Annotated in this window: 97 protein-coding genes, 1 tRNA gene and 2 pseudogenes; 60 read left to right on the forward strand and 40 right to left on the reverse strand. The window is 69.1% G+C overall.

Annotated features, from left to right (window positions below; genetic code table 11):
* The 3 genes and pseudogenes from ATM97_RS15310 to ATM97_RS15320 form a co-directional block, all read left to right on the forward strand.
* Window positions 1-244 (forward strand): annotated as a pseudogene (locus ATM97_RS15310) (cell surface protein); the annotation flags it as partial.
* A gap of 11 nt (window positions 245-255) precedes the next feature.
* A complete protein-coding gene (locus tag ATM97_RS15315; RefSeq protein WP_019044757.1) occupies window positions 256-771 on the forward strand; it encodes an ImmA/IrrE family metallo-endopeptidase in 516 nt (171 codons plus the stop codon).
* Entirely contained in the window at window positions 768-1,802 is a 1,035-nt protein-coding gene (locus ATM97_RS15320; protein WP_218718693.1) for a hypothetical protein, read from the forward strand. The genes ATM97_RS15315 and ATM97_RS15320 overlap by 4 nt, the downstream gene beginning before the upstream one ends.
* 130 nt (window positions 1,803-1,932) lie before the next feature.
* Here the strand turns inward: ATM97_RS15320 and ATM97_RS15325 are convergent, their stop codons facing one another.
* Together ATM97_RS15325 and ATM97_RS15330 are read right to left on the reverse strand one after the other, a co-directional pair.
* On the reverse strand, window positions 1,933-2,349 hold the full coding sequence (locus ATM97_RS15325) for a helix-turn-helix domain-containing protein (protein ID WP_019044759.1): 417 nt from the start codon (window positions 2,347-2,349) through the stop codon (window positions 1,933-1,935).
* Between the two features lie 365 nt (window positions 2,350-2,714).
* Window positions 2,715-3,878 carry a steroid 3-ketoacyl-CoA thiolase gene (locus ATM97_RS15330; RefSeq protein ID WP_218718694.1) on the reverse strand — a complete coding sequence of 388 codons (1,164 nt, stop codon included), beginning with the start codon at window positions 3,876-3,878 and terminating at the stop codon, window positions 2,715-2,717.
* Between the two features lie 132 nt (window positions 3,879-4,010).
* Here ATM97_RS15330 and ATM97_RS15335 point away from each other — a divergent pair, with 132 nt between their 5' ends.
* A complete protein-coding gene (locus ATM97_RS15335) occupies window positions 4,011-5,309 on the forward strand; it encodes a cytochrome P450 (RefSeq protein ID WP_218718695.1) in 1,299 nt (432 codons plus the stop codon).
* Window positions 5,310-5,537: 228 nt separating this feature from the next.
* Here ATM97_RS15335 and ATM97_RS15340 read toward each other — a convergent pair whose 3' ends face one another.
* Genes ATM97_RS15340 through ATM97_RS15360 form a run of 5 tightly spaced genes read right to left on the reverse strand, consistent with a single transcriptional unit; the run spans window position 5,538 to window position 10,013 of the window.
* Entirely contained in the window at window positions 5,538-5,960 is a 423-nt protein-coding gene (locus ATM97_RS15340; RefSeq protein WP_218718696.1) for a nuclear transport factor 2 family protein, read from the reverse strand.
* Window positions 5,957-6,847, reverse strand: a complete 891-nt coding sequence (locus tag ATM97_RS15345; RefSeq protein ID WP_218718697.1) for a TIGR03619 family F420-dependent LLM class oxidoreductase — start codon at window positions 6,845-6,847, stop codon at window positions 5,957-5,959. Before ATM97_RS15345 ends, ATM97_RS15340 begins: the two co-directional genes overlap by 4 nt.
* Window positions 6,844-8,013, reverse strand: a complete 1,170-nt coding sequence (locus ATM97_RS15350; protein WP_218718698.1) for a thiolase domain-containing protein — start codon at window positions 8,011-8,013, stop codon at window positions 6,844-6,846. Before ATM97_RS15350 ends, ATM97_RS15345 begins: the two co-directional genes overlap by 4 nt.
* Window positions 8,010-9,029: a thiolase domain-containing protein gene (locus ATM97_RS15355; protein WP_218718699.1), complete on the reverse strand. Its 1,020-nt coding sequence runs from the start codon at window positions 9,027-9,029 to the stop codon at window positions 8,010-8,012. Before ATM97_RS15355 ends, ATM97_RS15350 begins: the two co-directional genes overlap by 4 nt.
* Window positions 9,030-9,038: 9 nt before the next feature.
* The gene (locus ATM97_RS15360; RefSeq protein WP_218718700.1) at window positions 9,039-10,013 is read right to left on the reverse strand and encodes a Zn-ribbon domain-containing OB-fold protein; all 975 of its coding nucleotides are present in this window, start codon (window positions 10,011-10,013) and stop codon (window positions 9,039-9,041) included.
* Window positions 10,014-10,074: 61 nt separating this feature from the next.
* Between ATM97_RS15360 and ATM97_RS15365 the strand changes: the two genes are divergently transcribed.
* Both ATM97_RS15365 and ATM97_RS15370 read left to right on the forward strand, forming a co-directional pair.
* On the forward strand, window positions 10,075-11,112 hold the full coding sequence (locus ATM97_RS15365) for an LLM class F420-dependent oxidoreductase (RefSeq protein ID WP_218718701.1): 1,038 nt from the start codon (window positions 10,075-10,077) through the stop codon (window positions 11,110-11,112).
* A 22-nt stretch (window positions 11,113-11,134) separates the two neighbouring features.
* Entirely contained in the window at window positions 11,135-12,670 is a 1,536-nt protein-coding gene (locus ATM97_RS15370; RefSeq protein WP_218718702.1) for an acyl-CoA synthetase, read from the forward strand.
* 13 nt (window positions 12,671-12,683) lie between these two features.
* On the opposite strand, the gene ATM97_RS15375 is transcribed toward ATM97_RS15370, so the two are convergent.
* Window positions 12,684-13,682 carry a sigma-70 family RNA polymerase sigma factor gene (locus ATM97_RS15375; protein WP_218718703.1) on the reverse strand — a complete coding sequence of 333 codons (999 nt, stop codon included), beginning with the start codon at window positions 13,680-13,682 and terminating at the stop codon, window positions 12,684-12,686.
* A gap of 153 nt (window positions 13,683-13,835) precedes the next feature.
* On the opposite strand from ATM97_RS15375, the gene ATM97_RS15380 reads away from it, so the two are divergent.
* Complete coding sequence (locus ATM97_RS15380; RefSeq protein ID WP_218718704.1) at window positions 13,836-14,249, forward strand: VOC family protein; 414 nt, start codon at window positions 13,836-13,838, stop codon at window positions 14,247-14,249.
* A gap of 177 nt (window positions 14,250-14,426) precedes the next feature.
* Here the strand turns inward: ATM97_RS15380 and ATM97_RS15385 are convergent, their stop codons facing one another.
* Entirely contained in the window at window positions 14,427-15,209 is a 783-nt protein-coding gene (locus ATM97_RS15385; protein WP_218718705.1) for a crotonase/enoyl-CoA hydratase family protein, read from the reverse strand.
* Window positions 15,210-15,298: 89 nt separating this feature from the next.
* On the opposite strand from ATM97_RS15385, the gene ATM97_RS15390 reads away from it, so the two are divergent.
* Window positions 15,299-16,942 carry an acyl-CoA synthetase gene (locus ATM97_RS15390; RefSeq protein WP_218718706.1) on the forward strand — a complete coding sequence of 548 codons (1,644 nt, stop codon included), beginning with the start codon at window positions 15,299-15,301 and terminating at the stop codon, window positions 16,940-16,942.
* Between the two features lie 58 nt (window positions 16,943-17,000).
* Here ATM97_RS15390 and ATM97_RS15395 read toward each other — a convergent pair whose 3' ends face one another.
* Window positions 17,001-18,179: an FAD-dependent monooxygenase gene (locus tag ATM97_RS15395; protein WP_218718707.1), complete on the reverse strand. Its 1,179-nt coding sequence runs from the start codon at window positions 18,177-18,179 to the stop codon at window positions 17,001-17,003.
* Between the two features lie 98 nt (window positions 18,180-18,277).
* On the opposite strand from ATM97_RS15395, the gene ATM97_RS15400 reads away from it, so the two are divergent.
* Window positions 18,278-18,862 carry a TetR/AcrR family transcriptional regulator gene (locus tag ATM97_RS15400; protein WP_218718708.1) on the forward strand — a complete coding sequence of 195 codons (585 nt, stop codon included), beginning with the start codon at window positions 18,278-18,280 and terminating at the stop codon, window positions 18,860-18,862.
* A gap of 121 nt (window positions 18,863-18,983) precedes the next feature.
* Here ATM97_RS15400 and ATM97_RS35010 read toward each other — a convergent pair whose 3' ends face one another.
* The 3 genes from ATM97_RS35010 to ATM97_RS15415 are packed head-to-tail and all read right to left on the reverse strand — an operon-like array spanning window position 18,984 to window position 21,591.
* Window positions 18,984-19,247, reverse strand: coding sequence for a type II toxin-antitoxin system prevent-host-death family antitoxin (locus ATM97_RS35010; protein WP_218718770.1), 264 nt, complete (start codon window positions 19,245-19,247; stop codon window positions 18,984-18,986).
* Between the two features lie 29 nt (window positions 19,248-19,276).
* Window positions 19,277-20,374: an acyl-CoA dehydrogenase family protein gene (locus ATM97_RS15410; RefSeq protein ID WP_218718709.1), complete on the reverse strand. Its 1,098-nt coding sequence runs from the start codon at window positions 20,372-20,374 to the stop codon at window positions 19,277-19,279.
* A 23-nt stretch (window positions 20,375-20,397) separates the two neighbouring features.
* A complete protein-coding gene (locus ATM97_RS15415; RefSeq protein ID WP_218718710.1) occupies window positions 20,398-21,591 on the reverse strand; it encodes an acyl-CoA dehydrogenase family protein in 1,194 nt (397 codons plus the stop codon).
* Window positions 21,592-21,779: 188 nt separating this feature from the next.
* Between ATM97_RS15415 and ATM97_RS15420 the strand changes: the two genes are divergently transcribed.
* From ATM97_RS15420 to ATM97_RS15475, 12 genes are all read left to right on the forward strand, one after another.
* Entirely contained in the window at window positions 21,780-21,968 is a 189-nt protein-coding gene (locus ATM97_RS15420; RefSeq protein ID WP_019044780.1) for a ferredoxin, read from the forward strand.
* A 43-nt stretch (window positions 21,969-22,011) separates the two neighbouring features.
* Window positions 22,012-22,914 (forward strand): 3-oxoacyl-ACP reductase, encoded by a 903-nt coding sequence (locus ATM97_RS15425; protein ID WP_218718711.1) that lies wholly within the window; start codon window positions 22,012-22,014, stop codon window positions 22,912-22,914.
* A gap of 324 nt (window positions 22,915-23,238) precedes the next feature.
* The gene (locus ATM97_RS15430; RefSeq protein ID WP_019044782.1) at window positions 23,239-24,003 is read left to right on the forward strand and encodes an ABC transporter permease; all 765 of its coding nucleotides are present in this window, start codon (window positions 23,239-23,241) and stop codon (window positions 24,001-24,003) included.
* A gap of 5 nt (window positions 24,004-24,008) precedes the next feature.
* Window positions 24,009-24,860: an ABC transporter permease gene (locus ATM97_RS15435; protein WP_218718712.1), complete on the forward strand. Its 852-nt coding sequence runs from the start codon at window positions 24,009-24,011 to the stop codon at window positions 24,858-24,860.
* A 4-nt stretch (window positions 24,861-24,864) separates the two neighbouring features.
* Complete coding sequence (locus ATM97_RS15440) at window positions 24,865-26,064, forward strand: MCE family protein (protein ID WP_218718713.1); 1,200 nt, start codon at window positions 24,865-24,867, stop codon at window positions 26,062-26,064.
* The gene (locus ATM97_RS15445; protein ID WP_218718714.1) at window positions 26,061-27,089 is read left to right on the forward strand and encodes an MCE family protein; all 1,029 of its coding nucleotides are present in this window, start codon (window positions 26,061-26,063) and stop codon (window positions 27,087-27,089) included. Before ATM97_RS15440 ends, ATM97_RS15445 begins: the two co-directional genes overlap by 4 nt.
* A complete protein-coding gene (locus ATM97_RS15450; RefSeq protein ID WP_218718715.1) occupies window positions 27,082-28,149 on the forward strand; it encodes an MCE family protein in 1,068 nt (355 codons plus the stop codon). The genes ATM97_RS15445 and ATM97_RS15450 overlap by 8 nt, the downstream gene beginning before the upstream one ends.
* Window positions 28,146-29,408, forward strand: coding sequence for an MCE family protein (locus ATM97_RS15455; protein WP_218718716.1), 1,263 nt, complete (start codon window positions 28,146-28,148; stop codon window positions 29,406-29,408). The genes ATM97_RS15450 and ATM97_RS15455 overlap by 4 nt, the downstream gene beginning before the upstream one ends.
* Complete coding sequence (locus ATM97_RS15460) at window positions 29,405-30,631, forward strand: MCE family protein (protein ID WP_218718717.1); 1,227 nt, start codon at window positions 29,405-29,407, stop codon at window positions 30,629-30,631. The genes ATM97_RS15455 and ATM97_RS15460 overlap by 4 nt, the downstream gene beginning before the upstream one ends.
* A complete protein-coding gene (locus tag ATM97_RS15465; RefSeq protein WP_218718718.1) occupies window positions 30,628-32,031 on the forward strand; it encodes an MCE family protein in 1,404 nt (467 codons plus the stop codon). Before ATM97_RS15460 ends, ATM97_RS15465 begins: the two co-directional genes overlap by 4 nt.
* Complete coding sequence (locus ATM97_RS15470; RefSeq protein WP_218718719.1) at window positions 32,028-32,765, forward strand: hypothetical protein; 738 nt, start codon at window positions 32,028-32,030, stop codon at window positions 32,763-32,765. The genes ATM97_RS15465 and ATM97_RS15470 overlap by 4 nt, the downstream gene beginning before the upstream one ends.
* Window positions 32,762-33,247, forward strand: coding sequence for a h domain protein (locus ATM97_RS15475; protein ID WP_255587827.1), 486 nt, complete (start codon window positions 32,762-32,764; stop codon window positions 33,245-33,247). Before ATM97_RS15470 ends, ATM97_RS15475 begins: the two co-directional genes overlap by 4 nt.
* Before the next feature lie 46 nt (window positions 33,248-33,293).
* On the opposite strand, the gene ATM97_RS15480 is transcribed toward ATM97_RS15475, so the two are convergent.
* The 4 genes from ATM97_RS15480 to ATM97_RS15495 form a co-directional block, all read right to left on the reverse strand.
* A complete protein-coding gene (locus ATM97_RS15480; RefSeq protein WP_218718720.1) occupies window positions 33,294-34,745 on the reverse strand; it encodes a cell wall metabolism sensor histidine kinase WalK in 1,452 nt (483 codons plus the stop codon).
* Window positions 34,742-35,458, reverse strand: coding sequence for a response regulator transcription factor (locus ATM97_RS15485; protein WP_218718721.1), 717 nt, complete (start codon window positions 35,456-35,458; stop codon window positions 34,742-34,744). The genes ATM97_RS15480 and ATM97_RS15485 overlap by 4 nt, the downstream gene beginning before the upstream one ends.
* 67 nt (window positions 35,459-35,525) lie before the next feature.
* Window positions 35,526-37,061 carry a trehalose-6-phosphate synthase gene (locus tag ATM97_RS15490; RefSeq protein WP_218718722.1) on the reverse strand — a complete coding sequence of 512 codons (1,536 nt, stop codon included), beginning with the start codon at window positions 37,059-37,061 and terminating at the stop codon, window positions 35,526-35,528.
* A 64-nt stretch (window positions 37,062-37,125) separates the two neighbouring features.
* Window positions 37,126-37,284: a hypothetical protein gene (locus ATM97_RS15495; RefSeq protein ID WP_019044795.1), complete on the reverse strand. Its 159-nt coding sequence runs from the start codon at window positions 37,282-37,284 to the stop codon at window positions 37,126-37,128.
* A gap of 172 nt (window positions 37,285-37,456) precedes the next feature.
* Between ATM97_RS15495 and ATM97_RS15500 the strand changes: the two genes are divergently transcribed.
* The 5 genes from ATM97_RS15500 (at window position 37,457) to ATM97_RS15520 (ending at window position 39,810) form a co-directional block, all read left to right on the forward strand.
* Window positions 37,457-38,290, forward strand: coding sequence for an alpha/beta fold hydrolase (locus tag ATM97_RS15500; RefSeq protein WP_218718723.1), 834 nt, complete (start codon window positions 37,457-37,459; stop codon window positions 38,288-38,290).
* 119 nt (window positions 38,291-38,409) lie between these two features.
* Window positions 38,410-38,646, forward strand: a complete 237-nt coding sequence (locus tag ATM97_RS15505; protein WP_022565839.1) for an MbtH family protein — start codon at window positions 38,410-38,412, stop codon at window positions 38,644-38,646.
* A 127-nt stretch (window positions 38,647-38,773) separates the two neighbouring features.
* Window positions 38,774-38,845 (forward strand) — tRNA-Thr (locus tag ATM97_RS15510).
* Window positions 38,846-39,005: 160 nt separating this feature from the next.
* Window positions 39,006-39,416, forward strand: a complete 411-nt coding sequence (locus ATM97_RS15515; protein WP_218718724.1) for a DUF4189 domain-containing protein — start codon at window positions 39,006-39,008, stop codon at window positions 39,414-39,416.
* A 169-nt stretch (window positions 39,417-39,585) separates the two neighbouring features.
* Window positions 39,586-39,810, forward strand: coding sequence for a hypothetical protein (locus ATM97_RS15520; RefSeq protein WP_218718725.1), 225 nt, complete (start codon window positions 39,586-39,588; stop codon window positions 39,808-39,810).
* Between the two features lie 69 nt (window positions 39,811-39,879).
* On the opposite strand, the gene ATM97_RS15525 is transcribed toward ATM97_RS15520, so the two are convergent.
* Window positions 39,880-40,305 carry an HIT family protein gene (locus ATM97_RS15525; protein ID WP_218718726.1) on the reverse strand — a complete coding sequence of 142 codons (426 nt, stop codon included), beginning with the start codon at window positions 40,303-40,305 and terminating at the stop codon, window positions 39,880-39,882.
* Window positions 40,306-40,319: 14 nt separating this feature from the next.
* Entirely contained in the window at window positions 40,320-40,697 is a 378-nt protein-coding gene (locus ATM97_RS15530; RefSeq protein ID WP_218718727.1) for a PH domain-containing protein, read from the reverse strand.
* Between the two features lie 217 nt (window positions 40,698-40,914).
* Between ATM97_RS15530 and purD the strand changes: the two genes are divergently transcribed.
* Window positions 40,915-42,192: a phosphoribosylamine--glycine ligase gene (purD, locus tag ATM97_RS15535; RefSeq protein WP_218718728.1), complete on the forward strand. Its 1,278-nt coding sequence runs from the start codon at window positions 40,915-40,917 to the stop codon at window positions 42,190-42,192.
* 62 nt (window positions 42,193-42,254) lie between these two features.
* On the opposite strand, the gene ATM97_RS34400 is transcribed toward purD, so the two are convergent.
* Window positions 42,255-43,478 (reverse strand): M23 family metallopeptidase, encoded by a 1,224-nt coding sequence (locus tag ATM97_RS34400; protein WP_308248491.1) that lies wholly within the window; start codon window positions 43,476-43,478, stop codon window positions 42,255-42,257.
* A 190-nt stretch (window positions 43,479-43,668) separates the two neighbouring features.
* Between ATM97_RS34400 and ATM97_RS15545 the strand changes: the two genes are divergently transcribed.
* The 5 genes from ATM97_RS15545 to ATM97_RS15565 all read left to right on the forward strand — a co-directional run bounded on the left by ATM97_RS15545 (window position 43,669) and on the right by ATM97_RS15565 (window position 48,683).
* Window positions 43,669-44,829 (forward strand): pyridoxal phosphate-dependent aminotransferase, encoded by a 1,161-nt coding sequence (locus tag ATM97_RS15545; protein ID WP_218718729.1) that lies wholly within the window; start codon window positions 43,669-43,671, stop codon window positions 44,827-44,829.
* 156 nt (window positions 44,830-44,985) lie between these two features.
* A complete protein-coding gene (locus ATM97_RS15550; RefSeq protein ID WP_218718730.1) occupies window positions 44,986-45,639 on the forward strand; it encodes a TetR/AcrR family transcriptional regulator in 654 nt (217 codons plus the stop codon).
* Window positions 45,640-45,645: 6 nt separating this feature from the next.
* Entirely contained in the window at window positions 45,646-47,067 is a 1,422-nt protein-coding gene (purB, locus tag ATM97_RS15555; RefSeq protein WP_218718731.1) for an adenylosuccinate lyase, read from the forward strand.
* A gap of 96 nt (window positions 47,068-47,163) precedes the next feature.
* On the forward strand, window positions 47,164-47,586 hold the full coding sequence (locus ATM97_RS15560; protein WP_218718732.1) for an HIT family protein: 423 nt from the start codon (window positions 47,164-47,166) through the stop codon (window positions 47,584-47,586).
* A 164-nt stretch (window positions 47,587-47,750) separates the two neighbouring features.
* Window positions 47,751-48,683: an alpha/beta hydrolase family protein gene (locus ATM97_RS15565; protein WP_218718733.1), complete on the forward strand. Its 933-nt coding sequence runs from the start codon at window positions 47,751-47,753 to the stop codon at window positions 48,681-48,683.
* A 68-nt stretch (window positions 48,684-48,751) separates the two neighbouring features.
* Here the strand turns inward: ATM97_RS15565 and ATM97_RS15570 are convergent, their stop codons facing one another.
* The gene (locus ATM97_RS15570) at window positions 48,752-49,786 is read right to left on the reverse strand and encodes a DUF2330 domain-containing protein (RefSeq protein WP_255587831.1); all 1,035 of its coding nucleotides are present in this window, start codon (window positions 49,784-49,786) and stop codon (window positions 48,752-48,754) included.
* A gap of 127 nt (window positions 49,787-49,913) precedes the next feature.
* Between ATM97_RS15570 and ATM97_RS15575 the strand changes: the two genes are divergently transcribed.
* Window positions 49,914-52,061 carry a S9 family peptidase gene (locus ATM97_RS15575; RefSeq protein WP_218718734.1) on the forward strand — a complete coding sequence of 716 codons (2,148 nt, stop codon included), beginning with the start codon at window positions 49,914-49,916 and terminating at the stop codon, window positions 52,059-52,061.
* 101 nt (window positions 52,062-52,162) lie between these two features.
* The gene (locus tag ATM97_RS15580) at window positions 52,163-52,864 is read left to right on the forward strand and encodes a DUF2334 domain-containing protein (protein WP_218718735.1); all 702 of its coding nucleotides are present in this window, start codon (window positions 52,163-52,165) and stop codon (window positions 52,862-52,864) included.
* A 52-nt stretch (window positions 52,865-52,916) separates the two neighbouring features.
* On the opposite strand, the gene ATM97_RS15585 is transcribed toward ATM97_RS15580, so the two are convergent.
* Window positions 52,917-54,293 (reverse strand): glutamate decarboxylase, encoded by a 1,377-nt coding sequence (locus tag ATM97_RS15585; protein ID WP_218718736.1) that lies wholly within the window; start codon window positions 54,291-54,293, stop codon window positions 52,917-52,919.
* A gap of 176 nt (window positions 54,294-54,469) precedes the next feature.
* On the opposite strand from ATM97_RS15585, the gene ATM97_RS15590 reads away from it, so the two are divergent.
* From ATM97_RS15590 to ATM97_RS15600, 3 genes are read left to right on the forward strand one after another with little or no spacing between them, the layout of a single operon-like run.
* The gene (locus tag ATM97_RS15590; RefSeq protein ID WP_218718737.1) at window positions 54,470-55,894 is read left to right on the forward strand and encodes an APC family permease; all 1,425 of its coding nucleotides are present in this window, start codon (window positions 54,470-54,472) and stop codon (window positions 55,892-55,894) included.
* Window positions 55,891-56,328, forward strand: coding sequence for a hypothetical protein (locus ATM97_RS15595; RefSeq protein WP_218718738.1), 438 nt, complete (start codon window positions 55,891-55,893; stop codon window positions 56,326-56,328). Before ATM97_RS15590 ends, ATM97_RS15595 begins: the two co-directional genes overlap by 4 nt.
* A 10-nt stretch (window positions 56,329-56,338) precedes the next feature.
* Window positions 56,339-57,691 (forward strand): dipeptidase, encoded by a 1,353-nt coding sequence (locus tag ATM97_RS15600; RefSeq protein WP_218718739.1) that lies wholly within the window; start codon window positions 56,339-56,341, stop codon window positions 57,689-57,691.
* Here ATM97_RS15600 and ATM97_RS15605 read toward each other — a convergent pair whose 3' ends face one another.
* Window positions 57,692-58,336, reverse strand: a complete 645-nt coding sequence (locus ATM97_RS15605; protein WP_218718740.1) for an MBL fold metallo-hydrolase — start codon at window positions 58,334-58,336, stop codon at window positions 57,692-57,694.
* Between the two features lie 179 nt (window positions 58,337-58,515).
* Between ATM97_RS15605 and purS the strand changes: the two genes are divergently transcribed.
* Together purS and purQ are read left to right on the forward strand one after the other, a co-directional pair.
* A complete protein-coding gene (gene purS / locus ATM97_RS15610) occupies window positions 58,516-58,752 on the forward strand; it encodes a phosphoribosylformylglycinamidine synthase subunit PurS (RefSeq protein WP_218718741.1) in 237 nt (78 codons plus the stop codon).
* A 61-nt stretch (window positions 58,753-58,813) separates the two neighbouring features.
* Entirely contained in the window at window positions 58,814-59,491 is a 678-nt protein-coding gene (purQ, locus tag ATM97_RS15615) for a phosphoribosylformylglycinamidine synthase subunit PurQ (RefSeq protein WP_218718742.1), read from the forward strand.
* Window positions 59,492-59,654: 163 nt separating this feature from the next.
* Here purQ and ATM97_RS15620 read toward each other — a convergent pair whose 3' ends face one another.
* A complete protein-coding gene (locus ATM97_RS15620; protein WP_218718743.1) occupies window positions 59,655-60,731 on the reverse strand; it encodes a substrate-binding domain-containing protein in 1,077 nt (358 codons plus the stop codon).
* Between the two features lie 132 nt (window positions 60,732-60,863).
* Here ATM97_RS15620 and ATM97_RS15625 point away from each other — a divergent pair, with 132 nt between their 5' ends.
* On the forward strand, window positions 60,864-61,223 hold the full coding sequence (locus tag ATM97_RS15625) for a MarR family transcriptional regulator (protein WP_308248492.1): 360 nt from the start codon (window positions 60,864-60,866) through the stop codon (window positions 61,221-61,223).
* Here the strand turns inward: ATM97_RS15625 and ATM97_RS15630 are convergent, their stop codons facing one another.
* Both ATM97_RS15630 and ATM97_RS15635 read right to left on the reverse strand, forming a co-directional pair.
* Window positions 61,224-62,342: a serine hydrolase domain-containing protein gene (locus ATM97_RS15630; protein WP_308248493.1), complete on the reverse strand. Its 1,119-nt coding sequence runs from the start codon at window positions 62,340-62,342 to the stop codon at window positions 61,224-61,226. It abuts the gene before it with no gap.
* Between the two features lie 7 nt (window positions 62,343-62,349).
* Window positions 62,350-63,222, reverse strand: a complete 873-nt coding sequence (locus ATM97_RS15635; protein WP_308248494.1) for a helix-turn-helix domain-containing protein — start codon at window positions 63,220-63,222, stop codon at window positions 62,350-62,352.
* A 53-nt stretch (window positions 63,223-63,275) separates the two neighbouring features.
* Here ATM97_RS15635 and ATM97_RS15640 point away from each other — a divergent pair, with 53 nt between their 5' ends.
* Window positions 63,276-64,568 carry a M18 family aminopeptidase gene (locus ATM97_RS15640; RefSeq protein ID WP_218718745.1) on the forward strand — a complete coding sequence of 431 codons (1,293 nt, stop codon included), beginning with the start codon at window positions 63,276-63,278 and terminating at the stop codon, window positions 64,566-64,568.
* A 154-nt stretch (window positions 64,569-64,722) separates the two neighbouring features.
* Here ATM97_RS15640 and ATM97_RS15645 read toward each other — a convergent pair whose 3' ends face one another.
* Complete coding sequence (locus ATM97_RS15645) at window positions 64,723-66,033, reverse strand: glycosyltransferase 87 family protein (RefSeq protein ID WP_308248495.1); 1,311 nt, start codon at window positions 66,031-66,033, stop codon at window positions 64,723-64,725.
* 162 nt (window positions 66,034-66,195) lie between these two features.
* On the opposite strand from ATM97_RS15645, the gene purL reads away from it, so the two are divergent.
* Both purL and ATM97_RS15655 read left to right on the forward strand, forming a co-directional pair.
* Window positions 66,196-68,490 (forward strand): phosphoribosylformylglycinamidine synthase subunit PurL, encoded by a 2,295-nt coding sequence (gene purL / locus ATM97_RS15650; protein WP_218718746.1) that lies wholly within the window; start codon window positions 66,196-66,198, stop codon window positions 68,488-68,490.
* Between the two features lie 17 nt (window positions 68,491-68,507).
* Complete coding sequence (locus ATM97_RS15655; RefSeq protein ID WP_255587834.1) at window positions 68,508-70,331, forward strand: alpha/beta-hydrolase family protein; 1,824 nt, start codon at window positions 68,508-68,510, stop codon at window positions 70,329-70,331.
* 48 nt (window positions 70,332-70,379) lie between these two features.
* Here the strand turns inward: ATM97_RS15655 and ATM97_RS15660 are convergent, their stop codons facing one another.
* On the reverse strand, window positions 70,380-70,670 hold the full coding sequence (locus ATM97_RS15660; protein WP_218718747.1) for a YiaA/YiaB family inner membrane protein: 291 nt from the start codon (window positions 70,668-70,670) through the stop codon (window positions 70,380-70,382).
* A 144-nt stretch (window positions 70,671-70,814) separates the two neighbouring features.
* Between ATM97_RS15660 and ATM97_RS15665 the strand changes: the two genes are divergently transcribed.
* The gene (locus tag ATM97_RS15665) at window positions 70,815-72,545 is read left to right on the forward strand and encodes an alpha/beta hydrolase (RefSeq protein WP_308248496.1); all 1,731 of its coding nucleotides are present in this window, start codon (window positions 70,815-70,817) and stop codon (window positions 72,543-72,545) included.
* A gap of 166 nt (window positions 72,546-72,711) precedes the next feature.
* Window positions 72,712-73,344 (forward strand): CPBP family intramembrane glutamic endopeptidase, encoded by a 633-nt coding sequence (locus ATM97_RS15670; protein WP_218718748.1) that lies wholly within the window; start codon window positions 72,712-72,714, stop codon window positions 73,342-73,344.
* Between the two features lie 142 nt (window positions 73,345-73,486).
* Here the strand turns inward: ATM97_RS15670 and ATM97_RS15675 are convergent, their stop codons facing one another.
* On the reverse strand, window positions 73,487-74,356 hold the full coding sequence (locus ATM97_RS15675) for an alpha/beta fold hydrolase (RefSeq protein ID WP_218718749.1): 870 nt from the start codon (window positions 74,354-74,356) through the stop codon (window positions 73,487-73,489).
* Window positions 74,357-74,438: 82 nt separating this feature from the next.
* On the opposite strand from ATM97_RS15675, the gene ATM97_RS15680 reads away from it, so the two are divergent.
* On the forward strand, window positions 74,439-75,071 hold the full coding sequence (locus tag ATM97_RS15680) for a TetR/AcrR family transcriptional regulator (RefSeq protein ID WP_218718750.1): 633 nt from the start codon (window positions 74,439-74,441) through the stop codon (window positions 75,069-75,071).
* Window positions 75,072-75,152: 81 nt separating this feature from the next.
* On the forward strand, window positions 75,153-75,548 hold the full coding sequence (locus tag ATM97_RS15685; protein ID WP_218718751.1) for a sterol carrier family protein: 396 nt from the start codon (window positions 75,153-75,155) through the stop codon (window positions 75,546-75,548).
* A gap of 13 nt (window positions 75,549-75,561) precedes the next feature.
* Here the strand turns inward: ATM97_RS15685 and ATM97_RS15690 are convergent, their stop codons facing one another.
* Entirely contained in the window at window positions 75,562-76,992 is a 1,431-nt protein-coding gene (locus tag ATM97_RS15690; RefSeq protein WP_308248497.1) for a DUF3533 domain-containing protein, read from the reverse strand.
* Between the two features lie 145 nt (window positions 76,993-77,137).
* Here ATM97_RS15690 and purF point away from each other — a divergent pair, with 145 nt between their 5' ends.
* The 6 genes from purF (at window position 77,138) to purM (ending at window position 85,472) form a co-directional block, all read left to right on the forward strand.
* Window positions 77,138-78,685, forward strand: coding sequence for an amidophosphoribosyltransferase (gene purF / locus ATM97_RS15695; RefSeq protein WP_308248498.1), 1,548 nt, complete (start codon window positions 77,138-77,140; stop codon window positions 78,683-78,685).
* A gap of 255 nt (window positions 78,686-78,940) precedes the next feature.
* Window positions 78,941-80,557, forward strand: a complete 1,617-nt coding sequence (locus tag ATM97_RS15700) for an ABC transporter substrate-binding protein (protein ID WP_255587836.1) — start codon at window positions 78,941-78,943, stop codon at window positions 80,555-80,557.
* A gap of 83 nt (window positions 80,558-80,640) precedes the next feature.
* Window positions 80,641-81,651 (forward strand): ABC transporter permease, encoded by a 1,011-nt coding sequence (locus tag ATM97_RS15705; RefSeq protein WP_255587857.1) that lies wholly within the window; start codon window positions 80,641-80,643, stop codon window positions 81,649-81,651.
* Window positions 81,651-82,607, forward strand: a complete 957-nt coding sequence (locus ATM97_RS15710; protein ID WP_218718754.1) for an ABC transporter permease — start codon at window positions 81,651-81,653, stop codon at window positions 82,605-82,607. Before ATM97_RS15705 ends, ATM97_RS15710 begins: the two co-directional genes overlap by 1 nt.
* Window positions 82,600-84,273, forward strand: a complete 1,674-nt coding sequence (locus tag ATM97_RS15715) for an ABC transporter ATP-binding protein (RefSeq protein ID WP_218718755.1) — start codon at window positions 82,600-82,602, stop codon at window positions 84,271-84,273. The genes ATM97_RS15710 and ATM97_RS15715 overlap by 8 nt, the downstream gene beginning before the upstream one ends.
* A gap of 119 nt (window positions 84,274-84,392) precedes the next feature.
* The gene (gene purM / locus ATM97_RS15720; RefSeq protein WP_019044841.1) at window positions 84,393-85,472 is read left to right on the forward strand and encodes a phosphoribosylformylglycinamidine cyclo-ligase; all 1,080 of its coding nucleotides are present in this window, start codon (window positions 84,393-84,395) and stop codon (window positions 85,470-85,472) included.
* A 290-nt stretch (window positions 85,473-85,762) separates the two neighbouring features.
* On the opposite strand, the gene ATM97_RS15725 is transcribed toward purM, so the two are convergent.
* From ATM97_RS15725 to ATM97_RS15740, 4 genes are all read right to left on the reverse strand, one after another.
* A complete protein-coding gene (locus tag ATM97_RS15725; RefSeq protein WP_218718756.1) occupies window positions 85,763-85,987 on the reverse strand; it encodes a DUF3073 domain-containing protein in 225 nt (74 codons plus the stop codon).
* A 175-nt stretch (window positions 85,988-86,162) separates the two neighbouring features.
* Window positions 86,163-87,113, reverse strand: a complete 951-nt coding sequence (locus ATM97_RS15730) for an asparaginase (RefSeq protein ID WP_218718757.1) — start codon at window positions 87,111-87,113, stop codon at window positions 86,163-86,165.
* Complete coding sequence (locus ATM97_RS15735) at window positions 87,110-87,778, reverse strand: MOSC domain-containing protein (protein WP_218718758.1); 669 nt, start codon at window positions 87,776-87,778, stop codon at window positions 87,110-87,112. Before ATM97_RS15735 ends, ATM97_RS15730 begins: the two co-directional genes overlap by 4 nt.
* A gap of 11 nt (window positions 87,779-87,789) precedes the next feature.
* Window positions 87,790-88,905, reverse strand: coding sequence for a folate-binding protein YgfZ (locus ATM97_RS15740; RefSeq protein WP_374104864.1), 1,116 nt, complete (start codon window positions 88,903-88,905; stop codon window positions 87,790-87,792).
* 110 nt (window positions 88,906-89,015) lie between these two features.
* Here ATM97_RS15740 and ATM97_RS15745 point away from each other — a divergent pair, with 110 nt between their 5' ends.
* From ATM97_RS15745 to cydC, 5 genes and pseudogenes are all read left to right on the forward strand, one after another.
* A complete protein-coding gene (locus ATM97_RS15745) occupies window positions 89,016-89,918 on the forward strand; it encodes an aminodeoxychorismate lyase (protein ID WP_218718760.1) in 903 nt (300 codons plus the stop codon).
* Between the two features lie 177 nt (window positions 89,919-90,095).
* Window positions 90,096-91,592, forward strand: a complete 1,497-nt coding sequence (locus tag ATM97_RS15750; RefSeq protein WP_218718761.1) for a cytochrome ubiquinol oxidase subunit I — start codon at window positions 90,096-90,098, stop codon at window positions 91,590-91,592.
* Window positions 91,593-91,601: 9 nt separating this feature from the next.
* Window positions 91,602-92,630: a cytochrome d ubiquinol oxidase subunit II gene (cydB, locus tag ATM97_RS15755; RefSeq protein WP_218718762.1), complete on the forward strand. Its 1,029-nt coding sequence runs from the start codon at window positions 91,602-91,604 to the stop codon at window positions 92,628-92,630.
* 3 nt (window positions 92,631-92,633) lie between these two features.
* Window positions 92,634-94,466, forward strand: a pseudogene (cydD, locus tag ATM97_RS15760) (thiol reductant ABC exporter subunit CydD); the annotation flags it as partial.
* Between the two features lie 443 nt (window positions 94,467-94,909).
* Window positions 94,910-96,763 (forward strand): thiol reductant ABC exporter subunit CydC, encoded by a 1,854-nt coding sequence (gene cydC, locus ATM97_RS15765; RefSeq protein ID WP_255587859.1) that lies wholly within the window; start codon window positions 94,910-94,912, stop codon window positions 96,761-96,763.
* A 284-nt stretch (window positions 96,764-97,047) separates the two neighbouring features.
* Here the strand turns inward: cydC and ATM97_RS15770 are convergent, their stop codons facing one another.
* From ATM97_RS15770 to ATM97_RS15795, 6 genes are all read right to left on the reverse strand, one after another.
* Window positions 97,048-97,740, reverse strand: a complete 693-nt coding sequence (locus ATM97_RS15770) for an FABP family protein (RefSeq protein ID WP_218718765.1) — start codon at window positions 97,738-97,740, stop codon at window positions 97,048-97,050.
* A gap of 257 nt (window positions 97,741-97,997) precedes the next feature.
* A complete protein-coding gene (locus ATM97_RS15775; protein WP_022565856.1) occupies window positions 97,998-98,303 on the reverse strand; it encodes a DUF1416 domain-containing protein in 306 nt (101 codons plus the stop codon).
* A gap of 4 nt (window positions 98,304-98,307) precedes the next feature.
* On the reverse strand, window positions 98,308-99,141 hold the full coding sequence (locus ATM97_RS15780) for a sulfurtransferase (protein ID WP_019044855.1): 834 nt from the start codon (window positions 99,139-99,141) through the stop codon (window positions 98,308-98,310).
* A gap of 31 nt (window positions 99,142-99,172) precedes the next feature.
* Window positions 99,173-99,718 (reverse strand): DUF4395 domain-containing protein, encoded by a 546-nt coding sequence (locus ATM97_RS15785; protein ID WP_255587837.1) that lies wholly within the window; start codon window positions 99,716-99,718, stop codon window positions 99,173-99,175.
* Window positions 99,719-99,986: 268 nt separating this feature from the next.
* Window positions 99,987-100,421, reverse strand: a complete 435-nt coding sequence (locus ATM97_RS15790) for a thioredoxin family protein (RefSeq protein WP_218718766.1) — start codon at window positions 100,419-100,421, stop codon at window positions 99,987-99,989.
* The gene (locus ATM97_RS15795) at window positions 100,418-101,263 is read right to left on the reverse strand and encodes an LmeA family phospholipid-binding protein (RefSeq protein WP_218718767.1); all 846 of its coding nucleotides are present in this window, start codon (window positions 101,261-101,263) and stop codon (window positions 100,418-100,420) included. The genes ATM97_RS15790 and ATM97_RS15795 overlap by 4 nt, the downstream gene beginning before the upstream one ends.
* A 184-nt stretch (window positions 101,264-101,447) precedes the next feature.
* On the opposite strand from ATM97_RS15795, the gene ATM97_RS15800 reads away from it, so the two are divergent.
* Window positions 101,448-102,209 (forward strand): response regulator transcription factor, encoded by a 762-nt coding sequence (locus tag ATM97_RS15800; RefSeq protein ID WP_218718768.1) that lies wholly within the window; start codon window positions 101,448-101,450, stop codon window positions 102,207-102,209.
* Between the two features lie 68 nt (window positions 102,210-102,277).
* Window positions 102,278-102,601, forward strand: a 324-nt coding sequence (locus ATM97_RS15805) for a GNAT family N-acetyltransferase (protein WP_218718769.1), incomplete at its 3' end; no start/stop codon positions are given.

The following is a 102,601-nucleotide window of genomic DNA, read 5'->3' on the forward strand; positions in this document are numbered from 1 at the left end:
CGAGGCGCCCGCGCCGCCGCCCGCTGCCGCCGCGCCTGCGCCCGCCGCGAAGCCGAATCCCGAGTTCAAGCCGACCAGCGACAACAGCGGTCTGCCCGAACCCGAGCTGCTGTCGGTGATCGGTGGCCTGATCGCGTTGACCCTGGCCGGAACCGGTTCGGGCGCAGTGAGTTTCCAAGGTGCCGCGGCAGCCCAAGCTCGGGTGAACGCGGCGCGTGCCGAATTCTTCGGACCGAGGTCGTAAGGGGATCTTCGATGAGCAAGAGCAAGACCCAGAGCACCTCCAGGTCCTATCGCCGCGTCGCCGCCGCCGTCGACGCCGTATGCGCGGTAGCCGCCGACTCCGACGCGACCACCCTCGATGAGGTGGTCGCGGCGATCTCGCTGGAGCGTCAGCGCGAAATCGAGATCACCAGTGCGCAATTGGGCCCGGGCGTGTGCGGTCAGCGGCGGTTCTACCCCGAACGCGACATCATCGTCCTGGCCGACGCCCTGCCGAGCCGCGATCACACCCTCGCGCACGAACTGGGCCATATCGTCTTCGACCACGAGGGTGCCCCCGCGGTCGAGACCACCCTCGAGGTCAGCGACGACCTGATCGCCTACATGCTCAGTCAGCGCGCCCACGCGCAGATCGTCGACGACGGCGCCGACGATCTCGCCGAGTGGGAGGCCGAGACCTTCGCGGCCATGCTCATGACCCGGCTGCGCGTATTCAACAACCGGGGCGCAGGCGTCTCGGTCCTTCGATTCGATGAGGCACTCGGATGACACTCTGGTTGACAGCCCTGCTGGTCTGGGTTGCCGCGGGTGCGCGAGTGGGGCGCGTGCTGGTGAAGCCCGCGACGACCGCCCGCGTCGCCATCGTCGTCGCGGTCTCCGCTGTCGCGCTCGCGGCGACCGTCGCCATTCCCGATATCGCGGTGGCGATCGATAATCTGCTGCCCGGCGGGGTGCGTAGCGGGTGGTTGTCCACCGGCATCGTGGATTCGGCGTGGATTTTGTTCACCACCGCCACCTCGGTGGTCGCCTCGGCCGCGTGGCCGGTGGTCTCGCGCCGCAATCTGCGCCAGATCGCCATGGTGGTCTACGGCATCGGCGCGCTCGCCATCGCCATCACCCTGGGGTGGTCGTTCACCTTCGGCTGGATCGTGGTCGCGCTCGGCGCGGTGTTCGTCGTGACCACCGGTCTGCGCAATCTGGACTGGACCACCCTGGGTCGCGGTATCGCGATCTACACGGCGGGAACGGCTTTGGTGGCCGTGCTCGCGGTCGCCAACGCGGGCCGCGCCTTCCAGCACGCCGAGCCCACCCCGCCCGGCGAGCCGACCTGGGGCTGGCAGGCCTGGGAGATCGCGAGTCTGCTCATCGCGTTCGGTGCGGTGTCGATCGTGATCGAGTTGTGGTGGCGGGCCCGGATTCTGCTGCGCCGGATCCGGCCGCTGCACAAGCTGATGATCGGCCGCTTCCCCGATGTGGTCGCGCCCGAACAGAACGCCACGTCGACGCAGCTCAAGGCATCCGACCACGTGGCCCAGGTGATGGACGCGCTGTACCTGCTCTCCGGCAGCGGCATCGTCATCCCGGCGGCGGGCGAGCCGCCCACGTCGGTCGCGGAGCGGGCCGCGGTCGTCGCCGAGTGGGTACGAGATCCGTTGGGGGACTTGTTCGTCGACGCGCGCTGGATCGCGCCGCCGCCCGGGGTCAGCCCGCGCGGTTGGGTGCTGGCGATCGCGTCCGAGTACGACGCGGCGGTCGCCGCCGCCGGCGCCGCGCCGAAGAGCACCGCCGCCTCGAACTGAGCCGGGCACAGAGAACGGGCCTGAGCTGGTGGATCACACCGTCTCAGGCCCGTTCACTGTGCACGTATCCGTCTTTCACGGCCGGTCCCAGGACACCATCAGGTGCGTCAGGCCGACCGCGCTGTGGTTCCTATTCCGTTCCGTCCGGCGGAATTTCGGGCAAACCTTCGCTGGCCCGCAACTTCTCCGCCATGGAGGTGAGCAAATTCTGTGATTCTTCCGAGAGGTCGAATGCCCTGCTGGACAGTCGACGCAGCCCGTAGCCCTGCAGCTGCGCGAGCAGCTCCAGGTCGTGATCGATCTTGGCCGCGTAGATGTCGTTGAAGAAGTAGTCAGGCTTGACCTTGAAGAACTTCGCCAGGGCGGCCACCGTCTCGTCGGACGGGTTCGTTCGTTGTCCCGACCGCAACTGCGAGAGATACGGCTTCGAGATCGGATGCCCGGAGGCAGTCAGCGCAGCCGCAACCTCTGCGTTGGTGTGCGGCTTGCGCCCCGGGGGATGCACGGTTTCGAACAGCTTGTTCAGCCGCGCCGCGAAATCAGCCATTGTGAGCCGCCCAATTCCCTTCACTGTACTAACAGTCGTTATCTCGGATACGTATCATTGATATTAGCGGCTCAGTAACTGAAAACCTACGCCTGATTCGGGATTTCTCTACGGTTTCCGACGCTCACCTGCGTGCAGGGGCCGCGACGGTCGCGTTTGCGGGTCACGCCAACGACTCTTGTGGAGCCGGAGGGTGTCCGGGTTCGTGCCCGTCGCGGGGGTCTTCAACCTTAGGTCGATGGTAGCTCAATGTTAGCTGATGTCTCATGTTCCCCCTCGCCCCCTGGATTGTGTGGCGTACGACACGTTCCGGGCGCCCTGGGATGAATGTTCAACCTGGGCGCCCGGTTTCGGTGATCGTCAGTCTACAGGCGTTCGATGATCGTTCCGGTCGCGAGTGCGCCGCCTGCGCACATGAGCACCATGGCCGTGCCCTTGCCGGTCCGCTCCAGCTCGTGCAAAGCCGTGGTGATGAGCCGGGAACCGGTGGAGCCGACCGGATGCCCGATTGCGATCGCGCCGCCGTTGACATTTACCCGGTCCATGTCCGGCTGATGTACAGAAGCCCACGAAAGTGCGACGGAGGCGAATGCTTCATTGATCTCGAAAAGGTCGATATCCGAAATCTTCATTCCGGAGCGCTCGAGCAGCCGGGTGCACGCCTGCACCGGGCCGTCGAGGTGGAACTCCGGCTCCGCGCCGACGAGCACCTGGGTGTGGATGCGCGCCCGCGGCCGCAAACCCTTGTTGCGCGCGACGGTTTCGTCCATCAGCAGTACGGCGGCGGAGCCGTCGGAGATCTGCGACGAGGTGCCCGCGGTGTGGATGCCGTCGGCGACGACCGGCTTGAGCGCGGCCAGCCCCTCGAGCGTGGTGGCGCGCAGACCCTGGTCCCTGGTCACCTCGAGCTTCTCGCCGGTGGCATTGCCCTCGCTGTCGAGCACGGGCGCCGAGATCGGGAGCACTTCGCGGTCGAAGCGGCCCTCGGCCCAGGCCTGTGCCGCCAATCGCTGTGAGCGCACACCGAATTCGTCGATATCGGTGCGGGTGATGCCGCGCCTGCGGGCGATTCGCTCGGCCGCGCCGAACTGGTCGGGCAGGTCGATCGACCACGACGCGGGCCTGCGTGTGCCCGCCTCGGTGCCGACGTTCGCGCCCAGCGGCACCCGGCTCATCGCCTCGACGCCACAGGCGACGCCGACGTCGATCGCGCCGGTGGCGATGAGGCCCGCGATGAGATGGTTGGCCTGCTGGGCCGAGCCGCACTGGGCGTCGACGGTGGTGGCGCCGGTCTGCCAGGGCAGCCCCGCGTGCAGCCAGGCCACCCGGGTGACGTTGTTGGACTGCTCGCCCGCCTGGGTGACGCAGCCGCCGATCACCTGCTCGACCTCGGCCGGGTCGATGCCGGCCCGATCGAGCAGGCCGCGCTGGGTCAGGCCGAGCAACTCGGCCGCGTGCAGTCCCGAAAGCTGTCCGCGGCGCTTGCCGATCGGGGTACGCACGGCCTCGACGATCACGGGTGTGCCCATGTGATTCTCCCTCGTAACTGCAACAAGTTCTGTTTCTAGGCCCAGGGTAAAACCGCGTGGTTCTTCCGTCACGGCAACCCCTGTGCTTGAATGATTGTAGAACGTGTTTCAGTTTGTCGAAGGAGACATCTGGTGGTAGATCCGCGCACCGAACACGCCGGCCCCGGTCACACGACGGGTTCCCGGCCGAACCTGCCGGACGGGTTCGACGTCACCGACCCCGATATCTACGCCGAGCGTGTCCCGGTGGAGGAATTCGCCGAGCTGCGGCGGGCCGCCCCCATCTGGTGGAACGCGCAGTCGCCGGAGGTCGGCGGTTTCCACGACGACGGCTTCTGGGTGGTGAGCAAGCACGCCGACGTCAAGGAAGTGTCGCGACGCAGCGACGTGTTCTCCACGTACGAGAACACCGCCATCCCGCGCTTCAACGACGACATCCAGCGCGAGCAGATCGAGCTGCAGCGCTTCGTCATCCTCAACAAGGACGCGCCGGAGCACACCAAGCTCCGCAAGCTGATCGCCAAGGGCTTCACCCCGCGCGCGGTCAACGGCCTGCGCGCGGAGCTGTCGGACCGGGCCGAGAAGATCGTGAAGGCCGCCGCCGAGGCGGGCTCGGGCGACTTCGTCACCCAGGTCGCGTGTGAGCTGCCGCTGCAGGCGATCGCCGAGCTGATCGGCGTGCCGCAGGAGGACCGGATGAAGGTCTTCGAGTGGTCCAACGACATGACCGGCTACGACGACCCCGACAACGTCGACATCGATCCGGTCGCCGCGTCGATGGAGCTGCTCGGCTACTCGTACCAGATGGCCGAGGCGCGCAAGGCCAACCCGACCGACGACCTGGTCACCACGCTGATCGAGGCCGACGTCGACGGCGAGGCGCTCACGCCGGAGGAGTTCGGCTTCTTCGTCATCCTGCTCGCGGTCGCGGGCAACGAGACCACGCGCAACGCCATCAGCCACGGCATGATCGCCTTCATGGAGAACCCCGACCAGTGGGAGCTCTTCAAGAAGGAGCGCCCGGCCACCGCGGTGGACGAGATCATCCGCTGGGCGACCCCGGTCACCTCCTTCCAGCGCACCGCGCTCGAGGACACCGAGCTCGGCGGCGTGCAGATCAAGAAGGGTCAGCGTCTGGTGATGCTGTACCGCTCGGCCAACTTCGACGAGGACGTCTTCGAGAACCCGGAGAAGTTCGACATCATGCGGGCCGACAATCAGCATCTGGCCTTCGGCGGCACCGGCGCGCACTTCTGCGTCGGCGCGAACCTGGCCCGGCTCGAGGTCGACCTGATCTTCAACGCGATCGCCGACCACCTGCCCGATATCACCAAGATCGGCGACCCCAAGCGCCTGCGCTCGGGCTGGCTCAACGGCATCAAGGAACTGCCGGTCGACTACAAGACCGCGGGCTGCCCGGTCGCGCACTGAGTTTTCGGAGCGCTGGCGCGCTCGAGGTCGCGGCCTCTTGGTCCCGCCGGTCAGGCACCGTTGCTTGCTCCTTCGTCGCCTACGCAACAGTGCCTGACCGGCGGGACGGCCGCGACGGCCGACTTCGTCGGCCTGCCCCTCCTCGGGGTCGGGGCGTGGTGGTCGGTTTGTCTTGATATGCAGAAAGCCCCGGTACCTCAACGGTGCCGGGGCTTTCTGTGTGCTGTGTCAGGACACGGGACGGGTGGTGGCCATGGCGCGATCCACCTCCCAGAACGCGCGCAGGGCGGCGATCTTGCCCTCGGCGTCGACCTTGTAGGTGAACACGCCCTCGGCGTCGATCACGTGGCCGGCCATGGTCGTGCGGATCATTCCGGTGAAGGCGATCTCGTTGCCGCAGGCGAAGGAGTCCTCGAAGAGGAACTCGATCGACTCGGTCAGCGCGATCGCCTTGTCCCAGAACGCGCCGATCGCCTCGTGGCCCCGGTGGCCGACGCCCTCAGGGTCGAAACCCGAAGGGCCGACGGGATCTTCGACGATCCCGTCGGTGGCGAACAGGGCGACCCAGGCCGCCCGGTCCTTGGCGCGCACCGCGGCCTGGGAGGCCAGGCCCGCCGCGCGCGCCGAGCGGTCGACGGCTGTCTCGGTCATGACTCGTCCTTCCCGATGACGGGGTCGGCGATGTACTTCGCGGCGAACTTGCGCAGCGAGTCCTGCTTGGCGGCGAGTTCGCCGTCGAAGCCGATGCCGTCGGACAGCCACGGCACCACGATGGTGTCGGTGACGCCGGCGTCGGCCAGATCCTGGTAGCCGTCGCGGCCGAACTTGTCGATGCACACGGCCTGGATCTCGAACGGCACGTCGGACCGGTCGTACTCCGCGCGCAGTTCGCGCAGGGTGGCGATGGTGGTGACCAGATCGTCGAACTTCATCATCGCCGAGGTCCAGCCGTCACCGATCTTGGCGGCCCGGCGCAGCGCCGGACCGGTGTGCCCGCCGACGTAGAACGGCACCCGCTCGCTCGGCGCCGGGCTGATCTGCAGCTCGTCGAAGTCGAAGAACTCGCCGTGGTACTCGACCATGCCGCCGTCGAGGACCAGCCGGATGATCTCGATCATCTCGTCGACGCGCGCGCCGCGGCGGGCATACGGCACCCCGCACCACTCGAATTCCTCCGGTGCCCAACCGATCCCGATGCCGAAGCCGAAGCGGTTGCCCGACATGTTGGCGATCGAGCCGACCTGGCGGGCCAGCAGCAGCGGATTGCGCGAGCCGAGCTTGAGGACATTGGTGTAGAACCGCAGCGTGCTGGTCACCGCGGCCATCGACGCCGCGGCGATCAGCGGGTCGACCCACGGCGTCTCCGGACCCCAGAACCGGCTGCCGTCCGGCGTGTACGGATAGTCGGCGGCCTGTGACTTCATGTAGAACAGCGAGTCGGGCAGGCCGATCGAGGTGAATCCGCACTCTTCGGCCGTCTTGGCCAGCTCGGTGAGCTGGTCGAGCGGGCTCAGCGCGACACCGAGGGTGAACTTCATTCCGGTCGCTCGCTTCCCACGACCCACATCGAGAAGTACTGGGAGCCACCGCCGTACGCGTGTCCCATCGCCTTGCGGGCGTTCTCGACCTGGTAGGCGCCCGCCCGGCCCATGACCTGCTTGGCCGCCTCGGCGAAGCGGATCAGGCCGGAGGCGCCGATCGGGTTGGAGGAGAGCACGCCGCCGGACGGGTTGACCGGGATCCGGCCGCCGATCTCGGTCTCGCCCTTGTCGGTGAGCTTCCAGCCGTCGCCCTCGGCCGCGAAGCCCAGGTTCTCCAGCCACATCGGCTCGAACCAGGAGAACGGCACGTAGATCTCGGCGACGTCGATCTCCTCGAGCGGATCGGTGATCCCGGCGGCCTTCCACAGCGCGGCGGCCGCGTCCCGGCCCGCCTGCGGATTGACCTGGTCACGACCGGAGAAGGTGGTCGGCTCGGTGCGCATCGCGGTGCCGTGCACCCACGCGACCTTCTTGCCCTGGGCCTCGACCGCCGCCGCGGCCTCGGCATTGCCGATCACCAGGGCGCAGGCGCCGTCGGAGGACGGACAGGTCTCGTCGAAACGGATCGGGTCCCACAGCATCTGGGAGGCGAGGACCGACTCGAGGGTGATGTCGGGCTGGTGCAGGTGGGCGAGCGGGTTCTTCGCGCCGTTGCGCCGGTCCTTCACCGCCACCATCGCGCCGATGTGCATCGGGGCGTTGGAGCGCCGGATGTAGGAGCGCACGTGCGGGGCGAAATAGCCGCCCGCGCCCGCGCCGACCGGCATGGTGAACGGCACCGGAATCGACAACGCCCACATGGCGTTCGACTCCGACTGCTTCTCCCACGCGATCGCCAGGACCTTGCCGTGCACGCCGGCCTGCACCAGGTTGGCGGCCACGACACCGGTCGAGCCGCCCACCGAGCCGGCGGTGTGGACGCGCAGCAGCGGCTTGCCGATGGCGCCGAGGGCTTCGGCGAGATACAGCTCGGGCATCATGACGCCCTCGAAGAAGTCGGGCGCCTTGCCGACGACGACGGCGTCGATCTCGTCGATGGTCAGGCCCGAGTCTTCGAGCGCGCGATCGATCGCTTCACGGCACATGCCCGCCATGGACACGTCCGCGCGCTTCGTCACGTGATGAGTTTGGCCGGTGCCGAGCACCGCCGCGGGGAAGCTCATCGTGCCTCCGATTCCAGAACGGCGACCAGGTTCTGCTGCAGCGCGGGGCCGCTGGTCGCATGAGCGAGGGTCCGGTCGGCGGTGCCGGAGATGATGGCCGTGGCGGCGTTGCCGATCCGCTCCAGGCCCGCCGCGAACATCGGGTTGCCCGCGAGCGCACCGCCGGACGGGTTGACCGGGGTCTCGGGGGACAGGCCGATCGCCTCGGCCAGGATCAGCTGCTGATGGCTGAACGGCGCGTGCAGTTCGGCCAGATCGAAGCTGGTCTCACCGCGGGTCGCGGCCGCGGCCGCCCTGGTGGTGGATGGCGAGCGGGTCAGATCGCGGCCACCGAGCGCCTGGGCGTCGATATTGTGCGCGATCCCGGTGATCCACGCGGGACGCTCGCACAGCTCCCTGGCCCGGTCGCCGACCGCGAGCACGATCGCGGCCGCGCCGTCGGTGATCGGCGCGATATCGTGCGCCCGCAGCGGATCGGCGACATACGGTTCGGCGAGCAGGGATTCGATGTCACCACCGGCGACGGCGGCCATCTCCCGCTCGGTCCAGCGGCCCGCGTCCAGTCCGGCGCGCGCCTGCAGGCCCGCGACCGAGACGGCGTCGGGCCACAGCGGACCGACCAGATACGGATCGAGCTGCCTGCTCAGCACCTGCCGCAGGGTGCCCGCCGACGACTTGCCGAAGCCGTAGACGAGCGCGGTCTGCGCCTGACCGGAGAGCAGCTTCACCCAGGCCTCGTAGAGCGCCCACGCGGCATCCATCTCCACATGCGACTCGTTGATCGGCGGCACCGCGCCGATCGCGTCGACGGCGGAGATGAACGAGAACGCCCGTCCCGCCAGGTAATCCGAGGACCCGGAGCACCAGAAGTCGATATCGGTCTTGGTGATGCCGAGGTCGGCGTAGAGCTGCTGGAAGCACGGCACGAGCATCTCGACGCCGTTGGTGGTGCCGAAGGTCTCCGGCACGTGCGGTGCGTGGGCGAACCCGACCACCGCGATTTCTGGTGTACTCAACGTCGCCTCTCAGAGGTGGTGCTGGTAGGACTCGTACGGAGCATCGGGCTCGCCGCTCGGCCGGAAGTGGTCGATATTGGCCAGCGCGTGGCCCCATTCCGCACGCGGTTTCCATACGGCTTCGACCCGCATGCCCATGCGTACCTCGGACGCCTCGCAGCCGAGGACCAGGTGCAGGAACGGGATGTCGGCGCCGTCGAGGAGCACGTAGGCGGCCACGTACGGCGGCTTGATCCGCTGGCCGAGGAACGGCACGTTCACGATGCAGAAGGTGGTCACGGTGCCCTTGTCGGGCAGCTCGACCAGGTCGTCGGTGGGCGTGCCGTCGGTCGGGTTGGCACCGCGCGGCGGGAAGTAGACCCGCCCGCCCGCCTCGGAGCGGCCGCCGATCAGCTTGCCCTCGGCGAGACCGCGCAGGTAGGCGCTCTCCTGCGGCGACGCCGTGTGCTTGTAGTGCATGTCGACCGGTGTGGTCAGCATGGTCACCGGCTCGGCGGTGTCCGCGGACGTCTCGGCCGGTGCCGCGGCACCTTCGCCCGGCTCGAAGCAGGCGATGTCGTGGATCGTGCCGGTCCGTTCCTCGGCCCAGCGCACCCGCACCCGCAGGCCCGTGCGCACCTGGCTCGGGTCGGTCACATCCAGCGCGTGCAACATCGCCGTGTCGGCGCCGTCCAGCTGGACGAGGGCCCACGCGAACGGGCGATCGAACGGCTGTCCGGGCAGCGGCTCGGCCACCCATGTCCACGACTGCACCGTGCCGGTCGGTTCGACCTGGACCAGCTCGGCCAGCGGGGCCGAGGTGATCGGGTCGTATTCCTGCGCCGGCACCAATACCCGGCCGTCACTGCCACGCACGCCGAGTATCCGGCGGTCGCGCAGTCCGGTCAGAAAGGCGCCGATGATGGGTCCGACGGACCTGGTGTAGTCGAACTGCACCCGAAGGGGTGCACTCAATACTTCCACTGCGGTATTCCCCTGGGTCACGATATCGAGTAGAACAGGTTCTTATTCTGCTGGCAAGGATTCGCCGGAAAGGGCGTCGGTCATGAAATTCGGACTGCAACTCGGTTACTGGGGTGCGCAGCCGCCCGCCAACGCCGGCGAGCTGGTGATCGCGGCCGAGGAAGCGGGCTTCGACGCGGTGTTCGCGGCCGAGTCGTGGGGCTCGGACGCCTTCACGCCGCTGGCCTGGTGGGGCTCCTCGACCGAGCGGGTGCGCCTCGGCACCTCGGTCGCGCAGCTCTCGGCCCGCACGCCCGCGGCGGCGGCGATGCACGCGCTCACCCTCGACCACCTCAGCGGTGGCCGGGCCATCCTCGGCCTCGGCGTCTCCGGCCCGCAGGTGGTGGAGGGCTGGTACGGGCAGCCGTTCGCGCAGCCGCTACGCCGCACCCGTGAGTACGTCGACATCGTGCGCAAGGTGCTGGCCCGCGAGGCCCCGGTGACCTCCGATGGCAAGCACTACGGCCTGCCCTACACCGGACCCGGCGCCACCGGGTTGGGCAAACCGCTCAAGCCGATCGTGCACCCACTGCGCGCCGACCTGCCGATCTGGCTGGGTGCGGAGGGGCCGAAGAATGTCGCCCAGACCGCCGAGATCGCCGACGGCTGGCTGGCCATCTACTACGCCCCGCGCCTGGCCAGCATGTACAACGAGTGGCTCGACGAGGGCTTCGCGCGGCCGGGCGCGCGGCGCGGTCGGGCCGATTTCGAGATCGCGGCGAGCGCACAGGTGGTGCTCACCGACGACCCGGCCGCCGAGATCGAGCGGATGCGGTGGGTCACCTCGCTCTACATCGGCGGTATGGGCGCGCCGGAGCTGAACTTCCACGCGCAGGTCTACAAGCGGATGGGCTACAGCGCCGAGGTCGACGAGATCTCCGCGCTGTTCCAGTCCGGCCGCAAGGCCGAGGCCGCCGCCGCGGTGCCCGACGAGCTGATCACCGACACCGCGATCTTCGGCGACGAGGCGCACGTGCGCACCCGGTTGAAGGAATGGGAGGACGCCGGCGTGACGATGATGCTGATCTCGGTTTCCGATGCCGAACAACTTCGTCGACTCCAAGCCCTTGTAACCGAGTAGAACAGGTTCTAAATTCGATGGGGTGAGCAGCCAGCAGACAACGGAAGTCCTCGGACTGTGGAATATCGCCGCGGCCGATCCCGAGCGGATCGCCGTCGTCGACCCGGACGGCAGGGAGATCACCTATCGAGAATTGGCCACCCTCGCCAACCGCTACGCCAACGGACTACGCGGCATCGGATTGCGCACCGGCGACGTGGTCGTCAGCATGCTGCACAACGGTGTGGAGGCGATCGCCGCGTACTTCGCCGCCTACCAGGCGGGCCTGTACATCGTCGCGGTGAACTGGCACCTCACCGCGCCGGAGATCGCCTACATCCTCGGCGACAGCGAGGCCTCGGCCTTCCTGGCCAGTGAGCGGTTCGCCGCCACCGCCGCCGAGGCCGCCGACCTCGCCGAACTGTCCGCCGACGCCCGCTTCTCCGCGGGCACCATCGAGGGTTTCCGCCCGGTGTCGTGGCTCGGTGCCGCCGACACCGGTCGTCCCGACGAGCGTTCGGTCGGCGCGCCGATGCTCTACACCTCGGGCACCACCGGGCGCCCCAAGGGCGTTCGCCGCCCGCTGACCGGCGCCGATCCCGACCAGGTCCCCGCGCCGAACAAGGCCTTCTTCGCCCTGTTCGAACTCGCGCCCTACGACGAGCACGTGCACATCTGCGGCTCGCCGCTCTATCACACGGCCGTGCTGAACTTCTCGACGATCTCCATCCAGATGGGCCACAAGCTGGTGCTGATGGACAAGTGGGACCCCGAGGACATGCTCGCCCTGATCGAGCGGCACAAGGTGACCCACAGCCACATGGTGCCCACCCAGTTCCACCGCCTGCTCGCCCTGCCCGAGGACGTGCGCGCTCGCTACGACGTGTCCTCGCTGCGCAGCATGGTGCACGGCGCCGCGCCGTGCCCGCAGGCCACCAAGCGGCAGATGCTCGAGTGGTGGGGTCCGGTCGTCACCGAGTACTACGCCGCCACCGAGGGCGGCGGCACGGTGATCAACGGGACCGAGTGGCTGTCCAAGCCCGGTTCGGTCGGCAAGGCCTGGCCGTGGTCGGTCATCAAGATCCTCGACGAGACCGACGGCTCCGAACTGCCCGCGGGCAAAGAGGGCATGGTCTACATGAAGATGGGCGTCTCCAGCTTCGAGTACCACCACGCCAAGGAGAAGACCGAGGAGTCGCGCGTCGGTGACCTGTTCACCGTCGGCGACATCGGCTACCTCGACGAGGACGGCTACCTGTTCCTCTGCGACCGCCGCTCCGACCTGATCCTGTCCGGCGGCGTGAACATCTACCCGGCCGAGATCGAGGGTGTGCTGATGAGCCACCCGAAGGTGGCTGACGTGGCGGTTCTCGGTGTGCCCGACCCGGATTGGGGCCAGCAGGTCAAGGCGTTCGTGCAGCCGGTCGACGGCACCGCGGGCGACGAGGCGCTCACCGCCGAGATCCTCGAGTTCGCGGCCGGTCAGCTCGCCAAGTACAAGCTGCCCCGCACGGTGGAATACCGCGCGGAGCTGCCCCGTGATCCCAACGGCAAGCTGTACAAGCGCCGCCTGCTGTGAACGATGTTCCCGCTCAGACGGCTTCGCGCCACTCCGGCGCGAGCCCGAAGAGCGGGAACAACTTCTCGGTGTCGAGGAAGAAGTTCAGGCCCGAGATGATGTCGCCCTCGAGCTCGAGCACCGTGATCGACCACGGCACCCACACGCCGGGCTCTTCGCTCGGCTTGTAGTGGCCGAAGGCGGGCAGCCCGTTGGCGCCTTCCAGGGGAACCATCCGCGAATTGCGGCACGCGCTGCCGGTGCTGAGCATGAACGCGGCCACATTCTCCGGCCCGGAGATCCAGAGATCGAACGGCGGCATCGACAGCGCCACATCGGCTTTCAGCAGGGTGGTGAGCGCGTCCATGTCGTAGGCCTCGAAGGCCTTCACGAAATCGTCGACCAGCTTGCGCTGCTCGGGATCGCTCTCGTCGAACCCGTCGGTGACGGTCGGCTGCACCTTCGACATGGTGGCGCGGGCCCGTTGCAGCGCGCTGTTCACCGACGCGGGCGACATCATCAGCGCCTCGGCGGTCTCGCCCGCGGAGAAGCGCAGCACCTCGCGCATGATCAGGATGGCGCGCTGGGTGGCGGGCAGATGCTGGCAGGCGGCCACGAAGGCCAGGCGCAGCGTGTCCTTGGCCGAGGCGTGCTCGGCCGGATCGGCGCCGAAGGCCAGGGCGTTGGGGATCGGCTCGATCCACACGTAGTCGGGCTGCGGGGCGGGCAGCGGGGAGTCGGGGCGACCCGGACCGTTGAGGTCCATCGGTCTGGCTCGGCTCTGCGGCCGGTCGAGCATGTCCAGACAGATATTGGTGGCGATTTTGTACAGCCACGAGCGCAGACTCGCGCGGCCCTCGAACGAATCGTAGGAGCGCCAGGCGCGGGTGAAGGTCTCCTGTACCGCGTCCTCGGCCTCGAACGAGGAGCCGAGCATGCGGTAGGCGTACGCGCACAATTCGCGCCGGTGAGTTTCGAATTCGGCCAGTACGGCGGGGTCCGGGCCGGTGGTAGCGGTTGTGGCGTCGCTCATAGTTTCCCACGATGCCACAGGGGTCCGACAGCCGACAGAGGAGAAAACGGACCAGCGAGATTTCGGGAAGTTCACCGCTCGGCGATGAATCGGCGGGCATCGCGGCGTCTACATGAACGAGACCGCAACGACGCCCCCGAAAGGCTGACACCCATGAGCAGCAAGATGATCTTCATCAACCTCCCCGTCGCCGACCTCGACCGCTCGAAGAGCTTCTACGAGGCGCTGGGCTGGAAGGTCAACGAGGACTTCACCGATCAGAACGCGTCGTGCATCGTCATCGACGACAACATCTGTCTGATGCTGCTGACCAAGCCGTTCTTCTCGACCTTCAGCACCCGCCCGATCGCCGACACGATCACTACCGCCGCCGCGGGCTACGCGCTCTCGCTGGCCAGCGCCGAGGAGGTCGACGCGCTGACCGACGCGGCCGTCGCCGCCGGCGCGACCGAGCAGGTCAACGAGGACAAGCGCGCCCAGGAGGCCCAGGTGGGCATGCACGGCCGCACGTTCCTCGACCCCGACGGTCACCAGTGGGAGCCGTTCTACATGAACTACCCGGGGTAGTTGGAGCGCCGGCGCGCTCGAGCTCGCGGCCCCTTGTGTCCCGTCGGTCGGGCACCGTTGCTTGCTCCTACGTCGCCTACGCAACGGCACCTGACCGGCGGGACGGCCGCGAACCACCACTGCGCGGCGGCCTCTCCTCGAGGTCGGGGCGCAGCGGCAGTGCGACCGGCGACCGTGCTACTGCCCGGTGAAGTTCGGCTTGCGCTTCTCCGCGAAGGCGCGCGGCCCTTCCTTGGCATCGGCAGATCTGAACACCTCGATGCCGATCTTCGCCTCGATGGGGAACGCCTCGTTCTCCGGCATCGCCTCGGTTTCGCGCAGCGTGCGCAGCATCGCCTGGACGGCGAGCGGGCCGTTGTCGGCGATCTGGCCGGCCAGCGCCAAGGCCTTGTCGAGTGCGGTGCCATCGGGGACCACGTGGCCGATCAGGCCGATCTCCTTGGCCTCGGCGGCAGTGATGTGGCGACCGGTCAGCAGCAGATCAGCGGCCACCGTGTACGGGATCTGCCGGGCCAGCCGCACCGCGGAACCGCCGAGCGGGAACAGGCCCCAGCGGGCCTCGGAGACGCCGAACTTGGCGCTTTCCCCGGCCACGCGCAGATCGGTGCCCTGCAGGATCTCGGTGCCACCGGCGATGGCCGGGCCCTCGACCGCCGCGATCAGCGGCTTGGACAGTCGCCGCCCCTTCAGCAGCGCGGGGAGGTAGGCGGGGTCCCAGCTGCCCTCGGAGGCGGTGTCCCCAGGATGCTGTGAGCTCATCGCCTTCAGGTCCATCCCGGCGCAGAAGGCCCCGCCCGCGCCGGTGAGGATCGCGACGCGGATATCAGGATCGCTGTCCACCTGGTCCCAGGCGTCGCGCATGATCGCCATCATCTCGCCCGAGAGGGCGTTGCGCGCCTCCGGTCGATTCATGGTGACGATGAGGACGTGGCCTCGCTTCTCGACCAGACAGTGGGCCATTCGATATCTCCTGACGTTCGAGCTGTGTCACGGCGCGCTGACGCGCCACCCCCTTGTCAGAAACAGTAACACGTTCTATTTTTGTTCCTGTGAGCTACAACATAGCCGATCTCGTCGAACACGCCGTCGACCTGATGCCCGACCGGATCGTGCTGGTCGGCGAACATCGCGAGTCGACCTACGCCGAACTGGAGGAGCGGGCCAACAAACTGGCCCACTACCTGCTGGAACAGGGTGTGAAACCCGGCGACAAAGTCGGAATCTACTCCCGCAACACTGTCGAAGCCGTCGAAGCGATGGTCGCGATCTTCAAGGCGCGGGCGGTGATGATCAACGTCAACTACCGCTACGTCGAGAACGAGTTGCTGCACATCTTCGACAACTCCGACATGGTCGCGCTGATCCACGAGCGCCGCTACACCGACAAGGTGCAAGCGGTCCTGCCCAAGGTGCCCGACCTGAAGACGGTGCTCGTCGTCGAGGACGGCACCGACGGGCCGACCGCGCCCGGCACCGTGGAGTACGAGGCGGCGCTGGCCGCCTCCTCCGGTGAGCGCGACTTCGGCGAGCGCTCGCCCGACGACATCTACATGCTCTACACCGGCGGCACCACCGGCCTGCCCAAGGGCGTGATGTGGCGCCACGAGGACGTGTGGCGGGTGCTCGGCGCCGGCATCAACTTCATCACCGGCGAGTACACCAAGGACGAGTGGGAGCTGGCCAAGATCGGCGCGGCCAACCCGCAGATGGTGCGCTACCCGATTCCGCCGATGATTCACGGCGGCGCGCAGTGGGCCACCTTCCACAGCCTGTTCGGTGGCGGCAAGGCCGTGATGATCCCCGAGTTCAGCGGGCACGGGGTCTGGCAGGCCGTCGACAAGCACAAGATCAACCTGATCTTCATCACCGGCGACGCTATGGCGCGGCCGATGCTCGACGCGCTCGAGGAAGGCAACCCGGAAACCGGTGAGCCCTACGACCTCTCGTCGCTGTACGTGCTCGCCAGCAGTGCCGCGCTGTTCTCGCCGCCGCTGAAGGACAAGTTCCTCGAGCTCCTGCCCAACCGGCTGCTCACCGACTCCATCGGTTCCTCGGAGACCGGTTTCGGTGGTCTGGCCACGATCGCCAAGGGCCAGACCCACACCGGCGGCCCGCGGGTGAAGATCGACGCGGCGACCCAGGTGCTCGACGAGGAAGGCAATCCGGTCGAGCCGGGTTCCGGCGTCGTCGGTCTGCTGGCGCGCAGCGGCCACATCCCGCTCGGCTACTACAAGGACGAGGTCAAGTCGGCCGCGACGTTCAAGGAGTTCAACGGCGTTCGCTACGCGATCCCCGGCGACTTCGCGCGCGTCGAGGAGGACGGCACCGTCACCATGCTCGGCCGTGGTTCGGTCAGCATCAACAGTGGTGGCGAGAAGATCTACCCCGAAGAGGTCGAGGGCGCGCTCAAGGCGCATCCGGACATCTTCGACGCGCTCGTCGTCGGTGTCGAGGACGCGCGCTGGGGACAGCGGGTGGTCGCGGTCGTGCAGTGTCGCGGTGACAAGCGCCCGACCCTGGCCGATCTGAAGCCGGTGCTGACCCAGGAAATCGCGTCGTACAAGCAGCCGCGCAGCCTGTGGTTCGTCGACGAGATCAAGCGCTCGCCCGCGGGCAAGCCGGACTACCGGTGGGCCAAGGCGCAGACCGACGAGCGACCTGCCGACGAGCACGCCGACGCCGGCTCGGCGTAGGTATCGACAGGGAGCGGGGCCCTTCCGGCGATGTCGCCGGAAGGGCCCCGCTCGTGTGTCAGCGGTTGGCGAGTTCGGCGAGCTGGTAGGCCAGCTTGCCGCGAACCGCGGGGATGCCGGTGAGCAGGCGCAGCGCGGTATTGCGCGCGGTGCGAGCCGGCGCCGATTGCAGGGTGGCCATGCGGGTCATCCGGTCGGTGAAGGCGACGACGTCCAGCGCGATCGGCCTGCGCACGGTCTCGTACTCGTCCAGCAGCGAATCCGGTTCGCCTGATACCACTTTCGCCAGCAACTGGGCGAGCAGCGCGGCGTCCTGGATTCCGGTGTTCATGCCCTGGCCGCCCGCCGGGCTGTGTACGTGGGCGGCGTCGCCCGCGAGCAGGACCCGGCCCGCGCGGTAGTGGTCGGCGACGCGGTGGTGCACGCGGAACCGCGAGCTCCACAGCACTTCGTCGACCCGTACCTCGCCCGCCGGACCCCGGGCGTCGAGGAGAGTCTGGATGTCGTCGAGGGTCGGGTGCTCGGGAGCCTCGTCGACGGTGGCGACGACGCGGTAGCGCTGCTGCGCCGCGTCGGGCAGCGGCGCGACCACGGTGACGCCCTCCGGTGAAAGATGCAGCGAGACTTCGGTTCGCGGGGTCGGCCAGCTCATCCGGACATCGGCGAGGACGAACGACGCCGGGTAGGTGTCGCCGGTGAAGCCGATGCCCGCCTGCTCGCGGACGACGCTGTGCATGCCGTCGGCGCCGATCAGGTAGTCGGCGGTGATGGTGCCCACCGTGCCGTCGGCGGTGGTGTACTCGACTGTCACACAGCCGTTCTCGTCGGTGACCCGCTCGACGGTGAGCGGGCGGTGGACAGTGCCGCCCAGCTGGTGCAGCCGGTCGAGCAGGACCTGCTCGGTGACGTCCTGGGGGATCATCAGGGTGTAGGGGTAGGCGGTCGGCAGGTCGTCGAAGGCGATGGTGGCCAACGTCTTCGGGCCGTCGTGCACCTTGAAGGTGGGGACCTTGATGCCGCGCGCGACGAGTTCTTTCGCGATGCCGAGTTCGTCGAGCACCTCCAGGGTCCTGGCGTGCACGACCGCGGCGCGCGAGGTGTTGGCGCCTTCGCCGAGCCGATCGACGAGGACGTGGTCGACGCCCGCTGCCGCGAGCACGATCGCGGCGGTGAGACCGGCGGGGCCCGCGCCGACGATGACGACGGACGTGGCTTCGGGCAGGGAGGTGGCGGTCATGACGACTCCTGGTCAACGCTTGTTTGCCAACGCTTGTAGGCATAACGGTAGGTCGAGGTGCTCGCGATGTCAACAGTTGTTGGCCTACACTTGTTGGCGTGAAGTCCGCCGAGCAGAATTCCCCGGTCCGCCGCTCCGACGCCACCAAGGCCGTCATCCTCGACGCCGCCCGTGCGCGGTTCGCCGTCGACGGTTATGCGAAGGCGACCATCCGTGCCATCGCCGCCGACGCCGAGATAGACCCGTCCATGGTCATGCGCTATTTCGGGAACAAGGACGGGCTCTTCGCCGCGGCCGTGCAGATCGACCTGGACCTGCCCGACCTGGCCGCGGCACCTCCCGATGCCATCGGTGAGGTGCTGGTCCGGCGGTTCCTGGCGATCTGGGAGGGCCACGACAGCGCGGTCATGCTGATCTTGCTGCGCTCGGCGATCACCGACGACAAGGTGGCCGACCGCGTCCGCGCGATCTTCGCTGAACAGGTCCTGCCCGCGGTCCTGTGCTTCGGCGACCCCGCCGACGCCCCCCGCCGCGGCGGCCTGGTCGTCACCCAGCTCCTCGGCCTCGCCCTGTGCCGCTACATCCTGCGCCTACCCCCGGTCGTCGAGATGCGCCCCGATGCGATCGTCGCCGACGTCGCCCCGGTCATCCAGCGCTATCTCACCTCGTCGCCGATCGACTGATCGGGGAACTACTGCTTCAGGACGGCTATCAGGCGGGCGGCGCGGACAGTGTGCTGTCCCGTCACATCGTCGGCGATGGCGCGGAGATCGGCGTCGGCGAGGTAGTAGATCTCCGCCGCGGTCATTCGGCGAGCCTGTCGAGCAGGCTCCTATGACGCTCGGCGAATTGTTTCGATAGTGCCCGGACCTGGCTGTCGGCCGCTTCGGCCATGGACTCGGGTACCACGGCGGCAACGCGTCGGCCGTGCCGAGTCAGATGCACGACCTTGCCGGACTCTGCGGCCGCGATGACCTCTGCCAGGCGATCCCGCGCTTCACTGACGGGGATCTCCCTTGACCCGAACCTCGCTCGTCGGAACGACAGCGGGCCGGGCTGATCGAACAGCCCGGCCCGCCGCCGTCACCGGTTGGGGTTCAGCCCGCCAGTTCCGCGCCGAGGGCGAGGAGGTGGGGAGTGGCGCCGCCGAGGGCGAATTCGTGGTGTTTGGCGGCGGTGAAGTAGTTGTGGACGATGTGGTCGCGGTCGATGCCGAGACCGCCGTGGACGTGGACGACGGTGTGGGCGACCTTGTGGCCCGCGTCGGCCGCCCAGAACTTGGCGATGTGGATGGCCTCGGCGGCGGGGAGGTCCTCGGACAGGCGCCAGGCGGCCTGGGTGACCGTCAGGCGCAGGCCGCCGATGTCGATGTAGGCGTCGGCGAGGCGCTGGGCGACGGACTGGAACGAGCCGATCGGCTTGCCGAACTGCTCGCGGGTGCGGGTGTGCTCGGCGGTCAGCTCGAGCGCGCGCTCCAGGGTGCCCAGTTGCAGGGCCGACAGGCCCAGCCAGGCGTGTTCGCGCAGCCAGGTGAGGACGTCGGCGCCGGACTCGATGCTGCCGAGCAGAGTGGCCGGGGTGGCGGCGAGCTCGACGACGAATTCGGGGCTCAGGTCGACGACCTGCTGGGCGGTGCGGGTGACCGAGGCGTGGTCCGGGTCGATCACGAAGACGCCGACACCGTTGGAGGTGATGGCGGGCACCAGGATTCGGTCGGCGCGATCGGCGTAGGCGACGGTGGTCGCGCTGCCGGTCAGCGTCCAGGCCGCACCGGCGGGCTCGGCGACGATGCCCGGCGCGGCGGTGGTGGCACGCAGTTCCTCGGCCAGCGCCGCGGTGAGCACGACCTCGCCCCGGCCCGCTCGCGCGGCCAGCTGACGCTGGTCGGCGTCGCCGAACTTCGCCAGCGCGCCCGCGCCGATGACGATCGACCACAGGTAGGGGACCGCGGCGACGACGCGGCCGAGTTCACGCAGGATCGCGGTCTGCTCGAGCATGCCGAAATCGCTGCCGCCCAGGTCTTCCGGCAGGGCCGCGGCCAGCACGCCGGTCTCGGCGAGCGACTTCCACAGCTGCTCGTCGTAGCGGCCCGCGGTGTCGAGCTCGCGCAGGCGGTCGGCGGTGACCAGCTTGGCGCAGATCTCGCCGGTCAGCCGGGCGAGATCGGTCTGGGCTTCGGTAGGGGTGAAATCCATGAGGGGATACCGGCTTTCTCAGGTCAGCGAGCGGACGCGGGCTGGCGCAGGGCGGTCATGGCGATGATGTCGCGCTGCACCTCGTTGGTGCCGCCGCCGAAGGTGAGGATCAGCGCGGCCCGGTGCATCCGCTCGAGCCGGCCGAGCATCGCCGCGCCGGGGGAGTCCTGGCGCAGGTAACCGTGCGAGCCCACGACCTCCATCAACAGGCGGTAGGCCTCGGTGGACAGCTCGGTGCCGTAGACCTTGCACGCGGAGGCGTCCCACGGCTTGGGCGCCGCCTCGCCGCCCTGGTCGGCACGGCTGGCGATCTCCCAGTTCAGCAGCTTGAGGTATTCGACCTTGGCGTAGACGCGCGCCAGGTTCAGGCGCACCCACTCCTGGTCGATCACCCGCTTGCCGTCGGGCCCGGTGGTCTCGCGCGCCCACTGGACGGTCTGGTTGACCGCGAGCGAGAGCGGCCCGGCCGAGGTCAGCGCGACGCGCTCATGGTTGAGCTGGTTGGTGATCAGCGACCAGCCGCCGTTCTCCGGCCCGACCATCGAGGAGGCGGGCACCCGCACGTCCTGGTAGTAGGTGGCGCTGGTGTCGGGCCCGGCCATCGTGTGCACCGGCGTCCAGGAGAAGCCCTCGACGTCGGTCGGCACGATGAACATCGAGATGCCCTTGTGCTTCTTGGCCGTCGGGTCGGTGCGCACCGCCAGCCAGATGTAGTCGGCGTAGGCGATGAGGCTGGTCCACATCTTCTGGCCGTTGATGACGAAGTCGTCGCCGTCGCGCACCGCGGCGGTGCGCAGCGAGGCCAGGTCGGTGCCCGCGCCGGGCTCGGAGTAACCGATGGCGAAGTGCAGTTCACCCGAGGCGATCTTGGGCAGGAAGAACTTCTTCTGCTCCTCGGTGCCGTACTGCATGATCGTCGGCGCGACCGAGTTGAGCGTCAGGAACGGCACGGGCGCGCCGGCGATGGCGGCTTCCTCGACGAAGATCAGCTGATCCATCGTCGTGCGGTCCTGGCCGCCGTACTCCTTGGGCCAGCTCAGCGTCAGCCAGCCGTCGCGGCCCATCTGGCGCACGACCTCGCGGTAGACATTGCCCTCGCCGTACTCGCCGGTCTGCAGGCTCAGCGCCGCGCGCCGTTCCGGCGTCATCAGCTGGGCGAAATACTCGCGCAGCTCGGCGCGCAATTCTTCCTGCTGCGGCGTATACGCGACGCGCATGGTTCCTACCTCGGTCTCAGCTGCGAAAACGGACGTCGGCGGGGCGCAGGGGGTGGGCCCCGCCGAAACCGATCATTGCATATGAACTGGAACATGTTCCAGTATTGACAGTGAATCGGCAGCTGTTCCGCCTCGCGGACCGTGCTGTCTGGGTTAGTGTCGCGGAGACCGCGTGGAAGGAAGTTCTCATGAAGATCATCGTCGATTTCGACCGCTGCGAAGCGAACGGCGTGTGCGTAGGAATCGCCCCTGACATGTTTGAACTCGATGACGACGACAACCTGCACGTGCTCGAGGGCGATGTGGCCGACGATCGCGTCGCCGACGTCGAGGAGGCGGTGGCGCAGTGTCCCAAGGCCGCGCTGAGGTTGGCGTGATCGACTCTTGTCGGATAGTGAAACACGTTCTAGAGTCGGCCCGATGAGTGTGATGCAGACTTCACTGGACGGCCGGGTCGCGATCGTGACCGGCGCAGGCGCCGGTCTCGGCCGCGCCGAGGCCCTCGCGCTGGCCGCGGCGGGTGCGGCGGTGGTCGTCAACGACCTCACCGAGGATGCCGCCGCCGAGACCATCGCCGCGATTCGCGAGCTCGGCGGCAAGGCGGAGTTCGTCGGCGGCAGCATCGCCGAGCGCGCCACCGCCGACGCCCTGATCTCGACCGCCCAGGAATCCCTCGGCGGCCTCGATATCGTCGTCAACAACGCGGGCATCACCCGCGACCGCATGCTGTTCAACATGTCCGACGAGGACTTCGACGCGGTGATCGCCGTGCACCTGCGCGGACACTTCCTGCTCTCGCGCAACGCGGGCGCCTACTGGCGCGCGGCGTCCAAGGCCGCGGGTGCGCCGGTCTACGGTCGGCTGGTCAACACCTCCTCGGAGGCGGGCCTGCTCGGGCCGGAGGGCCAGGCGAACTACGGCGCGGCCAAAGCGGGCATCACCGCGCTGACGCTGTCGGCCGCGCGTGGCCTGTCCCGCTTCGGTGTGCGGTCCAACGCGATCTGCCCGCGGGCCAGGACCGCGATGACCGAGGCCGTGTTCTCCGAGGCGCCCGAAGGGTCGGTCGACCCGCTCGCGCCCGAGCATGTCGCCAAGCTCGTCGCCTACCTCGCCTCGCCCGCCGCCGACGCGGTCAACGGCCAGGTCTTCGTCGTCTACGGCCCGATGGTCGCCCTGATGGCGGCTCCCGAGGTGGAGGCCCGCTTCGACGCCGCGGGCGCCGAATGGTCCGAGGCCGACCTCGCCTCGACGCTGCACGGCTACTTTGCCGAGCGTCCCGCCGACCACACGTTCTCGGCCCGCTCGCTGCGCGATCTGGGCTGATCGCCGAACCACCGATTTGCCGGGTGTTGGCTCGCCGCGCGCCACGACGGGCATGTCTGCCGAGTTGTGTTGATCACAGGTCCAGGTGTTGGTAGACATGAGCGTCGGGGTGTGTGACGGCTCACAGGAGGTAAAAGGCATTCGGTCAGTTTTCGTTTCAGTTTCGGCGGCACATTTCGCGAAAAAGTCCTGGTAATAGTCTCCCCAAATGGCAGACATCAACAGGAACATGTTCTAGTCTTTGGGCAGTCTTCAGAACGGGGTGGCAGTGCAGTACGGGTACGCGGGTCGATCGATCCGCCCGTCCAAGAAGGAGGAATTCGCGTGAACGACCTCCTTGCTGTCCCGTTGCGGGCGGTCGGCGGATTCTTCGAACTCGGCGCGGACGTGGCCAAGGCCGCGGTCCGGCGCCCGTTCCAGTGGCGTGAGTTCATCGACCAGTCGTGGTTCGTCGCTCGCGTGTCGATCGTGCCGACGCTGTTGGTGGCGATCCCGTTCACGGTGCTGGTCGTCTTCACTCTCAACATCCTGTTGCGCGAGATCGGTGCCGCCGACCTCAGTGGGGCGGCCGCCGCGTTCGGCGCCGTCACGCAGGTCGGGCCCATCGTGACGGTGCTGATCGTGGCCGGCGCGGGCGCCACCGCGATCTGCGCCGACCTCGGTGCGCGCACCATCCGCGAAGAGATCGACGCGATGAAGGTGCTCGGCATCGACCCGGTCAGCCGCCTGGTCGTGCCCCGCGTGCTCGCCTCGATGTTCGTGGCGTTGATGCTCAACAGCCTCGTGTGCACCGTCGGCATCGTCGGTGGCTTCGCCTTCTCGGTCTTCCTGCAGGGGGTGAATCCCGGTGCGTTCGTCAACGGCATTCCGCTGCTGACGAATCTGCCCGAGCTGATCATCTCGGAGATCAAGGCCGGTCTGTTCGGGCTGATCGCCGGAATGGTCGCCTGCTATCTCGGATTGCAGGTGAAAGGCGGCCCCAAGAGTGTCGGTGACGCGGTGAACCAAACAGTGGTGTTCGCCTTCATGGCCCTGTTCGTGGTGAATGTTGTCGTCACCGCGATCGGCTTGAAATTCACGGTGCGGTGACCGAAATGGCATTCATTGTTCGCAGCAAGTTCCCGCGCACGGTCCGTCGTTTCGAGCGCGCCTCGAAATCCGTGGATTCCCTGGGTGACAAGGCGATCTTTTTCGTCAAGGCGCTCGCCTCGGTGCCGCGCGCACTGGTGCACTACCGCACCGAGACCATCCGGCTGATCGCCGAGATCAGCATGGGCAGTGGCGCTTTGGCGGTGATCGGCGGCACGGTCGTGATCGTCGGCTTCCTGACGCTGATGGCGGGCGGCACCATCGCGGTGCAGGGCTACAGCTCGCTCGGCAATATCGGCGTCGAAGCGCTGACCGGCTTCTTCGCCGCCTTCATCAATGTCCGCATCGCCGCGCCGGTGATCTCCGGGATCGGTCTGGCCGCCACCATCGGCGCCGGTGCTACCGCCCAGCTGGGCGCGATGCGGGTGGCCGAGGAAATCGACGCGCTGGAATCGATGGCGATCCGGCCGGTTCCATTCCTCGTCGGTACCCGGGTGCTGGCCGGCCTGATCGCGATCGTGCCGCTCTACGCGCTCGCGGTGATCGCCTCCTTCCTCGCCAGCCGCTTCGCGACGGTGGTGATCTACGGACAGTCGGCCGGTGTCTACGACCACTACTTCTCGACGTTCCTCATTCCGAGCGACATTCTGTGGTCGTTCATCCAGGCGATCGTCATGGCGCTGGCCGTCATGCTGATCCACACCTACTTCGGTTTCACCGCCGCGGGCGGCCCGGTGGGCGTCGGTGTCGCGGTCGGTAACGCGGTGCGGGCCTCGCTGGTCGCGGTCGTCACAGTGACGCTGCTGATCTCGCTGGCCATCTACGGCACCTCCGGCAACTTCCACCTCTCGGGATAGCGCGATGGATACCAATCGGTTCGTTGCCGCCATGCAGGGCGGGCTCGGGCGCAAGCTCGCCGCGCTCGCGCTGGTCGGCCTGCTCGTCGCGGGTGCCTGGCTCGCGATAGCGCTGTTCCAAGGCGCGTTCACCAACACCGCTGTGGTGCTGGTCGATACGCCACGCACCGGCCTGGTCCTCGACCCCGACGCCAAGGTGAAGGTGCGCGGTGTCGAGATCGGCCGGGTCACCGACATCGACCTGCGCGCCGACGGCGCCCAGCTGCGGCTCGAAGTCGACCCCGACCAGCTGAAACTGGTGCCCGCCAACGCCGGTGTCGACATCCGCTCGACCACGGTGTTCGGTGCCAAGTACGTGAACTTCGTCGTCCCCGAGCAGCCGTCCGCCACGGCGCTGGCCCCGGGCAGCACGGTGGCGGTGAGCTCGGTGACCGTCGAGTTCAACACGCTGTTCCAGCATCTGTCCGATGTGCTCGCCCAGGTCGAGCCGGAGAAGCTCAACGCGACGCTGACCGCGCTGGGCACCGCGCTGGAAGGCCGAGGCGACAAGCTGGGCGATCTGCTGGTGCGTTCGGATCGCTATCTGCGCGAACTCAATCCATACCTGCCGACCCTGCAGTCCGATCTGGACAAGACCGCCGCCGTGACCGGCCTCTACGCCGAGGTCACCGATCCGCTGTTGCGCACGGTCGACAACGCGACCGGTACGTCGCAGACGATCACCGAGATGCAGGGCCAGCTCGACAACGTGCTGGTCAACGTGATCGGGCTGTCCGACACGGTGGGATCGGTACTGCGCGAGAACGAACGCGATCTGGTGACCGCGCTCGACCTGCTGCGGCCGACGACCGGCCTGCTGTTCGAGTACGCCCCCGCACTGCGCTGCATCATCGACGGCCTCGGCCCGCTGGTGCCGATCGCCGAGGAGATGATGGGTGGACGACTGCCGGGTGTCGGCATGAACGCCAGCTTCATGCTCGGTGCCCAGCCCTACACCTATCCGAACGACCTACCCAAGGTGAACGCCACCGGCGGCCCGCGCTGTGAGGGCGTGGTGGACCGGGTACCGAACAGCCATTCGAACTATCTGGTGACCGATACCAGCGAGGGCACGGTGTACACGCCGAACACCCAACACGAATTCCACGGTGTGCCAAAGGTATTCCAGCTGCTGCTGGACGGATTGCCGGGAGTGACGCGGTGAGGAATACGGGAACGACGATCAAACTGGCGATCTTCACCGTGGTGATGACGCTGGTGTTCGCCGGCCTGGCCATCGTCTTGAGTCAGGCCCGGTTCTCCAGCGAGAACGGCTATCGCGCGGTGTTCACCAGCTCCTCGGGCATGTTGCCGGGCGCCAAGGTGCGCATCGCCGGTGTGCCGGTGGGCTCGGTGACCTCGGTGAAGGTCGGCGACGACAACTTCGCGCACGTCGAGTTCGACGTCGACACCAAGTACGCGGTGCTGGCCAGCACCCGGGCGGCGATCAAATACGAGAACCTGGTCGGCGACCGCTACCTGGAACTGATGGAGGGGCCGGGCTCGGCTCGGCGCCTGTCCGATGGCGACACCATCGGCCGCGAGCAGACCTCGCCCGCACTGGATCTGGACCTGCTGCTCGGCGGATTCAAGCCGCTGCTGCGCGGGCTCGATCCGGCACAGGTCAACGACCTCACCGAGGCATTGCTGCAGATCTTCCAGGGGCAGGGCGGCACGCTGGTCTCCCTGCTGAACAGCGGCGGGAACTTCGCCAGGACCCTGGCCGACCGGGACGCGTTGATCGGCAGCGTGATCGATAACTTGAACACCGTGCTGGCCACCATCGCCGACCGCGGTGATCAGTTCGCCACCACCATCGACGAACTGCAGCGCCTGGTCAGCGACCTGTCCGCGCAGCGTGACCCGATCGGCAACGCGTTGCCGCGGATCGCGGGCGCGACCCAGGAACTCAACGACCTGCTGGTGCAGGCTCGCCCCGATCTGCGCAACACCATCGAACAGACCGGCAGGCTCGCCACGAATCTGGACGAGGGTTCCGACCACATCGAATGGGTGCTCGGAAAGCTGCCGGACACCTACAAGAAGCTCATCCGGATCGGTGCCTATGGTTCTTTCCTGCAGCTGTACATCTGCGGTACCAACTTCCTGATCAGCGGCCCCAACGGCGAGCCGATGGAAGTTCACGCACCGGGTCTGCAGGCGACCGGAAGGTGCACGCCCAATGAATGAGAACAAGTCGTCAGCGGCGACGATCGGTATCGTCGGTGTGGTTCTGGCGGTGACGATCTCGCTCGCGACGCTGCAATTCACCGAGCTGCCCTTCATCCGTTCGGGAGCGACCTTCACCGCGAACTTCCTCGATGCGGGCGGCCTGGTGCCGGGCGACCCGGTGCACGTGGCCGGTGTGCGTTCCGGCGAGGTGCGGCAGGTCAGCCTCGACGGCGACAAGGTCCTGGTGAAGTTCGACCTCGACGAGTCGATCGTGCTGGGCGAGAAGACGACCGCCGCGATCAAGACGAACACGGTGCTCGGCCGCAAATCCTTGGACGTGGTGCCGAACGGTCCCGGCGCGATCGACACCGGCGACACCATTCCGCTCGACCGCACCACCTCGCCCTATTCGCTCAACGAAGCACTGAGTGATCTCGGCGGGACCGTGCGCGATCTCGATCTGGATCAGGTCGACCAGACCCTCGACACCCTGTCGACGGCCTTCGCCGATACCCCGGGCCCGCTGCGCAACGCGCTCGACGGTGTCACCGCGTTGTCGCGCAGCATCAATGTGCGCGACCAGGCGCTGACCGACCTGCTGGCCCGGGCGCAGAACGTCACCAAGATCCTGGCCGACCGCAGCACCCAGCTCAATACGCTGCTCATCGACGGCAACGAACTGCTCGGCGAGCTCGATCGGCGCCGCGCGGCGATCAACCAGCTCGTCGTCTACATCGACGACGTGGCCAGGCAGCTCTCGGGCCTGGTCGCCGACAACGAGCCGCAGATGCGGCCGACGCTGGACCGCCTGAACTCGGTGCTCGCGCTGCTCCAGCGCAACGAACAGAACCTCAACCAGGCACTCGACGGCCTCGGCCCCTACGCCGCAGCGCTCGGCGAACAGGTCGGCAACGGGCCCTGGTTCAACGCCTACGTGGTGAACGCGACAAGTACCGAATTGCGTCCGCTCGTCGATGCGCTGGTCTGGCCGGAACAGGTGCCGCAGGACGTGATCGACATCTTCACCAACCCGAGGACGCCCTACATCGCTCCTGCTGAAAAGGATCCCCCGCGATGAGCTTGAGCCAGCAGGTGCGCGGGTTGCCGCGCTGGACGATCGCGGTGGCGGTGGTGGTGATCGCGGCATTGGTCGCGGTCGGTGTCTACCTCGTCACCGGCGCCGGGAAGAACACGGTGACCGCGTCGTTCACCTCCACCACCGGCCTGTACGCCGGCGACGAGGTCCGGGTACTCGGCGTCACCGTCGGCAGCATCGACTCGATCGAACCGGGCAAGGGCCAGGTACGAGTGAAGATGAGCATCGACAGCGATGTCGATCTGCCCGCGGACGCGCGCGCCGTGATCATCGCGCCGTCACTGGTGGCGGCCCGCTTCGTACAGATCGCGCCCGGCTACAACGGTGGCCCGAAACTGGCCGACGGGGCCCAGATTCCGCTCGAGCGCACGGCGGTGCCGGTGGAGTGGGACGAGATCAAGGCCGAGCTGACCAAGTTGTCGGCGGCCCTCGGTCCGGTCGGTGACGACGAGCAGGGCTCCTTCGGCCGCTTCGTCGACACCGCGGCCGACAACCTCGACGGGAACGGGAAGAAGTTCCGCGACACCCTGCGTGAACTGTCCGCGACCATGACCACCCTGTCCGACGGGCGAACCGACCTGTTCGGCACCATTCGCAACCTGCAGAAGTTCGTCGAGGTGCTCTCGGCGAGCAACGAGCAGATCGTGCAGTTCAGTGGCCGCCTGGCGTCGGTGTCCTCGGTGCTGGCCGGCGCGTCGCAAGAACTCGGCGCGGGGCTGGACAGTCTCGATGTGGCGCTCGCCGATGTGAAGCGGTTCCTCGACGGCACCGGCGGCGAGCTGACCGAGGGTGTCGAGCGGCTCGCCGATGTCACCCAGACGCTGGTCGACAAGCGGCCCCAGCTCGAACAGGTGCTGCACTCCGGCCCGACCGCGATGGTGAACTTCTATCAGCTCTACAAGCCCGCTCAGGGCTCGCTCACCGGCGCGGTCGCCCTGAACAACAGCGCGAGTCCACTCAGCTTCCTGTGTGGTTCGATCCGGGCGCTCGAGAACAACAACTCCGATAAGTCCGCCGACCTGTGCGCGGAGTTCCTGGCACCGGTGATCAGTTCGCTGGCCATGAATTACGTGCCGGTCATGACCAACCCGGCCAGCGGCGTGACGGCTTTCCCGGAGCAGCTGGTGTACAGCGACCCGAGCCTGGCCGGTGCCGGCCAGCCGAACTCGGCGCCCGCCGCCGCCCCGATCACCGTGCCCGAAGGTCTTGCCGGGCTTGCCGTTCCAGGAGGACAGCGATGAGGCGCCAACGCGCACTCGCCGGGCTGGCCGTCGGCGTCGCCGTCGCGCTCGGCACCACCGGCTGTCAGTTCGACGGGCTCAACTCCCTGCCCATGCCCGGTTCCGAGGGCCGCATGGCCGGCTCCTACACGGTGCGGATCCAGATGCCCAATGTCACCACCCTGACCCGGAATTCGCCGGTGCGGGTGGACGATGTCGAGGTCGGCAACGTCACCGGGATCGAGGTCGAGGGCTGGCACGCGCTGGTGACGGTCTCGCTCAACCCCGATGTGCGCCTGCCCGCCAACGCGGTCGCCAAGATCGGCCAGACCAGTCTGCTCGGCAGCAACCACGTCGAGCTGTCCGAGCCGACGACGGTCGCGCCGACGGGCCAGTTGCGCGACGGCGACGTCATCCCGCTCGAGCGGGCCGGCGCCTATCCGACCACCGAGCAGGTGCTGTCCTCGTTGTCGGTGGTGCTCAACGGCGGTGGTATCGCCCAGCTCGAGACCATCACCACCGAGCTGAACGCGATGGTGAACGGCCGCGAGGCCGAGATCGCCGACCTGTTGCCCCAGCTCAACGAGCTGACCACCGGTCTGGAGCGGCAGACCGGCAGCATCATCGCCGCGATGGAAGGCCTGGACCTGCTCGCGGTGCGCCTGGCCGATCAGCGTGACGTGATCGCCGAGGCGATCGAGCAGATCCATCCCGCGCTCACCGCGCTGGCCGACCGGTCGGCGAACATCACCACCGCGATCACCGCGCTCGGTGAGCTCGGCGACGTCAGCGAACGACTCATCAAGACCAGCGGCGACGATCTGGTGGCCAATCTCCGCAGTCTCGGTCCCGTGCTGAAGACGCTGGCCGACACCGGCAACAACCTGGTCCAGGCGCTGGGCATCCTGCCGACCTTCCCGTTCCCGATCCGGAACATCGACAACGCGATCATGGGCGACTACATGAACTTGTTCATCACGTTCGACCTGACCGCCAGTCGGCTCGACAGCAACTGGCTCACCGGCACTCCGCTGGGCGGTCGCTTCGGTGGCGTCGAAGGCGTCGTCGGCTCGTTCGCGCCGTCGACCGCGACCGACGCGGGCAACCCGGCGACCACGCCGCTGGGCGCACCGGCGAGCCCGGGGCCCACGCTCAATCTGCCCGGGCTGCCGCCCATCCCCGGTCTGCCCGCCATCCCCGGACTCACCGCGCCACTGCCGGGCCAGGAAAGGGCGGGTCGATGAAACTCACCCGGTTCGTGCGAGCCCAGCTCGTGATCTTCGCGGTGCTCACGGTGATCGGCCTCGTCGTGATGAGCGTCAGCTACCTGCAGTTGCCCGCGATGTTCGGCATCGGCCGATACGCGGTGACCGTGCAGCTGGCCGCCACCGGCGGTCTCTACCCCACCGCGAATGTCTCCTACCGCGGGCAGAACATCGGCAAGGTCGAGGCGGTCCGGCTGACGACGGCCGGAGTCGAAGCGGATCTGTCGATCGACAGCGACTACAAGGTGCCCGCCGATGCGAGCGCGTGGGTGCGCAGTGTCTCGGCGATCGGCGAGCAGTATGTCGACCTGGTGCCCACCGAGCAGCCGTCGGAGGCGAATCTGCGTGACGGCTCGGTGATTCCGGAGCAGCGTACCCATCTGCCCCAGGACGTCGGCACGATGCTGGACCAGGCCGACAAGCTGCTCCAGTCGGTCGCCGACACCCGCCTGCGGCAGGTCATCGACGAGGCGTTCCTCGCCTTCAACGGCGCGGGCCCCGATCTGCAGCGGTTCATCGACTCGGCCGCGCTGCTGGTGCAGCAGGCCGAAACCGATATCGAGCCCACCAAGAAGCTGCTCGACCAGATCGGTCCGCTGCTGGACACCCAGACGCGTTCCGCGGACGATATCCGTTCCTGGACGGCGGATCTGGCCACGGTCACCGATCAGCTGCGCGAGCACGATCCGGCCCTGCGCAGCCTGTTGAACAACGGCCCTTCCGCGATGGAAGTGGTGAACAAGCAGTTCCAGGGGCTGCGCCCGACCCTGCCGCTGCTGGCCAGCAACCTGGTGAGCCTCGGACAGGTCGGGGTGACCTACAACGCGAGCGTGGAGCAGCTCCTGGTTGTCTTCCCGCCGCTGATCGCGGCGCTGCGGACCGCTATCCGCGGGCCGATCCAGTACGGCGTGATGGTCGACTTCATGACCGTCCTCAACGACCCGCCCGCCTGCACCACCGGCTTCCTGCCCGCGGATCAGTGGCGGGAGCCGAGCGACCTGACCCCGATGGACACCCCACCCGGGCTCTACTGCAAGGTGCCGCAGGACTCGAACATCGCGGTTCGCGGCATCCGCAACACCCCGTGCATGGAATTCCCCGGCGTCCGGGCACCCACGCCCGAACTGTGCCGGACGGGGTTCGTGCCGCAGGGCAACAACCCGCCGTTCGGGCCGGTTCAGCCGGTCGCTCCGGCGTCGGCACCGGCAGGCGCATCGACGGGCGGTGTGACCCCCGCCGCAGCGCGCCCCTATGATCCGTCCACGGGCAGCTATCTGGGCACGGACGGACGCACGTACCGCCAAGGTGACATCGCCGAGGACGGCTCGGGCACCGTGCCGGCCAGCTGGCAGGCGATGTTGGAGGAGCAGCAACGATGAACGACAACGACAACCGCCGCCCGCGCAGGCGGGCCGCGCGCTCGGCCGGGCCACCGGTCGAGGAGACGGCGGCCGAGACAGTCAGCATCAGTAAGAGCGAAACCGCATCACCGTCGGCGGCGCTGGACGCGGAGGCCACGGCGAAGATCGCCGGAAACTCGGCCGCCGGCACAGCGGTGAAGCCGGCGGATGTCACCGTCCAGCTCGCGGCGAGCGAGCCTGCCGAATCCGGCGGCGCGGCGGCGCCTCGCGCGCGTGGCGGCATCCTGGCGCTCGCCGCGGCGATCCTGCTCGTCCTCGCCCTGGTCGCCGGGGCCGGCTACGCGGCCTTCACCGCCTACTCGGTGAACCGGGACGAGGATCTGCGAGCGCAGTACACCGAGACCGCCCGTCAGGCGGTGCTGAACCTCACCACGATCCGCGCGCAGACGGCCAAGGAAGACATCGACCGCATCCTGGCGGTGGCCTCCGGTGACTTCAAGACCGAGTTCGACGGTCGCGTCGATCCGTTCATGGACGTCGTCAAGCAGGCGAATGTGGTCTCCTCCGGCGAGGTCGTCGAATCGGGCATCGTCACCGCCGACGCCGACTCCGCGCAGGTTCTCGTCGCCGCCAAGCAGACGGTGAGCAACAACGGCTCGCCCGAACCGCAGTCGCGGCAGTACCGATTCCGGGTCACCGTGTCGAACAGCGACACCGGCATGACCGTGTCGAAGGTGGAGTTCGTCGGATGAGCCAGCGTATGAAGATCGTCTTCGGCGGCCTCGCCGCCCTCGGCCTGATCGCGGCGGTGGTGCTCGGGGTGAGCGGCTACCAGCTGTGGCAGCACGACCGGACCGAGCAGGCCCGCAGCGACGCGATGAGCACGGCGAGCCGCACGGTCAGCGCCATGTTCACCTACGAGCCCGCCACCGTCGACACCGAGCTGCCCAAGGCGGCCGACGGCCTGACCGAGTCCTTCCGCAACGACTACCTGAAGCTGATCAAGGAAGCCATCGCGCCGGGCGCGAAGGAGAAGCAGCTCACCGTCAAGGCCACGACCCAGGCCGAGGGCATCGTCTCGGCCGAGCCCGAGCATGCGGTGGTGCTGCTCTACCTGAACCAGCTGACCACCAGCAAGGACACCCCGAACGGCACCGCCTCCGGCAGCCGGGTGCGGGTAACGATGGACAAGTCCGGGGACCGCTGGCTGGTCGCACAGGTCACGCCGGTCTGAATCCCCGCGAGAATCGCTGTTTCCGTGGCCGTCGGCCCGGCCTGACTCAGGCCGGGCCGCGGTTGTCTCGGGGTAGCCGCACGACGAAGGTCGCCCCGCCGCCCGAGGTCCGCCGCACCCGGACCGTGCCGCCGTGTGCGGCGACCAGCGCGGCCACGATGGACAGCCCGAGGCCCGTGCCGCCGCTGCTGCGGGTGCGTGAGGAGTCGGCGCGATAGAACCGCTCGAAGATCCGCGCCGATTCCTCCGTGGACAAGCCGGGGCCGGTGTCGGCGACTTCGAGGAGTACCTCGTCCTGGGCGGGGGTCAGTCGCACCGTGATCGCGGTGCCGTCGGGGGTGTGGGTCCGGGCGTTGTTGAGCAGGTTGGTCAGGATCTGGCGCAGCCGGTGGTCGTCGCCCAGGATCTCCAAGGTGCCCGTGCCGTCGGCGATCTCGAGGGTGATCGGCCGGTGCTCGCCCTGCGCGGCCTCCACCGCGCGAGCGCTGTGCACGGCGTCGCCGGCGATCGCGAGCAGGTCGACCGGCGTCAGGTCGACGGGGCGTTGCGCGTCGAGCCTGGCCAGCATGAGCAGGTCTTCCACCAGCAGGCCCATCCGCTGTGCCTCGTGTTCGATGCGATTCATGAACATCGCCGGATCGCCGGTCGCGCCCTGCCGGTACAGCTCGGCGAAACCGCGGATGGTGGTGAGCGGAGTGCGCAGTTCGTGACTGGCGTCGGCGACGAAACGCCGCATCCTGGCCTCGGATTCGCGCGCGGCGGCCTCGGATGCCGCGGTCGCGGCGAAGGCCTGCTGGATCTGGGTGAGCATGCTGTTGAGCGAGCGCGAGAGCCGGTCGACCTCGGTGTCGGTGCCGCGCACCGGAACCCGGCGATGCAGTTGACCCTCCGCGATCGCCGCCGCGGTGGCCTCGACCCGGCGCAGCGGCCGCAGACTACCGCGCACCACGAAGTAGGCGGCCACGGCCAGGGCGATCAGCACGATCGCGCCCACCACCAGCTGCAACACGACGAGATTGCGCACGGTCTCGATGTTCTCGGTGAGCGGCCACGCCACGGTCGCGGTCGCGCGATGCCCGTTGACGGTCAGCACGCGCCACTGATCGGTCGAATCGCCCTGCGAGCCGACGGTGACCGGTTGGAGCGCAGGGGGATTCGGGAGGTCAGGAGTGGCGTCGGTGCCGAAGACGTTGTCCAGCGTGATGTTTCGGGTGCCGTCGGTGCTCGCGGCGGTGAGGTAGTACCGTCCCGGCGGCTGCCGGTCCGACGACGGGGTGGGCAGGGGTGGCGCGGGCAGCCCGACCCGGCGCTCCCATTCGATCGCGGCATCGGTCAACTGCTGGTCGGTGCGGTTGCGCAGCGAGTTCTCCATCGCCTTGGTGACGACGAAACCCGAAGCGATCAAACCGAATCCGGCCAGGGCGACCAGCATCAGCACCAGCGTCACGCGCAGCGGGATCGCCGAGAACCTGCGGGCGACGCGGGCGCGCAGACTCATCGCGCGGCCGGCTCCCGCATGACGTACCCGACGCCACGCAGGGTGTGGATCAACCGCTGTTCACCGGTGTCGACCTTCTTGCGCAGATACGACACGTAGGTCTCCACCACGCCGACCTCACCGCCGAAGTCGTAGCGCCACACGTGATCCAGGATGCGGGGTTTGCTGAGGACGCTCCCCGCGTTCACCATGAAATAGCGCAGCAGCGTGAACTCGGTGGGGGACAGGGCGACCGGCTCGCCCGCCTTCCACACCTCGTGGGTGTCGTCGTCGAGTTCGATGTCGGCGAAGCGCAGCCGGGTACTGGCCTGTTCGGGCGCGGTTCGGCCGGAGCGGCGCAGGATCACCCGCAGCCGGGCCACCACCTCCTCGAGGCTGAACGGCTTGGTGACGTAGTCGTCGGCGCCCAGGGTCAGGCCGGTGATCTTGTCCTCGACCTCGTCGCGGGCGGTCAGGAACAGCACCGGCGCGTCGATGCCGTCGGCGCGCAACCGGCGCAGCAGGCCGAAGCCGTCCATGCCGGGCATCATCACGTCGACGATCAGCGCCTCCGGGCGGAACGCGCGGGCCTTGTCCAGGCCCTCGGCGCCGTCGCTCGCCGTCGCTACCTCGAAACCCTGGTAGCGCAGGCTCACCGCCAGCAACTCGACGATCATCGGTTCGTCGTCGACGACGAGCACCCTGGCCTCGGGTGCTTCCGGCACACCGCTCATGGATCTCATGGTCCACCACCCGGCTGGGAGGTGGCTGCCACCACGCTGTGAGGTCGCTGTGAGCGCCTCAGCGCGACTCGCGGTACACGTCCTCGTCCTCGCTGAGCAGGGCCGCCCCGGCGACGTTGCCCTGGGAGAGGGCGTCGAGGAAGGCGCGCGCCCAGCGTTCGACGTCGTGGGTGAGCACCTGGCGGCGCATCGAGCGCATCCGGCGGCGCTTGGTGTCGCGGTCGTCGTCGAGCGCGCCGATGATGGCGTCCTTGACGCTGTCGAGGTCGTGCGGGTTGCACAGGTAGGACTGGCGCAGCTCGGCCGCGGCGCCGGTGAACTCGCTCAGCACCAGGGCGCCGTTGAGGTCGCTGTGGCAGGCCACGTACTCCTTGGCGACCAGGTTCATGCCGTCGCGCAGGGGCGTGACCAGCATGGCGTCGGCGGCGACGAAGAAGGCGATCAGTTCGTCGCGGGGGATCGGGCGGTGCAGGTAGTGCACGACCGGGTAGCCGACCCGGGCGAACTCGCCGTTGATCCGGCCCACCTGGCGTTCGATGTCGCCGCGCATCTTGATGTAGCTCTGCACCCGCTCACGGCTCGGGGTGGCCAGCTGCACCATCACCGTCTCGGCGGGGTCGACCCGGCCCTCCTCCAGCAGTTCCTGCAGGGCGTTGAGCCGGATGTCGATGCCCTTGGTGTAGTCCAGGCGGTCGACGCCGAGCATGATGTTCTTCGGATTGCCCAGCTCGGCGCGGATCTTGGCGGCCCGCTCCCGCACCGACCGGCGCCGGGAGTGTTCGTCGAGCTCGGCGGAGTCGATCGAGATGGGGAACGCGCCGACACGCACCGTGCGGAAGCCGACCTGCACGACCCCCAGCTTGGAGCGCACGCCGATGGTGCCCCGGGAGGTGGGCTGACCGGCTAGTCGGCGGGCCAGGTAGAGGAAGTTCTGCGCGCCGCCGGGAAGATGGAAGCCGATCAGGTCGGCACCGAGCAGGCCCTCGACGATCTCGGTCCGCCACGGCATCTGCATGAACAGCTCGACCGGCGGGAACGGGATGTGCAGGAAGAAGCCGATGGTGAGGTCGGGCCGCAGCATGCGCAGCATCTTCGGCACCAGCTGCAGCTGGTAGTCCTGCACCCAGACGGTGGCGCCCTCGGCGGCCACCTTCGCGGTCTCCTCGGCGAACCGGCGGTTGACCTCGACATAGGCGGCCCACCAGGCCCGGTCGTAGACCGGGCGCACGATCACATCGTGGTAGAGCGGCCACAGCGTGCCGTTGGAGAACCCCTCGTAGTAGTCCTCGACCTCCTGCGCCGTCAGCGGCACCGGGTGCAGTTCCAGACCGTCTTCGATGATCGGCTCGACTTCGACGTCCGGGACGCCCGCCCAGCCGACCCACGCCCCCTTGTTGCTGCGCAGTACCGGTTCCAGGGCGGTCACCAGACCACCCGGGCTGCGCTTCCACCTGGTCGTTCCGTCGGGCAGGCGCTCGAGGTCGACCGGCAGCCGGTTCGCGACGACGACGAACCCCGAGCCCGCACCGGTCGGTGTGGCCGCGACGGACTCGCTGTTCTCGGACGGACGGTCGTTGGACTGTTTATCGATCATCTGGTCCACTCACGCATCCTTTGCGCGTCGCAGGGTTCGCTTTGAGGTTGTGGTAGTCGGAGGGTCAGCTGGGGCCGATGCCGAGCATCGACAGCAGCATCCGGCACTCGTCGGCGTCTTCGGCGTATGCCGCGACGACGCGCTGTGCCTGGCGAGCGGTCTCGTCGGCCAGTGGCTCGAGCTCGTCGTCGGCGATGTCGTTGGCGCTGCTCTTGGCGGCCATAGTGGTTCGTCCTCCCGGTTTCCAAACGCTCTGCGTGCGAGTAGTCAATACTATCGGTCGCCCGTGCACGGCCGATGAACTCCCGACCCGATCACCCCACCCCGGTGCAGGGTCGTGGCGGTCCCGTTACCGTGAGTGTCGGACAGCTCAACCCCGCAGAGAGGTTTGTTTCATGCCAGTGGCCACGGTGAACGGCATCGCACTGAACTATCAGGTCAAGGGCGACCGTACCAAGGGCACCGACGTCAAGGGCGGCGGTCCGCTGGTGGTGTTGATCATGGGCACCGGATCGCCCGGTCGGGTGTGGGAACTCCATCAGGTGCCCGCGCTGGTTGCGGCCGGGTACCGGGTGTGCACCTTCGACAACCGGGGTATCGCGCCGTCGTTCGAGGCGCCCGGCGGCATGCGGATCGAGGAGCTGGTCGCCGACACCGCGGCGCTGATCGAATTCCTCGACGAGGGTCCCGCGCTGGTCGCTGGCACCTCGATGGGCGCCCGGGTCGCCCAGGAACTGGCGCTGGCCCGTCCCGACCTGGTCCGCAAGGCCGTGTTCATGGCCGGGCACGGCAGGCTCGACCAGTTCCAGAAGACGCTGTCGGCCGGTGAGCAGGATCTCGACGCCGCCGGTGTGCAGCTGCCCGCCAAGTTCGAGGCGGCACTGACCGCGGTGATGAATCTGTCGCCGGCGACCATGTCCGACACCAATGCCGCCCGCGACTGGCTCGACCTGTTCGAGTTCACCGGCGGGCCTGCCACGCCGGGCATCCGCGCGCAGCGGGCCATGGATCACGAGTTCAACCGGGTGGCCGCCTATCGCGCGATCACGGTGCCCTGCCTGGCAATCGGCTTCGCCGATGATAGGATGATTCCGCCTTATCTGTCGCGGGAAGTCGCCGACGCCATCCCCGGCGCCAGGTACCAGGAAATCCCGGACACCGGCCACTACGGCTACCTGGAACGCCCCGAGGCGGTCAACAAGATCCTCCTCGATTTCTTCGCGGCTTGACCGCCGAGGCTGAGGTAACCACCTACACGTAACGTCAGCCTTGCTAGGGTCGACACAACGCCCGGGGTTCGCCCCCCGAAGCGATCCCGTACACAGCGCCAGTATCCAGTGAGGTGAAATTGAGCACCAACCCCTTCGACGACGAGGACGGCCGCTTCTTCGTTCTGGTCAACGACGAAGAGCAGCACTCCCTGTGGCCCGCGTTCGCCGAGGTCCCGGCGGGTTGGCGTGTCGTGTTCGGCGAAGAGAGCCGGGCCGCGTGCGTCGAGTACGTCGAGAAGAACTGGACCGATATGCGTCCCAAGAGCCTGCGCGACGCGATGGCCGCCGACGATGCGGCTCGCGCCCAGTCCTGAGCAGTAACACCGATACTGCGCCGGGACCTCGCTGAGCGCGACGGCCGCGTGGCACCTCTACCGATGCCACGCGGCTGCCGCGTCCCGCTATGATGGTCGCTGCCCTTCGGGGCACCTGTTCGTACCCGCCTCCTTAGCTCAGTGGTAGAGCACCGCTCTTGTAAAGCGAAGGTCGTCAGTTCAATCCTGACAGGGGGCTCTCCCAGAACCCGACCCGGACAACGGGTCGGGTTCTTCGTCGTTCGTGGTGCGCGACGGCAGATCGTGCCCAAGACTTTTGGGGCCGCCTCGCGTCCATGCGCTGCGGTATCTTCCATGCGATCGCCGCACCAGCCGGCGCGCAGAGGGAGACGCTCCACATGTTCGACAAGTCCTTTGCGGCCGCCGTGCTCTCGGTGAGCGCCGCTGCCGTCCTCGCGGCACCGCCCGCCACCGCCGACCCGGTCAACTGGGGCGCCGTTTCCCTCAGCGTGTGGGGCAACGTCTACGCGTTTTCGGTCAACCACCCCACGGAAGCCGACGCGATTCGAGCCGCGGACCGAGCGTGCAAGGGTCAAGGCATCATCGACTGCCGGACGATGGTGACGTTCGCGGACGGCTGCGGTGCGGTCGTGACCAGTCCGCTCGCGATCGTCGCGGGATTCCCGATCGTGGGCTTCGGTAAAGGGGCGAACCCAGGGGAGGCGATCGCGGACGCCACCCGCAACCTCCCCACCGGCACCGGGAGCGCCGGTTCGTTCGATCGTGACCACGCCTGCACCTGGCTGTGATCGACAGGCCGCCGGCTCGGTCCTGACGTGGCTCCGAGTTGTTCGTAGCGCGCGACGGCAGCTCGTGCCCCAGAAAGCAGGGGCGATCGATCCACTTCGAAACAGTGGCGTTTCTCACTAGGCTCACTCGCACGCCGAACCCCGGCGTACCTGTTCGAGAGGGATCCTCGTGAAACGCTTCGCCATCCTCGCCGCCGCGGTCACCGCGTTCGGCGCCGCCTCCGCCGGGCTCGCCACCGCGACCCCGGCGCAGTCCGCCTCGGGTCAGCCGACGACGGCCCAGCCGGTCGTCCTGCAGACCGGCTCGGCCGTGATCGACCTGCTCGCCTACTTCGCCGCGGGCTGCTTCGGCAGCTGGAGCCCCGCCCCGCCCCCGCACTGCGTCACGCAGTGACCGCTCGATCCTGACCGGTCAGGCCCCCGACCTGTGCCGACGCGGCGGGGGCCGTACGGTCTGGCCGCCTCAGGCCGGGACGTTGGCCTCGTAGCCGAGTTCCCGGAGGGCGGCCGTGATCTTGGCCTGGGCCTCGTCGAGGGACTCGGGTGTGGGGGCGGTGTCGGCGCCGGAGATGTCGAAGTCGCCCATGGTGTAGGCGGGGAAGACATGGGTGTGCAGGTGGGGGACCTCCAGGCCGGCGATGAGCAGGCCCGCGCGGGGCGCGTCGAAGGCGATGCGGACGGCCTGGCCGATCTTCTGGGCGAGGCCGGTCAGGCGCGCCATGACGGCGGGGTCGACGTCCTGCCACTGGTCGATCTCGGCGCGCGGCACGATGAGGGTGTGACCCTGGGTGACGGGGGCGATGGTGAGGAAGGCGACGAATTCGTCGTCCTCCCAGACGAAACGGCCGGGAAGCTGTCCGGCGATGATCGCGCTGAAGACGGATGCCATAGCGGCGAGCCTAGCTAGATCGCGACGAAATGCGACAGGATGCCCTGCACCTCGTAGATGTCGACCTGGCGGTTGAACCGCTGCCTGACCGGCTCGTTCCCGCTGCCGATCCAGATGTGGAGCTCGGCGTCGAGATCGAAGGTGCCCGCGGTCTCGACGGCGAAATGGGTGATCGAGCGGTAGGGGATGGAGTGGTAGCTGACCTTGCGGCCGGTGACGCCCTGCTTGTCGACCAGGATCAGCCGGCGATTGGTGAACAGCATCGCGTCGCGCACCAGCAGGTAGGCCGAATAGACCTGCTCACCCTGGCCGAACAGCTTGGCGTACTCCTGCTGCGCGGCGGCCGGGTCGATCCGGCCCGCATTGCCCATCATCCCGTCGAGCAGACCCATGCTTGCTCCCCTCGCCTTCCCCGGCGGCCGTGTCGTCACGCCAGCCCCATTGTCCCCCAAGTGAACCCGATGCGGGTGGTGTGCGCGGGTGAATTCCCGACGCCGGGGCAGGGTTCGGATCCGTCGCCGCGGCCCGGTGACCGCTACCGGATATCGCGACGCGGTAGGGGGCTGGGGCGTGCGCAGCGGGCGTGAAGAGCGCGACTAATCTGTGACCGTGCGCGTACTCGTCATCGGTTCCGGAGCCCGTGAACATGCCCTCGTCCTGGCGCTACGCCGGGATCCGTCGGTGACGGCGGTGATCGCCGCCCCGGGCAATCCCGGCATCGGACAACATGCCGAACTACGTCCGGTCGACCCGTGCGCGGCCGAGGACGTCGTCGCGCTGGCCACCGAGGTCGCCGCCGATCTCGTGGTGATCGGCCCCGAGGTGCCGCTGGTGCTCGGCATCGCCGACGCCGTGCGTGCGGCCGGATTCCCGGTCTTCGGCCCGTCCAAGGACGCGGCCCGGATCGAGGGCTCGAAGGCGTTCGCCAAGGACGTGATGGCGGCCGCCGGTGTGCGGACCGCGCACAGCGAGATCGTCGACACCCCGGCCGACCTGGACGCCGCGCTCGATCGCTTCGGTCCGACCTGGGTCGTCAAGGACGACGGGCTGGCCGCGGGCAAGGGCGTCGTGGTGACCGACGACCGTCGCGCGGCCCGCGATCACGGCGCCGAGCTGCTCGAACAGGGCCACCCGGTGCTGCTCGAGTCGTTCCTGGACGGCCCGGAGGTGTCGCTGTTCTGCCTGGTCGACGGCGAGACCGTGGTCCCGCTGCTGCCCGCGCAGGACCACAAGCGCGTCGGCGACGGCGATTCCGGCCCGAACACCGGCGGCATGGGCGCCTACACGCCGCTGCCGTGGCTGCCCGAGGAGACGCTGACCGAGATCGTCGAGGATGTGGTGAAGCCGGTCGCGGCCGAGCTGGTCCGCCGGGGCAGCTCGTTCTCCGGGCTGCTGTACGCCGGTCTGGCCGTCGGCACCAACGGTCCCGCGGTCGTCGAGTTCAACTGCCGCTTCGGCGATCCCGAGACCCAGGCCGTGCTGGCCCTGCTGGACAGCCCGTTCGCCGAGCTGCTGCACGCCACCGCCACCGGTCGCCTGGCCGAGGTCGAACCGCCGCGCTGGAAGGACGGCTCCGCGATCACCGTCGTGCTGGCCGCCGAGAACTACCCCGCTCGCCCGCGCACCGGTGACGTGATCACCGGCGCCGAGGACGGTGCGCTGGAAGGCGAGACGCTGGTGCTGCACGCGGGCACCGGGCAGCGCGAGGACAAGACGCTGGTCTCGGCCGGCGGCCGGGTGCTCAATGTGGTCGGGGTCGGCGCCGATCTCGCCGAGGCTCGCGAGCGCGCCTACGCGCGGCTCGCCCAGATCAAGCTGCCCGGCAGCCACTTCCGCACCGATATCGGCGCGACCGAGGTGGTCGTCCCGGAGCGCAAAGCGCAGTAGCGCGCGAATCGCGAACGAGGGGCATCGGGTCCGGAGCGGGTCCGATGCCCCTTGTCGTGTCGTCAGGTGAGCTGGAGGCCGTGCGTGGCGAGCCAGGCCTGCGGGTCGACGTGGTTGCCGTTCTGGACGATCTCGAAGTGCAGGTGCGGGCCGGTGGAGTCGCCGCGGTTGCCGATGCGGGCGATCTGCATGCCCGCGGGGACCCGTTCGCCGGGGGAGACGAAGAAGTCGTACATGTGGCCGTAGATGCTGATGGTGCCGTCGTCGTGCCGGATGCGCACCCACAGGCCGAAGCCCTGGGCCGGACCCGCTTCGACGACCGTGCCGTCGGCGACGGCGTAGATGGGGCTGCCGATGGGGGCGGCGATGTCGATGCCGCGGTGCATGGTGCCCCAGCGGGAGCCGAAACCCGAGGTGAACGCGCCCTTGGCGGGCAGACTGAAGCCGCCGAGGGAGGGGGTCGCCCCCGGCGTCACGGTCCCGGGGACCACCGGCGCCCGCGTCCCCATCCAGTCCTGCCACTCGCCCGAGGCCGCGGCCGCCGCCTCGGCCTTCGCGCGCTCGAGGGTGGCGCGGGCCGCCGCCGCGACCACCGCCGCCTCGCGCCGCTTCTCGCCGTTGGCGATGGCGGCGAGCAGGCGCGTCGTCGACTGCGGATTCGGCGCGAGTTCCGGGACGTAGGCGATCGCCACGCGCTGCGCCTCACCGGGCGCCAGCGGGCCACCCTCGACGTCGTCGCCGATCCGCCCGTCCGCCGCCACGACCACCGCCACGATCGCCACACCCGCGATCAGGACGCGCTGCTCGATCAGTACCCGCCGCACCCGATCCCGGCTCGGCCGCCGCGCCCACAGCGCCTCGGCCCGCGCCTTCGGCCGCAGCCAGAACACGGCGCGCACCTCGCCCGCGCGCAGTTCCCCGGCGATCTCGGCGACCGTCGGATGCTCGCCGATCCAGGTCGCCACGCGCTCGCGGACACCGCTCTTCGACGGTAGCTGCTCGCGCCAATTCGCCTGCAGAACACGGCCGTTGATGCTGACTACGCGCTTCCCGACGCTCGGCGCCGCGGCGTCGTCGAGCGCCCGGGTGCTGTGCTCAGCGGCTGAGGCGCTGGGGTCGTCGGTGGTGACTCGCTGGTGCGCGGTGGTCTCGGCGGCTGAGGGCTGCGCGGTGGCGGCCGCGGTGTCCGCACGAGGGTCGGCCTCGGCGGCCGCGGGGCTCGCGGCGACGTCCGCCGCCTGCGCGTTCGCCTCGACCGGAGGGCTGTCCTCGACCGGCGACGCCACGACACGATCCACTGTGTCCGTCTTCGCCCGCCGCACTCGCCCCGCCGTCCTTACCCACTCCATGGTGCCCCCGCGACCCTGCCCCGACGCGGCTCAACTCGCTGCGCCGGTGGCTGCGTATTCGCTGTCGGAGCCATTCTGCCGACCATATCTGTCAACGCCCGCAATCGGGTGCTCTACCGTCACTCGGGTGTCCAGAGAATCGCGCCGGTCGACCATTCCCCCTTTCTACGTGATGGATGTGTGGAAAGCCGCTGCTGAACGGGCCAGGTCGCACGGAGACGTGCTGGTGCTGGCGGCGGGACAGCCCTCGACGCAGGCGCCGGCGCCGGTGCTGCGGGCGACCAAGGCGGCGATCGAGCACGAGCTGCTCGGGTACACCGAGACGTTCGGCATCCTGCCGCTGCGCGAGGCGATCGCCGAGCACCACCGGGAGACCTACGGCTACGACGTGCACCCGGACGAGGTCGTGGTGACCACGGGGTCCTCGGGGGCGTTCACGCTGATCTTCCTGGCCGCCTTCGACGCGGGCGACACCGTGGTGGTGGCCCGGCCGGGATACCCGGCCTACCGCAACACCCTCACCGCGCTCGGCTGCGAGGTGATCGAGCTCGACTGCGGCCCGCAGACCCGCTTCCAGCCGACGGTCGCCATGCTCGAGGCACTGCCCGAGCCGCCCGCGGGCCTGGTGGTGGCGAGCCCGGCCAACCCGACCGGCACCATGATCGACCCGGCCGAGCTGGCCGCGCTGGCGCGCTGGTGCGAAGACCACGGCACCCTGCTGATCTCCGACGAGATCTATCACGGCATCACCTTCGACGACGCGACGCCGACCGCCTCGGCCTGGGAGTTCTCCCGCGCGGCGGTGGTGATCGGCTCGGTGTCGAAGTACTTCTCGATGACCGGCTGGCGGCTGGGCTGGATGCTGGCCCCCGCCGACCTGCGCCCGGCGCTGCAGCGGCTGGCGTCGAACATGACGGTGTGCCCGCCCGCCATCTCCCAGTACGCCGCCGTGCACGCGTTCGGCGCGGAAGCCAAGGATGAGCTGGACGGCCACGTCCGCCGGTACGCGCGCAACCGGGCGCTGTTGCTGGAGGGTCTGCCGAGTATCGGCATCACCGAACTCGCCCCCGCCGACGGCGCTTTCTACGCCTATGCCGATATCGGTCACTTGACCAACGATTCCCGGGCCTGGTGTGCCGAGGTGCTCGATCACACCGGCGTCGCGCTGGCACCCGGTCTCGACTTCGACACCGTGCACGGCATTCGCACTGTTCGCTTCTCCTTCGCCGGCGCCACCGACGACATCGCCGCAGCGCTGGACCGGTTGGGAAGGTTCCTGAAGGGCTGATCGGCCGCGCTGTCAACAGTGATGTGCGACAACAACTTTGCCTAGTACGAACACTTCCGTGCCGGGATGCGGTAAAACTCAGTTATCCCGATTTCCCGCGTTTCCCCGATGACGATTGCGCACGGTTGAACTGATGATGACTGGCACGATGGCACGGTGACCACCGCGACGACCCCGAAAGGCGAACGGCGTCGCCAGGCCCTGGTGGCGGCGGCGGCTGAACTGTTGCTCGAAGGCGGCTTCGACGCTGTACGACATCGCTCGGTGGCGTCGCGGGCCGATCTTCCGCTCGCCTCGACCACCTACTACTTCGAATCTCTGGAAGATCTGATCGCCCGGGCCGTCGAATTCAGCGGCGCGATCGAACTCGACGCCATGCGTCGCCGGGTCGGTGAGGTCAGCCATCGCAGGCGCGGTACCGACGCGACCGTCGACCTCGTCCTCGACCTGCTCGTCGGCCCCGACGACAGCGACCTCGACGCGCGCGGCCAGCTGATCGCGCGCTACGAGCGCTCGGTGGCCTCGGCCCGGCATCCCGAGTTACGCGAGGTCCAGCTCCGACTACGCACGCAGCTCGAAGAACTGCTCGCCGACGTGCTGCGCCGCTCCGATCGAGTGGTGCGCCCCGAGCAGTTGCGCAGGCTGGTCGCGGTGGTGGACGGCGCGGTGGTCGCCGCGCTGATCGAGGGTCACCCGGAGCCGAGGCGGCCCGCACGGGCCGGTCTGCTGGAGATGATCGACATCGTCGCCCCGCCCGTGGTGCCCAACATGATGCCCCAGCAGCTGGAACGGGCGCGGCAACTAGACTGAGTGTTCGTGAGCCTTGTCCCGAACGTCCTCGCCACCCGATACGCCAGCCCGGAGCTCGTCGCGCTCTGGTCGCCCGAGAACAAGATCGTGCTCGAGCGCAAGCTGTGGCTCGAGGTGCTGCGGGCGCAGTCGGCACTCGGCATCGATGTCCCCGCGGGTGTGCTCGACGACTACGAGCGCGTGCTCGAACACGTCGACCTGGCCTCGATCGCCGAGCGTGAGCGGGTCACCCGCCACGACGTGAAGGCACGCATCGAGGAGTTCAACGCGCTGGCCGGGCACGAGCACGTGCACAAGGGCATGACCAGCCGCGACCTCACCGAGAACGTCGAACAGCTGCAGATCCGGCTCTCGCTCGAGTACGTCTACGACCACGGTGTCGCGATCGCGGCCCGGCTGGCCGAGCGCGCCGCGGAGTACCAGACGCTGGTGATGGCGGGCCGCTCGCACAACGTCGCCGCGCAGGCGACCACCCTGGGCAAGCGCTTCGCCTCCGCCGCCGACGAGGTGCTCGTCGCGCTGACCCGCCTGCGCGAGCTGATCGACCGCTACCCGCTGCGCGGCATCAAAGGCCCGATGGGCACCGCCCAGGACATGCTCGACCTGCTCGACGGCGACGCGGGCAAGCTGGCCGCGCTCGAGCAGCAGGTGGCCACGCATCTCGGTTTCGCGAAGGTCTTCACCAGCGTCGGCCAGGTCTACCCGCGCTCACTCGACCACGACGTGCTCTCGGCGCTGGTGCAGCTGGGCGCCGGGCCGTCGTCGTTCGCGCACACCATCCGGCTGATGGCGGGCCACGAGCTGGTCACCGAGGGCTTCCAGCCCGGCCAGGTCGGGTCCTCGGCGATGCCGCACAAGATGAACACCCGCTCGTGCGAGCGCGTCAACGGCCTGCAGGTCGTGCTGCGCGGCTACGGCTCGATGGCCGCCGAGCTCGCGGGCGCGCAGTGGAACGAGGGTGACGTGTTCTGCTCGGTGGTGCGCCGCGTCGCGCTGCCGGACGCGTTCTTCGCCGTCGACGGCCAGATGGAGACCTTCCTGACCGTGCTCGCCGAGTTCGGCGCATACCCGGCGGTGGTCGCCCGCGAGCTCGACCGGTACCTGCCGTTCCTGGCCACCACCCGCATCCTGATGGCGGCGGTGCGCGCGGGCGTTGGCCGCGAGACCGCGCACGAGGTCATCAAGGAGCACGCTGTCGCGGTGGCGCTGGCCATGCGCGAGCAGGGTCGCGAGCCCGACCTGCTGGACCGGCTCGCCGCCGACGACCGGATGCCGCTGGACCGCGCCGCGCTCGATGCCGCGCTGGCCGACAAGTCCGCGTTCATCGGTGCCGCGTCCGACCAGGTCTCCGAGGTCATCGCGCAGGTGCAGAAGCTGGTCGAGGCCAACCCCGAGGCCGCGCGCTACACGCCGTCGCCGATTCTCTGACGCACGGTGCGTGTCAGCCCGCCGCTGTCGCTGTTCCAGCACCGGCGGCGGGCGATCGCACGGCGGCTCCTGGCGCGGTTTCGCTACCGTACCCGGGTGAATCCGTACACGATCTTCGCCGACATCATCGCCGGGCAGGCGCCCGCCTCCAAGGTCTACGAGGACGATGATGTGCTGGCGTTCATGGACATTCGTCCGGTGACGCCGGGCCATGTGCTCGTGGTCCCGAAGGCGCCCGCGCCGAGCCTGGCCGATCTCGATCCCGCCCTCGGCGGCAAGCTGTTCCAGGTCGGGCAGCGGATCGCGGCCGCGTTGCGGGCCAGCGAAGTGGCCGCCGACGGAGTGAATTTCTTCCTCGCCGACGGCGTCACCGCCGGGCAGGAGATCTTCCACGTGCACCTGCACGTGATCCCGCGGACGCCGGGCGACGGCTTCGGCCTGCGGGCGCGCCCGACCTCGCCCGCGCGCGCCGATCTCGACTATCTGGCCGGGTCGATTCGCGGCGCTCTGTCCCGCTGACCTGCCTTTCCGGGCGAACCGGTCATTGCATACCGGTAAGTTTGCTGAAGAAACGCCCGAATCGCCGAATGCTCTCAGTTCGTTCACCTGTGGGTTACTTTGGACTGTCATTGGCATGCGGTAATGGAGGGTGGGACGTGCGTCGTACAGGTGTTGCTGCTTCAGTGCTGGCTTTCGCCATCGCGTTGATCGGACCCGCGGTGGTGAACCCCGCCCCCGCAGCTGCTGCCCAGATCGTCGGGGTGAACAACCTCAGCCCCACCCGCACCGCGATCACGGTCGCCTCGCCCGCGATGGGGCGCAATATCGACCTGCAGGTGCTGCATCCGGCGGGCGGCGGCTCGCGCTCGACCTACTATCTGCTCGACGGCCTCGACCCCGGAATCGGCCAGAGCACCTGGACCAACGCCACCGACGCCGAGGCCTTCTTCCGGAACAAGAACGTCAATGTGGTCATGCCGACCGGCGGGCAGGCCAGCTACTACTCCGACTGGATCTCCGACGACCCGCGCTTCGGCCGGTACAAGTGGGAAACGTTCCTCACCCAGGAGCTGCCCGGCCTGATCGACGCGGAGTTCGACGGCAACGGGGTCAACGGCATCGGCGGCCTGTCCATGGGCGGCAACGCGGCCTACATCCTGGCCGCCCGGCACCCCGGGCTGTACCGGGCCGTCGCCGGCTACAGCGCGTGTCCCGACAGCGCGATGGCCGCGGGCGCGATCATGTTCTCCATCGCCAACCGTGGCGGCAATCCGCTCAACATGTGGGGCGCGCCCGGCAGCCCCGAGTGGGCCTCGCACGATCCGGCCCTGATGCTCGAGGGTCTGCGCGGCAAGGCGCTGTACATGTCCACCGGCACCGGCATTCCCGGCCCGCACGAGGCCGAACTGAAGCCGCAGCTGGCGGAGAACATCTTCCTCGGCGGTCCCATCGAACTCGGCGTCAACACCTGTATGGTCGCCTTCGACCAGCGGCTGCGCGGCGCGGGCATCGGTGCCAAGATCGACTACCACCCGGTCGGCACCCACTCCTGGTCCTACTGGCAGGACGCGCTGCACGCCTCCTGGCCGACCATCGGCCCGGCGCTGGGGGCCTGAGAGTTCTTCCACGCGGCCCGGTTCGACGGCTTTTCCAGCCCGAGAGCCGGGCCGCGCCGCGTTCCGGGCTACCTGGTCCGGCGCCGGAGCACGACACCGGCGAGCACGCCGATCACCGAGAGCCCGGCGATGATCAGCACGTAACCCGCGGGGAAGCCCAGGATCTCGACATACTCCCGGCGCACCACCCGATCGCGGACGGTGTCGTCGTTCGCGGCGGGGCCGAAGGCGAAATCGGTGGTGATGGCCGCGGGCCGGGGAATGCTGACGGCGAGTTCGGTGAGGTAGGACTTGCCCGCCGCGAGGGCTTTCAGGTCGGGATCGGTGAGTTCGGCGACGGGGGCGGCGAATTCGGTGATGGTGGATTGTGTGGCGGTGTCGGCGTCGGTGCGCGTCACCCGGTGGTCGCCGAAGACGTAGAGGTGCACCGACTGGTGGCCGGTGGCCGCCGCGGACATGCGCATCGGATAGACGAGCCGGTCCGAGTCGAAGGTCAACCGGACCGGATCCAGCGCGCCGGAGAGCGGTTTCGCGCTGGTCAGGCGCATGGCCACGAAGGACCAGCCCTCGCGGAGATAGGGGTCGAGGGTGGCGCTGACCTCGGGGCGCAGTTGATAGCCGTTGGCGTCCAGCCATTCCCGGACGCCGGTGAGGTCGCCGCCGCGCAGCGTCGTCGCCTCGAGCGGGCCGAGTTGGACCTGTCCGAGTACCTCGGGCCCGGAGCCGGGCGCGGCGCCGGAGGTGTCACCGGAGGAGTAGTCGCTGCCGAACCAGCGGTGCTCGGTGACGACCTCGGGCGCGGTCAGCCGGGACAGCTCGCTGAACGAGGCCGCGGTGCCCGCCGAGACCGTCGCCGGTGTCGGTGTGGGGACGATCAACGCCGCGTCGTCGCCGTCGAATTGCATTCCCAGGCGCATGAGCACGGTCTCGCGGGTACCGTCCCACCCGAGCACCGCCGTCTCGCTGTCGACCCGCGCCGAGTTCCCGCCGCTGACCACGCCACCGCACGCACAGGCGGTCGCGGGAGTCACCGCCGCGGACCCCGCCGCCAGCACCACCCCGACACTCACGACGAACGATCGAACCGCGTACCGCATCCCCATGCGAGCAGGCTACGCACCCACCGGCGCGCGCACATGCGCAGAAATACTCAGCCGGGCGGGCCCGGCCCGGTGGCGGCCCCGGCCGAGTTGGCGGGCCCGGCCGCAAAGGTCCGGCTACGGTGGACCCATGGCTGGCGAGAATGAGACGGTGTCGGCGCCGATCGCGAAGAAGGTGCCCTTCGAGCGGGTGCATCACGGCGACACGTTCGTCGACGAGTACGAGTGGCTACGGGACAAGGAGAATCCCGAGGTCATCGCGTACCTGGAGGCCGAGAACGCCTTCACCGAGGCGCAGACCGACCAGCTGCAGCCGCTGCGGGACAAGATCTTCGACGAGATCAAGGCGCGGACCCAGGAGACCGACCTGTCGGTGCCGACCCGGCTGGGCCAGTACTGGTACTACTCGCGCAGCTTCGAGGGCAAGCAGTACGGCGTGCACTGCCGCTGTCCCATCGCCGCCGAGGCCGAGGGCATCGACGCGTGGACCCCGCCGCAGCTCGAGGTCGAGACCGCGATCGCGGGCGAGGAGGTGCTGCTCGACAGCAACGTGCTGGCCGAGGGCCTGGACTTCTTCGCGCTCGGCGCGTTCTCGCTCAGCCACGACGGCACCCTGCTGGCCTACTCCGTCGACAGCACCGGCGACGAGCGCTACACCCTGCGGATCAAGGATCTGCGCACCGGTGAGCTGCTGCCCGACGAGGTGGCGGGCGCCGCACCGGGCGCGACCTGGTCGCTGGACGGCACGCACATCTTCTATCAGACCGTCGACGAGTCCTGGCGGCCCGACACCGTGTGGCGCCACCGCGTCGGCACCGCCGCCGACGCCGACGTGACGGTGTTCCACGAGCCCGACGAGCGCTACTGGGTGAGCGTCGGTGCGACCCGCTCCGAGAAGTACCTGATGATCTGGCTCGGCTCCAAGATCACCACCGAGGGCTGGGTGCTGGAGTCCGACAACCCCGAGGGCGAGTTCCGGGTGCTGCTGGAGCGCCGCGAGGGTGTGGAGTACTCGGCCGAGCACGCGGTGATCGGCGGCGAGGACCGCTTCCTGATCCTGCACAACGACGTGGTCGACGGCGTGAAGGCGGAGAACTTCGTCCTCGCCGAAGCGCCTGCCACCGATCCGTCGGACATGACGATCCTGATCGGGCACCGCGAGGACGTGCGGCTCGAGGACATCGACGCCTTCGCCAACCACCTGGTGCTCGGCTACCGCCGCGACGCGCTGCCCCGCCTGTCGGTGTGGCCGCTCACCGCCGAGGGCTACGGCGAGCTCACCGAACTCGACTTCGGGCTCGAATTGTTCTCCGCCGGTGCGGGTTCCAGCCCGGAATGGGAACAGCCGACGCTGCGGGTCGGCGTCACCTCCTTCATCACCCCGATGCAGGTGTTCGACTACGTGCCCGCCACCGGTGACCTGCTGCTGCGCAAGGAGCAGCCGGTGCTCGGCGGCTACGACGCGAACGACTACGAACAGCACCGGGATTGGGCGGTCGCCCACGACGGCACCCGGATCCCGATCTCGATCATCAAGCGGCGCGGGCTCCCGGCGGGCCCGAAGCCGATGCTGCTCTACGGTTACGGCTCCTATGAGGCCAGCATCGATCCGTCGTTCTCGGTCTCGCGGCTGTCGCTGCTCGATCGCGGCATGGTGTTCGCGGTGGCGCACGTGCGCGGCGGCGGTGAGATGGGCCGGCTCTGGTACGAGCACGGCAAGACACTGCTGAAGAAGAACACCTTCACCGACTTCGTCTCCTGCGCCGTGCATCTCATCGACAGCGGTGCCACGGCGGCGGATCGGCTGATCGCCGACGGCGGCAGCGCGGGTGGCCTGCTGATGGGCGCGGTCGCCAATCTGGCGCCGGAGCTGTTCACCGGTATCCTCGCCAACGTACCGTTCGTCGACCCGCTCACCTCGATCCTGGACCCGTCGCTGCCGCTGACGGTGATCGAATGGGACGAGTGGGGAAACCCGTTGGCCGACAAGGACGTCTACGAGTACATGAAGTCGTACTCGCCGTACGAGAACGTCGAGGCCAAGGACTACCCGGCGATCCTGGCGATCACCAGCCTCAACGACACCCGCGTGCTCTACGTCGAACCGGCCAAGTGGATCGCCAAGCTGCGCGCGACCAAGACCGGCGACAGCGAGCTGCTGCTCAAGACGGAGATGAGCGCCGGCCACGGCGGTGTCAGCGGGCGCTACGAGAAGTGGAAGGAAGTCGGCTTCGAGTACGCCTGGGTCCTGGACAAGGTCGGTCTGGCGGACGCGTAGCTGAGCGAGCACCGGCGGCGGTGGTGAGGCGTGCGCGGATGTTCGTCGGGGCGTCATCGGTGGAGCACGCGGGTGTCACCTGGGGCTGACACCGTAGGTCCATGAACGCTGAGCTGATCGTTTCCGTATCCGGGATCCGGGACACGACCCGCGATGCCGCGATCGAGTTCGCGGCGGAGATGGACCAGCGGGATGTGCGGCTGTCACTGCTGGTCGCGCCCCGGTTGAAGGGCAAGTACCGGCTGGTCGACGATCCGGCCACGCAGTCCTGGCTGCGCGGTCGACGGCTCGCGGGCGACGCGATCGTGCTGCACGGCTACGACCAGGCCGCCACCAAGAGCCGTCGCGCGGAGTTCGCGAGCCTGCCCAGGCACGAGGCCACCCTGCGGCTCAAGGCGGCCGACCGGGTGATGGAACAGGTGCAGCTGCGCACCCGGCTGTTCGCCGCGCCGCGCTGGGACGCCTCGGCCGGTGCGCTGGCCGCGCTGCCCGAGGTCGGCTTCCGGCTGGCGCTCGGCCTGACCACCGTCCTCGATCTGGAACGTGAGGTGGCCCAGCGCGCGCGGGTGTACGGAATAGGGGAGGGGTTCCGCGCCGAGCCGTGGTGGTGCCGGGCGCTGGTGATGGGCGCGGCGCGCACCGCCCGGCGTGGCGGCGTGCTGCGGCTGGCGATCTCGGCCGCGCAGTTGCAGCGCTCGGGTCCGCGTCAGGCGATGCTCGATGCCGTCGACCTGGCGCGGTATCACGGCGCCCGCAGCGACGTGTACCGCTGGGAGCCGTTCACCGCGGCCAGGGCTGCCTGACCGGCCGTCGCCGCGCGCACATCGGCGATCACGCGCGCGGCGACGGCCCCTGTCACGGCACCTCGGGCGCGCCGTCGTGGGTGAATCCGCCCGCCTCCGAGCGAGTCAGGGGCGTGCGCCGCGGGTTGGTCGCGAGCTGGTGCAGACCCCGTTCGATGTCGGCGAGCAGCAGTTCGACCATGTCGACGGTGAAGCCGTGCCGGAACACCGCGCGCATGATCGTCTCGTCCTGCCGGTCGGCGGGCAGCGGATAGGCGGCGATGAGCCAGCCGCGGGCGCGCAGCCGGTCCGACAGGTCGTAGAGGTTGTAGTCGACGCCGTCGGCCAGTCGCCACGCCACCGCGGTGATGCCCCGCGCCGGTTCGGCCGCGTGGATCAGCTCGAACGGGCCCATGGCGCCGATGCGCTTCGCGAAATGCCGGGCGACCAGGTAGATCGTCGACTGCACGCGGGTGTAGCCAGCCCGGCCGAGCCGGATGAAGTTGTAGTACTGGGTGATCACCTGGCCGCCGGGCCGGGAGAAGTTGAGGTTGAACGTCGGCATGTTGCCGCCGAGGTAGTCGACGTCGAAGATCAGCTCCCTGGGCAGATCGGCGGCCTCGCGCCAGATCGCCCAGCCGACCCCGAGCGGGGCCAGCCCGGTCTTGTGCCCGGAGGCGTTGATCGACTTCACCCGGGGTAACCGGAAGTCCCACACCAGATCCGGCGCGGTGAACGGGCCGAGGAAGCCGCCGCTGGCCGCGTCGACGTGGATCGGGATGTCCGGGCCGCCGCAGGCGTGCAACCGGTCCAGCGCGGCGCTGATCGCGGCGACGTCCTCGAACAGACCGGTGAAGGTCTGACCGAAGGTCGGCACCACGGCGATGGTGTTGTCGTCGCAGTACGTCGGCAGGTCGTCGGGGTGCAAGGTGTAGCGGTCGCCGCGCAAGGGGACTTGGCGCAATTCGACGTCGAAGTAGCGCGCGAACTTCTCCCAGCACACCTGCACCGGCCCGGTCACCAGGTTGGGCACGCCCGTGCCGCCGCGCGCCCGCCAGCGGAACTTCGCCGCCAGCCCGCCGAGGATCGCCGCCTCGCTGGAGCCGGTGGTGGAGGTGCCGAGCGTGGTCGTGGGATCGGGCGCGTGCCACAGGTCGGCGAGCATGCGCACACAGCGTTTCTCCAGCTCGGCGGTCTGGGGGTACTCGTCCTTGTCGACGATGTTCTTGTCCGTCGACTCGGCCATCAGCGTGCGCGCCTGGTCGTCGATCCAGGTGGTGCAGAAGGTCGCCAGGTTCATCCTGGCGACGCCGTCGAGGAGCAATTCGTCGTGCACGATCTCGTAGGCGACATCGGGAAAGAGTTCGTAGGCGGGAAAACCGCCGTGCGGGGCGGGACGGGTGAAACCGGGAAGGCTGAAAAGGTCATGGGGATCGTGATTCTCGGCCACTGTTCCTCCAGTCGGCGGATCCACTGCCAGGTGTTAGCTCTGCCGGGTATCTGCAACGATTCCGTTGCATATGTGCTCGTTTCGAGCCTACCGGGAGGATGCTCGGCAGTTACTATGCTTGAGCAGTTGATCAAGGGTTTCCGCTAGTTGTGCATACACAGCAGGAGGCAGCGCTGATGACGGGCACCGCGACGAAAGCCGCGACGACGACGAAATACTTGTCCTGGGTGACATTGGCGCTGATGACCACGAGTTCGGTGGCCAGCCTCCGCTCGGCACCCACGATGGCGATCTACGGACTCGCCTGTGTATTCCTCTACATCATTCCCGCGATTCTGTTCCTGCTGCCGACTTCGCTGGTGGCCGCGGAACTCGCTTCGGGCTGGGACGGCGGCGTCTACAAATGGGTCGGGGACGGGCTGAACAAGCCGCTCGGCTTTCTCGCCGTCTGGTGCCAGTTCGCCATGACGATCTTCTATTACCCGAGTCTGCTCGCTTATGTGGCAAGCACTTTCGCGTACATCATCGATCCGTCGCTGGCGTCCAACGGGCTCTATGTGGCCATCGTGATCATCACCGTCTATTGGGCCGGTGTGTACGTGTCCTCGCAGGGCACCAAGACGGTGGCCGGGCTGTCGAGCATGGGCCTGGTGATCGGCACCTTGATCCCCGGCACCATTCTGGTCGTGCTGGGCCTGGTGTTCCTCGCGCAGGGCAATCCGTCTGCGGCGCCGATGGATTCGAGTCACCTGCTCCCGGCCTGGACCGGGCTGGCGAGTCTGGTGCTGATCGTGAACAACTTCCTGTCCTACGCGGGCATGGAGATGAACGCGGTGCACGTGTCGTCGCTGAAGAATCCGGCCAAGGAATTCCCGAAGGCGATGTTCCTGGCGATGGGCCTGGTGCTGGTCATCTTCATCCTGCCCGCGCTGGCGATCAGCTGGGTGGTCCCCTCCGCGAGCCTGAGCCTCACCGCGGGCGTGATGCAGGCCTTCGACGGGTTCTTCAGTCACTTCGGCGTCGGGTTCCTCACCCCGATCGTCGGCATCGCGCTGGTGGCGGCCGCGGTCGGCGGCATGCTCACCTGGCTGGCCGGACCGTCCAAGGGCCTGTTGCTGATCGGGCGCAGCGAGGGCTACCTGCCGCCGTGGCTGACGACGATGAACAAGCACGGCGTGCAGCAGAACATGCTGGTGGCGCAGGGTGTGTTCACGACGTTCATCGCGCTTCTCTACGCCTTCATCCCGAATGTCTCCAGCGCGTACTGGATTCTGTCGGTGATCACGACGCAGGTGTATCTGATCATGTACGTGCTGATGTTCGCGGCGGCCGCCAGGCTGCGCCGCAACGATCCCGATCATCCGCGCGGCTACCGGGCGCCCGCCCTGTTCGCGCTCTGTGGTCTCGGCGCCGCGTCCTCGATCGCGGCATTCGCGATCGGCTTCGTGCCACCCTCGCAATTCGGCGCGGGCAGCCCGTGGGTGTATCTGCTCATCGTCGGCGGCGGCATGGGCATCGTCGGGCTGCTGATCCCGTACCTGTTCTACCGAAACCGCAGGGACAGCTGGAAACTCGCTGTCCCGGAAGGGGAGAAGGCATGACGACCGGAGACGCCCCCTACCGCAAGCGGCGCTGGATCTACATCACCACGGGCGTGCTGCTCGTGGTGTTCGCCCTGATCGGCTTGCTCACCTTCAGCGAGATCCGCGAGAACACTCAGGCCACCGCCAAAGCCGAACAGCTGCACAACAATCTGCTCGCCGCGGGGCTGCCCGCACCCGAGCCGAACGTGATCGCGGACGCGCTCGGCGACGACGGCGGCTCGGTCTGCCAGGACCCGAGTTCGCCGCTGATCAAGGCGAAGTACCAGGCCTCGATCACCAACGGCGCGGCCGGGCCGGGGCAGCGTCCGGTGATCGGCCCGCGCGACACCACCCAGGCGGTGGCCCTGACCATCGCCGTCTATTGCCCGGATCGGCTGCCGGACTACCTTTCTCATCTGGACACCCTGAAGCTGGACGACACCACGAAGTGAGGCCGAAGCGATGACCGATACCCCCGAAGTGGCCGCCCTGCGCACCACCATCTCCGGGTTGATGGGCCAGGCGAAAGCGGACCTCACCCAGCTGGTTTCGCTGAAGTCGGTCGCCGACCCGCGCCAGTTCCCGCCGGCGGGGTGCGAGCAGACCGCGCAGTGGGTGGCCGACGCGTTCGCCGCGGCGGGGCTGACCGAGGTGGGTCTGCACGAGACGCCCGACGGCAGCAAGGCCGTCATCGGGCACAAGCCGGGTCCGCCGGGCACGCCGACGGTGCTGCTCTACTGCCACTACGACGTGCAGCCGCCGCTGGACGACGACGCCTGGCACACCCCGGTGTGGACGCTGACCGACAAGGACGGCCGCTGGTACGGCCGCGGCGCCGCCGACTGCAAGGGCAACATCGTCACCCACCTGACGGCCCTGCGCGCGATCGGGCCGGACTTCCCGATCGGCATCAAGGTGGTGTCGGAGGGCTCGGAGGAGCAGGGCACCGGCGGGCTGGAGAAGTTCGTCGTCGCCAATCCCGACCTGCTCGCCGCCGACGTGATTCTGGTGGCCGACTGCGGCAATTTCGCGGTCGGCGTGCCCACCTTCACCCAGACCTTGCGCGGGAACGTGAACGTCGTGGTCACGGTGACGACGCTGGCCGGGCCGATGCACTCGGGCATGTTCGGCGGCCCGGCGCCGGACGCGCTGGCCGCGATGATCCGGCTGCTGTCGTCGCTGCGGGACGAACACGGCAACACCACCATCGACGGGCTCACCGACGACCAGAAGTGGACCGGCGTGCAGTACCCGGCCGAGGACTTCCGGGCCGATGCGGGCGTGCTCGACGGCGTCGACCTGCTCGGCAGCGGCACCGTCTCGGACATGGTGTGGGCGCGGCCCGCGCTGACCGTGCTCGGGATGGACGTGCCCGCCGTCGTCGGGTCCTCGGCGGCCATCCAGCCGAGCACCAGGGCCAGGCTCAACCTGCGCATTCCGCCGGGCACCGAGCCCAAGCAGGCGCTCGACCTGCTGGAGAAGCACCTGCGCGCGCATCTGCCGTGGAACGCCCGGCTCGACATCGAGGTCGAGGCGCTCGGCGAACCGTTCGTCGCCTCCGAGCGGGGCCCCGCTCGGTCGGCGCTGGAACAGGCCATGGCGACCTCCTACGGCAGACACGTGACCACCGAGGGGCAGGGCGGGTCGATCCCGCTGTGCAATGTCTTCGCCGACACCTACCCCGACGCCGAGATCATGCTGATCGGCGTGGAGGAGCCGAAGTGCCTGATCCACGCCCCCAACGAGAGCGTGGACCCGACCGAGATCGAGCACATGGCGCTGGCCGAGGCGCTGTTCCTCAGCACCTATCGCTGATCAGAACTGCGCCTGGTCCTCCGGCTGGATCACCCGGAATTCGGTGCCGGCCGGGGCCATCTCGGTCAGCCTGCCGAAGTAGATGCCCTGCGCCGTCGGCTCGACGATCCCGAAGTGGACCGGGACGGCGGTGCGGGGATTGACCGCGCGCAGGTAGTCGACGGTGTCCCAGATCCGCATCCACGGCGCGACCGCCGGGATCGCCAGCACGCCGACCGGGACCGGCGGCACCCAGAGCGAGTCGCCCGGGTGGACCAGCTGGGCCGGGTCGGCCGCGGTGCCGAGCTGGAAGACGGTGTTGTCGATCACCGGGATGTCCGGGTGGATCACCGCGTGGCGACCGCCACCGCCGGTGATCTGCAGGTCGCCGATGTCGAGCACCTGGCCCGCCGAGACCGGCTCCCAGCCCTCACCGCGCTGCTGGGCGGTCTGCGGGTCCGACAGCAGGCGGGCGGTCGGGTTGGCCTCGATCAGCGCCTCGATCCGGGCCGGGTCGATGTGGTCCGGGTGCTGGTGGGTCACCGCGATCGCGTCCAGTCCGGTGATGCCCTCGAAGCCGTGCGCGAACGTGCCGGGATCGAACAGCACTTTCACACCGTGCAGTTCCACGAGGATGCAGGAATGACCGAAGTGGGCGATGCGCATAAGCCGATGCTATCGCCGCCGATGCCGGTGGGCCCGGAGGCGGGAGCGGAGCGTGGCCACGCAGGGCCTCGGCGGTCGGCGTCGTCGAAGACAGCCGCCGCGACCCCGGAACGCGGGCACGACGGCCGGGTCAACTAGGATTTCCGAGGTAACCCCCCACACCACATGAGGAGCAACGCGTGGCACGAGTCGTGGTCGAGGTCATGCCGAAGGCCGAGATCCTGGATCCCCAGGGACAGGCCGTGGTCGGCGCGCTCCCGCGTCTGGGATTCGCCGGAATCTCGGATGTGCGGCAGGGCAAGCGATTCGAGCTCGAGGTGGACGACAGTGTCTCCGACGCCGAGCTCGAGCAGATCGCCGAGGCGCTGCTGGCCAACACGGTGATCGAGGACTGGAAGGTCGTTCGGGTCTCATGAGGGAGCACAGCACAGCCGCCCACGCGGTCATGCCGGAGCCGAGCGTCAGCGAGGCGCGGGCATGAGCGCACGCATCGGCGTTATCACCTTCCCCGGCACGCTCGACGACGTCGACGCCGCTCGCGCGGTGCGGCTGGCCGGCGCCGAGGCCGTGAGCCTGTGGCACGCCGACGCCGACATCAAGGGCGTCGACGCGGTCATCGTGCCCGGCGGCTTCTCCTACGGCGACTACCTGCGCTGCGGCGCCATCGCCCGGTTCGCGCCGGTGATGGGCGAGGTTGTGCGCGCGGCCGGTCAGGGCCTGCCGGTGCTGGGCATCTGCAACGGCTTCCAGGTGCTGTGCGAGGCCGGGCTGCTGCCCGGCGCGCTGACCCGCAACGAGGGCCTGCACTTCATCTGCCGCGACGAGTGGCTGCAGGTCGAGGCGACCAACACCGCCTGGACCTCCCGCTACGAGCCGGGCGCGCAGATCCTCATCCCGCTGAAGTCGGGCGAGGGCCGCTACCAGGCCTCCGCGCAGGTGCTCGACGAGCTCGAGGGCGAAGGTCGCGTGGTGTTCCGCTACGCGGGCGACAACCCGAACGGCTCCCAGCGCGGCATCGCGGGCATCTCCTCGGCCAACGGCCGGGTCGTCGGCCTGATGCCGCACCCCGAGCACGCCACCGAGGCGCTGACCGGTCCGAGCGACGACGGTCTCGGCATGTTCTTCTCGGTGATCGACAGCCTCATCAACGCTTGAGTTTTGGAGCGCTGGCGCGCTCGAGGTCGCGGCCCCTTGGGTCCCGCCGGTCAGGTGCCGTTGCTCGCTCCTTCGTCGCTTGCGCAACGGCACCTGATCGGCGGGACGGCCGCGACGGCCGCTGCGCGGCCTGACCCTCCTCGGGGTCGGGGCGTGGTGGTCGTCAGGGCAGCTGGTCGATGATGTCGAAGTCGACGCCGTCGGCGCGAGCCAGGTGCGCAGGACCGATCGCCTGGTTGCCGAGGAAGCCGTTGCGGGTGGACGGGCCGTCCAGGACGATGCCGTCGTCGAGTCTGGCCGCGATGGTCGGCACGTCCAGGGTGCCGACGGTGTCGGCCAGCGTGCGCAGCAGGTGGACGGCCTCGTAGGTGGAGTTGCTGAACGTGGTCAGCGCGGGGGCGAAGGCGCCGTGGTGCTCGCGGTAGCGGGTGCGGCGGTCGCGGCCGTCGGCGGTGTGCTCGTCGACGAAGAAGCTCGACGCGACGAACATGTTGGCATTGGCTGCCGGACCCGCGCTCAGCAGCACGTTCTCGTCGACGGCGGGGCTCAGCCGCGGCATGATCGCGGGCAGACCGGTGGCGGTGAACTGGCGATTGAAGCGCGCGGTGTCGGCGCCGACCATCAGGATCAGCACCGCGTCGGCGCGCAGCAGCGCCGGGCTGTCCAGGAACGGGTGGAAATCGGTGGTGCCCAGCGGCACGTACTGCTCGAGCACGAGATCGGCCGGTGTCGGCAGCGCCCGGCGCAGCGCGTTGACCGTCTGCCGGGGCCAGATGTAGTCGTTGCCGATCACCGCCCAGCGGCGAACGCCCAGCTCACGAGCCATCCAGGCGACGGCGGGCACGGTCTGGTGATCGGGATGCTCGCCCACCAGCAAGACGCCGGGGCGCTCGTCGGGCAGGCCCTCGTGGTCGGTCGCGTAGAGGTAGGGGACACGGCCGTCGACGGCGTCGGCGACGGCGCGACGCACCGCCGAGGTGTGCCAGCCGGTGATCGCGCCGACCATTCCGGTCGCCAGGAACGCGTCGACTTCGGCGGCCACCTCGTACGGCGGCCGGCCGCCGTCGAGCGTTGTCAGCCGAATTTCGCGACCCAGAATTCCTGTCCCGCTATTGATTTCGTCGACGGCCAGGGAAATGGCGGCGGTGCACGAAGGTGCGATGATGCCACCGGGGCCCTGAGTGGGCACGATCGAGAGAATCTCGATCGTTTCGTCCCGACTCTCGTCGAACGTGGGCATTCTGTACTCTAACGCCTAGTGCGAACAGGTTTGTTCGAATGAATGTGTCGGCAGGTGGGAATGCAATCGGTGTCCATCATAAGTGGGTGTTCCACGCTGCACGGCGCACTGCGCTCGGCAGAACGTAACTGGGTGCGCCAGCTGGAATCGGCGTTGTCGGCCGACAATCTCACGGCCGATCACTGGGCGATTCTGTCGCAGTTGTCGACCGACGACGGCATGACCATGTCGGAATTGGCGGCGGCCGCGCGGCTCGCGCCGTCCTCGGCCACCCGGCACGCCGATCATCTCGCCGAGCGCGGGCTGATCTTCCGGGTCGCCGCCACCGACGACCGCCGCCGGATCCTGATCGGGCTCAGCAGCCTGGGGGCGAAGCTGGTCACCAAGATCCGCGCCGAGGAACAGCTCGCCGAGGAAGAGCTGCGGGCCCGCCTCGGCGCGCGGCGCTACAGCGAGCTGTCGGCCGCGCTCGGCGTCATCGCCGAGCTGTAGTCACCCGCCCAGCGCCAGCTGGGTGAAGGCGCCCAGCGCGTCGTCGATCGGATGCGGTTGCGGTCTTCCCGTGGCGTCGAGGCGGTTCCAACGCTGCAGGTTCACCGCGAAGGACAGCTGCCGGGTGCCGTCCGCGCTGGTCATCGAGGTCGCGCCGCCGCCCCACACCGAACCCTCATGGCCCCAGTAGGTGCCGAGGCCGGGCACCGTGGTCTTCTGCAGGCCGAGACCGTAGTCGCCGGTCTTGCCGTCGAAGGCGATGACCGGAACGGTTCGCCGCATCTGCGCCAGCGACGCGCGGCTGATGATCTCGCCGGCCAGCAGCAGCCCGAAGAAGCGGTTCAGATCGGCGACGGTCGAGATCAGCGACGCAGCGCAATCGGTCCACGACATGTCGAAGACGCTGTAGTCGCGCGGCGGGTCGATCATGCCGAACCATGCCTCGTAGTGCCGCGAATGCGGTCCGTCGATGGTCGGGCCTGCCGGGAGCTCGGTGTCGGGCAGACCGGCGGGCTCGATGATGGCGCGGGTGATGTAGTCGGGCGCCGAGGTGTCGGTCACCGCCGCGATCAGCTGGCGCAGAAGCAGGTAGTTGGTGTTCGAGTACACCCCCGGTGTGCCGCCCGGCGCGCCGGTGGCGGGTGCGCCGACGCCCATCGCGATCAGCTCGGTCGGCGCGAATCGGGTGAACCGGTGGTCGTCCAAGCTGGCCGGGGTCGTCTTCGCCACGGCGGGAAAGGCCGCGAGCGAGGGGTAGGCCATGGGCAGGAAGTCGGGGAGACCGCTGGTGTGGTTGATCAACATCCGGACCGTGATCGCCGTACCTCGGTCGCCGGGAACCAGTCGCGGCAGATAGTGGCCGATCGGGGTGTCGAGCGTGATGGCGCCCTCGTCGACCAGGCGTAGCACCGCGGCGGCGGTGAACGTCTTGGTGATGCTGCCGACGCGGTGGCGCAGGTCGGGAGTGACGGGGCGGCCGGTGTCGACGTCGGCGACACCCGCCGCGCCGCGCCAGATCCGATCGTCGGCGCGTACCTCGGCGAAGACGCCGGGCAGGCCCGCGTGGTGGATGGTCTCCAGGGCGATCTGGAGCTTGTCGGGATCGAAAGTGGTGGTCACGGCACAACTATCGGCCGAGCGCCCCCGCCGGGTCTTGGACGAATCTTCCCCAGGCCCGATAGCGGTGTTGGGCGACGGTGGGCAGATAGCGCGGCACCAGCGACCCCGGCGTCTGGTCGGCGAAGGTCGACACGTCCCGGCACAGATGGGCCTGATCGGTGTACCCGCAGGCCGCCGCGACGTCGGCCGCGGGCCTGCCGGCCAACAGACCGTCGACCGCGGACCGGAACCGGACCAGCATCGCCGCTCGCTTGGGGGTCAACCCGATCTGGGATTCGAACCGCGACCACAGCCGCTTGTGGCTCCAGCCGAGGGAGGCGGCGAGCTCGCCGATGCGCACCTGGCCGCCGGTGGTGAGGATGCGGCTCCAGCTCGCGAGCACCTCCGGGTCGGGGGTCCGCGTCGGCCGGTCGCACTGCGCGAGAAACGTTCTGGTGACCGCGAAACGGTCGTCCCAGGTCGGGGCGGACGCGAGCCGCTCGCGCAGCCGCCGGGCCCGTGAACCCCACAGGTCCTCGACGGCGACCGCGCCCCGGCCCAGTTCCGTGGGGGACACGCCCAGCAGCGAATACGCCCGGACCGGCGACATCCGGACCTCGACGCACGCGGCCCGCTCCCCACGCACCCGCATGGCCGCGAGGGGAAGCCCGGCCACGAAGCCACCGAGGGTGCGGCTGCCGAACGCGTCGTCGACGCGCAACCCGCCACCCCCGAACTCGATCAGCACGGTGACCGAGGCCGCCCCCGCGACTCGCAGATCCACGCCGGCCCCGCCCGCGTCGCGGTAGCCGATGATCCCGGCACCCGCTGTCATCGCATCGGCCGGACCTGCGAATTCCCAGTCCCGCTCGGACCGTCCGCCGACGTCGACTCTGTCCACCCGTCCAGGTTACGGAAGGCAGGGCGGCGACCTCGCGGGCTAGGATCGCGGCTGTGCCTGTATCCCTGACTGCGGCCACGGCGAGTGGCTTGTGCGCGTTCATCGATGCTTCGCCCTCGCCGTTCCATGTGTGCGCGACGGTCGCCGCCGAGCTGGCGGCGAACGGGTTCACCCCACTGGCCGAGGCGCGGTCGTGGGAGAGCGCGGGCGGGAAACACTATGTGGTGCGCGGTGGTTCGCTGATCGCGTGGGCCGACGAGGACGCCGCGCCGGCCGACCCGTTCCGGGTGGTCGGCGCGCACACCGACAGCCCGAACCTGCGGGTGAAGCAGCATCCGGATCTGGCGACCGCGGGCTGGCAGCTGGTCGGGCTCGAGCCCTACGGCGGCGCGTGGCTGAACTCCTGGCTGGACCGCGAACTCGGCCTCTCCGGCCGGCTGAGCGTGCGCGACGGCGCCCGGATGAGCGACGTGCTGGTCCGCATCGACGACCCCATCCTGCGGGTGCCGCAGCTGGCGATCCACCTGTCCGAGGATCGGCGCGGGGTGACGCTGGACCCGCAGCGCCACGTCAACGCGATCTGGGGCATCGGCGACGCCCCCGCCTCCTTCCTGGATTTCGTGGCCGAACGCGCCGGCGTCGACGGCGCCGACGTACTCGGCTGGGAACTGATGACCCACGACCTCGCGCCGAGCACCCTGGTCGGCCGGGACAACGACCTGGTGAGCGCGCCGCGCCTGGACAACCAGGGCACCTGCTACGCCGGGCTGCAGGCGTTCCTCGCCGCCGTCGACGAACCGGGCGCCGCGACGCCGGTGCTGGTGATGTTCGACCACGAGGAGGTCGGCAGCCAGTCCGACCGGGGCGCGCAGTCGGATCTGCTGCCCGCGGTGCTCGAGCGCATCGTGCTCGCCCGTGGTGGCGGTCGGGCGGATTACCTCGCGGCGCTGGCCGGTTCGGTGGTCGCCTCCGGTGACATGGCCCACGCGACCCACCCGAACTACCCCGAGCGCCACGAACCCGCGCACCGGATCGAGGTCGGCGGCGGGCCGGTGCTCAAGGTCAACCAGAACCTGCGCTATGCCACCGACGCGGCCGGGGCCGGGGCGTTCGCGCTGGCCTGCGCCCAGGCGGAGGTTCCATTGCAGCGCTATGTGCATCGCGCGGATCTGCCCTGCGGGTCGACCATCGGACCGATGACCGCGGCCCGCACCGGCATCTCCACCGTCGACGTCGGCGCTCCGCAGCTGGCCATGCACTCGTGCCGTGAACTCATGGGCGCCACCGACGTGTCCGCCTACGCTTCCGCGCTCGCCGCGTTCCTCACCCCGGCCGCCGTGGACTGAGCGGACGCCGGTGCGCTGCACCGTCGGCAGCGGCCAGGGGAGCAGCGGCGCGACTCCGGGCGAACCGTGGTGGTGGCCGAGGTCGAGCCGCGACGGGTCCCCGCGTGGCGGCCCGCCGGTCCGATGTGACCGGGTCGCCGCGCGAATTTCCCCGTCAGGCGGTGGCGAGTTCCGGTGCGGCGGGGGCTTTCCTGGCGGGGTGGTAGGTGATCACGGCGTAGACGATCACCGCGAACGTCGCCCACACGTAGGCGCTGCCGATGATCTGCTGCCACCACGCCCAGTCGAGTTCCTTGCCGCCGGAATGCGGCAACACCCACTGCGGTCCGATGATGAACATCACGGTGAACAGCGCGACCACGGCCGTGAACCCGCGCGAGCGCCGGCGGGTGACCTGGTCGACGGCGACGACGAGCGCGGGCGCGACCCACACCCAGTGGTGCGACCACGAGACCGGCGAGACCAGCAGCACGGCGGCGGCATTGACCAGCAGCGCCGAGACGTCCTTGCCGGCGCCGATGAGCCGGTACATCCACACCGCGGCCAGCGCGACCGTCACGGCCGACAGCGCGATCCACAGCCCGGTGGCGATCGACTCGTCGAGCCCGAGGCGGAACAGCGTGCCCTTGATCGACTGATTGCCCGCGAAGTACGGCGTCCCGATGCGGCCCGTGTCGGTGACGGTGTGGAACCAGTACTCCACCGAATCGGCCGGGAACAGCAGGAACCCGATCCCGACCGCGCCCACGGCCGACGCGACCAGGGTGATCGCCGCCTTCCAGTCCCGTTTGAGCAGGAAGTAGAGCAGGTAGGCCGCGGGGATCAGCTTGATCGAGACCGCGATGCCGATCAGCATGCCGCGCGGCCAGAACGGTTTGCGCACCAGGATGTCGAGGGTGATCGCGGCCATCAGGATCAGGTTGATCTGGCCGAAGTTGAAGGTCTGGCGGACCGGCTCGAGGAACTGGGCCAGGCCGAGCCCGGCGATCACCACGGTCAGCACCGCGATCCGGTCGAGCTCGGGACGCAGCCGGACCAGCACCAGCCACAGCGCGATCCCCAGACTCAGCAGCGAGGTCACCAGCACGACGACCTCGGCGACCGGGATCGGCATCAGCGCCAGCGGCACGAAGAACGCGGCGGCCAGCGGGGGATAGGTGAAGGGCAGACCGAGGCCGTAGACCGGCGGCATCGGCCCGTACAGGTCGCCGCCGTCGAGCCAGACCCGGGCGCCGTTGCGGTAGACCCGCAGGTCGATGTAGCCGTGCCACCAGTGCGCAAGCAGCGCCACCGCGGCCGAGACGACGAACAATCCGATCGCGGCGGCCAGCCAGCGCAGCTGTCGGTCACGGGTGGAGAGCCCGGGTGGGGGTGCCGCCGGTCCGGCCGGAGTGGAACTCGGCACCGCGTCATGCGCGGGAGCAGTCGACTCGACCTGCTCGGCAACCCCCGGACTCTCGTTCACGGCGTCAGACTAACGGGTGCGTAGCCTGGCGAAGCGTAGGTGTGACCAGGCCGGGTGCGAGGTCTGTCACTTGTTCGCAACACGGGCCCGAGCGGGCGGCCTCGGCATAGCCAATTAGACTCTGTAGTCAAGTTCCCCCGGCCGAAAGGACCCTGGTCTCCCGTGACACTGCAGGTCGACACCGTCGCCACCGCCGCAGCCACCCCGGATGCTCCGCAGCCGTACAAGGAACTCGGTCTCAAAGACGACGAGTACGCCCGCATCAAGGAGATCCTGGGCCGTCGGCCCACCGACGCCGAGCTGGCGATGTACTCCGTGATGTGGAGCGAGCACTGCTCCTACAAGTCCTCCAAGGTGCACCTGCGCTACTTCGGTGAGACGACCACGCCCGAGATGAAGGCCTCGATGCTGGCCGGCATCGGCGAGAACGCCGGTGTGGTCGACATCGGCGACGGCTGGGCCGTCACCTTCAAGGTCGAGAGCCACAACCACCCGTCCTACGTCGAGCCGTACCAGGGCGCGGCCACCGGCGTCGGCGGCATCGTGCGCGACATCATGGCGATGGGCGCGCGCCCGATCGCGGTGATGGACCAGCTGCGCTTCGGCGCGGCGGACGCGGCCGACACCCGTCGCGTGGTCGACGGCGTCGTGCGCGGCGTCGGCGGCTACGGCAACTCCCTCGGCCTGCCGAACGTCGGCGGCGAGACCGTCTTCGATGCCTCCTACCAGGGCAACCCGCTGGTGAACGCGCTGTGCGCGGGCGCGATGCGCGTGGAAGACCTGCACCTGGCCTTCGCCTCCGGCGCGGGCAACAAGATCATCCTGTTCGGCGCGCGCACCGGACTCGACGGCATCGGTGGCGTGTCCGTGCTGGCCTCGGACACCTTCTCCGGCGAGGAGACCGGCACCGGCCGCAAGAAGCTGCCCGCCGTGCAGGTCGGTGACCCGTTCACCGAGAAGGTGCTCATCGAGTGCTGTCTCGACCTGTACAAGGCCGGACTCGTCGTCGGTATCCAGGACCTCGGCGGCGCCGGGCTGTCCTGCGCCACCTCCGAACTGGCGGCGGCCGGCGACGGCGGCATGCACATCGACCTGACCAAGGTCCCGCTGCGCGCCAAGCACATGACCCCCGCCGAGATCCTGTCGAGCGAGTCGCAGGAGCGCATGTGCGCGGTCGTGACTCCCGAGAACGTGGACGCCTTCATGGCCGTCTGCAAGAAGTGGGACGTGCTGGCCACCGTCATCGGTGAGGTCACCGACGGCGATCACCTCGTCATCACCTGGCACGGCGAGACCGTCGTCGACGTGCCGCCGCGCACCGTCGCCCACGAGGGTCCGGTGTACGAGCGCCCGGTGCAGCGTCCCGACACCCAGGACGCGCTGATCGCCGACACCACCGCCACGCTGCCCCGGCCCAAGACGGCCGACGAGCTGCGCGAGACCCTGCTGACGATGATCGCCAGCCCGCAGCTGTGCAGCCGCAAGTGGATCACCGAGCAGTACGACCGCTACGTGCGCGGCAACACCGTGCTGGCCGAGCACGCCGACGCCGGCGTGGTGCGCATCGACGAGGAGTCCGGCCGCGGTATCGCGCTGGCCACCGACGCCTCGGGCCGCTACACCAAGCTCGACCCGTACACCGGCGCGCAGCTGGCGCTGGCCGAGGCCTTCCGCAATGTCGCCACCACCGGCGCCACCCCGAAGGCTGTCACCAACTGCCTGAACTTCGGTTCGCCGGAGGACCCGGGCGTGATGTGGCAGTTCCAGCAGGCCGTGCGCGGTCTCGCGGACGGCTGTGCGGCCCTGGGCATTCCGGTGACCGGCGGCAACGTCAGCTTCTACAACCAGACCGGCAAGGATGCCATCCTGCCCACCCCGGTGGTCGGCGTGCTCGGCGTGATCGACGATGTGCACCGCCGCATCCCGACCGGCCTGGGCCTGGAGCCGGGCGAGTCGCTGATCCTGCTCGGCGAGACCAACGACGAGCTGGACGGTTCGATCTGGTCGCAGGTCGTGCACGATCACCTCGGTGGCGTGCCGCCGAAGGTCGACTTCGCCCGTGAGCAGCTGCTCTCGGAGGTGCTCACCTCGGGTTCGCGCGACGGCATGATCTCCGCCGCGCACGACCTGTCCGAGGGTGGTCTGGCGCAGACCGTCGTCGAGGCCGCGCTGGCGGGCGAGACCGGGTGCCGCATCGTGCTGCCCGAGGGCTCGGACCCGTTCGTGCAGCTGTTCTCGGAGTCGGCCGGGCGGGTGCTCGTCGCGGTGCCGCGCTCGGAGGAGACCCGCTTCACCAAGATGTGCGACGCGCGGCAGCTGCCGTGGGTGCGCATCGGCGTGGTCGACCAGGGCTCGGATTCGATCGAGGTGCAGGGTCAGTTCTCGGTGACACTCGCCGAATTGCGTGAGGCGTTCGAGGGCACCCTGCCTAAGCTGTTCGGAGCGCACACCGCCTGATCGGATGGGAGTCGAGCTTGACGACAGAGGATACGAGCTCGACTTCCACCGAGGCGGCGCACGCCAACCCCGCCGCGCCGGACACTCCCGCCGCGCCGGACACCCCTGCGGCGCCGGGCAACCCGGTCCTGCGCGGAATCCACCTGGTCGAACGGTTCTTCCACCCGAACTACACGGGGCTCGTCGTGGCCACGGTGTTCTTCTGCTGGTCGCTGACGCCGTCGCTGCTGCCGCGTGACTGGTTCTTCCAGGGCCTGGTCAGCGGCATCAACGCCACCATCGGCTACGGCATCGGCTGCGCGCTGGCCTGGGCCTGGCGCAAATGGGTGCGGCCCAGGATCACCCTGCCGGACCGGCTCGCCGACGTCTGGGCGAAGCGGCCGAGCTGGACGTCGATCGCGGTGAAGTCCGTGATCGTGCTGGGCTGCCTGATCGTCTCGATCGCGCTGAGCGTCCAGTCCGCGCACTGGCAGCACCAGATCACCGATCTGATGGGGATGGAACCGATCTCCGATTCGGGCTACCCGCGCACCGTGCTGGTGGGTGCGGTGGTGGTCGGCCTGCTGATCTGGATCTCGCGCGGTGTGGTCCGGCTGGTGCGTGCCGTCGCGCGCGGTCTGAACCAGTGGGTCCGGATTCCGGCGTCGTTCGCGCGGCCGCTCGGCGTGATCATCGTGATGATCGCCGCCGTGCTGCTGTTCAACGGCGTGCTGGCGAAAGCCTTCTTCACCGTGGCGAATTCGGCGTTCAGCGCCCGCAACAGCCACACCTCCGCGCACGCGATCCAGCCGACGCTGCCCGAACGTTCCGGCAGTCCCGAGTCTTTGGCCAAGTGGGACACCCTCGGCTCGGAGGGCCGATGGTTCGTGGCCAACGCGCCGACCGCGCTGGCCATCGGCCAGGTCACCGGAAAGCCCGCGCGCGAACCGATCCGGGTGTACGCCGGGCTGGAATCGGCCGACGGCTTCGAGGCCCAGACCGACCTGGCCGTCGCCGAACTCGACCGCACCAAGGCCTTCGAACGGGAAGTGCTGGTGGTGATCAGCACCACCGGCACGGGCTGGGTCGACTCGACCAGCGCCGAGTCGATCGAGCTGATGTACAACGGGGACAGCGCGTTGGTCGCGACGCAGTACTCCTACCTGCCCAGCGCCCTGTCGTTCCTGTCCGACCGTGACAAGTCGATGACCATGGGCCGCCTGCTGTTCGACAAGGTGTACGAACGCTGGGCGGCGCTGCCCGAGGACGCCAGGCCCAAGCTGCTGGTCTACGGCGAGAGCCTCGGTTCGCAGGGCTCCGAGGGCGCGTTCTCCGGCCTGGCCGACATCCGCAACCGCACCGACGGCGTGCTCTGGGTCGGCCCGCCCAATTCGAACCGGCTGTGGGCGGAGTTCGTGCGCAGGCGCGATCCGGGCACCGAGGAGATCACCCCGATTTTCGCGGACGGGCTCTCGGTGCGCTTCGCCGCCAGCGCCGATCAGCTGGCGAGGCCCTCGGACAACTGGACCGACCCGCGCATCGTCTACCTGCAGCACGCGTCCGACCCGGTGGTGTGGTGGTCGCCGGATCTGCTGTTCTCCGAACCCGACTGGCTGCGCGAGAAGCGCGGACCCGATGTGTCCCCGGCGATGTCGTGGTATCCGATCGTCACGTTCTGGCAGGTCGCGGCGGATCTGCCACGCGCGCAGACGGTATCCAACGGGCACGGCCACAACTACGGCAATGTCGTGCCCGACGCGTGGGCCGCGGTGGCCGAACCACCGGACTACACACCGGAACTGGCGGCGCGGATCAAGGCGTTTCTGGTCGAGTCGGCCGCCACCGAGCATCAGCTGAAGTAGCCGGGCCGGGCAGCGCCGAACCCCTCGATCGGGGCTGCCCGGTCCCGGCTACGACACTGTTCGGAACGGATTGTGCTCGGCGATCAGCTGTTCCAGCCGCGCCTCGTCGATCCGGCCGATCAGGGACTGCGCCTCCTGCTGGTCGCGCACGACCTTGGCGAGGGTGAAGCAGCTGGTGACGAGGAACAGCCCGGACATCGCGAGGAATCCGCGCTGCCAGGCGTCCAGCGGCAGGTAGGCGATCCCGGCGCCGGTGCCGATCAGGCTGACGCCGAACGCGATCGCGGCCTGGACCATGTACGCCGAGGTGTTCTTCGGCTTGGCATTGGGTGTGCTCATGGGAATCAGTGTGCTGACCGGGGGATTGTCGCGGGCGCGTGAAACTACTCGAGTGTGATGGGTAGTTGCCGAACACCGCCGGAAGTGACCGACCCGCCATCCACAACGCCCCGCGGCGCCGAACCGGGCAGCCATACTGGGTGGGTGTCCGCGACCGGCTCCACCCTCGTGACGTTGCGTGCGCGCGGCGCCGAGCTGCTGCGCCGCGTCGAGGACATCGTCGACCTCAATTACCCCGGTCTGGTCCTGGCGACGCTGTTCTTCGCCCTGTCGGTGACGCCGTCGCTGGTCCCGCGCGACTGGCTGTTCCAGGGCTTGATCAGCGGGATCAACGCCGCGATCGGGTACGGGCTCGGCTGTGTGCTCGAATGGATCTTCCGGCGCTGGGTGCGGGCGCGGATCCCGATCCCGAGCCCGTCGGATCGGCTGCGGTACGCCATCAAGGCGACCGTGCTGGTCGTGTGCGCGCTGGTCGCGGCGGTGATGCTGGTGCAGTCGGCGCGCTGGCAGCGCGAGATCACTTCGCTGATGGGGATGGCCGGGACGACGACGCCCGCCTACCTGCGCACCGGGCTGCTCAGCGTGGCCGTCGGGATCGCCGTCGTCGCCGCCTACCGCACGATCCGGACCCTGGTGCTCGTGCTGGCCCGCCAGCTCAACCGCTGGGTGCGGGTGCCGCGCGAACTCGCGCCCGCCGCCGGCGCGCTGGTGCTGGTGGTGTTCGCGGTGACGGTGTTCAACGGTGTCGCCTCGCGGGCATTCTTCGCGGTGGCCAACTCCGCGTTCAGCGTGCGCAACGACCACACCTCCGACTACGCGCTGCAGCCCGTGAAACCGGAGCGCTCGGGCAGCGCCACCTCGCTCGCGCCGTGGCAGACCCTCGGGTACGAGGGCCGCTGGTTCGCCGCCAACGGACCGAGCGCCGACGACATCACCGAGGTGACGGGAAAGACCGCGCGCGAACCGATTCGGGCCTATGTCGGGCTGGAATCGGTGACCGGCGAGCAGACCGCCGCGCAGCTGGCCGTCGCCGAACTCGAGCGGACCAACGCGTTCGACCGCGAGGCCATGGTGGTGGTCACCACGACCGGGACCGGTTGGGTGAACGCGACGGCGGCGGGCGCGATCGAATACCTCTACGGCGGCGACACCGCGATCGTGGCCACGCAGTACTCCTATCTGCCCAGCGTGTTGTCGTTCCTGTCGGACCGGGAGAAGGCCGCCGCGGCGAGCCGGGAGCTGTTCGACGCGGTGTATCAGCGCTGGCTGGCCCAGCCGGAGGGGCAGCGGCCGAAGCTGTTCGTCTATGGGGAGAGTCTGGGGTCGCAGGGTTCGGAGGAGGCGTTCGAAGGGCTCGGTGACCTGCGCGAGAAGGTCGACGGGGCGCTGTGGGTCGGGCCGCCGAACTCGAATCGGCTGTGGAGCCAGTTCGTCGACCGGCGTGACCCCGGTTCACCCGAGGTGGCCCCGGTGTACGCCGATGGGCTCGTCGTCCGATTCGCCGATGACGCAGGCGATCTCGGCCCCGCGGCGACCTGGCGCGAACCCCGCATCGCCTACCTGCAACATCCGTCCGACCCGATCGTGTGGTGGTCGGCCGATCTGATCCTGACCCAGCCGGACTGGCTCAGCGAACCGCGCGGACCGGATGTGTCCACCCAGATGCGGTGGGCACCGTTCGTGACGTTCTGGCAGGTCACCGCGGATCTCACCAACGCCCAAGGGGTTTCGGACGGCCACGGCCATCGTTACGGGAGCCTGGTGCTGGACGGGTGGTTGGCGGTGGCGGCGCCGCCCGGGGTGAGCGGGGACGTCGTCGAAAGTATCCGGGCCGCACTGGATTCGGCGGACGAGTTCGAGCGGGCCGTCAAGTGAGCAGGGGCGCGCGGGTGCTTGCGTATCGCGCGTCCTGCGGCGGGTGGTCTGCCCGGTGGGCGTCGGCGAGCGCTGGTCGCGGTGTCGCGTTCGAGTGCTGCGAGCTTCGGTGGTGAGGCGCTCCGCGCGGCGCAGCTGGGGACGCGCACCCGGTCTGCGGGAGCGGATGCGAGTGGGTGCGGCCCTGGGTCTGCCGCTGCTGTGGAGTAATCGGCTGCTCCCCGCGTCGCGCCTTCGGCTGCGTGGCCGCACCGCGGCCAACCTCGGGTTCGCGGCGAGCTACGCGCTGGTGTTCGGGGGGCGGCCGAACTGGTCGTCGGCCAAGGGTTTTCGCTGGGGGATGGGCGGTGCCGCGCTGGTGTTCGCCGGTTACGGTGTGGCGCTGGCTGTTCCGGCGCTGCGCAAGCTGCCGCTCGAGGTCGCCGAGCGGGTGCCCGAGACATCCACGCTCGAATGGGTCGCCCTGCACATCCCCGTCGGCACGGTGCTCGCCGAGGAAGCGATGTTCCGCGGCACCCTCGATCCACTGCTCGACGACGTCGCGGACCCGCGCGTCGCCGCGGCGGTCGGCGCGCTCGATTTCGGTCTGTGCCATATCCGTCCGGCGCGGGCCACCGGCGAATCGGTGCCGGGCACCGTCGCGCTCACCACCCTCGCCGGACTGGTCTTCAGCGCGCTGCGCAGGCACACCGGCAGCGCGACCGCCCCCGCCCTGCTGCACCTGGCGATCAACGCCGGGGGAGCGATGCTGCCGCTCGTGGCGCAGCGGATCGAACTCCGCTCGGGGCGCGGCGTGTGACCGCCCTCCGTGCATTGCGCCTGGCACTGGGTGATCGCCTTGTCGACAGTGCGGACCATCCCGGGTGACTACGGGTTGTGGCCGGATGCCACCGTCACCGTGATGCGTTTCTGGTCCAATTCGCCCGCCGAATCGGGCATGGTCAGGTGGTGGCGACGAAACCGGCTACGGCGTCGGTGAAGGCGTCGTTGTCGTCGCCGGCGGCGGTGTGGGCGGCGGCGGTGATCTCGGCCAGGCGGGCGTGGGGGGCCAGGGCGAGGAAGGCGGCGGCGCCCTCGTCGCTGACCACGTCGGACTTGCCGCCGCGGACCAGCAGGACCGGGATGGTGAGTGCCTCGGCGGCGGTTTCCATGTCGGCGATGCGGGCCTGCGGGTTGTCCTCGAGGCCGCTGAGCAGGTCGGGGTCCCAGTGCCAGTACCAGCGGCCCTCGCGCTGACGCAGGTTGCGCAGCAGGCCGTCGGCGTTGTCGGGGCGCGGCCGGTGCGGGAGGTAGGCGGCGACCGCGTCGGCGACCTGATCGAGGGTGTCGAAGCCGTCGCGGTGTCTGCCGAGGAAGTCCATGACGCGTTCCACGCCTTTGGATTCCGAGCGGGGCACGATGTCGACGAGCACCAGCGCCCGGATCGCGGCGCCGGCGGGGTCGGCGGTCGCGAGCAGGCCGGTGATGCCGCCCATGCTGGCGCCGACGACGACCGCGCCGTTGTCGGGAGTGGCGCCGAGCTGGTCGAGCACGGTGAGCAGATCGCCGACCATGGCGTCGCGGGTGTAGTCGCGGGTGGGCGACCAGTCGCTGTCGCCGTGGCCACGGGCGTCCACCGCGACGACGTGCATGCCCGCCGCGGCCAGGGCGCGGCCGGTGCGCTTCCACGAGTGCCGGTTCTGGCCGCCGCCGTGCAGCATCACGACCAGCGGGCCGCCCGGAGTGCCGAAGCTGTCGGCGACCAGGGTCAGCTCGTCGGAGCTGCGCAACCGCAGCGTCGTCGGTTCGGTCGGCTCGGTGGAGCTCGGCATGACACCTCCTGAACATGGTTCACTGTGCTGAACGTTGTTCAGAATGTAGCGTGAAGCCCCGATCGAAGGGAAGTGGGGACCAGTGGCCGAATCGAGCCGGGCGGAGCGCCGTGACGAGATCGCCGAGGCGAAACGCGCGATCATCCTGCGCGCGGCCAGGACGATCTTCGAGGCCGACGGCGTCGACGCGGCCAATATCCGGGCCATCGCCACCGCGGCCGGCTACACCCCCGGCGCGCTCTACGCCTACTTCCCGAGCAAGGAGCACATCTACGCCGCGCTGCTCGGCGAATCGCTGGCCCGGCTCTCGGCCGAGGTGGCGGCGGTGACCACCCTCGACGACCCCGCCGCCCGGTTCCGCGCCGCGGGCCTGGCGTTCTTCGACTTCTACGACGGTAACCCCCGCGACCTGGACCTGGGCTTCTATCTCTTCCGCGGCGGCATCCGCCCGCACGGTCTCGGCGCCGAACTGGACGCCGGCCTCAACGCGGCCATGCTGTCCGGCCTCGGCCCGATCGTCTCCGCGGCCGTGGAACTCGGCGCCACCGAAGAACGCGCCCGCGTCATCACCGCCGATGTCCTGGCCCACCTGTCCGGCCTGCTCCTGCTCGCCCACACCAAACGCCTCGCCCTGCTCGGTGGCGTCGACGCGCGCCGGATGATGGTCGAGTACCTCGACCTGCGCATCGACGCCCTGCGCGCCGGACGCGGCTGATCGATCCGCGGCGCCGTCCGCACCGATGCTCGGCTCCCGCCGCCTCGTCGGCGACCGGTCGCGATCGGTAGCGTTGCGCGAATGGCGGGACGGAAGACAGTAGATCCGGCGGAGGTGCGCGCCGCGGTGACCGCCGTGGCCGACTGGTTGCGTTCGGCCGACGCGCCGGGGCCGGAGCGAAGCGTGCTGGCCGCGGCGGTGCGGGGGACCGCGCGGGCGCTGGCGGCGGACGCTCCCGGCCACTCGGTGGAAGTCCGGGTGCCGCCGTTCGTCGCCGTGCAGTGCATCGAGGGCCCACGGCACACCAGGGGGACGCCGCCGAACGTGGTGGAGGCAGACCCGCGCACCTGGTTGTTGCTTGCCACCGGATTGCTGGCGTTCGACGACGCGGTGGCCGCCGGCGTGCTGTCGGTGTCGGGGACGCGCGCAGGCGAGATCGCGGCGTGGCTGCCGATCGTGCCGGTCGATCCCCGGTGACACCGCCGCGCGGTCAGTCCGTCTTCGTCGTGTCGATCAGGTTCTCCCGGTGCAGTCCCTTGACGTCGTAGTACCTGGTGATCACGATGCCGCCGACCACGGCGAGGCCGAGCCCGAGCAGCGCCATCCAGATTCCCCGCCCGAGTCCGGCGGTGTAGTCGGATTCGAAGTACAGGATCGAGCGCATGCCCAGGTACACCTGGTGCATCGGCTCGAATTCGGCCAGCCAGGCGATGTAGGTCGGGACCGCCTGGATCGGGACGGTGCCGCTCGACGAGGGCAGACCGAGAATGACGAACACGGCCAGGTTGATCAGCAGGCCGGCGGTGCCGAAGGCAGCCAGCGACGCCATACAGGTCATTCCCACCGCGACCAGCGCGAGGACGGAGTACAGCAGCAGCTGCGTCGGCTGGTTCCCGGCGACACCGAGGACCTTCGCCACGGCCAGGTAGAGCAGCGAGATCACCACGGCCACGACGATCATCACGCCCCACTTGATCAGCAGGGTGTGGAACCGTGAGATCGGCGTCGGCGGATAGTGCACGTACCAGGGGCCGTACTCGGTGGGCTGGAAGCCGAGTTGGGCGTCGACCATCGTGTGGATGACCATCGCGCCGACCACACCCGCCATCAGGATCAGCAGCGCGTAGAAGAACGCGGTCAGGCCGAGGCCCGAGCCCTTGCCGAGCGGGCGCCATTCCTGCTCGACCACCTGGATGGGCTGGGCCAGCGTCAGCTGGGCGGCGCCGGAGATCTCCGGTGCCGGAGCGCCCGCGGGCGTCGCGGCGAGGGTGTCGCGGACCCGCGTGCTCAATTGCTGCCCGACCTGCTTGTTCACCTCGGCCATCGCCCGCGCCCCGATGCGGGTGACGATGCCTGCCGAGTACGGGCCCATCCCGGAGTTGGTCTGCACGGTGATGATCGGGCGCTCGATCTCGCCGCCGACCACACTGCCGACGCCGAGAATTCCCAGCCGTTTGCTGAAGTCGCTGGGAATGATGACGGCACCGTAGATCTGGGCGGTGCGCATCAACCGCTCGGACTCGCTGATCCCGACCACGCGCAGATCGACCTGGTCGGCGGGCACCCCCGCGACCAGGGCATCGGCGACCTGCTTACCGAAGTTCACGTGCTCGGTCCGGCCGCCGGTGTCGATGGTGTCGCCGACGTCCTGGTTGACCAGCACGATCGGGAAATCGTGCAGATTCCCCTCCGGATCGGCGATATAGGCCAGGTACATGATGCCGAGCAGAGACAACACGACAGCGAGGACAGTGGTCGGCGCCACGAGAATCCTGACCCACTGCCGCCGCGAGATCCCGACTGTGGCCGATCTCGCTCCACCACCGGGCGAGGTATCGGAATCCTTCGGCGCCGAATCGGCGTTGACGGTGGGTAACGCCGGGGAATCGGCTGATTCGTGCGCACTGTCATCGGTGGTCACGATCGGCACGGTAGCAGCTGTGCCCCCGGAATCTGGGTGATCGCACACGGTCGATTGCGCCAGGTTTGCGCCGCGGTGTACGTCGAGACCCTGAACACCCGTAGAATGACGGGTGCCCCCAGCCCGCCCGAACAGGGAGCAAACGGTGAATGACCCCCACGAGCCCGAGAACGAGCCCCGCGAGGAGTGTGGCGTCTTCGGCGTCTGGGCTCCCGATGAGGACGTCGCCAAGCTCACCTACTACGGCCTCTACGCCCTGCAGCATCGCGGGCAGGAGGCGGCCGGTATCGCCGTCTCCGACGGCTCCCAGATCCTGGTCTTCAAGGATCTCGGCCTGGTCTCCCAGGTCTTCGACGAGCAGACGCTAGGCGCGATGCCGGGGCATATCGCCGTCGGTCACTGTCGCTACTCCACCACCGGTGGCGTCACCTGGGAGAACGCGCAGCCGATCTTCCGCACCACCGCCGTCGGCTCCGGCCTGGCGCTCGGCCACAACGGCAACCTGGTCAACACCGCCGAACTGGCCGGTCGCGCACGCGAATTGGGCCTGATCGGAGCGGGCGTGATCGACGGTCGCCCGCAGATGACCGGCGCGACCTCCGATTCCGACATCGTCACCGCGCTGCTGGCGCACGCCGCCGCCGACTCGAGCATCGAGCAGGCCGCGATGGAGCTGCTGCCGCAACTGCGCGGCGCGTTCTGCCTGACCTTCATGGACGAGCACACCCTCTACGCCGCGCGTGACCCGCACGGCGTGCGCCCGCTGGTGCTGGGCAGGCTCGACCGCGGCTGGGTGGTCGCCTCCGAGACCGCCGCGCTCGACATCGTCGGCGCCGCGTTCGTCCGCGAGATCGAGCCGGGCGAGCTGCTGGCCATCGACTCCGACGGCGTGCGCTCGATGCGCTTCGCCAACCCCGAGCCCAAGGGGTGCGTCTTCGAGTACGTGTACCTGGCTCGCCCCGACACCACCATCGCCGGCCGCTCGGTGCACTCCACCCGTGTGGAGATCGGCCGCAAGCTGGCCAAGGAACATCCGATCGAGGCCGATCTGGTGATCCCGGTGCCCGAGTCGGGCACGCCCGCCGCGGTCGGCTACGCGCAGGGCTCCGGCATTCCCTACGGCCAGGGCCTGATGAAGAACGCCTATGTGGGCCGCACCTTCATCCAGCCGAGCCAGACCATCCGCCAGCTCGGCATCCGGCTCAAGCTCAACCCGCTGCGCGAGGTGATCCGCGGCAAGCGGCTCATCGTCGTCGACGACTCGATCGTGCGCGGCAACACCCAGCGCGCGCTGATCCGCATGCTGCGGGAGGCGGGCGCGCTGGAGATCCACGTCCGCATCGCCTCGCCGCCGGTGAAGTGGCCCTGCTTCTACGGCATCGACTTCGCCTCGCGCGCGGAGCTGATCGCCAACGGCACGGGCGCCGACGACAGCTACGTCGACATGGTCGAGAACGTGCGCCGCTCGATCGGCGCCGACAGCCTCGGCTACATCTCCACCGAGGGCATGATCGCCGCCACCGAGCAGCCGGCCACCCGGCTGTGCACCGCCTGCTTCACCGGCGACTACCCGATCCCGCTGCCGCAGGAAGCGGCCATCGGCAAGAACGTCCTCGAGGGCATGCTCTCGGGTCAGCCGGAGGCGAAGCTGCTGGGCGAGAACGTCAATGTCGACGCGCTGAGCAGGCCGTAGCGCCGCGTCGCAGTCCAGGAGGGGCCGGTCAGGATAAACCTGATCGGCCCCTTTTGCGTTGTGTACGTGAATAATTCCGGTCAACGATAATTACGTAAGATTAGTTCATAACATCCCCGCAATTTTTCGCCCGATTTGAAACTGGGCGGTAATGGTTCGCCTGTACGGTCCCCCGATATATCGCTGGCTCACCGCGTGGTCGCCGCTCCTGTGATCCAGGCGCGGCGACGACGCGGCGTTCGAGAATGGGACCTGATGTTGAACAGTGCAATGAGCGCCCGCAGGAATCGCGCGAAACAAGTTGCCGCAGTAGGTGTCGCGGCGGTGGTCGCGGCCGCGCTGGCGGGCTGCGGTTCGGGGCGCACCGATGAGGCGGGGTCCGGGGCGGGGCTGGTCGTCGGCACGACGGACAAGATCTTCTCGCTCGACCCGGCGGCGGCCTACGACAACGGCTCGCTGCTGGTGGAGAACCAGATCTATTCGTATCTGCTGAATTTCGCGCCCGGCGACACCACGCCCAAGCCCGACGCGGCGGAGAAGTGTGAGTTCAGTACGCCCACCGTGTACACGTGCAAGATCAAATCCGGGCTGAAATTCGCCAGCGGAAATCCGTTGACCGCCAAGAGCGTCAAGTTCTCCTTCGACCGGATGCTGAAGATCAACGATCCGCACGGTCCCGCCTCGCTGCTCGGCAACCTCGACAAGACCGAGGTGGTCGACGATCTCACCGTCGCCTTCACGCTGAAGGTCGCCAACGATCAGACCTTCCCGACGATCCTGCCGACCCAGGCCGGACCGATCGTCGACGAGCGGGTGTTCCCCGCCGACAAGGTCGCCACCGACGACGAAGTCGTCCAGGGCAAGGGCTATTCCGGCCCGTACACGATCACCAGCTACGACAAGAACAAGCTGGTCGAGTACCAGGCCAACCCGGACTACCAGGGCATCCTCGGCACGCCGAAGAACTCCACGGTCTCGACCAAGTACTACGCCACCTCCGACAACCTCAAACTGGACCTGCAGAACGGCGCCATCGACGTCGGCTACCGCTCGTTCACGCCCACCGACATCGACTCCCTGCGTGCCGACTCCAAGGTGAAGGTGACCGACGGTCCCGGCGGCGAGCTGCGCTACATCGTGTTCAACATGAACACCATGCCGGGCAACACCCCCGAGCAGAAGCTGGCCGTGCGCAAGGCGCTGGCGTCCTCGGTGGACCGCGAGGCGCTGGCCTCGGCGGTGTACAAGAACACCTATCAGCCCGCGTACGGCTATGTCCCGCAGGGGATGACGGGTGCGGCCGAGCCGCTCAAGCAGCTCTACGGCGCCAAGCCGGACAAGACGCTGGCGGCGAAGTTCCTCGCCGACGCGGGCGTGGCCACGCCGGTGACGCTCAACCTGCAGTACAACCCGGACCACTACGGTTCCAGCTCCTCCGAGGAGTACGCCGCGGTGAAGTCCCAGCTCGAGGCCTCCGGCCTGTTCAAGGTGAACCTGCAGTCCACCGAATGGGTGACCTACCAGAAGGAACGGGCCTCCGACGGCTACCCGATGTACCAGTTCGGCTGGTTCCCGGACTTCCCGGACGCCGACAACTACCTCTCGCCGTTCTTCGGCCCGAACAACTTCCTGCAGTCGCACTTCGAGAATCCCGGCATCAACGCCCAGCTGACCGCCGAGACCACCGAAGCCGATCCGGCCAAGCGGGTCGAGCTGTTGCGCAAGATCCAGACCGATCTGGCACAGAACTTCCTGCCCACGCTTCCGTTGCTCTCGGGTAAGCAGGTCGCGGTGTCCAAGCCCGGCGTCTCCGGCGTCGATCAGACCCTCGACGGCTCCTTCAAGTTCCGGTTCACGGTACTGAGCAAGTGAGTGACGTTCCCGCCGCATCCGGATCGCTGATCCGGGTGCGGCGTTTCGGGTGGACGCGCGGCGGGGGTTCCCGCCAGGTGGCTCTGCTGCGGTACCTGCTGATCCGGCTGCTGCTGATCCTGCCGACCGCGTGGTTGCTGGTGACGGTGGTGTTCTTCCTGATGCGGGTGATCGGTGACCCGATCAGCGCGGCCATGGGCGGCAGGCTGACCCAGGATCAGATCGAGCAGCGCAAGGAGGCCGCGGGGCTCAATCGACCGATCCTGACCCAGTACTGGGAGTACATCACCGGCTTCCTGCACGGCGATTTCGGACGGACCCAGGACAACCAGGCGATCGGCGATGTGGTGATCACCTACGGCGCCGCCACGTTCGAGCTGGTGTTCTGGGGCTTGCTGGTCGCCTTCGCGATCGGTGTGCCGCTGGGCAGATACGCGGCGACGCATCGGGATTCGACGTCGGACGCGGTGCTGCGGTTCGCCGCGGTGCTGGCCTACGCGGCCCCGGTGTTCTTCGTCGGCATGTTGCTCAAGCTGATCTTCTCGGTGTGGCTGGGCTGGTTCCCGGTCGGCGGGCGGGCGAGCACCGACGTGGAACTCGCGCTCCAGCACGTCTCGCCGAAGACGAACATCCTGATCATCGACTCGATCCTGTACGGCGAACCGTCCTACGTGCTCGACGTACTCGAGCACGCGGTGCTGCCCGCCGTCGCGCTCGGCCTGCTCACCGGCGGCATCTTCCTGCGGCTGGTGCGGGTGAACCTGATCCAGACGCTGCGCAGCGATTTCGTCGAGGCGGCGCGAGCGCGCGGACTGTCCGCACGGGTGGTCACCGGCAGGCACGCGATGCGCAACGCGCTGATCCCGATCATCACGGTGATGGGGATGTGCATCGCGATGATGCTCGGCGGCGCGGTGCTCACCGAGACCACCTTCGAGTGGAAGGGCCTGGGCTATCAGCTCGCCGAGTATCTGCGGGCGCGGGACTTCATCGCGGTGCAGGGCATTGTCGCGTTCATCGCGTTGCTGGTCGCGGTGATGAGTTTCGTCGTCGACGCCGTCGTCGCGCTGATCGACCCGAGGGTGAGGTTCTGATGAGCACCGCAACGGTGAAGCGGCGCCGGATACCGGGCGCCGGGCTGCTGTCGATGACGGCTGGGCTGCAACGGATCACGCTGATCACGGGGCTGGTGCTGGTCACCGGCTTCGTCTTCGTCGCGGTGTTCGCGCCGCTGCTCGCGCCGTATGGGCTGGCCCAGAACAGCGCCGACGGTGTGGCTTTCGTGCCACAGCAGGGGCCATCGGCCGAGCACTGGTTCGGTACCTCGGTGCGCAGCGAGGACGTGTTCTCCCGGGTGCTGTTCGGCGCGCGCACCGCGCTGCTGGTGATCGTGATCGCGGTGGTGCTCTCGCTGCTGGTCGGCGTGCCGCTGGGGCTGCTGTCGGGGTACGTCGGGCGCTGGGTGGACCGGGTGCTGGTGCTGGTCATGGACGCCATCTACGCGTTCCCGACGCTGCTGCTGGCGATCGTGGTGTCGATCGTCGTCGCGGGCGGCACGTCGAGCAGTCTCGGCGGCATGCTGTCGGCGGCGATCGCGATCACGGTCGTCTATGTGCCGCAGTACTTCCGGGTCGTGCGCAACGCGACGGTGGCGGTGAAGACCGAGCCGTACGTGGACGCGGCGCGGGTCACCGGCGCCTCGACGGCGCGAATCATGTTCCGGCACATCCTGTCCAACGTCACCGGCTCACTGCCGGTGATCATCACCATCAACGCCGCCGACGCCATCCTGACGCTGGCCGCGCTCGGCTTCCTCGGCTTCGGCATCGAGCCGACCCAGGCCGCCGAGTGGGGCTACGACCTGAACAAGGCGCTCAACGACGTGTCCAACGGGATCTGGTGGACCTCGATCTTCCCCGGCACCGCGATCGTGCTCGTCGTGCTCGGGATGACGCTGGTCGGGGAGAGCATCGACGAGACACTGAACCCGCTGCTGCGGACCCGGCGCGCGGTCACCACGGTGGACGAGAAGGAGACGGCCGATGACTGAGACCGTAACCCGAACACCCGCGCTGTCGGTGTCGGGGCTGTCGGTGACCTTCGCCACCGACAGCGGGCCGGTCGCGGCCGTGCGCGAGGTGTCCTACGAAGTGTTCCCCGGCGAGGTGCTCGCCATCGTCGGCGAGTCCGGCTCGGGGAAGTCGGTCAGTTCGCGCACCGCGATCGGGCTGCTGCCGCACACCGCCCAGGTGCGCGGGCTGGTCACCCTGGGCGACCGCGCGGTGACCTCGATGACCGAGAAGCAGCTGACCGCGCTGCGCGGCGGCGAGGTCTCGATGGTCTTCCAGGAACCCGCCCGCGCGCTGGATCCCCTGTTCACCGCGGGCTTCCAGATCTGCGAAGCCCTGCGCGCGCACAGCGGGACGAGCCGCAAGGACGCCCGTGCCAAGGCGATCGAGCTGTTGCGCACGGTCGGGCTCCCCGATCCGGAGCACCGGGTCGACTACTACCCGCATCAGCTCTCCGGCGGGCAGAAGCAGCGGGTGATGATCGCGATCGCCATCGCCTGCGAGCCCAAGGTGATCATCGCCGACGAGCCGACCACCGCGCTCGACGTCACCGTGCAGGCCGAGATCCTGGAACTGCTGCGCGACCTGCGCGACCGGCTGGGCAGCGCGATCGTGCTGATCACCCACAACATGGGTGTGGTCGCCGACCTGGCCGACCGGGTGGTGGTGATGCGGGCGGGCGAGGTCGTCGAACAGGCGCCGGTGCACGAGCTGTTCGCCAGCCCGCGCGCCGAGTACACCAGGGCGCTGCTCGATGCCGTCCCGCATCTGGGCGCGGCGACCATCGAGCGGCCGGCGATCGACCCCGAGGCCGAGCCGGTGCTCGAGGTGCGCGATCTGGTCGTCCAGTTCCCTGGGCCGTTCGGACGCCCCGCGTTCCGGGCCGTCGACGGGGTGAGCCTGCGGATCCGGCCGGGGGAGACCCTCGGGCTGGTCGGGGAGTCGGGATCGGGCAAGTCGACGATCGGCCGGTGCGTGGCGGCGCTGCAACGGCCGACCTCGGGGCGGGTGCTGATCCGCGGGCAGGACATCGCCGAGCTGTCCCAGCGCAAGCTGCGCCCGATCCGACGGCGCTTCGGGTTCGTGTTCCAGGACCCGGCCGGCTCGCTCAACCCGCGCCTGACGATCGGCGAGTGCGTGGCCGAGCCGATGGTGGTGCACCGCACCGGCGACCGGGCCGCCATCGCGGCCAGGGTCAGGACGTTGCTCGACGACGTCCAGCTGCCCGCGGGCACCGAGAAGCGCTACCCACACGAGCTGTCCGGTGGGCAGCGGCAGCGGGCCAGCCTGGCCAGGGCGCTGGTACTCGATCCGGACCTGCTGGTGGCCGACGAGCCGACCAGCGCGCTCGACGTCTCGGTGCAGGCCGCGGTGCTCGAGCTGTTCGCGCAGCTGCAACGCGAGTGCGGCTGGGCCTGCCTGTTCATCAGCCACGATCTCGCCGTCGTCGACCAGCTCGCCGATCGGATCATGGTGCTGCGCGAGGGATCCTGCGTCGAGGAAGGCGACAACGAACAGATCCTGCGCCATCCGCGCCACGAGTACACCCGCCGTCTCGTCGCCGCGGTTCCGGTTCCCGACCCCGTCCAACAGCGCGGTCGCCGAGCTGAGATCGCCGCCACTTTCGCCACGGAGCTGGAACAATGAGCACATGAGGGAGCGCAGCGGGCGAGTCGGGGGCAGGAGCCGAACGACAGCTGAACCGGCGGATCACTTAGAGTTACTAGGCATCTGTCCGCCGATTCGGTTTGGAGCTTTCCCCCACAATGACTGAACAGACCCCCAGCGGTGCCGGCGCTTCCTACGCCGCGGCAGGCGTGGACATCGAAGCCGGTGACCGCGCCGTCGAATTGTTCGGACCATTGGCGAAGAAGGCCAGCCGACCCGAGGTGCAGGGTGGGCTAGGCGGCTTCGCCGGCCTGTTCGCCCTCAAGGGCGGATACCGCGAGCCGCTGCTGGCCGCGTCCACCGACGGTGTCGGCACGAAGATCGCCGTCGCCCAGGCGCTGGACAAGCACGACACCGTCGGCCTCGACCTGGTCGCCATGGTCGTCGACGACCTGGTGGTCTGTGGCGCCGAGCCGCTGTTCCTGCAGGACTACATCGCCATCGGCAAGGTCGTCCCGGAGAAGGTCGCCGAGCTGGTCTCCGGCATCGCCGAGGGCTGCATCAAGGCAGGCTGCGCGCTGCTCGGCGGCGAGACCGCGGAGCACCCGGGCCTGATGGACCCCGACGACTACGACCTGTCCGCCACCGGCGTCGGCGTCGTCGAGGCCGACTCGGTGCTCGGCCCCGACCGCGTGCGCCCCGGCGACGTCGTCATCGCGATGGGCTCCTCGGGCCTGCACTCCAACGGCTACAGCCTGGCCCGCAAGGTCCTGCTCGACATCGACCGGATGTCGCTGACCGGCTATGTCGAGGAGTTCGGCCGCACCCTCGGTGAGGAACTGCTCGAGCCGACCCGGATCTACGCCAAGGACTGCCTGGCGCTGATCGCCGAGACCGATGTGCGCACCTTCTCGCACGTCACCGGTGGTGGCCTGGCCGCCAACCTGGCGCGCGTGCTGCCCGCCGGCCTGGTCGCCGAACTGGACCGCGGCACTTGGAACCCGGCGCCGGTGTTCAAGATGATCGCTCAGCGCGGCCGGGTCGAGCGGGTCGAGATGGAGAAGACGTTCAACATGGGCGTCGGCATGGTCGCCATCGTCGCGCCCGAGGACGCCGATCGCGCGCTGGCGGTGCTCACCGCCCGCCACATCGACTGCTGGACCCTGGGCCAGGTCAAGAAGGCCGCCGACGCCGACGCCCCGCGCGCCGTGCTGCTGGGCGATCACCCCAGGTTCTGACGCACTCCGTCCACCACGTGAGCCGGGTCGCCGCCGCGACCCGGCTCACGTCTTTGCAACGGCGTGTTTTGTTCGCCGTAGGAACGGCTATCCCTCACGAGTGGGGTAGGTGCCCGTCGGCTCGGGGCGGTCGGGGTCCCGAGGCGGCGAACACGACGAGCGTCCTGTGTGTGCACAGGACGCTCGTCGTCTATTCGGATGTTCGCCGTACTGCTGCGAGCCTGGGTCGCTGCCGGAACAACGGTTGAAGGGGGAGGCCGCGTGGCCTCCCCCTTTTCACCGGCGTTCGATCAGCGACGCCAGCTGTCGTAGTCGTCGTCCTCGTTGTTCCAACGGGACGGCGAATCGTCTGCGTCGTGCTCATCGGAAAGTACGCCGCCACTCCTTGGTTGGGAGTGGAGCGGAGTGCTATCCGACAGCTCGCGCTGAAGGCTCGCGAAGTCGGTCGGCGCGGAGCTGTACTTGAGCTCACGTGCGACTTTGGTCTGCTTTGCCTTAGCCCGGCCACGGCCCATGGCTGACCCCCTCGCGTCACTGCGGGGCGGCCTGGGGTTTGTTGGCGGCCCCGTTCGAATTAATACTCTTCCTGACAGACACTTTAGCGTGTGTTAGACGGTCGCGCTCCCAGGAGTGGGTGAAGAACTGCCGAACCGCCGCCGTTTGCCCCTTCTTCGCCCAGACCGCCTGGTCTCAGAGCACGCCCGGGATCGCGCGGATGACGCCGACTCTGGCGTCGCCGCCGAGCACCGCGGTGGCCGCGAGCTCGGTGTGCTGGTCGGTCCAGTCGACCCCGAGTCTGCGCAGAATCGCCAGCGTCAGCGGCATCCGGGCCCGGTCGTGACCGTCGTCGATCTTGTACGCGAAGGCCCTGCCGTCGGGCAGCGCGCCGGCGTGCACACCGTCGGCGCCGATCTTGCAGAACAGGCCGGGGGTGGCCGCCATGGCCAGCAGGTCCGGGCCCTTCGTGCCCGAAATCACTCGCGGATTCGCCCGAACGGCATCGGCGATCCGGCGCGGCGCGGTACCGGGCTCGGCCGTGGTGAAGCCGGCGAACGCGCGCGCGAGATTGATCAGCGAGACGGGCACGATCGGCAGGCCGCAGCCGTCGATGCCCAGGTCGGTCTCCGGTTCGCCGGTGACGTCGGCGACGGTGGTGAGCACGGCCTGCTGCAACGGGTGCTCGACCTCGAGATACCCGGTGCGCGGCCAGTCGTTGATCACGCAGGTGGCCAGCATCGCCGCGTGTTTGCCCGAGCAGTTCATGTACAGCGGGCTCGGACCCGAGCCGGTGAGCGCGGCGGCGCGGGCCCGTTCCTCGAAGGGCAGGTCGGGCGGGCAGGCGAGGTCGGACGGGGTGAAGCCGTAGCGGTCGAGCAGCCTGCGGACCAGGACGATGTGGTCGGGCTCGCCGAAATGGGAGGCGGTGGCCACGGCCAGCTCGGCGTCGTCGAGGGGGTCGAAACCGTTGCGCAGCAGGGTCAACGCCTGCATCGGCTTGTTGGTCGAGCGGGGGAAGATCGGGCCGTGCACCTCGCCGAGTTCGAGCGTCGGCGTGCCGTCGGCGTCGAGCACGACCACCGATCCGCGGTGCACGCACTCCCGGAAGCCCGAACGGACCACCTCGACCAGTTCCACGCTCATGGGCTGACCTCCACGGTGACGCCGGCCCGGGTTCGGGTGTGCCGGTCGATCTGCATGCGGACATCGTCGGAGATGGTCGGTTCCTCGGTGCGCAGGCGCTCCAGTAGGGCGGGGTCGGCGCCGGTGAACAGATCGCGCACGGTGATGCCGTGGCCGGGCACCGCGAGCACGCGGACCTCGTCACCCGCGCCGATCGTGCCCTCGGTGAGGACCCGGAAGTAGGCGCCGGTATCGGACTGGAGCGTGAAGCGCTTGACCCACTGCCGCTCACCCGCCCACTGCTGGAAGGTCGAGCACGGGACGCGCGGGGCGCTGACCTCGAGCAGGGTTTCGCCGATGGCCAGGTGCGCGCCGAGCACCGCGTCGCTGATCGGGAGCCCGCTCAGCCGCAGGTTCTCGCCGAACCAGCCCGCGGGAAGCTCGCGGTCGAGTTCGCTCGCCCAGCGGCGGGCGTCCTCCTCGGCGTAGGCGTAGACGGCCTGGTGCACGCCGCCGTGGTTGACGGTGTCGCAGACGTGGTCGCCGGCCAAGCCCAGCACGCCGACCGCGACCCGCCCGTCGACCGGGCGCTTGTCGATCGCGGTGCGGCCGACGCGGGTGCGCACCTCGAGTTCGGCGTGCACGACGCACACGGCCTCGACCCGGCCGGTGTCACCGACACGCATGAGCTCGCGGCTCATCGCCCGCGCAGCCGGTCGACAGCGGCCCGGCCCGCCTGCACGACATCGTCGGCGGGGATCGAGTCGGGGTCGATGGCGGCGGCCATGGAGCCGACCACCAGTTCGGTGCCCGCGGGGACCGACCGTTTGATCAGCGCCAGCGCGATCGGGCCGAGTTCGTAGTGGTCGACGACCGTGCCGAGCCTGCCGACCGTGCGGCCACCCGCGGTGACGTCGTCGCCGACGGCGGGGCGTTCGTCGGCGGAACCGTCCAGGTGCAACAGCACCAGGTTGCGCGGCGGCTTGCCCAGATTGTGCACCCGGGCGACCGTCTCCTGGCCGCGGTAGCAGCCCTTGTTCAGGTGCACCGCGCCGTGCTCGTCGACGCCGCCGATCCAGCGGGCCTCGTGCGGGATGGTGCGCTCGTCGGTGTCGACGCCGATCCGGGGCCGCAGCTCGGCCACCCGCAGGGCCTCGAACGCCCACATCCCCGCGGGCTCGGCCCCGGCCTGGGTGAGCTTGGTCCACCAGGTGGTGAGCTCGGCGCGGGGGACGACGAGATCGAAGGAATCGGCGCTCGGCCACGGCATGCGGCGCAGGAAACCGCCGCCCGGCAGGGCGACGGCGGCGTACACCTCGGGCAGCGCCTCGACACCGAGCGCGTCGAGCAGCGTCGCGACGCGGGGACCGAGCAGGCTCAGCACGGCGTAGTCGGGCGCGGCCTCGGGCTTGGCGTCGGCCCAGAAGACCATCTTCTGGAGGAACGACAGCAGGTCGGCGCCGCGCTCGGCCTCGGTGTCGAGCCAGACGGTGCCGTCGAGATCGGTGAGTACGAAGTGGTGCAGCACCCGGCCGTTGAGGTCGAGGTCCAGATTCTCGGCGCTGTGCCCGTCGGGCAGCGCGGCGATGTGCTGGCTGGTGATGGTGTGCAGCCAGCTCAGGCGCTCGGCGCCGGTGATCCTGGCGACGCTGCGATGCGAGCGATCGACCACCGCGACCCGCTGCGCGGCGGCCTTCTGTTCGCCGAACGGATCGCCGTAATGCCAGGCGACGGCGGCGTCCGGGGAACCCGGAGCGCCCGCGACGGCACCCGGAGTGTGGAGAACAGGACTGGGGGCGACAACCACCGACACATCGACCACTGTAGGCGCGTCTACCGACACACGCCGCAGCCGGGCGTCCGAGCATGCCCCAATGTGCGCAGCCGTAGGCATAACGGACCGATAACGCCTACGCTCGTCACATGGGAGAACGGGTTCTTGTGACACTCGACGGCGCGGTCGCTGATGCGGACGCGCCGTCGCTTTATGCCGACGACATCGGCGCACTGCGCGGCGATGGCGTCTTCGAAACTATTTTGGTGCGCGGCGGCACGGCGACCGCGCTGGAATTCCACTTGGCCAGGCTGCGGCGGTCGGCGCAGGCGCTGGATCTGCCGGAGCCGGGGCTGTCGAAATGGCGCTCCGCGGTGGAGGTCGCGGTCAAGGAATGGGGCTCCGAGGAAGAGGGCATGCTGCGGCTCATCTACACCCGCGGCCGCGACTCGGAGTACGACGCGCCGACCGGTCTGACCTCGACCGACCCCAAGCCCACCGCGTACGTGCTCGTCTCCCCGGTACCGGCCCGCGTCGCGACCGCCCGCGCCGAAGGCGTCAAGGTGATGTCGCTGGCCCGTGGCATCTCGGTCGACCTCGCCCAGGCGGCGCCGTGGCAGCTGCTCGGCGCGAAGACGCTGTCCTACGCGACCAATATGGCCGCGCTGCGCTTCGCCCGCCGGATGGGCGCCGAGGACGTGATCTTCCACAGCACCGAGCACCGCGTGCTCGAGGGTCCGCGCTCGACTGTGGTGATCGCCCGTGACAAGCAGCTCATCACCCCGCCGGCCAAGAGCGGAGTGCTGCCCGGGGTCACGCAGCGTTCGCTGTTCGCGGTCGCGGAGAAGCAGGGCTGGGAGTGCAAGTACCAGTCGCTGTTCACCGCCGACCTGTTCGACTGCGACAGCATCTGGCTGCTGTCGAGCATCACGCTGGCCGCGCGGGTGAACCAGCTCGACGGCGTGCGCATGTCGGCACCGGACAATGCGCAGGAAATCATCGATATGGTGGATCTGGGGATCGAACGGCCGGGGACCATCGGCGACTGGTGAGTCGTGTGAGGGGCACGGGTGGGCGTGCCCCTGCGGCGCCGGGATCGCCCGGTCGGACCGCGTATATCCAATCGTGCAGCAATTTTCCGGCGTGTCGTGGCGGTTGTCACGCTCACCAGCGGTAGATCCAGGCGTACGATCTACTACGACTTGTCGTAGTAGAAGCTGGAGGGTCGGATGGACATTGTGGACGTCTCCCGGTGGCAATTCGGTATCACCACCGTCTATCACTTCATCTTCGTTCCGCTGACCATCGGCCTCGCGCCGCTGATCGCCATGATGCAGACCGCCTGGGTGATCACCGGCAAGGAACACTGGTACCGGCTCACGAAGTTCTTCGGCAAACTGTTCCTGATCAACTTCGCCATCGGTGTCGCGACCGGCATCGTCCAGGAATTCCAGTTCGGCATGAACTGGAGCGAGTACTCCCGGTTCATCGGCGACATCTTCGGCGCGCCACTGGCGCTGGAAGCGCTCATCGCCTTCTTCATGGAGTCGACGTTCATCGGCCTGTGGATCTTCGGCTGGACCCGGCTCCCGAAACTGGTGCACCTGGCGACCATCTGGATCGTCGCCTTCGGTGTGAACGCCTCGGCCTACTTCATCGTCGCCGCGAACTCGTTCATGCAGCACCCGGTCGGCGCGCGCTACAACCCCGAGACCAAACGCGCTGAGCTGGAAAGCATCTGGGCGCTGCTCACCAACAACACGACGCTGGCCGCGTTCCCGCACGTCGTCGCGGGCGCGTTCCTCACCGCGGGCACCTTCGTCGCCGGGATCGCCGGCTGGTGGATGGTGCGCAACGCGCGCAGCGGCGACCCGGCGAAACTCGAGGACGCGCGCACCATGTGGCGGCCGGTGGGGCGGGCCTCGCTGGTGGTCGTCGCGCTGGCCGGTGTCGCGGTGATCTTCACCGGCGACATCCAGGGCAAGCTGATGTTCCAACAGCAGCCGATGAAGATGGCCTCGGCGGAATCGCTGTGCCACACCCAGACCGACCCCGACTTCTCCATCCTGACCGTCGGCACCCACAACAACTGCGACAGTGTCACCCACGTGCTCGAGGTGCCCTACGTGCTGCCGTACCTGGCCGAGGGCCAGTTCACCGACGTCACCCTCGACGGCGTCGTCGACCTCCAGCAGACCTACACCGTCAAGTACGGTCCCGGCGACTACCGGCCGAACCTGTTCGTCACCTACTGGTCCTTCCGCGCCATGATCGGCCTGGCCGCCGGTTCGGTGCTGCTGCTGCTCGTTGGCTTCTGGGTGACCCGCGGCGGCCGGGTGCCCGACCAACGCTGGTTCTCCTGGCTGAGCCTGATCGCGATTCCCACGCCCTTCCTGGCCAACAGCGCGGGCTGGGTGTTCACCGAGATGGGCCGTCAGCCGTGGGCGGTGGTGCCCAACCCGACCGGCGACCCGAACATCCGGATGACGGTGCAGCAGGCCGTCTCCGACCACGCCCCGGCGACGGTGATCTTCTCGCTGATCGTGTTCACCCTGCTCTACGGCGTGCTGGCGGTGGTGTGGTTCTACCTGATCCGCCGGTACACGATCGCCGGGCCGGACGAGCCGACGCCGCCGACCCCGGGCGACGGGCCCGACGGCCCGGACACCGGCAGGCATCGCAAACCGGAAGAGCCTGCCGTCGAGCAACTTTCCTTCGCTTACTAGGAGCCGGTGATGGATCTGCAGCAATTCTGGTTCGTCCTGATCGGCGTGCTCTTCACCGGCTACTTCGTGCTGGAGGGCTTCGACTTCGGCGTCGGCATGCTGATGCCGATCATCGGCAAGGGCTCCGATGCCCGCAGGCGCGTGGTGCTCAACACCATCGGTCCCGTGTGGGACGCCAACGAGGTGTGGCTGATCACCGCGGGCGGCGCGATGTTCGCGGCGTTCCCCGAGTGGTACGCGAGCATGTTCTCCGGGTTCTACCTGGCGCTGTTGCTGCTGCTGGTCGCGCTGATCCTGCGGATCTGCGCGATCGAGTACCGCGCCAAGATCAACGATCCGAAGTGGCGGACCTGGTGCGACATCGGCATCGGGATCGGCTCCTGGATCCCGGCGCTGGCCTGGGGCTGGGTGTTCGCGAACCTGGTGCGCGGCGTGCCGCTGAACGACAAGCGCCAGATCGTCGGCTCGGTCTGGGACCTGCTCAGCCCGTACGCCCTGCTCGGCGGCCTGGCGACCGGCATCCTGTTCGCGCTGCACGGCGCGGTGTTCCTGGTCCTCAAGACCGGCGGCGAGGTCCGCGACGACGCGCAGCGCATCGTCCGGCTGCTGCTGGTGCCGACCGCGGTGATCGTCGGCGCGTTCGGGCTGTGGACCCAGCTCGCCTACGGCGCCGGCTGGACCTGGGCGGCGCTGGGCGCGGCCGTGCTCGGCCTGGTGCTCGCCGGCGCGGCGAACGTGGCCGGGCGCGACGGCTGGGCCTTCGTGGGCACCACGCTCACCGTGGCCTCGGCGACCGTGCTCATCGTCGGCTCGATGTACCCGAACGTGCTGCCCTCGACCATCAGCCCGCTGTACGACCTGAACATCTACAACGCCTCCTCCAGCGCCTACACGCTGAAGGTGATGAGCTGGGCCGCCGTGCTGGCCACCCCGGTGGTGCTGGTCTACCAGGGCTGGACGTACTGGGTGTTCCGCAAGCGGCTGACCGTCGAGCAGATTCCGGCGCCGACCGGGCTGCCGCTGAGCAGCAAGGACTGAGCGATGGCACGGGCGGACGCGGCCGGGTCGGCCGCAGCGCGCGAGAGCGCAGGCCGTCGTCCGCCCGTCGACCCGCGGCTGTGGCGCTACGCCCGCTCGGTGCGGCCGCACCTGGTGGTGTCGGTGCTGCTCGCGCTGGTCATCACGGCCACGATCGTGGCGATGGCGGTGCTGCTCGGCCGGGTGCTCGCGGGGGTGATCACCGATCCCGGCAAGCGTGAGTTCGCCGCGTGGACGGGCGAATTGCTCGGCCTCGTGGTCGCGATCGCGGTGCGCACGGCGGCGAGCTGGTGGCAGGCGCGGCTGGCGCATCGGGCGGGCGCCACGGTGGTCGCCGAGCTCGAGTCGGCGGTGCTGCGGGCCGGAGCCGAGCTGCCGCCCCGCGAACTCGACGCCCGCCGGACCGAGATCGCGGTGGTCGTCGGGAACGGGCTCAGCGGGTTGCGCGGCTGGTTCACCGGTTATCTGCCCGCCCTGCTGCTGGCCTGCCTGGTGCCGCCGATCGTGGTGGTGGTCATCGCCTTCCACGATCCGACCTCGGCGCTCGTCGCCATCATCACGGTGCCGCTGATCCCGCTGTTCATGATTCTCATCGGCCTGCTCACCCAGGGCCGTGCCGAGGCGACCCTCGCCGCGACCACGCGCCTGTCCGACCAGCTCCTCGATTTGTTCGCCGGGATGCCGACGCTGCGCGCCCTCGGCCGTGAGGGACCCGACGGGCCGAGCATGGTGCATCAGGTCCGGGCACTGGGGGATTCGCTGCGCCGGCGGACCATGCGGGCGCTGCGGATCGCCTTCCTGTCCTCGATGGTGCTGGAATCGCTGGCGACCCTGAGCGTCGCCCTGATCGCCGTCGCCATCGGTCTGCGGCTGGTCTACGGCGAGATGACGTTGTACGCCGGGCTCGTCGCGCTGATCCTCGCCCCGGAGGTGTACTGGCCGCTGCGGCAGGTGGGGGAGAAGTTCCACGCGGCGCAGGACGGGATGGCGGCGGCGGACAAGGCCTTCGCGGTGCTGGCGAATTCGGCTCCTGGGCACACGGATTCGATGGACTCCCGGTCCGGCGGGGCGGTTCCCGGCGCCCGCGCGATCGGTGGGGCCGAAGACGCCGTCGCGGGTGAACCCGGGATAGGCGTCGAGGGTGCCGAAGCGATCGAGCGCGGGGGCGATGCTGGACGTGCCGACGGCAGGGGTTCGCGAATCGCGGTGCGCGGGTTGACCATCGCCGCGCGATCCGGGAACGCGCCGGATCGCCTGACCGCTGAACTGGCCCCGGGCCTGGTCACGGTGCTCACCGGACCGAACGGGTGCGGCAAATCGACCACGCTGCAAGCGATTCTGGGCCTGATCTCGCCCGAGGCGGGCGCGATCCTCGTCGACGGCGCCGACGTCCGCACCCTCGACCCGGACAGCTGGTGGGCCCGCATCGCCTGGCTGCCCCAGCGTCCGGTGCTGGTCCCGGGCACCCTGCGCGAGAACATCGCACTGCTCGGCGCGCACTCCGCCACCGACCTCGACGAGATCAGCGCCGCGACGGGATTCGACGCGGTGCTCGACGAACTCCCCGACCGCTGGGATACCAGGGTCGGCCAGGGCGGCCTCGGCCTGTCCCTCGGCCAGCGCCAACGCCTCGCCCTCACCCGCGTGCTGGCCGCCCGCCGCCCCATCCTCCTGCTCGACGAACCCACCGCACACCTCGACTCCCACAGCGAACAGCGGGTGCTGGCCACCCTGCGCACCCTCGCCGCCGCGGGCGCGACCGTCGTCGTCATCGGTCATCGCCCGACCGTGCTGGCCGCCGCCGACGTCGTCGTGGACGTGGAGGGAAGCAGCGCGCCCGGCGCAGGCGCCTCCGACGACCCCGGTCTGCCGGCTGTGCCCGGCACCAGCACGTCGCCCGATACCTTGCCGGACAACGGCATCGACAGCGAGTGCACCGACCGCGACCACGGCGTCCGGCCGACCGATGTCGGCGCGGAGTCGCGCGGCGAAGTCGCGGATGGTGGACGGGCGGCAGCGGACGCAGAGCGTGTGTTGCCGGACAGTCCGGCGGACACCATCGGTGAATGCGGTGAGGCCGCATGGAGCGATAGCGCCGCAACCTGCGGGTGCGGCGCGGTCGGTGCCGAAGAGGGATCGGGCGGTGAAGCGGGCTCGGTGGGCCGAGGCCGGGGCGGTGCGGTGGTTCGTGGGGTGGTGGGGGTGTCGGTGTCATGAGTGGAATCGGTGCGGTGCGTGGGGGTTCCGGGCGCGGGTCGCTGGTGCGGGATCTGCGGGAGATGTGGCAGTTGCTGGCGCTGTCGCCGTGGCGGGTCCTGGTGGCGATCGCCTGGGGTGTGGCGGCGCTGGGCAGCGGGCTCGCGCTGGCCGCGCTGGCGGCCTGGTTGATCGCGCGGGCCTGGCAGATGCCGCCGGTGCTGTATCTGAGCGTGGCGGTGGTCGCGGTTCGGGCACTGGGGATCTCGCGCGGGCTGTGCCGCTACCTGGAGCGGCTGGCCAGCCATGATGTGGCGCTGCGGGCGATGACCTCGGCGCGGACCACGGTGTATCGCACACTCGCCCACGCGGATATCTGGTGGTGGGGTGGGGCAGCATCGGCCGATCGTCCGGAGATGACGGGGTCGGGCGGAGGGACCGACCTGCGGGCGACAGTGGGCACAGGCCGTGATCAATGGGAGCGCGCAGGCGATCTGACAGAACCCTCGGACCGGAGTGGCGACTTGGGGGAGTCTGCGGGCGGGAGCGGCGATCGGGGTGCGATTTCGGGTGGGGGCGGGGATCTGCGGGAGATGCGGCGGGGTGATCTGCTCGTGCGGATCGGTGCCGATATCGATGATCTCGGTGCGGTCGTGGTGCGGGTGCTGGTCCCGGTCGCCGTCGCGGTGGTGTTGTCGATCGCGGCGGTGGTGCTGATTGCGTTCATCTCCGTGCCCGCGGCGGGGATTCTGGCTGTCGCCCTTGCTGTTTCGGGGATGCTCGCACCGTGGCTCGCGGGGGTGGCGGCGCGGGAGGCCGAGCAGGCGGTGCGGGCCGATCGCGCGGCGTTCACGGCGGAGGCGGTCACCGTGCTCGACCACGCCGCCGAACTGCGGGTGGCGGGCCAGCTCGATGCCGCACTCGCGCAGGCGGACACGGCGATCGAGCGCGCGGTGCGGGCGGAGGACACCGCGGCGGCGCACAGCGCGTGGGCGGCCGCGGCCACTCCGCTGTCGATCGGCGTCAGCGCGCTCGGCGCCCTGCTGGTCGGCATCGCGGCCTACGGGCCCACCGGCGGACTCCCCGGCGGCATGACCCCGATGGCCCTCACCATCCTGGTCCTCGTCCCTCTCTCGGCCTTCGAAGCCGTCGGCGCCCTCCCCACCGCCGCGACCACCCTGACCACCTCCCGCGCCGCCCTCCACCGCCTCCGTGCCGCCGAGAGGGCCACGATCACCGACGCACCGCTCCCACCCGCCCGCACCGCGACGACGTCCCACGCGGCCGAGACGACCGGCACGGCCGGGCACAGCGCCGTGGCCCGCACCGAAGCGGACTCGCAGCGAGGAGCCGTCGACGAATTGTCCTCGTCGTGGATTCCGCTGCCGGAGGGCCGTCGGATCGTCGTCGTCGGGCCGAGCGGGGCGGGCAAGACGACCTTGCTCATGGCGTGGGCCGGCCTGTTCGACACCCCGCGCGAGGGCGTCACCTTCTTCGCCGAGGACGCCCACCTGTTCGGCACCTCGATCCTGGAGAACCTGCGTGTCGCCAAGGGTGATCTGACGGAGACCGACGCCGAGGCCGCGTTGCGCGCCGTCGGACTCGGTCCCTGGCTGGCATCGCTGCCCGAGGGGGTACACACCGGGCTCACGGCCGGGGCGGCCACGGTCTCGGGCGGCCAGCGCCGCCGCCTGCTGCTCGCCCGCGCGCTGGTCGCCCCGGCACGCACCCTGCTGCTCGACGAGCCCACCGAACACCTGGCAGCCGCCGAGGGGGAACAGCTGCTGCTGGACCTGCTCGATGCGGACAGCGGACTGGTCGCCCCGGATCGGACGGTCGTCGTCGTCACCCACCAGCTCCCGGCTTACCACCGGGCCGACACGGTCGTCACCGTCGACGCGACCGGCGCCTGCCACGTCGTCCACCCCGCGCGCTGACCGGCATCCGCCCAGCTCAGAGCCGCGAGAAAATCAATTGCCGACCTCGCGCCGCACCGATAGATTCATCGGTACACAAGAGAGGAGGTGGTCTGAAGAATGTATGTTCATCGGATGCGTGAGGTGGCTGCCCGCTAGCAGCTCCACTGCGGGAGATTCCCCAGCGGTGCGCTGAGCGAATCCCAGGCAGTCACCCGGCCCCCGAGCCCCCGGCCTATCCAACCGGGACCGCCGTGTTCCCGAACGCGGCGGAATGGCTCGGGGGTCGCTCCATTCGAGATCTGTCAGCCGATGTAGCGCTGCAAGCGGGCCGAGAGCCGGGGCTCGAGGGCGCCGTCGGCGTCGACTCGTTCCTCCACATAGGCCAGGTCGCCGCCGTCGACGATGCCGTAGAGGCGCTTGGCGCCGCCGACGACCGCGCCGGACTGGCTGCGGATCACCACATCGGTGGCCAGCTCCCAGGAGGACTGGGTGCGGGCGGTGCCGTAGAACAGCTCGACGATGCCGTTGCTGTGGGTGAGCAGGAGTTCGAGCATCTCGTCGTCGCCCTCGGTGCCGACGCGCCAGAAGCCGCTCTCACGCAGATCGGGGCGTTCGAAGTTGCCCTCGCCGTCGAGCTTCCAGGTCTGCGACTCCCAGACCAGGTAGTCGCCGCCGTCGTGCGAGACGACGATCTGCTGGCCGAAGCGGTAGTCGCCGTCGGCGGAGTGGTTGCCCTCGCCCTCGCCGCGCCATACGCCGACCAGCGGCAGCAACGCCAGCATGGCGTGGTTCAGATCGGGACCCTCGCGCAGATTCGCGGTGTCCTCGGGCAGGGGAAGACCCGGCAGGACCGAAATGTTCCGGACGCCGGTCTCTTTCGCCCGTTCGGCGGCGACGTTGACTGCCTCGTCACCGCTGCGACGCTCGGCCGGAGCGCCTTGCTCTGTGCTCGCTCGCTCGGCCGGATCGGAACCTTCGCTCGCGAGCCCGCTCATGACGCTGCTCCCATGGAGTCCTGAGCGGCGGCCTGCGTGGTTACGCTGCGCTGCCGCCTCCGGCCGCTGACGCTCATGACTCGGTGAAGAGCCGGTAGAAGACGTACAGGCCGAACCAGCCGATGAGGATCGACACGGCGATGAGGAGAATCTCGAAGAAGAGGACCACGAATCGGAGTCTAGCGAGTCCGGTGAGCGGACACGAAAACGGCCCTGGTAGTTCCCGCACAGGAACTACCAGGGCCGTTGTGAGGTTCTTACTTCGCGACCTCGACGTCCACCGAGTGGATGCCCGCGCCCTCGGGGCGGACCTCGGCCGAGCCGTTGCCCGACGAGGACAGCGCGCGCAGGGTCCACGAACCCGGCGCGGCGAAGAAGCGGAAGTCACCGGTGCCGGAGGCCACGACCTCGGCGGTGAAGTCACCGTTGCCGTCGAGCAGACGCACGAACGCGCCGCCCACCGGCTGACCGTCGGCGCTCAGGACACGGCCGGTGATGACCGTCTCCTTCTCCACGTCGACGCCGGCCGGGATGGCCTGACCCTGGGTAGGTGCTGCACACATAGATTTACGCTCCCAACTCGATAGGTGCACCGACGAGCGAACCGTATTCGGTCCAGCTGCCGTCGTAGTTCTTGACGTTCTGGTGGCCGAGCAGCTCCTGCAGCACGAACCAGGTGTGCGAGGAGCGCTCACCGATGCGGCAGTAGGCGATGGTCTCCTTCTCGCCGTCCAGGCCCGCGTCCTTGTACAGCTCGGCGAGCTCGGCGTCGGAACGGAAGGTGCCGTCCTCGTTGGCCGCCTTGCTCCACGGCACGTTGATCGCGCCGGGGATGTGGCCGGGACGCTGGCTCTGCTCCTGCGGCAGGTGCGCGGGAGCCAGGATCTTGCCGGAGAACTCGTCGGGCGAACGCACGTCGACCAGGTTCTTGGTGCCGATGGCGGCGATGACCTCGTCGCGGAACGCGCGGATCGAGGTGTCGGGGGCGGCGGCCTTGTACTGGGTGGCCGGACGCGAGACCGCGTCACGCGAGAGCGGGCGACCGTCGAGCTCCCACTTCTTGCGGCCGCCGTCGAGCAGCTTGACGTCGTTGTGGCCGTACAGCTTGAAGTACCAGTAGGCGTACGCCGCGAACCAGTTGTTGTTGCCGCCGTACAGGACGACGGTGTCGTCGTTGGCGATGCCGCGCGCGGAGAGCAGGTCGGAGAACTGCTCCTGGTTCACGAAGTCGCGACGAACCTGATCCTGCAGGTCGGTCTTCCAGTCCAGCCGGACGGCGCCCTCGATGTGGCCACCCTCGTAGGCGGAGGTGTCCTCGTCGACCTCGACGAAGACGACGCCGGGGGCGTTGAGGTTCTCTTCGGCCCAGTCAACGGAGACCAGGACATCGGAGCGAGCCATGTTGTTCCTTTCAGAGATGACTTGCAGGGGTTCAGTTCGATGCCGGGCCGGCGGAACTGGCGTCAGGCCCGGAGGAGGCAGCCTGCGTAACCACGGAGGGCCAGCCAGTTTCGCCGGACGATGCAGTGGACCGGCGGAAGCGGGCCACCAGGGGGTAGATCTGGCAGCCCAGGCAAACCCCGAACGCCGCGTTCAGGAACGCCGCGAACAGAGCGAAGCCGGCGAATACCGCGCCGACGATCGGGGAGCCGAGCACGAAGCCCAGCAGGGAGAGACCGGCGAACGCGAAGCCGAGCAGCTGCGCGAAACGCAGCGGCGGCACGGGCTCGGTCTCGGTGGTCGGACCGTTGCGCGGCGCGATCAGCGCGGCGTAGATCCGGCCGTAGGGGTGCTTGGCGGGGCCGCCGGAGGCGCCGATCGCGAACACCACGGCCTGCAGGCCGATCAGGATCGCGGCGGCGGTGGTCGAGAAGGCGGCGGTGACGAGCACCAGCACCAGCACGCCGGTGGTGATCCAGGCCACGAAGCGCGGCCCGCGAACATCGACGCGAGGTGGGGATTCAAGGGAAGTGGTCATCGTGCGAACTCCTGCGCTGAGTTGAGTCAGTGGGAACTGCAGTTCGCCGGGGGATCGTGTCGATCACTCGCGCGGCGGACAGAGGTCGGCGTCAGGAATCTCGGGAGAGAAGCCGACCGTTCAGCGGCACAGGCAGCAACAACCACCGAGCCGACACAGATCAACTGTGCGGCGTCGGGTGAGCATCAGCTCGTGGTCGGATTGCACGGGGAGTAGTTTACCCGGTCTCGTCGGGAAATGTCCCGGCCCCCCGGAACAGGGGGCCAGATCACACTGTCAGCGGTTCCAGCGCGGTGCGCAGATCGCCCGCCTTCGGCACGCCTGAGATGCGAAAACGCTCCTTGCCCTCGGCGTCGAAGACGAAGGTCGTCGGCAGCGACAGGACGTTGAGTTCCCTTGCCAGCGCGGGGTCGGCGTCGATGTCGATCTCGATGTCGCGCGGGGCGTTCGGAGAATCGGACAGGTCGGCGGTCACGCCGGCGACCACGCGGCGAACCGCGTCGCAGGGGCCACACCAGTCGGCCGAGAAGTGCAGCACCGCGGGGGTCGCCCCGGTGACGCCCGCCGCGTCCAGCAGGCGAGCGCGCTGGGCGGTCTCCGGGTCGAGGGTGGCCGGGCGGACCCGGCCCTGGTTGCGCCGCAGCAGCAGGCCGACCGCGACAGCGGCCAGCACGACGGCGGCGAGGATGGCTAGTTCGATCATGGTTGTAGCAATCGGTCCAGGTCGATGGTCAGGGAGCGGCCGACACCGTAGACGATGATCTGACCACCCTTGGCCTCCACTTCGGTGGGGGCGATGCCGAACGGCAATTCCTTGGTATCGATGGTACGGCTGAAGCGCTCGAGCACCGCGGGCTTGTCGACGTCGAGGATGTCGGTCTTGGTGGTCGAGACCGGCGTATCCGCGGTGGCGGAGCGGTCCTTGTAGAAGCGGGTGGCCTGGATGCGGATCTTGTCCCCGTCCAGCATCAGATCGGCTTCGACCTGTACTTCGACCCGAGTCGTGTTGTTGCCCGGGGTGACGCCCGGCGCGAGCACGCGGCCGTTGGCCGCCACCGGAAGTGTGCCCTTGAGCACATGGGCGCCCGCGGTGGTCAGGCCGGAACCGCCCGAACCGCCGGTGCCGTCGGCCTTGTCGGCGGGCGGGCCGAGGACCTGCAGATCGGGGATGCCGAACAGGCGGCCGAGCTCGGTCGGCTCGATCGCCATCTGGGCCTCGACCCGGTCGACCTGTACCGCGCGCGCCGTGCCGTCGAGCAGCTCGCTCGCCGAGGCGTGCAGTCCGTAGAGATTGGCCTCCAGAGCGATCTCGCCCGGAATATCTGGGCGCATGCTGCGGGCGCGGACCAGGACGTCGTCGTAGCGCCCCGACACCGCCTGGGCGATGAAGGGGAATCCCTTGATGGTCACTTCGGGGTCGGCCGACAGATCGGCTCCGGCCCGCAGTTGCCGCGACACGTGGTACTCGGTGTAGGCGGCGGCGCCGAAATCGATCACCACCGCCACCCCGGCCAGGCACAGCAGCCCGATGATCAGCTTGCGCATGCGAGCCAGCCTATCCGGCGCTACGGTTCGGGCGAAGCGCGCGCCGACGCGTTACCTCGCGGCCACCATGTTGCGAGGTCATGGCCGCGCACGCGCTAATGTTGCAGACGACTTACCTGTGTTTCGGCGACGTAGCTACGCGGCTGCTGTCGTCCGCGGAGCCACGAGATAGGAGGAGAGCCCGGTGGAGCTGCTCCTACTGACCTCCGACCCCAACCCCGATGCGGTGTTGCCGTCGTTGTCGCTGCTGGCGCACAACGTGCGGCCCGCGCCGACCGAGGTGTCGTCCCTGCTGGAGGCGGGCAGCGCGGATGTCGCGCTGGTCGACGCCAGAACCGACCTCGCCGCGGCCCGTGGACTGTGCAGGCTGCTCGGCAGCACCGGATCCTCGGTGCCGGTCGTCGCGGTGCTGACCGAGGGCGGTCTGGTGGCCGTCAACGCGGACTGGGGCCTGGACGACATCCTGCTGCCCGGCACCGGTCCCGCCGAGCTGGACGCGCGGCTGCGGCTGCTGGTCGGCCGCAACGGTGGGGTGGCCAGCCCCGAGAACACGGGCAAGATCACCCTGGGTGAGCTGGTGATCGACGAGGGCACCTACACCGCGCGGCTGCGTGGTCGCCCGCTCGACCTCACCTACAAGGAATTCGAACTGCTCAAGTACCTCGCCCAGCACGCGGGCCGGGTCTTCACCCGGGCCCAGCTGCTGCAGGAGGTGTGGGGCTACGACTTCTTCGGCGGCACCCGCACCGTCGACGTGCACGTGCGGCGCCTGCGCGCCAAGTTGGGCAGCGAGTACGAATCGCTGATCGGCACCGTGCGCAATGTCGGCTACAAGGCGGTGCGCCCGGCCAGGACCCCCGCGGCCAAGGGCGAGGTGGTGAGTTTCCCGGACGAGGACATCGACGGCGACGACTCACTGGCCCCGCTCAACGGCACCGCGCAGTAGTCGCGCCGAGCAGCGCCAGGACGGCGCGGCGCGGCATCGGCCCGTCGCGCACAGCGAGGAGGACGTCGATGCCGCACACAGCAACCCTGACCTGGACCGAACGGGTCGAGCCGGGGAGCGTGCCGCTGGTGCGTGAGCTGCTGGCCAGGGCGAAGGCCGCCGATGGCGTCGCACCGGTGTCGGAACAGGCGGTGCTTTCTCTCGCCGAGGCCGATCCGGCGACCAGGCATCTGCTGGCCGAACGCGCGGGCGAGATCGTCGGCTACGCCAATCTCGTTGCGGCACATGACGAACACCCCGCGATGGCCGAGATCGCGGTCGACCCGGCCGCGCGCGGCGCCGGCGTCGGCACCGCACTCGTGCGCGCCGCGCTGGCCGAGGGCGGCGCCGGC

The organism is Nocardia sp. MH4 (assembly GCF_019266065.1).
Classification (GTDB): domain Bacteria; phylum Actinomycetota; class Actinomycetes; order Mycobacteriales; family Mycobacteriaceae; genus Nocardia; species Nocardia canadensis.

Excerpts from the sequence above, each read along its gene's own strand:
- ATM97_RS15790 (WP_218718766.1), bottom strand. The coding sequence starts at position 100,421 with ATGATCGAACTAGCCATCCTCGCCGCCGTCGTGCTGGCCGCTGTCGCG.
- ATM97_RS15485 (WP_218718721.1), bottom strand. The coding sequence starts at position 35,458 with ATGAGCGGTGTGCCGGAAGCACCCGAGGCCAGGGTGCTCGTCGTCGAC.
- ATM97_RS15350 (WP_218718698.1), bottom strand. The coding sequence starts at position 8,013 with ATGAGCTTCCCCGCGGCGGTGCTCGGCACCGGCCAAACTCATCACGTG.
- ATM97_RS15700 (WP_255587836.1), top strand. The coding sequence starts at position 78,941 with ATGTTGAACAGTGCAATGAGCGCCCGCAGGAATCGCGCGAAACAAGTT.
- ATM97_RS15605 (WP_218718740.1), bottom strand. The coding sequence starts at position 58,336 with ATGCGCATCGCCCACTTCGGTCATTCCTGCATCCTCGTGGAACTGCAC.
- ATM97_RS15330 (WP_218718694.1), bottom strand. The coding sequence starts at position 3,878 with ATGGGCACACCCGTGATCGTCGAGGCCGTGCGTACCCCGATCGGCAAG.
- ATM97_RS15480 (WP_218718720.1), bottom strand. The coding sequence starts at position 34,745 with ATGAGTCTGCGCGCCCGCGTCGCCCGCAGGTTCTCGGCGATCCCGCTG.
- ATM97_RS15340 (WP_218718696.1), bottom strand. The coding sequence starts at position 5,960 with ATGACCGAGACAGCCGTCGACCGCTCGGCGCGCGCGGCGGGCCTGGCC.
- ATM97_RS15735 (WP_218718758.1), bottom strand. The coding sequence starts at position 87,778 with ATGCGTGTCGGTGACACCGGCCGGGTCGAGGCCGTGTGCGTCGTGCAC.
- ATM97_RS15595 (WP_218718738.1), top strand. The coding sequence starts at position 55,891 with ATGACGACCGGAGACGCCCCCTACCGCAAGCGGCGCTGGATCTACATC.
- ATM97_RS15325 (WP_019044759.1), bottom strand. The coding sequence starts at position 2,349 with ATGGCTGATTTCGCGGCGCGGCTGAACAAGCTGTTCGAAACCGTGCAT.
- ATM97_RS15460 (WP_218718717.1), top strand. The coding sequence starts at position 29,405 with ATGAGGCGCCAACGCGCACTCGCCGGGCTGGCCGTCGGCGTCGCCGTC.
- ATM97_RS15495 (WP_019044795.1), bottom strand. The coding sequence starts at position 37,284 with ATGGCCGCCAAGAGCAGCGCCAACGACATCGCCGACGACGAGCTCGAG.
- ATM97_RS15660 (WP_218718747.1), bottom strand. The coding sequence starts at position 70,670 with ATGAGCACACCCAATGCCAAGCCGAAGAACACCTCGGCGTACATGGTC.
- ATM97_RS15710 (WP_218718754.1), top strand. The coding sequence starts at position 81,651 with ATGAGCACCGCAACGGTGAAGCGGCGCCGGATACCGGGCGCCGGGCTG.
- ATM97_RS15620 (WP_218718743.1), bottom strand. The coding sequence starts at position 60,731 with ATGCCCACGTTCGACGAGAGTCGGGACGAAACGATCGAGATTCTCTCG.
- ATM97_RS15600 (WP_218718739.1), top strand. The coding sequence starts at position 56,339 with ATGACCGATACCCCCGAAGTGGCCGCCCTGCGCACCACCATCTCCGGG.
- ATM97_RS15425 (WP_218718711.1), top strand. The coding sequence starts at position 22,012 with ATGAGTGTGATGCAGACTTCACTGGACGGCCGGGTCGCGATCGTGACC.
- purM (WP_019044841.1), top strand. The coding sequence starts at position 84,393 with ATGACTGAACAGACCCCCAGCGGTGCCGGCGCTTCCTACGCCGCGGCA.
- ATM97_RS15575 (WP_218718734.1), top strand. The coding sequence starts at position 49,914 with ATGGCTGGCGAGAATGAGACGGTGTCGGCGCCGATCGCGAAGAAGGTG.
- ATM97_RS15670 (WP_218718748.1), top strand. The coding sequence starts at position 72,712 with ATGCGAGTGGGTGCGGCCCTGGGTCTGCCGCTGCTGTGGAGTAATCGG.
- ATM97_RS15410 (WP_218718709.1), bottom strand. The coding sequence starts at position 20,374 with ATGGATTTCACCCCTACCGAAGCCCAGACCGATCTCGCCCGGCTGACC.
- ATM97_RS15675 (WP_218718749.1), bottom strand. The coding sequence starts at position 74,356 with ATGCCGAGCTCCACCGAGCCGACCGAACCGACGACGCTGCGGTTGCGC.
- ATM97_RS15490 (WP_218718722.1), bottom strand. The coding sequence starts at position 37,061 with ATGATCGATAAACAGTCCAACGACCGTCCGTCCGAGAACAGCGAGTCC.
- ATM97_RS15590 (WP_218718737.1), top strand. The coding sequence starts at position 54,470 with ATGACGGGCACCGCGACGAAAGCCGCGACGACGACGAAATACTTGTCC.
- ATM97_RS15385 (WP_218718705.1), bottom strand. The coding sequence starts at position 15,209 with ATGGCCCACTGTCTGGTCGAGAAGCGAGGCCACGTCCTCATCGTCACC.
- cydC (WP_255587859.1), top strand. The coding sequence starts at position 94,910 with ATGTGGCAGTTGCTGGCGCTGTCGCCGTGGCGGGTCCTGGTGGCGATC.
- ATM97_RS15380 (WP_218718704.1), top strand. The coding sequence starts at position 13,836 with ATGAGCAGCAAGATGATCTTCATCAACCTCCCCGTCGCCGACCTCGAC.
- ATM97_RS15440 (WP_218718713.1), top strand. The coding sequence starts at position 24,865 with ATGGATACCAATCGGTTCGTTGCCGCCATGCAGGGCGGGCTCGGGCGC.
- ATM97_RS15420 (WP_019044780.1), top strand. The coding sequence starts at position 21,780 with ATGAAGATCATCGTCGATTTCGACCGCTGCGAAGCGAACGGCGTGTGC.
- ATM97_RS15365 (WP_218718701.1), top strand. The coding sequence starts at position 10,075 with ATGAAATTCGGACTGCAACTCGGTTACTGGGGTGCGCAGCCGCCCGCC.
- ATM97_RS15415 (WP_218718710.1), bottom strand. The coding sequence starts at position 21,591 with ATGCGCGTCGCGTATACGCCGCAGCAGGAAGAATTGCGCGCCGAGCTG.
- ATM97_RS15580 (WP_218718735.1), top strand. The coding sequence starts at position 52,163 with ATGAACGCTGAGCTGATCGTTTCCGTATCCGGGATCCGGGACACGACC.
- ATM97_RS15320 (WP_218718693.1), top strand. The coding sequence starts at position 768 with ATGACACTCTGGTTGACAGCCCTGCTGGTCTGGGTTGCCGCGGGTGCG.
- ATM97_RS15730 (WP_218718757.1), bottom strand. The coding sequence starts at position 87,113 with ATGAGCGTGGAACTGGTCGAGGTGGTCCGTTCGGGCTTCCGGGAGTGC.
- ATM97_RS15745 (WP_218718760.1), top strand. The coding sequence starts at position 89,016 with ATGGGAGAACGGGTTCTTGTGACACTCGACGGCGCGGTCGCTGATGCG.
- ATM97_RS15470 (WP_218718719.1), top strand. The coding sequence starts at position 32,028 with ATGAACGACAACGACAACCGCCGCCCGCGCAGGCGGGCCGCGCGCTCG.
- ATM97_RS15315 (WP_019044757.1), top strand. The coding sequence starts at position 256 with ATGAGCAAGAGCAAGACCCAGAGCACCTCCAGGTCCTATCGCCGCGTC.
- ATM97_RS15775 (WP_022565856.1), bottom strand. The coding sequence starts at position 98,303 with ATGTGTGCAGCACCTACCCAGGGTCAGGCCATCCCGGCCGGCGTCGAC.
- ATM97_RS15395 (WP_218718707.1), bottom strand. The coding sequence starts at position 18,179 with ATGACCGCCACCTCCCTGCCCGAAGCCACGTCCGTCGTCATCGTCGGC.
- ATM97_RS15515 (WP_218718724.1), top strand. The coding sequence starts at position 39,006 with ATGTTCGACAAGTCCTTTGCGGCCGCCGTGCTCTCGGTGAGCGCCGCT.
- purQ (WP_218718742.1), top strand. The coding sequence starts at position 58,814 with ATGAGCGCACGCATCGGCGTTATCACCTTCCCCGGCACGCTCGACGAC.
- ATM97_RS15685 (WP_218718751.1), top strand. The coding sequence starts at position 75,153 with ATGGCGGGACGGAAGACAGTAGATCCGGCGGAGGTGCGCGCCGCGGTG.
- ATM97_RS15770 (WP_218718765.1), bottom strand. The coding sequence starts at position 97,740 with ATGAGCGGGCTCGCGAGCGAAGGTTCCGATCCGGCCGAGCGAGCGAGC.
- ATM97_RS15715 (WP_218718755.1), top strand. The coding sequence starts at position 82,600 with ATGACTGAGACCGTAACCCGAACACCCGCGCTGTCGGTGTCGGGGCTG.
- ATM97_RS15570 (WP_255587831.1), bottom strand. The coding sequence starts at position 49,786 with ATGGGGATGCGGTACGCGGTTCGATCGTTCGTCGTGAGTGTCGGGGTG.
- ATM97_RS15435 (WP_218718712.1), top strand. The coding sequence starts at position 24,009 with ATGGCATTCATTGTTCGCAGCAAGTTCCCGCGCACGGTCCGTCGTTTC.
- ATM97_RS15475 (WP_255587827.1), top strand. The coding sequence starts at position 32,762 with ATGAGCCAGCGTATGAAGATCGTCTTCGGCGGCCTCGCCGCCCTCGGC.
- ATM97_RS15465 (WP_218718718.1), top strand. The coding sequence starts at position 30,628 with ATGAAACTCACCCGGTTCGTGCGAGCCCAGCTCGTGATCTTCGCGGTG.
- ATM97_RS15450 (WP_218718715.1), top strand. The coding sequence starts at position 27,082 with ATGAATGAGAACAAGTCGTCAGCGGCGACGATCGGTATCGTCGGTGTG.
- ATM97_RS15780 (WP_019044855.1), bottom strand. The coding sequence starts at position 99,141 with ATGGCTCGCTCCGATGTCCTGGTCTCCGTTGACTGGGCCGAAGAGAAC.
- ATM97_RS15750 (WP_218718761.1), top strand. The coding sequence starts at position 90,096 with ATGGACATTGTGGACGTCTCCCGGTGGCAATTCGGTATCACCACCGTC.
- ATM97_RS15795 (WP_218718767.1), bottom strand. The coding sequence starts at position 101,263 with ATGCGCAAGCTGATCATCGGGCTGCTGTGCCTGGCCGGGGTGGCGGTG.
- ATM97_RS15725 (WP_218718756.1), bottom strand. The coding sequence starts at position 85,987 with ATGGGCCGTGGCCGGGCTAAGGCAAAGCAGACCAAAGTCGCACGTGAG.
- ATM97_RS15785 (WP_255587837.1), bottom strand. The coding sequence starts at position 99,718 with ATGACCACTTCCCTTGAATCCCCACCTCGCGTCGATGTTCGCGGGCCG.
- ATM97_RS15455 (WP_218718716.1), top strand. The coding sequence starts at position 28,146 with ATGAGCTTGAGCCAGCAGGTGCGCGGGTTGCCGCGCTGGACGATCGCG.
- cydB (WP_218718762.1), top strand. The coding sequence starts at position 91,602 with ATGGATCTGCAGCAATTCTGGTTCGTCCTGATCGGCGTGCTCTTCACC.
- ATM97_RS15525 (WP_218718726.1), bottom strand. The coding sequence starts at position 40,305 with ATGGCATCCGTCTTCAGCGCGATCATCGCCGGACAGCTTCCCGGCCGT.
- ATM97_RS15375 (WP_218718703.1), bottom strand. The coding sequence starts at position 13,682 with ATGAGCGACGCCACAACCGCTACCACCGGCCCGGACCCCGCCGTACTG.
- ATM97_RS15530 (WP_218718727.1), bottom strand. The coding sequence starts at position 40,697 with ATGGGTCTGCTCGACGGGATGATGGGCAATGCGGGCCGGATCGACCCG.
- ATM97_RS15500 (WP_218718723.1), top strand. The coding sequence starts at position 37,457 with ATGCCAGTGGCCACGGTGAACGGCATCGCACTGAACTATCAGGTCAAG.
- ATM97_RS15345 (WP_218718697.1), bottom strand. The coding sequence starts at position 6,847 with ATGAAGTTCACCCTCGGTGTCGCGCTGAGCCCGCTCGACCAGCTCACC.